At 62.5% G+C, this 109,469-nt stretch carries 120 protein-coding genes and 3 tRNA genes (2 of these 123 running past the window's edge); 57 read left to right on the top strand and 66 right to left on the bottom strand.

Annotated features, from left to right (window positions below):
- Both murI and ABSY17_RS15905 read left to right on the top strand, forming a co-directional pair.
- Positions 1-123, top strand: the end of a protein-coding gene (gene murI / locus ABSY17_RS15910; protein WP_378942784.1) for a glutamate racemase. Its footprint begins 669 nt before the window's first position; the window shows 123 of its 792 coding nt (coding positions 670-792); its start codon lies off the left edge, out of view; the stop codon is at positions 121-123.
- Positions 124-170: 47 nt separating this feature from the next.
- Entirely contained in the window at positions 171-359 is a 189-nt protein-coding gene (locus tag ABSY17_RS15905; protein ID WP_378942781.1) for a DUF3008 family protein, read from the top strand.
- A 17-nt stretch (positions 360-376) separates the two neighbouring features.
- Here ABSY17_RS15905 and ABSY17_RS15900 read toward each other — a convergent pair whose 3' ends face one another.
- Positions 377-1,012, bottom strand: coding sequence for an NAD(P)-dependent oxidoreductase (locus tag ABSY17_RS15900; RefSeq protein WP_378942778.1), 636 nt, complete (start codon positions 1,010-1,012; stop codon positions 377-379).
- Between the two features lie 149 nt (positions 1,013-1,161).
- On the opposite strand from ABSY17_RS15900, the gene ABSY17_RS15895 reads away from it, so the two are divergent.
- The 4 genes from ABSY17_RS15895 (at position 1,162) to ttcA (ending at position 4,230) form a co-directional block, all read left to right on the top strand.
- Positions 1,162-1,596 (top strand): winged helix-turn-helix transcriptional regulator, encoded by a 435-nt coding sequence (locus ABSY17_RS15895; protein ID WP_378942776.1) that lies wholly within the window; start codon positions 1,162-1,164, stop codon positions 1,594-1,596.
- A gap of 72 nt (positions 1,597-1,668) precedes the next feature.
- Complete coding sequence (locus ABSY17_RS15890; RefSeq protein WP_378942773.1) at positions 1,669-2,376, top strand: 2OG-Fe(II) oxygenase; 708 nt, start codon at positions 1,669-1,671, stop codon at positions 2,374-2,376.
- Positions 2,377-2,595: 219 nt separating this feature from the next.
- Entirely contained in the window at positions 2,596-3,213 is a 618-nt protein-coding gene (gene rpsD / locus ABSY17_RS15885) for a 30S ribosomal protein S4 (RefSeq protein WP_378942771.1), read from the top strand.
- A gap of 168 nt (positions 3,214-3,381) precedes the next feature.
- Positions 3,382-4,230, top strand: a complete 849-nt coding sequence (gene ttcA, locus ABSY17_RS15880) for a tRNA 2-thiocytidine(32) synthetase TtcA (RefSeq protein WP_378942768.1) — start codon at positions 3,382-3,384, stop codon at positions 4,228-4,230.
- On the opposite strand, the gene ABSY17_RS15875 is transcribed toward ttcA, so the two are convergent.
- From ABSY17_RS15875 to purC, 11 genes are all read right to left on the bottom strand, one after another.
- The gene (locus tag ABSY17_RS15875) at positions 4,227-5,483 is read right to left on the bottom strand and encodes a multidrug effflux MFS transporter (protein ID WP_378942766.1); all 1,257 of its coding nucleotides are present in this window, start codon (positions 5,481-5,483) and stop codon (positions 4,227-4,229) included. The genes ttcA and ABSY17_RS15875 overlap by 4 nt on opposite strands.
- A 94-nt stretch (positions 5,484-5,577) precedes the next feature.
- Entirely contained in the window at positions 5,578-5,913 is a 336-nt protein-coding gene (gene grxD, locus ABSY17_RS15870) for a Grx4 family monothiol glutaredoxin (protein WP_184768959.1), read from the bottom strand.
- A 168-nt stretch (positions 5,914-6,081) separates the two neighbouring features.
- A complete protein-coding gene (locus tag ABSY17_RS15865) occupies positions 6,082-6,306 on the bottom strand; it encodes a hypothetical protein (RefSeq protein WP_378942763.1) in 225 nt (74 codons plus the stop codon).
- Between the two features lie 7 nt (positions 6,307-6,313).
- Complete coding sequence (locus tag ABSY17_RS15860) at positions 6,314-6,547, bottom strand: BolA family protein (protein ID WP_378942760.1); 234 nt, start codon at positions 6,545-6,547, stop codon at positions 6,314-6,316.
- A gap of 234 nt (positions 6,548-6,781) precedes the next feature.
- The gene (locus tag ABSY17_RS15855; RefSeq protein ID WP_378942758.1) at positions 6,782-7,330 is read right to left on the bottom strand and encodes a hypothetical protein; all 549 of its coding nucleotides are present in this window, start codon (positions 7,328-7,330) and stop codon (positions 6,782-6,784) included.
- A gap of 8 nt (positions 7,331-7,338) precedes the next feature.
- Positions 7,339-9,564: a phosphoribosylformylglycinamidine synthase subunit PurL gene (gene purL / locus ABSY17_RS15850; protein ID WP_378942755.1), complete on the bottom strand. Its 2,226-nt coding sequence runs from the start codon at positions 9,562-9,564 to the stop codon at positions 7,339-7,341.
- Between the two features lie 127 nt (positions 9,565-9,691).
- On the bottom strand, positions 9,692-10,099 hold the full coding sequence (locus ABSY17_RS15845) for a hypothetical protein (protein WP_378942753.1): 408 nt from the start codon (positions 10,097-10,099) through the stop codon (positions 9,692-9,694).
- Between the two features lie 56 nt (positions 10,100-10,155).
- Complete coding sequence (purQ, locus tag ABSY17_RS15840) at positions 10,156-10,830, bottom strand: phosphoribosylformylglycinamidine synthase subunit PurQ (RefSeq protein ID WP_378942751.1); 675 nt, start codon at positions 10,828-10,830, stop codon at positions 10,156-10,158.
- A complete protein-coding gene (locus ABSY17_RS15835; protein ID WP_055968981.1) occupies positions 10,827-11,060 on the bottom strand; it encodes a hypothetical protein in 234 nt (77 codons plus the stop codon). The genes purQ and ABSY17_RS15835 overlap by 4 nt, the downstream gene beginning before the upstream one ends.
- A 19-nt stretch (positions 11,061-11,079) precedes the next feature.
- Positions 11,080-11,322 carry a phosphoribosylformylglycinamidine synthase subunit PurS gene (gene purS, locus ABSY17_RS15830; protein WP_378952744.1) on the bottom strand — a complete coding sequence of 81 codons (243 nt, stop codon included), beginning with the start codon at positions 11,320-11,322 and terminating at the stop codon, positions 11,080-11,082.
- 69 nt (positions 11,323-11,391) lie between these two features.
- Positions 11,392-12,159 (bottom strand): phosphoribosylaminoimidazolesuccinocarboxamide synthase, encoded by a 768-nt coding sequence (gene purC, locus ABSY17_RS15825; RefSeq protein ID WP_378942749.1) that lies wholly within the window; start codon positions 12,157-12,159, stop codon positions 11,392-11,394.
- 285 nt (positions 12,160-12,444) lie between these two features.
- Between purC and ABSY17_RS15820 the strand changes: the two genes are divergently transcribed.
- Complete coding sequence (locus ABSY17_RS15820; RefSeq protein WP_378942747.1) at positions 12,445-12,765, top strand: DUF1476 domain-containing protein; 321 nt, start codon at positions 12,445-12,447, stop codon at positions 12,763-12,765.
- A gap of 107 nt (positions 12,766-12,872) precedes the next feature.
- A complete protein-coding gene (locus ABSY17_RS15815) occupies positions 12,873-13,643 on the top strand; it encodes an HpcH/HpaI aldolase/citrate lyase family protein (protein WP_378942744.1) in 771 nt (256 codons plus the stop codon).
- Positions 13,644-13,652: 9 nt separating this feature from the next.
- On the opposite strand, the gene ABSY17_RS15810 is transcribed toward ABSY17_RS15815, so the two are convergent.
- Positions 13,653-14,207 (bottom strand): RBBP9/YdeN family alpha/beta hydrolase, encoded by a 555-nt coding sequence (locus ABSY17_RS15810; RefSeq protein ID WP_378952741.1) that lies wholly within the window; start codon positions 14,205-14,207, stop codon positions 13,653-13,655.
- A 60-nt stretch (positions 14,208-14,267) separates the two neighbouring features.
- Positions 14,268-14,906 carry a GNAT family N-acetyltransferase gene (locus ABSY17_RS15805; RefSeq protein WP_378942742.1) on the bottom strand — a complete coding sequence of 213 codons (639 nt, stop codon included), beginning with the start codon at positions 14,904-14,906 and terminating at the stop codon, positions 14,268-14,270.
- A 164-nt stretch (positions 14,907-15,070) separates the two neighbouring features.
- Between ABSY17_RS15805 and ABSY17_RS15800 the strand changes: the two genes are divergently transcribed.
- Positions 15,071-15,886 (top strand): VOC family protein, encoded by an 816-nt coding sequence (locus tag ABSY17_RS15800; RefSeq protein ID WP_378942739.1) that lies wholly within the window; start codon positions 15,071-15,073, stop codon positions 15,884-15,886.
- A 68-nt stretch (positions 15,887-15,954) separates the two neighbouring features.
- On the opposite strand, the gene purB is transcribed toward ABSY17_RS15800, so the two are convergent.
- The 5 genes from purB to ABSY17_RS15775 form a co-directional block, all read right to left on the bottom strand.
- Positions 15,955-17,256: an adenylosuccinate lyase gene (gene purB, locus ABSY17_RS15795; RefSeq protein WP_378942737.1), complete on the bottom strand. Its 1,302-nt coding sequence runs from the start codon at positions 17,254-17,256 to the stop codon at positions 15,955-15,957.
- 59 nt (positions 17,257-17,315) lie between these two features.
- Positions 17,316-17,810: a hypothetical protein gene (locus ABSY17_RS15790; protein ID WP_378942735.1), complete on the bottom strand. Its 495-nt coding sequence runs from the start codon at positions 17,808-17,810 to the stop codon at positions 17,316-17,318.
- 53 nt (positions 17,811-17,863) lie between these two features.
- Positions 17,864-18,586, bottom strand: coding sequence for a DUF2259 domain-containing protein (locus ABSY17_RS15785; protein ID WP_378942732.1), 723 nt, complete (start codon positions 18,584-18,586; stop codon positions 17,864-17,866).
- A gap of 74 nt (positions 18,587-18,660) precedes the next feature.
- Positions 18,661-19,671, bottom strand: a complete 1,011-nt coding sequence (locus ABSY17_RS15780) for a P1 family peptidase (RefSeq protein ID WP_378952738.1) — start codon at positions 19,669-19,671, stop codon at positions 18,661-18,663.
- Positions 19,671-20,744: a branched-chain amino acid ABC transporter substrate-binding protein gene (locus ABSY17_RS15775; protein ID WP_378942730.1), complete on the bottom strand. Its 1,074-nt coding sequence runs from the start codon at positions 20,742-20,744 to the stop codon at positions 19,671-19,673. Before ABSY17_RS15775 ends, ABSY17_RS15780 begins: the two co-directional genes overlap by 1 nt.
- 155 nt (positions 20,745-20,899) lie before the next feature.
- On the opposite strand from ABSY17_RS15775, the gene ABSY17_RS15770 reads away from it, so the two are divergent.
- The 7 genes from ABSY17_RS15770 to ABSY17_RS15740 all read left to right on the top strand — a co-directional run bounded on the left by ABSY17_RS15770 (position 20,900) and on the right by ABSY17_RS15740 (position 27,612).
- The gene (locus tag ABSY17_RS15770) at positions 20,900-21,394 is read left to right on the top strand and encodes a flavin reductase family protein (protein WP_378942728.1); all 495 of its coding nucleotides are present in this window, start codon (positions 20,900-20,902) and stop codon (positions 21,392-21,394) included.
- An 18-nt stretch (positions 21,395-21,412) separates the two neighbouring features.
- A complete protein-coding gene (locus ABSY17_RS15765) occupies positions 21,413-22,342 on the top strand; it encodes an AAA family ATPase (RefSeq protein ID WP_378942726.1) in 930 nt (309 codons plus the stop codon).
- A gap of 371 nt (positions 22,343-22,713) precedes the next feature.
- Complete coding sequence (locus ABSY17_RS15760; protein WP_378942724.1) at positions 22,714-23,955, top strand: VWA domain-containing protein; 1,242 nt, start codon at positions 22,714-22,716, stop codon at positions 23,953-23,955.
- 24 nt (positions 23,956-23,979) lie between these two features.
- Entirely contained in the window at positions 23,980-24,315 is a 336-nt protein-coding gene (locus ABSY17_RS15755) for an XdhC family protein (protein WP_378942721.1), read from the top strand.
- Between the two features lie 4 nt (positions 24,316-24,319).
- A complete protein-coding gene (locus ABSY17_RS15750; protein WP_378942719.1) occupies positions 24,320-25,030 on the top strand; it encodes an XdhC family protein in 711 nt (236 codons plus the stop codon).
- On the top strand, positions 25,027-26,637 hold the full coding sequence (locus tag ABSY17_RS15745; RefSeq protein WP_378942717.1) for an NTP transferase domain-containing protein: 1,611 nt from the start codon (positions 25,027-25,029) through the stop codon (positions 26,635-26,637). The genes ABSY17_RS15750 and ABSY17_RS15745 overlap by 4 nt, the downstream gene beginning before the upstream one ends.
- A gap of 90 nt (positions 26,638-26,727) precedes the next feature.
- A complete protein-coding gene (locus ABSY17_RS15740) occupies positions 26,728-27,612 on the top strand; it encodes an alpha/beta hydrolase family protein (protein WP_378942715.1) in 885 nt (294 codons plus the stop codon).
- 3 nt (positions 27,613-27,615) lie between these two features.
- Here the strand turns inward: ABSY17_RS15740 and ABSY17_RS15735 are convergent, their stop codons facing one another.
- Positions 27,616-28,656 carry a DUF1176 domain-containing protein gene (locus ABSY17_RS15735; protein WP_378942712.1) on the bottom strand — a complete coding sequence of 347 codons (1,041 nt, stop codon included), beginning with the start codon at positions 28,654-28,656 and terminating at the stop codon, positions 27,616-27,618.
- Positions 28,657-28,731: 75 nt separating this feature from the next.
- On the bottom strand, positions 28,732-28,902 hold the full coding sequence (locus tag ABSY17_RS15730; RefSeq protein ID WP_378942709.1) for a hypothetical protein: 171 nt from the start codon (positions 28,900-28,902) through the stop codon (positions 28,732-28,734).
- A 218-nt stretch (positions 28,903-29,120) separates the two neighbouring features.
- Here ABSY17_RS15730 and ABSY17_RS15725 point away from each other — a divergent pair, with 218 nt between their 5' ends.
- The 6 genes from ABSY17_RS15725 (at position 29,121) to ABSY17_RS15700 (ending at position 32,981) form a co-directional block, all read left to right on the top strand.
- Complete coding sequence (locus ABSY17_RS15725; protein WP_378942706.1) at positions 29,121-29,600, top strand: hypothetical protein; 480 nt, start codon at positions 29,121-29,123, stop codon at positions 29,598-29,600.
- A gap of 105 nt (positions 29,601-29,705) precedes the next feature.
- Entirely contained in the window at positions 29,706-29,954 is a 249-nt protein-coding gene (locus ABSY17_RS15720; RefSeq protein WP_378942704.1) for a ParB N-terminal domain-containing protein, read from the top strand.
- A 106-nt stretch (positions 29,955-30,060) separates the two neighbouring features.
- Positions 30,061-30,537, top strand: a complete 477-nt coding sequence (locus tag ABSY17_RS15715; RefSeq protein WP_378942701.1) for an SRPBCC family protein — start codon at positions 30,061-30,063, stop codon at positions 30,535-30,537.
- A gap of 801 nt (positions 30,538-31,338) precedes the next feature.
- Positions 31,339-31,803, top strand: a complete 465-nt coding sequence (locus tag ABSY17_RS15710; protein WP_378942700.1) for an aminoacyl-tRNA deacylase — start codon at positions 31,339-31,341, stop codon at positions 31,801-31,803.
- Positions 31,804-32,131: 328 nt separating this feature from the next.
- Positions 32,132-32,401 carry a hypothetical protein gene (locus ABSY17_RS15705; RefSeq protein WP_378942697.1) on the top strand — a complete coding sequence of 90 codons (270 nt, stop codon included), beginning with the start codon at positions 32,132-32,134 and terminating at the stop codon, positions 32,399-32,401.
- 181 nt (positions 32,402-32,582) lie between these two features.
- Positions 32,583-32,981 carry a GFA family protein gene (locus tag ABSY17_RS15700; RefSeq protein ID WP_378942695.1) on the top strand — a complete coding sequence of 133 codons (399 nt, stop codon included), beginning with the start codon at positions 32,583-32,585 and terminating at the stop codon, positions 32,979-32,981.
- Positions 32,982-32,992: 11 nt separating this feature from the next.
- On the opposite strand, the gene ABSY17_RS15695 is transcribed toward ABSY17_RS15700, so the two are convergent.
- The 5 genes from ABSY17_RS15695 to ABSY17_RS15675 form a co-directional block, all read right to left on the bottom strand.
- Complete coding sequence (locus ABSY17_RS15695; protein ID WP_378942693.1) at positions 32,993-33,856, bottom strand: ROK family protein; 864 nt, start codon at positions 33,854-33,856, stop codon at positions 32,993-32,995.
- Positions 33,857-33,861: 5 nt separating this feature from the next.
- The gene (locus ABSY17_RS15690) at positions 33,862-34,548 is read right to left on the bottom strand and encodes an N-acetylmannosamine-6-phosphate 2-epimerase (protein ID WP_378942690.1); all 687 of its coding nucleotides are present in this window, start codon (positions 34,546-34,548) and stop codon (positions 33,862-33,864) included.
- A gap of 70 nt (positions 34,549-34,618) precedes the next feature.
- On the bottom strand, positions 34,619-35,365 hold the full coding sequence (locus tag ABSY17_RS15685) for a GntR family transcriptional regulator (protein ID WP_378942687.1): 747 nt from the start codon (positions 35,363-35,365) through the stop codon (positions 34,619-34,621).
- A gap of 69 nt (positions 35,366-35,434) precedes the next feature.
- The gene (locus ABSY17_RS15680) at positions 35,435-36,322 is read right to left on the bottom strand and encodes a LysR family transcriptional regulator (protein ID WP_378942685.1); all 888 of its coding nucleotides are present in this window, start codon (positions 36,320-36,322) and stop codon (positions 35,435-35,437) included.
- 16 nt (positions 36,323-36,338) lie between these two features.
- On the bottom strand, positions 36,339-37,313 hold the full coding sequence (locus tag ABSY17_RS15675) for a YeiH family protein (protein ID WP_378952735.1): 975 nt from the start codon (positions 37,311-37,313) through the stop codon (positions 36,339-36,341).
- A 317-nt stretch (positions 37,314-37,630) separates the two neighbouring features.
- Here ABSY17_RS15675 and ABSY17_RS15670 point away from each other — a divergent pair, with 317 nt between their 5' ends.
- The 3 genes from ABSY17_RS15670 to ABSY17_RS15660 all read left to right on the top strand — a co-directional run bounded on the left by ABSY17_RS15670 (position 37,631) and on the right by ABSY17_RS15660 (position 40,159).
- Positions 37,631-38,524 (top strand): DMT family transporter, encoded by an 894-nt coding sequence (locus ABSY17_RS15670; protein ID WP_378942682.1) that lies wholly within the window; start codon positions 37,631-37,633, stop codon positions 38,522-38,524.
- Between the two features lie 186 nt (positions 38,525-38,710).
- A complete protein-coding gene (locus tag ABSY17_RS15665) occupies positions 38,711-39,046 on the top strand; it encodes a GFA family protein (protein ID WP_378942679.1) in 336 nt (111 codons plus the stop codon).
- Positions 38,991-40,159 (top strand): IS3 family transposase gene (locus tag ABSY17_RS15660; protein WP_378942677.1). Its coding sequence is split into 2 segments (ribosomal slippage): positions 38,991-39,255 and positions 39,255-40,159, totalling 1,170 coding nucleotides; the frame shifts between segments, so codons are not numbered across the junction. Before ABSY17_RS15665 ends, ABSY17_RS15660 begins: the two co-directional genes overlap by 56 nt.
- A 135-nt stretch (positions 40,160-40,294) precedes the next feature.
- On the opposite strand, the gene ABSY17_RS15655 is transcribed toward ABSY17_RS15660, so the two are convergent.
- The gene (locus ABSY17_RS15655; protein ID WP_378942674.1) at positions 40,295-41,107 is read right to left on the bottom strand and encodes a metallophosphoesterase; all 813 of its coding nucleotides are present in this window, start codon (positions 41,105-41,107) and stop codon (positions 40,295-40,297) included.
- A 502-nt stretch (positions 41,108-41,609) separates the two neighbouring features.
- On the opposite strand from ABSY17_RS15655, the gene ABSY17_RS15650 reads away from it, so the two are divergent.
- From ABSY17_RS15650 to ABSY17_RS15635, 4 genes are read left to right on the top strand one after another with little or no spacing between them, the layout of a single operon-like run.
- Positions 41,610-43,112: an SAVED domain-containing protein gene (locus tag ABSY17_RS15650; RefSeq protein WP_378942672.1), complete on the top strand. Its 1,503-nt coding sequence runs from the start codon at positions 41,610-41,612 to the stop codon at positions 43,110-43,112.
- A 2-nt stretch (positions 43,113-43,114) separates the two neighbouring features.
- Positions 43,115-44,260 carry a hypothetical protein gene (locus ABSY17_RS15645; RefSeq protein WP_378942670.1) on the top strand — a complete coding sequence of 382 codons (1,146 nt, stop codon included), beginning with the start codon at positions 43,115-43,117 and terminating at the stop codon, positions 44,258-44,260.
- Positions 44,257-46,032 carry a HesA/MoeB/ThiF family protein gene (locus ABSY17_RS15640; RefSeq protein ID WP_378942667.1) on the top strand — a complete coding sequence of 592 codons (1,776 nt, stop codon included), beginning with the start codon at positions 44,257-44,259 and terminating at the stop codon, positions 46,030-46,032. Before ABSY17_RS15645 ends, ABSY17_RS15640 begins: the two co-directional genes overlap by 4 nt.
- Positions 46,025-46,501, top strand: coding sequence for a Mov34/MPN/PAD-1 family protein (locus ABSY17_RS15635; RefSeq protein ID WP_378942665.1), 477 nt, complete (start codon positions 46,025-46,027; stop codon positions 46,499-46,501). The genes ABSY17_RS15640 and ABSY17_RS15635 overlap by 8 nt, the downstream gene beginning before the upstream one ends.
- A 58-nt stretch (positions 46,502-46,559) precedes the next feature.
- On the opposite strand, the gene ABSY17_RS15630 is transcribed toward ABSY17_RS15635, so the two are convergent.
- From ABSY17_RS15630 to ABSY17_RS15605, 6 genes are all read right to left on the bottom strand, one after another.
- Complete coding sequence (locus ABSY17_RS15630) at positions 46,560-47,426, bottom strand: ornithine carbamoyltransferase (RefSeq protein ID WP_378942662.1); 867 nt, start codon at positions 47,424-47,426, stop codon at positions 46,560-46,562.
- Between the two features lie 613 nt (positions 47,427-48,039).
- A complete protein-coding gene (locus tag ABSY17_RS15625; protein ID WP_378942660.1) occupies positions 48,040-51,843 on the bottom strand; it encodes a vitamin B12-dependent ribonucleotide reductase in 3,804 nt (1,267 codons plus the stop codon).
- A gap of 636 nt (positions 51,844-52,479) precedes the next feature.
- Positions 52,480-52,965, bottom strand: a complete 486-nt coding sequence (locus ABSY17_RS15620) for an NUDIX hydrolase (protein ID WP_378942657.1) — start codon at positions 52,963-52,965, stop codon at positions 52,480-52,482.
- Positions 52,966-53,121: 156 nt separating this feature from the next.
- Positions 53,122-53,619 carry a xanthine phosphoribosyltransferase gene (gene gpt, locus ABSY17_RS15615; protein WP_378942655.1) on the bottom strand — a complete coding sequence of 166 codons (498 nt, stop codon included), beginning with the start codon at positions 53,617-53,619 and terminating at the stop codon, positions 53,122-53,124.
- Between the two features lie 115 nt (positions 53,620-53,734).
- Entirely contained in the window at positions 53,735-54,574 is an 840-nt protein-coding gene (locus ABSY17_RS15610) for a universal stress protein (RefSeq protein ID WP_378942652.1), read from the bottom strand.
- Between the two features lie 81 nt (positions 54,575-54,655).
- The gene (locus tag ABSY17_RS15605; RefSeq protein WP_378942650.1) at positions 54,656-55,405 is read right to left on the bottom strand and encodes a competence/damage-inducible protein A; all 750 of its coding nucleotides are present in this window, start codon (positions 55,403-55,405) and stop codon (positions 54,656-54,658) included.
- 178 nt (positions 55,406-55,583) lie between these two features.
- Between ABSY17_RS15605 and wrbA the strand changes: the two genes are divergently transcribed.
- Together wrbA and ABSY17_RS15595 are read left to right on the top strand one after the other, a co-directional pair.
- Positions 55,584-56,213: an NAD(P)H:quinone oxidoreductase type IV gene (wrbA, locus tag ABSY17_RS15600; protein ID WP_378942647.1), complete on the top strand. Its 630-nt coding sequence runs from the start codon at positions 55,584-55,586 to the stop codon at positions 56,211-56,213.
- Positions 56,214-56,337: 124 nt separating this feature from the next.
- Entirely contained in the window at positions 56,338-57,330 is a 993-nt protein-coding gene (locus ABSY17_RS15595) for an alpha/beta fold hydrolase (protein WP_378942645.1), read from the top strand.
- Positions 57,331-57,345: 15 nt separating this feature from the next.
- On the opposite strand, the gene ABSY17_RS15590 is transcribed toward ABSY17_RS15595, so the two are convergent.
- From ABSY17_RS15590 to ABSY17_RS15575, 4 genes are all read right to left on the bottom strand, one after another.
- A complete protein-coding gene (locus ABSY17_RS15590) occupies positions 57,346-57,591 on the bottom strand; it encodes a DUF2188 domain-containing protein (RefSeq protein WP_378952732.1) in 246 nt (81 codons plus the stop codon).
- Between the two features lie 589 nt (positions 57,592-58,180).
- Positions 58,181-59,131, bottom strand: coding sequence for a transporter (locus tag ABSY17_RS15585; protein WP_378942643.1), 951 nt, complete (start codon positions 59,129-59,131; stop codon positions 58,181-58,183).
- 252 nt (positions 59,132-59,383) lie between these two features.
- Positions 59,384-59,468, bottom strand: a tRNA-Leu gene (locus ABSY17_RS15580).
- Positions 59,469-59,526: 58 nt separating this feature from the next.
- Complete coding sequence (locus ABSY17_RS15575; protein ID WP_378942640.1) at positions 59,527-60,378, bottom strand: alpha/beta fold hydrolase; 852 nt, start codon at positions 60,376-60,378, stop codon at positions 59,527-59,529.
- 172 nt (positions 60,379-60,550) lie between these two features.
- Between ABSY17_RS15575 and ade the strand changes: the two genes are divergently transcribed.
- Positions 60,551-62,362, top strand: a complete 1,812-nt coding sequence (gene ade / locus ABSY17_RS15570) for an adenine deaminase (RefSeq protein ID WP_378942638.1) — start codon at positions 60,551-60,553, stop codon at positions 62,360-62,362.
- 66 nt (positions 62,363-62,428) lie between these two features.
- Here the strand turns inward: ade and ABSY17_RS15565 are convergent, their stop codons facing one another.
- Both ABSY17_RS15565 and ABSY17_RS15560 read right to left on the bottom strand, forming a co-directional pair.
- Complete coding sequence (locus ABSY17_RS15565) at positions 62,429-63,547, bottom strand: alpha/beta hydrolase (RefSeq protein ID WP_378942635.1); 1,119 nt, start codon at positions 63,545-63,547, stop codon at positions 62,429-62,431.
- A 143-nt stretch (positions 63,548-63,690) separates the two neighbouring features.
- The gene (locus tag ABSY17_RS15560; protein WP_378942632.1) at positions 63,691-65,148 is read right to left on the bottom strand and encodes a TrkH family potassium uptake protein; all 1,458 of its coding nucleotides are present in this window, start codon (positions 65,146-65,148) and stop codon (positions 63,691-63,693) included.
- Positions 65,149-65,394: 246 nt separating this feature from the next.
- On the opposite strand from ABSY17_RS15560, the gene ilvA reads away from it, so the two are divergent.
- Positions 65,395-66,651 carry a threonine ammonia-lyase IlvA gene (gene ilvA, locus ABSY17_RS15555; protein ID WP_378942629.1) on the top strand — a complete coding sequence of 419 codons (1,257 nt, stop codon included), beginning with the start codon at positions 65,395-65,397 and terminating at the stop codon, positions 66,649-66,651.
- Positions 66,648-67,202: a DUF1697 domain-containing protein gene (locus ABSY17_RS15550; protein WP_378942626.1), complete on the top strand. Its 555-nt coding sequence runs from the start codon at positions 66,648-66,650 to the stop codon at positions 67,200-67,202. The genes ilvA and ABSY17_RS15550 overlap by 4 nt, the downstream gene beginning before the upstream one ends.
- 60 nt (positions 67,203-67,262) lie before the next feature.
- Here the strand turns inward: ABSY17_RS15550 and gloA are convergent, their stop codons facing one another.
- Positions 67,263-67,703, bottom strand: coding sequence for a lactoylglutathione lyase (gene gloA / locus ABSY17_RS15545; protein ID WP_378942624.1), 441 nt, complete (start codon positions 67,701-67,703; stop codon positions 67,263-67,265).
- Between the two features lie 244 nt (positions 67,704-67,947).
- Here gloA and ABSY17_RS15540 point away from each other — a divergent pair, with 244 nt between their 5' ends.
- Genes ABSY17_RS15540 through ABSY17_RS15530 form a run of 3 tightly spaced genes read left to right on the top strand, consistent with a single transcriptional unit; the run spans position 67,948 to position 69,852 of the window.
- A complete protein-coding gene (locus ABSY17_RS15540; protein ID WP_378942621.1) occupies positions 67,948-68,520 on the top strand; it encodes a cold-shock protein in 573 nt (190 codons plus the stop codon).
- 24 nt (positions 68,521-68,544) lie between these two features.
- Positions 68,545-69,066, top strand: a complete 522-nt coding sequence (locus ABSY17_RS15535; protein ID WP_378942618.1) for a DUF192 domain-containing protein — start codon at positions 68,545-68,547, stop codon at positions 69,064-69,066.
- Between the two features lie 9 nt (positions 69,067-69,075).
- Complete coding sequence (locus ABSY17_RS15530) at positions 69,076-69,852, top strand: alpha/beta fold hydrolase (protein WP_378942616.1); 777 nt, start codon at positions 69,076-69,078, stop codon at positions 69,850-69,852.
- A gap of 97 nt (positions 69,853-69,949) precedes the next feature.
- On the opposite strand, the gene ABSY17_RS15525 is transcribed toward ABSY17_RS15530, so the two are convergent.
- From ABSY17_RS15525 to ABSY17_RS15500, 6 genes are all read right to left on the bottom strand, one after another.
- Positions 69,950-70,861 (bottom strand): SDR family NAD(P)-dependent oxidoreductase, encoded by a 912-nt coding sequence (locus tag ABSY17_RS15525; RefSeq protein WP_378942614.1) that lies wholly within the window; start codon positions 70,859-70,861, stop codon positions 69,950-69,952.
- Positions 70,858-71,643, bottom strand: a complete 786-nt coding sequence (locus ABSY17_RS15520) for a hypothetical protein (protein WP_378952729.1) — start codon at positions 71,641-71,643, stop codon at positions 70,858-70,860. Before ABSY17_RS15520 ends, ABSY17_RS15525 begins: the two co-directional genes overlap by 4 nt.
- Before the next feature lie 15 nt (positions 71,644-71,658).
- Positions 71,659-72,246, bottom strand: a complete 588-nt coding sequence (locus ABSY17_RS15515; RefSeq protein ID WP_378952726.1) for a protein-S-isoprenylcysteine O-methyltransferase — start codon at positions 72,244-72,246, stop codon at positions 71,659-71,661.
- Positions 72,247-72,346: 100 nt separating this feature from the next.
- The gene (locus ABSY17_RS15510) at positions 72,347-72,973 is read right to left on the bottom strand and encodes a hypothetical protein (protein WP_378942611.1); all 627 of its coding nucleotides are present in this window, start codon (positions 72,971-72,973) and stop codon (positions 72,347-72,349) included.
- Between the two features lie 153 nt (positions 72,974-73,126).
- Complete coding sequence (locus ABSY17_RS15505) at positions 73,127-73,255, bottom strand: ABC transporter (protein ID WP_378942609.1); 129 nt, start codon at positions 73,253-73,255, stop codon at positions 73,127-73,129.
- Positions 73,256-73,419: 164 nt separating this feature from the next.
- Positions 73,420-74,013 (bottom strand): L,D-transpeptidase, encoded by a 594-nt coding sequence (locus tag ABSY17_RS15500; protein WP_378942606.1) that lies wholly within the window; start codon positions 74,011-74,013, stop codon positions 73,420-73,422.
- A 261-nt stretch (positions 74,014-74,274) separates the two neighbouring features.
- On the opposite strand from ABSY17_RS15500, the gene ABSY17_RS15495 reads away from it, so the two are divergent.
- Positions 74,275-75,027, top strand: coding sequence for an SDR family NAD(P)-dependent oxidoreductase (locus ABSY17_RS15495; RefSeq protein WP_378952723.1), 753 nt, complete (start codon positions 74,275-74,277; stop codon positions 75,025-75,027).
- Between the two features lie 26 nt (positions 75,028-75,053).
- Here ABSY17_RS15495 and ABSY17_RS15490 read toward each other — a convergent pair whose 3' ends face one another.
- Both ABSY17_RS15490 and ABSY17_RS15485 read right to left on the bottom strand, forming a co-directional pair.
- Positions 75,054-75,644, bottom strand: a complete 591-nt coding sequence (locus ABSY17_RS15490) for a hypothetical protein (RefSeq protein WP_378942604.1) — start codon at positions 75,642-75,644, stop codon at positions 75,054-75,056.
- Positions 75,645-75,649: 5 nt separating this feature from the next.
- On the bottom strand, positions 75,650-76,432 hold the full coding sequence (locus ABSY17_RS15485; RefSeq protein ID WP_378942601.1) for an enoyl-CoA hydratase-related protein: 783 nt from the start codon (positions 76,430-76,432) through the stop codon (positions 75,650-75,652).
- Positions 76,433-76,586: 154 nt separating this feature from the next.
- On the opposite strand from ABSY17_RS15485, the gene cysE reads away from it, so the two are divergent.
- Together cysE and ABSY17_RS15475 are read left to right on the top strand one after the other, a co-directional pair.
- Complete coding sequence (gene cysE, locus ABSY17_RS15480) at positions 76,587-77,435, top strand: serine O-acetyltransferase (RefSeq protein WP_378942598.1); 849 nt, start codon at positions 76,587-76,589, stop codon at positions 77,433-77,435.
- 136 nt (positions 77,436-77,571) lie between these two features.
- Complete coding sequence (locus ABSY17_RS15475; protein ID WP_378942595.1) at positions 77,572-77,775, top strand: DUF3126 family protein; 204 nt, start codon at positions 77,572-77,574, stop codon at positions 77,773-77,775.
- A 39-nt stretch (positions 77,776-77,814) separates the two neighbouring features.
- Here the strand turns inward: ABSY17_RS15475 and ABSY17_RS15470 are convergent, their stop codons facing one another.
- Positions 77,815-78,540, bottom strand: a complete 726-nt coding sequence (locus ABSY17_RS15470) for a hypothetical protein (RefSeq protein ID WP_378942593.1) — start codon at positions 78,538-78,540, stop codon at positions 77,815-77,817.
- A gap of 222 nt (positions 78,541-78,762) precedes the next feature.
- Here ABSY17_RS15470 and ABSY17_RS15465 point away from each other — a divergent pair, with 222 nt between their 5' ends.
- On the top strand, positions 78,763-79,296 hold the full coding sequence (locus ABSY17_RS15465; protein WP_378942591.1) for a gamma carbonic anhydrase family protein: 534 nt from the start codon (positions 78,763-78,765) through the stop codon (positions 79,294-79,296).
- Positions 79,297-79,406: 110 nt separating this feature from the next.
- On the opposite strand, the gene ABSY17_RS15460 is transcribed toward ABSY17_RS15465, so the two are convergent.
- From ABSY17_RS15460 to ABSY17_RS15450, 3 genes are all read right to left on the bottom strand, one after another.
- Positions 79,407-80,012: a transglutaminase-like cysteine peptidase gene (locus tag ABSY17_RS15460; protein WP_378942589.1), complete on the bottom strand. Its 606-nt coding sequence runs from the start codon at positions 80,010-80,012 to the stop codon at positions 79,407-79,409.
- Between the two features lie 277 nt (positions 80,013-80,289).
- Positions 80,290-80,901: a PilZ domain-containing protein gene (locus tag ABSY17_RS15455; protein ID WP_378942587.1), complete on the bottom strand. Its 612-nt coding sequence runs from the start codon at positions 80,899-80,901 to the stop codon at positions 80,290-80,292.
- A 118-nt stretch (positions 80,902-81,019) separates the two neighbouring features.
- A complete protein-coding gene (locus ABSY17_RS15450; RefSeq protein WP_378952423.1) occupies positions 81,020-81,658 on the bottom strand; it encodes a PAS domain-containing protein in 639 nt (212 codons plus the stop codon).
- Between the two features lie 403 nt (positions 81,659-82,061).
- Between ABSY17_RS15450 and ABSY17_RS15445 the strand changes: the two genes are divergently transcribed.
- Together ABSY17_RS15445 and ABSY17_RS15440 are read left to right on the top strand one after the other, a co-directional pair.
- Entirely contained in the window at positions 82,062-82,802 is a 741-nt protein-coding gene (locus ABSY17_RS15445) for a rhomboid family intramembrane serine protease (RefSeq protein ID WP_378952420.1), read from the top strand.
- A gap of 105 nt (positions 82,803-82,907) precedes the next feature.
- A complete protein-coding gene (locus ABSY17_RS15440; RefSeq protein WP_378952417.1) occupies positions 82,908-83,339 on the top strand; it encodes a CBS domain-containing protein in 432 nt (143 codons plus the stop codon).
- 52 nt (positions 83,340-83,391) lie between these two features.
- Here the strand turns inward: ABSY17_RS15440 and ABSY17_RS15435 are convergent, their stop codons facing one another.
- Positions 83,392-83,649, bottom strand: a complete 258-nt coding sequence (locus ABSY17_RS15435; RefSeq protein WP_378952414.1) for a YjhX family toxin — start codon at positions 83,647-83,649, stop codon at positions 83,392-83,394.
- A 332-nt stretch (positions 83,650-83,981) separates the two neighbouring features.
- Between ABSY17_RS15435 and gatB the strand changes: the two genes are divergently transcribed.
- Both gatB and ABSY17_RS15425 read left to right on the top strand, forming a co-directional pair.
- Positions 83,982-85,484 carry an Asp-tRNA(Asn)/Glu-tRNA(Gln) amidotransferase subunit GatB gene (gene gatB, locus ABSY17_RS15430; protein WP_378952411.1) on the top strand — a complete coding sequence of 501 codons (1,503 nt, stop codon included), beginning with the start codon at positions 83,982-83,984 and terminating at the stop codon, positions 85,482-85,484.
- A 2-nt stretch (positions 85,485-85,486) separates the two neighbouring features.
- Entirely contained in the window at positions 85,487-85,972 is a 486-nt protein-coding gene (locus ABSY17_RS15425; RefSeq protein WP_378952409.1) for a GNAT family N-acetyltransferase, read from the top strand.
- Positions 85,973-85,981: 9 nt separating this feature from the next.
- On the opposite strand, the gene panC is transcribed toward ABSY17_RS15425, so the two are convergent.
- From panC to ABSY17_RS15410, 3 genes are all read right to left on the bottom strand, one after another.
- Complete coding sequence (gene panC, locus ABSY17_RS15420) at positions 85,982-86,827, bottom strand: pantoate--beta-alanine ligase (protein ID WP_378952406.1); 846 nt, start codon at positions 86,825-86,827, stop codon at positions 85,982-85,984.
- Complete coding sequence (gene panB, locus ABSY17_RS15415) at positions 86,824-87,660, bottom strand: 3-methyl-2-oxobutanoate hydroxymethyltransferase (protein ID WP_378952403.1); 837 nt, start codon at positions 87,658-87,660, stop codon at positions 86,824-86,826. The genes panC and panB overlap by 4 nt, the downstream gene beginning before the upstream one ends.
- A gap of 133 nt (positions 87,661-87,793) precedes the next feature.
- Positions 87,794-88,276, bottom strand: a complete 483-nt coding sequence (locus ABSY17_RS15410) for a hypothetical protein (protein WP_378952400.1) — start codon at positions 88,274-88,276, stop codon at positions 87,794-87,796.
- A gap of 157 nt (positions 88,277-88,433) precedes the next feature.
- Here ABSY17_RS15410 and ABSY17_RS15405 point away from each other — a divergent pair, with 157 nt between their 5' ends.
- Positions 88,434-88,832: an NADH:ubiquinone oxidoreductase subunit NDUFA12 gene (locus ABSY17_RS15405; RefSeq protein WP_378952397.1), complete on the top strand. Its 399-nt coding sequence runs from the start codon at positions 88,434-88,436 to the stop codon at positions 88,830-88,832.
- Positions 88,833-89,176: 344 nt separating this feature from the next.
- Complete coding sequence (locus ABSY17_RS15400) at positions 89,177-89,575, top strand: DUF2155 domain-containing protein (protein WP_378952721.1); 399 nt, start codon at positions 89,177-89,179, stop codon at positions 89,573-89,575.
- Between the two features lie 12 nt (positions 89,576-89,587).
- Here ABSY17_RS15400 and aat read toward each other — a convergent pair whose 3' ends face one another.
- The 6 genes from aat to ABSY17_RS15370 all read right to left on the bottom strand — a co-directional run bounded on the left by aat (position 89,588) and on the right by ABSY17_RS15370 (position 94,911).
- A complete protein-coding gene (aat, locus tag ABSY17_RS15395; RefSeq protein ID WP_378952394.1) occupies positions 89,588-90,205 on the bottom strand; it encodes a leucyl/phenylalanyl-tRNA--protein transferase in 618 nt (205 codons plus the stop codon).
- A gap of 12 nt (positions 90,206-90,217) precedes the next feature.
- Positions 90,218-91,561 carry an acetyl-CoA carboxylase biotin carboxylase subunit gene (gene accC / locus ABSY17_RS15390; RefSeq protein WP_378952391.1) on the bottom strand — a complete coding sequence of 448 codons (1,344 nt, stop codon included), beginning with the start codon at positions 91,559-91,561 and terminating at the stop codon, positions 90,218-90,220.
- 18 nt (positions 91,562-91,579) lie between these two features.
- On the bottom strand, positions 91,580-92,050 hold the full coding sequence (gene accB / locus ABSY17_RS15385) for an acetyl-CoA carboxylase biotin carboxyl carrier protein (protein ID WP_378952388.1): 471 nt from the start codon (positions 92,048-92,050) through the stop codon (positions 91,580-91,582).
- Positions 92,051-92,079: 29 nt separating this feature from the next.
- Complete coding sequence (aroQ, locus tag ABSY17_RS15380) at positions 92,080-92,514, bottom strand: type II 3-dehydroquinate dehydratase (RefSeq protein ID WP_378952385.1); 435 nt, start codon at positions 92,512-92,514, stop codon at positions 92,080-92,082.
- Positions 92,515-92,645: 131 nt separating this feature from the next.
- Complete coding sequence (locus ABSY17_RS15375) at positions 92,646-93,461, bottom strand: DsbA family protein (RefSeq protein ID WP_378952382.1); 816 nt, start codon at positions 93,459-93,461, stop codon at positions 92,646-92,648.
- Positions 93,462-93,510: 49 nt separating this feature from the next.
- The gene (locus tag ABSY17_RS15370) at positions 93,511-94,911 is read right to left on the bottom strand and encodes a M48 family metalloprotease (RefSeq protein ID WP_378952379.1); all 1,401 of its coding nucleotides are present in this window, start codon (positions 94,909-94,911) and stop codon (positions 93,511-93,513) included.
- Between the two features lie 136 nt (positions 94,912-95,047).
- Here ABSY17_RS15370 and ABSY17_RS15365 point away from each other — a divergent pair, with 136 nt between their 5' ends.
- Positions 95,048-96,196, top strand: a complete 1,149-nt coding sequence (locus tag ABSY17_RS15365) for a pyridoxal phosphate-dependent aminotransferase (protein WP_378952376.1) — start codon at positions 95,048-95,050, stop codon at positions 96,194-96,196.
- Positions 96,197-96,622: 426 nt separating this feature from the next.
- Here ABSY17_RS15365 and ABSY17_RS15360 read toward each other — a convergent pair.
- Positions 96,623-96,697: transfer RNA gene (locus ABSY17_RS15360), tRNA-Asn, on the bottom strand.
- Between the two features lie 200 nt (positions 96,698-96,897).
- Here ABSY17_RS15360 and ABSY17_RS15355 point away from each other — a divergent pair.
- The 8 genes from ABSY17_RS15355 to ABSY17_RS15320 all read left to right on the top strand — a co-directional run bounded on the left by ABSY17_RS15355 (position 96,898) and on the right by ABSY17_RS15320 (position 106,588).
- The gene (locus ABSY17_RS15355) at positions 96,898-97,161 is read left to right on the top strand and encodes a PGPGW domain-containing protein (protein ID WP_378952373.1); all 264 of its coding nucleotides are present in this window, start codon (positions 96,898-96,900) and stop codon (positions 97,159-97,161) included.
- 144 nt (positions 97,162-97,305) lie between these two features.
- A tRNA-Cys gene (locus ABSY17_RS15350) sits at positions 97,306-97,379 on the top strand.
- Between the two features lie 87 nt (positions 97,380-97,466).
- Positions 97,467-98,141 (top strand): protein-L-isoaspartate O-methyltransferase, encoded by a 675-nt coding sequence (locus ABSY17_RS15345; RefSeq protein WP_378952371.1) that lies wholly within the window; start codon positions 97,467-97,469, stop codon positions 98,139-98,141.
- Between the two features lie 165 nt (positions 98,142-98,306).
- Positions 98,307-99,695, top strand: coding sequence for a TolC family outer membrane protein (locus ABSY17_RS15340; RefSeq protein ID WP_378952368.1), 1,389 nt, complete (start codon positions 98,307-98,309; stop codon positions 99,693-99,695).
- 215 nt (positions 99,696-99,910) lie between these two features.
- Positions 99,911-100,621 (top strand): PopZ family protein, encoded by a 711-nt coding sequence (locus ABSY17_RS15335; RefSeq protein ID WP_378952365.1) that lies wholly within the window; start codon positions 99,911-99,913, stop codon positions 100,619-100,621.
- A 143-nt stretch (positions 100,622-100,764) separates the two neighbouring features.
- Positions 100,765-103,548 carry a valine--tRNA ligase gene (locus ABSY17_RS15330; RefSeq protein WP_378952362.1) on the top strand — a complete coding sequence of 928 codons (2,784 nt, stop codon included), beginning with the start codon at positions 100,765-100,767 and terminating at the stop codon, positions 103,546-103,548.
- Between the two features lie 367 nt (positions 103,549-103,915).
- Entirely contained in the window at positions 103,916-105,061 is a 1,146-nt protein-coding gene (locus ABSY17_RS15325) for an outer membrane protein transport protein (RefSeq protein WP_378952359.1), read from the top strand.
- A gap of 708 nt (positions 105,062-105,769) precedes the next feature.
- Positions 105,770-106,588: a tetratricopeptide repeat protein gene (locus ABSY17_RS15320; RefSeq protein ID WP_378952357.1), complete on the top strand. Its 819-nt coding sequence runs from the start codon at positions 105,770-105,772 to the stop codon at positions 106,586-106,588.
- Between the two features lie 5 nt (positions 106,589-106,593).
- Here ABSY17_RS15320 and xth read toward each other — a convergent pair whose 3' ends face one another.
- On the bottom strand, positions 106,594-107,385 hold the full coding sequence (gene xth, locus ABSY17_RS15315) for an exodeoxyribonuclease III (protein WP_378952718.1): 792 nt from the start codon (positions 107,383-107,385) through the stop codon (positions 106,594-106,596).
- Positions 107,386-107,522: 137 nt separating this feature from the next.
- Here xth and ABSY17_RS15310 point away from each other — a divergent pair, with 137 nt between their 5' ends.
- Positions 107,523-109,007: a nucleobase:cation symporter-2 family protein gene (locus ABSY17_RS15310; RefSeq protein ID WP_378952354.1), complete on the top strand. Its 1,485-nt coding sequence runs from the start codon at positions 107,523-107,525 to the stop codon at positions 109,005-109,007.
- Between the two features lie 46 nt (positions 109,008-109,053).
- Here ABSY17_RS15310 and ABSY17_RS15305 read toward each other — a convergent pair whose 3' ends face one another.
- Both ABSY17_RS15305 and ABSY17_RS15300 read right to left on the bottom strand, forming a co-directional pair.
- Entirely contained in the window at positions 109,054-109,437 is a 384-nt protein-coding gene (locus tag ABSY17_RS15305) for a VOC family protein (protein WP_378952351.1), read from the bottom strand.
- Positions 109,437-109,469: the 3' portion of a hypothetical protein gene (locus tag ABSY17_RS15300; protein ID WP_378952348.1), read on the bottom strand. 480 nt of this gene lie beyond the right edge of the window; only the last 33 of its 513 coding nucleotides appear in the window; its start codon lies beyond the right edge, outside the window — the gene reads right to left on this strand; it ends in the stop codon at positions 109,437-109,439. The genes ABSY17_RS15305 and ABSY17_RS15300 overlap by 1 nt, the downstream gene beginning before the upstream one ends.

Here is a 109,469-nt window from a genome sequence, read left to right as displayed (position 1 = left end):
CTGGAAGGTTCGCAGCCTGTGCGCACCAATGGGCCGGATCTTGCCGTCTTCACTTCCGGCGTGCCGGATTTCGCTACGCGGCGCCTGATGCAGGGATTTGGCCTGGCCGTCGAAGGAACGTGACGGCTGCAGATGCGTTTCCCCAACCCGCAACGGTCAGGAGAAGCGACATGCCAGCCACCTCCAAGGCACAGCAGAAAGCGGCAGGCGCTGCGCTCGCCGCAAAGCGCGGCGAGATCAAGGAAAGCGAACTCTACGGTGCATCCAGGGAGATGTACGAATCGATGACCGAAAAACAGCTCGAAGAGTTCGCCGAAACCAAGCGCAAGGGCCTGCCGGAGCACAAGGCCAAGCATTAACCCCGGCAGACCAGACATCAGTAGCCAATGGTAAAGCGCATACCGGTGTGACGCGGGCTCTCAGCCTCGTCGACGATGGCTACGGCCAGGTCCTCGACCGAGATGTGGCTCTGGCCGCTGGCGTCGAACACCGGCTGGTCGCCGCCGAGACGGAACTTTCCGGTGCGCTCGCCAGGCGCCATCATGATTGCCGGCGAGATGAACGACCATTCCATGCCGGTTTCGCCGTGCAGTGCCTTAAGCGCGTCGCGGGCAGCACGGGCGCCATCCTTGTAGGCGGCGGGGAAGTCCGGGCCGTCTACTAGTTGCCTGCCGTCGATCTCGAGGCTGCCGGCACCGCCGACGACGATCACGCGCTTGCCGGCTGCCTTAGCGGCCTCGACGATCGCCTTTGAGCCCGCGCTATGCTTGGCGTAGATGTCAGGATCGCCCCAGCCGCCATTGAAGGCGGAGATGACGACGTCGGCATCTGCGATTGCCGCCTTCAGCGCCGGAACGTCGGTGACGTCAGCCTTTACCGCGGTGACGCCGTCGAGCATTTCGACATTTGCAGCGTTGCGGACAACGGCCTTCACCTTGTTGCCGCGCGATGCGGCTTCCTTGAGCACTGCGCTGCCGACAAAGCCGGTTGCACCGATGAGAGCGATTTTCATGGTTGTTTTCTCCGTTCCGCCCGCTTTGCCTTATCAGGTCAGTGCGGGTATGATCTGTAATCAGGTTACCAACGATAACCATATAGCTCGGCAAGCTGGACGCGAAAAGAACGCATGATTTCGTGCCCAGGTTACCTCAGGAGAACCGCATGAACGCCTCGACCAGGCCCGTGGGCCGCCAGGCTGATGACAAAGGGGGCGACGCCGTCCCGCTGCTGCACACCACGCCCGGCTTTGCCAACGATGGCCGCAGCTGCCCCATCCGCGAGGTGCTCGACCGTGTCGGCGACACCTGGAGCATCCTCGTCATCATCAACCTTCAGGAGCGGCCCGTGCGCTTCAATGCGCTAAAGCGTTCCATCGAGGGCATCTCCCAGCGCATGCTGACGGTGACGTTGCGCTCGCTTGAGCGTGATGGTCTAGTGCGCCGTACCGTGCGCCCGACCACTCCGCCTGAAGTGGAATATGGCCTCACCGAGCTCGGCCAGTCGATCGCTGTGCCCGTCGGTGCACTCGGCACTTGGGCTGCCGCCAACCGCGACCAGATGCGCGGCGCCCGCGAGGCCTTCGATCAGGCAGGCTGAGCGTTGCAGGAAACGGAATGCGACGCTTGCGATGACGGCATAGAATCGGTGCAACGTTGATGGAGCGCCGCGATGTATGCCGATGCGATTGTTGCCGATCTGGAGTGGGGAAGGATTCTTCGCGACCTCGATGAATTTGGCGTAGCGCAAACCGGTCCCTTGCTCGATGGGCAGGCATGCCGCGACCTCAGGGCGCTCTACGATCACGACGAGCACTTCCGCAGCCGCATCGTCATGCAGCGCCATGGTTTTGGCGCCGGCGAATACAAGTACTTCGCAGATCCGCTGCCTGAGGCGATATCCGGGCTGCGTCGAGCATTCTACGAACGGCTCGCGCCGTTTGCCAACGGCTGGAACGACCGCATGGGCAGCGACAGGCGCTACCCGGCCGACCTCGATTCCTTCCTCGCCGAATGCCACGCTGATGGCCAGTCGAGGCCTACGCCGCTCTTGCTGAAATACGGGGCAGGCGACTACAACTGCCTGCATCAGGACGTCTACGGCCAGCACCTATTCCCGATCCAGCTGGTGATTCTGCTGAGCGCGCCGCAATCGGAGTTCGACGGCGGCGAGCTGGTGCTCACCGAACAGCGGCCGCGCATGCAGTCGCGGGTCGAGGTCGTGCCGCTCGGCATGGGGCAGGGCGCGCTGTTTGCGGTCAACGACCGGCCCAGAGCCGGCGCCCGTGGCGACTACCGCGTAAAGATGCGCCACGGCGTCAGCCGCATCCGTAGCGGCGAGCGCTTAACGCTCGGCGTTATCTTCCATGACGCGAAGTGATCGAGCGGCGGGCCGCGTTGACATCCCACACCGTTTCGCCTAGTTAGCCGCCAGCGCCGGGCTGAAATGCTTGGTGTTCTATTTGACGTGTCCCGTGGGCCTTTCCGCAATGCGTGCGTGGAAGATCCTGTCAGGCTTCTGAAAACAGAGGCCAGAGGAGGGCGCGTTTCCTCACCTGGAACATCACGTTCCGGGTGCAAACTTTTGAAGGGAAATGCGATGAGCAAGCGCGAGTCAGCAAAATACAAAATCGATCGCCGTCTTGGCGAGAACATCTGGGGCCGCCCGAAGTCCCCGGTCAACAAGCGTGAATACGGTCCCGGCCAGCACGGCCAGCGCCGCAAGGGCAAGCTTTCGGACTTCGGTCTGCAGCTGCGCGCCAAGCAGAAGCTCAAGGGCCACTACGGCGACATCTCGGAAAAGCAGTTCCGCAAGACCTACGACGAGGCCAACCGCCGCAAGGGCGATACGCCGGAGAACCTGATCGGTCTGCTCGAGTCGCGTCTCGACGCGATCGTCTACCGTGCCAAGTTCGTGCCGACCATCTTCGCGGCCCGTCAGTTCGTCAACCACGGCCACGTCAACGTCAACGGCAAGCGCACCAACATCGGTTCGTACCGCTGCAAGGCTGGCGACGTGATCGAAGTCCGCGAGAAGTCGAAGCAGTTGGTCATGGTGCTTGAGGCTGTTGCTCTCGCCGAGCGCGACGTGCCGGACTACATCGAAGTCGATCACAACAAGATGGTTGCGACCTTTGCTCGCGTTCCGGGCCTGTCGGACGTTCCGTTCGCAGTCCAGATGGAACCGAACCTCGTCGTCGAATTCTATTCGCGCTAATCCGTTTCGGATCAGCATCGAATTCCGAGAGCGGCCGGCAACGGCCGCTCTTTTCGTTTGTACGCATGTCGGCGTACGACGCCTTGCGCCGCCGCCGGTTTTGCGAAATATGCCGGTTGAGCGCGGTCTCGACGACGGCCGCACCCCGCAAGTTTAGGATCAGACCCCATGGGCATTCAGGAACAGGACGCGCTGGCTGCACCGGAAGGCGCTGCTTTTCCGCTCTACCGCGACGCACCGTCGTCCGTGGAGTTCAACAAGCTGCGCAAGCGGCTGCTGAGGCTCGCCCGACAGGCGATCGAGGACTACGCCATGGCCCGGCCGGGCGAGCGCTGGCTGGTGGCGCTTTCGGGCGGCAAGGATTCCTATGGGTTGCTGGCGGTCCTGCTCGACCTCAAATGGCGCGGCCTGCTGCCGGTCGAATTGCTCGCCTGCAACCTCGACCAGGGCCAGCCCAACTTCCCCAGGAACGTCCTGCCCGACTATCTCGAGGCCAACGGCATCGCCCATCGCATCGAGTATCGCGACACCTACTCGGTGGTCACCGACAAGATCGCGGAGGGCAACACCTATTGCTCGCTGTGCTCACGCCTGCGGCGCGGACACCTCTACCGCATTGCGCGGGAGGAGGGCTGCTCGTCGCTAGTGCTCGGCCACCATCGCGAGGATATCCTCGAAACCTTCTTCATGAACCTCTTTCACGGCGGTCGCCTCGCCGCCATGCCGCCCAAGCTGCTCAATGACGAGGGGGACGTGATGGTGCTTCGGCCGCTCGCCTACTGTGCCGAGGCGGACATGGCGAAATTCGCAGAAGCCATGAAGTTTCCGATCATCCCCTGCGACCTCTGCGGCAGTCAGGAGGGGCTCCAGCGCAACGCCATGAAATCGATGCTCGACGACATCGAAAAGCGCATGCCCGGCCGCAAGGACACGATGATCCGCGCGCTTGCCAATGTGCGGCCCTCGCACATGCTGGACCGCAAGCTTTTCGACTTTGCGTCGTTGACGCTGGCTTAGTGGCCCCTTGTCGGCGCGGCATTCGGTGCGGAAAACAGCCTGCCACGCTCAGCGATCAGCACCAGCATGAGGCCGATGATCGCCACGGCGCAGTAGCCCGCAGCAAGCGGCATGACGGTGCCATTGAAGGCCTGGCCGATCATCGCGCCGATAACGCCGCCACCGGCCGTCTGCATGAAGCTCTGCACCGATGAAGCGGTGCCTGCTATGTGGCCGAGCGGCTCCATGGCGATCGCGTTGAAGTTCGAGCTGATCCAACCGAATAGGAACATCGCGCCGGCAAACAGAGCGACGAAGGCTGGGAAGGGCACCCAGCCTTGCAGCGACCAGGCGAACCAGATGGCACTCACCGTGAGGAAGCCGAGCAGAGCGCCGTGCGACAGGCGGCGCATGCCGAGCTTCACCACGAGGCGCGAGTTGAGGAACGACGACAGCGACATCAATCCCGCAATCGCCGCAAACACCACCGGGAACCACACGCCTAGACCGTAGATGCCGACATAGACCTGCTGCGCCGAATTGATGAAGCCGAACAGCGCGCCAAACAGGATCATGGAGGCGAGCGTATAGAACAGCGGCACCCGGGTGGTCAGGACGATCTTGAAGCCTTGCGCAATGGAGCCCAGCTTGAGCGGTCTGCGATTTTCGGGATCCAGCGTCTCAGGCAGGCGAATTGCTGCCCAGATCGTGATCGCCAGTGCTGAAAGCGACATGGCGACGAAGATCATATGCCATTCGAAAAAGACCATGATCAGCTGTCCGATGCCCGGCGCAACCACGGGAATGATCATGAAGACCATGAACACCAGCGACATGATCTCGGCCATCTGCCTGCCGCCATAGAGGTCGCGCACGACGGAAATGGCGATAACGCGCGTCGATGCCGCGCCGATGCCCTGGATGAAACGCAAGGCGAGCAGGATCTCGAATGTCGGCGCAAAGGCCGCGGCAAACGCGGCCACCACATAGATGGTCAGGCCGAAGATCAGCGGCTTGCGTCGGCCGAAACGATCGGATGCCGGGCCGTAGAACAGCAGGGCCAGCCCCATGCCCGCGACATAGGCGGTGATGACGTATTGCCGGTGGTTCTCGTTGTCGACGCCGAGGCTCGCGCCGATCTGCTGCAGCGCCGGCAGCATGATGTCGATGGCGAGCGCGTTGACGGCCATCAGCGCCGCTGCAATGGCGATGAATTCCCAGCGGGGAAGTCGGAAGAGGGCGTCTATCGCGTCTTGGGTCTGCTTGATCTGCATGATCGATTCCGGTCCAAACGAAAATGCGCCGGGAAGGCCGGCGCATCTTGATTGTACTAGGCCCCGAATGGACCGGAGCCGGCGTCAGCCATCCTTAGGCTGCACCCTTGACGCTCACGCCCTTCTCCTGAAGGAACGACTGCAGTTCGCCAGCCTGGAACATCTCGCGGATGATGTCGCAGCCACCGACGAACTCGCCCTTGACGTAGAGCTGGGGAATCGTCGGCCAGTTGGAATAGTCCTTGATGCCCTGGCGTAGGTCGTTGGAGGTCAGCACGTTGACGCCCTTGTAGTCGACCCCGAGGTAATCGAGGATCTGGACGACCTGACCGGAGAAGCCGCACTGCGGGAAGCCGGGGGTGCCCTTCATGAACACCACGACGTCCTGGCTCTTCACTTCGCTGTCGATATATTCGTTGATTCCGCTCATGGGCCTAAAAACCTCAATCTGGCCGGCCACCGTTGCCGGCAATATCCGCTAGACTGCTAGCACTAGCCACTATGTGGTTGCAACAGTCGAGCATTCCAAGCGCTGCGGCAACCCCAAACCGGACGCCGATCCAGAGCCTGCCGATTTCGCTGGCCCTGACTTCATTTGCTAGGCGCTGCGTTTCGCCTTCGATCTCGACCGCAGCGTGCGCTTTCGGCTCGTCTGCTTCTTGGCTGGCCGCAAAAGCTTCTCGATCTGGCGCAGCGTTTCGGAACTCGACGAAGCGGTGCGCTTACGCCGGCGCGTGCGCTTGGAGGTGCTCGAAGACTTCTTGAGAATGTCCTTGAGCACGCCGTCGACGACGCCTTGGACCAGGTCACTCACCAGTGACATCGAGGGCTCACTCCGGAACGCTGGTCTGCAGGGCGAGTGCATGCAGCACGCCGCCCATATTGCCCTTCAGTGCCTCGTAGACCATCTGGTGCTGTTGCACCCGGCTCTTGCCGCGGAAGCTTTCCGAGACGACCTCGGCGGCGTAGTGGTCGCCGTCGCCGGCGAGATCGCGGATCGTCACCTTGGCGTCCGGAATGCCATCCTTGATCAGCTTTTCGATGTCGCGGGCATCCATTGCCATTGCCTGTCTCCTTGCTGGCGCAGCCCGAATTCATCGATCGGTATGAAGCGCATGCGATTGGTAATGTTCATGTCAGGTATGAGCGAGACCGCTTCAAGCGTCAATTGATTCGATCGTATCGCTGGGGCTGGGCCCAATCGAGGGACGCTGGCAGTCGGCCAGGGAGGAGAGGGTTTGAAGTGGGCAGCCGAATGCACTGCATCTCAAGGCCAGATTGCGCGACGGTTTCGCGCGCTAATTGACCGCGCCGGCGATGCGAGCGAAGTCAAGCACCTTCAAGCCGTGTAGCTGGAGGCCTTCAGAATCAGTCTCTGTCGGATGCCCTGGCCGTATCTCCATGCAGCAGTCGGGGCCACGAATGACAATCGTGGGAGGATCGGAGGTGAGGTCGAGTACGTCGGTCCAAATGGGTCCAGCCGGGCTAGAGCTGTCGGTGTTTCGTCTGATGAACAGGAGCTTTCCGTCGGGTGAAGCGACCAGATCGGTCCCCCTGTGATAGTCGTTGTAGGAATAGCCGACTTTGACGTCCGGGATCAGCTGCCAGAAGAACCCTGTCGAACCGGCAACTTGGTATAGACCCCAGCCGTCACCGTAGTTCTGCCAATATCCGCCGTGAAAAAGTGCGTACCTCTTGCCGGAGGTCGTCGTGAATTCGAGAGTGCCTCCGGTCGGTCGGAAGTAGTATCCGTTTGCGTGGGCGGCCACGAAGATTGCGACGTAGGCGAAAAGCAAAAGCCCGGACGCTTTGGCTAACGTCCAGGCTGTGTTTCGCATCATCTTCAAACCGCAATTCAGAGTGTCAGGTCGCCGCCCATGAAGCTAGGGAACCAGTCTTCGTGAGCCGAGGTCAGCTCATCAACCGTCACGGTGCGTGCGGCGCCGAGCTTCAGTTCCTTGCCGCCGGTCGTTCCGATCCTCTGAGCGTTGATGCCGAGCGCCTTGGCCTCGTTCGTCAATGCCTGCATTCCTTCCACCTCGACAGTGACGAGATAACGGCCCTGGTCCTCGCCGAAGAAGGCCTTGATCGGGTCGGTGGCATCAGGGCTTGAAACGGTCGCGCCGATGCTTGATGCCATCGCCATCTCGGCAAGCGTCACGGCAAGGCCGCCATCCGACAGGTCATGCACTGCGGTGGCAGTGCCGCCGCGGATCAGCTTGCGCACGAAGTCGCCGACCTTCTTCTCGTGCTCGAGGTCGACTGCCGGCGGCGGACCGTCGGTGCGGCCGTGGATGTCGCGCATGTAGATGGACTGGGCAAGGTGGGTGCCCCAGTGCTCGGGGCCGCCCACGAGCAGGATCGCCTGGCCTTCGCCGGCGAAGCACGCCCTGGCCATTTTCGACCAGTCGTCGATCAGGCCGACACCGCCGATGGTGGGGGTCGGCAGGATTCCTTGGCCGTTGGTCTCGTTGTAGAGCGACACATTGCCCGACACGATCGGGAAGCCGAGCGCGCGGCAGGCGTCGCCGATGCCGGACACCGCCTTGACGAACTGGCCCATGATCTCGGGCCGCTCCGGATTGCCGAAGTTGAGATTGTCGGTGGCGGCCAGCGGCAGCGCGCCGGTGGCGGTCAGGTTGCGCCAGCATTCGGCGACCGCCTGCTTGCCGCCCTCGTAAGGATCGGCCTCGCAATAGCGCGGCGTCACGTCTGACGAGAAGGCCAGCGCCTTGGTGGCATGGCCCTCGACGCGGACAACGCCGGCATCGCCGCCGGGGCGCTGCAGCGAGTTGCCCTGGATCATCGTATCGTACTGTTCGTAGACCCAGCGGCGCGAGGACAGGTCGGGCCCGCCGAGCATCTTCAGCAGCGCGTCGGCCACGTCGGCCTGGGGCACGTCGTCTTCGGCAAGCGGCGCGCGCGTTGCCGGTTCGACCCACGGGCGGTCATATTCGGGCGCTTCGTCGCCGAGTTCCTTGATTGGCAGGTTGGCGACTTCGACGCCCTGGTGGAGGACGCGGAAACGCAAATCGTCGGTGGTCTTGCCGACGATGGCGAAGTCGAGGCCCCACTTGACGAAGATCGCCTCGGCCTCTTTTTCCTTTTCGGGGCGCAGCACCATGAGCATGCGCTCCTGGCTCTCCGACAGCATCATCTCATAGGCGCTCATGCGCTCTTCGCGCACCGGCACCTTGTCGAGGTCGAGCTCAATGCCGAGGTCGCCCTTGGCACCCATCTCGACGGCCGAGCAGGTGAGGCCGGCCGCACCCATGTCCTGGATGGCGATGACAGCACCGGAAGCCATCAGTTCGAGGCAGGCTTCCAGCAGGCATTTTTCGGTGAAGGGGTCGCCGACCTGCACGGTCGGGCGCTTTTCGTCGATCTTGTCGTCGAATTCGGCAGACGCCATGGTCGCGCCGCCGACGCCGTCACGGCCGGTCTTGGCGCCGAGATAGACGACCGGCAGGCCCACGCCCTTGGCCTGCGACAGGAAGATCGCATTGGTCTTGGCAAGGCCCGCCGCAAAGGCGTTCACCAGGATGTTGCCATTGTAGCGGGCGTCGAAGTTGACCTCGCCGCCGACCGTCGGCACGCCGAAGGCATTGCCATAGCCGCCGACGCCGGCAACCACACCCGACACCAGGTGGCGGGTCTTGGGATGGTCGGGGGCACCGAAGCGCAGGGCGTTCATCGAGGCGATCGGCCGCGCGCCCATGGTGAAGACGTCGCGCAGGATGCCGCCGACGCCGGTCGCGGCCCCCTGGTAGGGCTCGATATAGGAGGGGTGGTTGTGGCTCTCCATCTTGAAGACCACGCAGTCGCCGTCGCCGATGTCGACCACGCCGGCGTTTTCGCCGGGGCCCTGGATGACGACGTCGCCCTTGGTCGGCAGTGTGCGCAGCCACTTCTTCGAGGATTTATACGAGCAGTGCTCGTTCCACATCGCCGAGAAGATGCCGAGTTCGGTGAAGGTTGGCTCGCGGCCGACAAGGTCGAGTATCCGCTGGTATTCGTCCGGCTTGAGCCCGTGAGCGGCGATGAGTTCGCCGGTGATCTTCACGTCGTTCTGAATGGTCATCGGTCTTCCCGTCAGTTCGGCCTTGCGGCTGTCCTAAATCGTGAAATGCCGTGGTCTGCAACAAGCGCGGTGTCGCACGGCACTATAGTAGGTTCTGCTATGCCGGGCGCTGTTGGCGCGCCCTGTCTCAGGCGGTTCCGCCGCAGGAGGCGTCGCCGCTGTTCCAGCGATTGATGTCCGAGCCGATGCGGGCGCCGAGCGCCTCGTCCATCAGCGGGCCGAACACCTGGACCTGGCTCGACGCACCTTGTGCTTGCACGACCAACAGCGGGCGCGCGCCATATTGCTTGGCCGGCACCAGCAGGAAACGCGGCGTGCCGCCGAAATTGTTGAGCTCGTTGGCCATCTGGTACTTCTTGAAGGCCGGATCCTTGCTGGCGAACCAGCATCTGTGCGCTGATATCGCTACCTGCTCCATGGCGCGTAGCGAAGCGCTCTTGCCCGATCCCGAAGGTGCAGCCGTCTTCGGACCCGAGTTGCAGGCGGCGAGGCCGACGACCGCGACAGTTGCCGCCAGAATCCGCAGTGACTTCATTCGCCGATGCTCGCCTTCAAGATTGGGTAAGGTCCAGAGAGTTCAGGATCGTGCGCTCACGCCGCCTTTGCCAGGCCGAGCGCGCTTTCGAACAGGGCGCGGCCGTCGTGGCCGCCATGCGCTGCCTCGATCAGGTTCTCGGGGTGCGGCATCAGGCCGAGCACGTTGCCCTTGTCGTTCATGATGCCGGCGATGTCGTTGATCGAGCCGTTCGGATTGGTGCCCTCGGCATAGCGGAACACCACTTGGCCGTTGCCCTCGATGCGCGCAAGCGTCTCGGCATCGGCGAAATAGTTGCCATCGTGATGCGCCACCGGGCAGCGGATGATCTGGCCGGCCGCATAGTTGCGGGTGAATGCCGTGTTGGCGTTGGCGATCTCGAGCTTTACCTCGCGGCAGACGAACTTGAGCGAAGTGTTGCGCATCAGCGCACCTGGCAAAAGGCCAGCCTCGACCAGGATCTGGAAGCCGTTGCAGACGCCGATCACCTGCACGCCCTTGGCGGCCTTTTCGGCCACCGCGCGCAGCACCGGCATGCGGGCCGCGATCGCGCCACAGCGCAGATAGTCGCCGAAGGAGAAGCCGCCGGGGATGGCGATCAGGTCGACATCGGGGATTTCCGTGTCCGTCTGCCAGACGGTGACGGGCGCTTTGCCGGAGATTTTGGTCAGCGCCGCGATCATGTCGCGGTCACGGTTCAGGCCGGGGAGGAGGACGACGGCTGATTTCATTTCGGTTCGTAAGGCCTCTGAGGTTCGGCGAGTTCACGCAGTTCTAGGCGGCGTTCGATGCGTTCGAGCCGTTCGTCATGACGGTCAAGTCTGCGGTTCACGCCAGCCAGCGCTTCTTCCGCACCTGTCATTCGTCTCTTGATCTCTTGGAGGTCGAACTTCATTTCCGAGAGATCGCCATGGACGCGTTTCAAGAGCTCGTACATCAGTTCGTTGGTGACTTCGGGCAATTCACCCTCCGGTACAACCTCAGGTAAGTGTCACACTATAGTTCTCGATCACCGTGTTCGCCAGAAGCTTCTCGCACATGGCGGTGAGGTCGGCCTCGGCCTTGGCCTTGTCCGTACCTTCGAGTTCGACGTCGAACACCTTGCCCTGGCGCACCGAGCCGACACCGCCGAAGCCAAGACCGTCGAGCGCATGCTCGATCGCCTTGCCCTGGGGGTCGAGCACGCCATTCTTGAGGGTAACGGTGACGCGGGCCTTGATCACGGGCATTTCACTCCGAAGGGTCGACTGGAAACTGTTCGGGCGCGACTTGGTCGCGCCCGCATTCGATGGTCAGTGCTTGACGAGAACCGGTCCGGTCGGACGAGGGGTCTCGTTCTCGTTCATGATGCCGAGCCGGCGCGCCACTTCCTGGTAAGCCTCGACCAGCCCGCCCATGTCGCGGCGGAAACGGTCCTTGTCGAGCTTGTCCTGGGTGGCGACGTCCCACAGGCGGCAGCTGTCCGGCGAGATCTCGTCGGCAACCACGATGCGCATCATGTCGCCTTCATAAAGTCGGCCGCATTCGATTTTGAAGTCGACGAGTTGGATGCCGACGCCCATGAACAGGCCGGAGAGGAAGTCGTTGACGCGGATGGCGAGTGCCATGATGTCGTCGATTTCCTGGGGGCTTGCCCAGCCGAAGGCGGTGATGTGCTCTTCCGAGACCATTGGGTCGTCGAGCGCGTCGGCCTTGTAGTAGAACTCGATGATCGAGCGCGGCAGCACCGTACCTTCCTCGATGCCCAGGCGCTTGGCCAGCGAGCCGGCGGCGACGTTGCGCACCACGATCTCGAGCGGGATGATCTCGACTTCCTTGATCAGCTGCTCGCGCATGTTGAGACGGCGGATGAAGTGGGTCGGAATGCCCATGCGGTTGAGGTGGTTGAAGATGTGCTCGGAGATCCGGTTGTTGAGCACGCCCTTGCCGTCGACGACCTCATGCTTCTTCTTGTTGAAGGCGGTGGCGTCGTCCTTGAAGAACTGGATCAGGGTTCCCGGCTCCGGTCCTTCGTAAAGGATCTTGGCCTTGCCTTCGTAAATGCGTCGGCGTGACTTCATTGGATTGTTTCTCTGGTTGGAAGGGCAGTCGGCAGCTACCGGTCCCTTTCTCACGCCGCAAAGCCGCGGCGGCTGTGGGTCTCAAGGCCGGTCTCTACCGCAATCGCGCATATTCCTCAATGATCATTTCCCGCCAATCAACGCCTTTTGGTACGGAAATGCCGCACCGCAACAGGCAAGGACGGCGAAAGAGGGATATTGACCGGGCGGCGGGCTTTTGGTTTGAGGGACAGGACCTTACATACCCCCGGAAACCGAATCGGTTTCCCAGCTCGGAGGATTGCCATGACCAGCATGAAAGATCGCGAAGAGGGCTTCGAGCGCAAGTTCGTTTTCGACGAGGAGCTCCGTTTCAAGGCCAATGCGCGCCGCAACAGGGCGCTTGGCATGTGGGCGGCCGAAAAGCTCGGCAAGTCGGGCGCCGACGCCGAGGCCTATGCCAAGGAAGTCGTCGTGGCTGACATCGAGGAAGCCGGCGACCATGACGTGTTCCGCAAGATCCGCGCTGATTTCGACGCCGCCGGCGTTGACCAGTCCGACCATCAGATCCGCCGCACCATGGACGAGTTGATGGGGCAGGCGATCGAGCAGATCAAGAACACCTGATCCAGCCATCCGTACTGGACCAACGAACCGCCCGGATTCCGGGCGGTTTTTGTTTGCGCCTTTTGTCGCTTCGGGATGAAATGGGTGGGCAAGAGGGAGTGAAAGAAATGTCGCTTGTCGAGAGACTGAACGCTGACGAGACCGTCATCACCGCCTGGTCGGGCGTGCCGGACGCGCTCACTGTCGAGATACTGGCGCGGCAGGGCTTCGATGCGGTCACGCTCGACATGCAGCATGGCGGTCATAACGAAGACAGCGTGCTGCGCTCGCTTGCTCACGTCCTCAGTTCCGGTAAGCACGCAATCGTGCGCGTTCCGGTCGGCCGATTCGATATGGCCAGTCGCGCGCTCGATTTCGGCGCCGAAGCGGTCATCGCTCCCATGGTCAATTCGATTGACGATGCGAAGCGTTTTGCCGCGTCGATGAAATATCCGCCACTTGGCGAGCGCTCGTGGGGCCCGACCTTCGCCGCGCCGCGCCATGGCAGCAAGGACCCGGTGAAGTGGCTTCACGAGTCCAACGCCCGCACCGTTTCCTTTGCCATGGTCGAGACCCATGCCGCGGTCGCCGCACTCGACGGCATCCTGGCCACGCCAGGCATCGACGGTATCTTTGTCGGGCCCGGCGATTTCTCCATAGCCTGGACCAAGGGCGAGACGGTCAACGGGACGCTCGAGGCGATGATGGAAACTGTCGAGATGGTTGCCAAACGCACGCGTGCCGCCGGCAAGCATGCCGGCATCTACGTCACCGACGCGAAGATCGCCGGGCGTTTCGTCGAGATGGGTTACCGGCTGCTGGCTACGGGCTCGGAACACCAGTTGATATCAGCCGGCGCCGCCGGTCTTTTGTCCGAGCTGAAGAAGTCGATCGGCTGACGCGACGCGTCAGCCTTCCAGCTTCGACAGAAACTGTGCGAATACCATCGACCCCTCCGGCCACGGCCCGTGACCGGAATCGGCATTGATGTGGCCGGATTCGCCAGCGTCGACGAACAGCGAGCCCCAGACCGAGGCGATGTCTTCGGCGACGTCGAAGCTGCAATAGGGGTCGTTGCGGCTGGCGATCACCATCGACGGAAACGGCAGCGGATCGCGCGGATAGGGGCCGAACGTCATCAGGTGCTTGGGACGGATCGCCGGGTTCGACACGTCGGGCGGCGCAACGAAGAACCCGCCGGCAACACGCTTCTTGAAGCCGGGGATGGCGTGGATCGCGGTCGGTATGCCGAGCGAATGCGCGACCAGAACCACCGGCCGTTCGGCCGCATTCACGGCATCGACAACCCGCTGGGTCCAGTCCTCGCGCACCGGCTTCGACCATTCGGCCTGCTCGACGCGGCGCGCGGTCGACAGTTTCTCTTCCCAGCGGCTTTGCCAGTGAGTTGGTCCCGAATTGGTGTATCCGGGCACGATGATGATGTCGGCGTCTTTTACCTTCATGCCGCGCATGTAGCGATGCAGCTTCGCCGGTGCAACCGTCAAGGCGCTGGGCGCGGTGTGTCAGAGCTCCATGTGCACTATTTCGATGGGGTCTCCTCCCACGCCATGTGAAAAATAGCCTCTGCCCACCGTGCGAAAGCCGTGCCTTCCATAGAAGTCCTCGGCGTTGATCGTCGCTTCGACCCTGATCGGCCCATCGTGGGCTGACTGGGCATTTTTTACGCCGATTTCGAGCAGTCGCTTACCTAGTCCGGCACCTGCGGCATCGGCCAGCAGGAACAGCCGCGTAACCTCGCCGGGCTCGGAATCGACGAAACCAATGATCTTGCCCGCTTGTAGTGCAACGACCATCATCCCTTTGGCGATAAGGCCTTCATAGTAATCCGCGGTGCGGTCGCCCATCCATCCCGCGATCTGTGCGGCAGAATAGTGCCCCTTTGCCAAGTCACGCACGGAGCATCTGGTAACATCGAACACGGCCTGCCCGTCGCCGCTTCGTGCCGGCCTCAGCGACGTATGTTCATTGTCATTCATGAAAGTCACTGGCATCAAATCAGGAGCTCGAATGGGTATCGGGTCGGCGGCGGAGTTGTCTTCAACAATCGCGGGTTGGCACAATGGAACCGCTGCAAAGCGGTATCCGTGGCCGGCTGTCGCCGATCTCTTGAGGGCGAATTGTTGAACGCCGTGTTCGATCATTGCTGTCTTGTGTGAACGACTGTCTTCTCCGATCTACAGGGGCAACGGAAACTGCCGTGTTGGCCGGAGAGTGGATTTTGGAACTGACACGACGCAAACTGGTTGGCAGCGCAGCACTCCTCACACTGGGGGCGACAGCGCGTGCCGGCCACACGGAGCCCAGGATGAGCAAGATTCCCTTTGCCGCGACGACGCCAACGAGCGTTTCGCGTGTCGGCCTCAAGGCGCGCGACGCCGAAGCGCTGGCGAAATATTATCGCGAGGTCGTCGGCCTGCAGGAATTTTCCCGCGACGGCACGACGATCACGCTCGGTGCGGGCAGCCGTGCGCTGCTCGACATCGAGGCCGACAAGGCGGCCCAACCAGACGATCCGCGCAGCGCTGGGCTGTTCCACACCGCCTTTCTCTTGCCTTCGCGCGCCGATCTCGGCCGCTGGATCAAGCATGCCATCGACAAGCGAATCCCGGTCGATGGCGCTTCCGACCATCTGGTCAGCGAGGCGCTGTACCTGACCGACCCCGAGGGCAACGGCATCGAGATCTACCATGATCGTCCCAGTGACAGCTGGAGCTGGACGGGCTCACAGGTGGACATGGCGACCGAGCAACTGGACATTGGTTCGATCGTTGCCGAGGTTCCGGCCGGCGATGCGGGCTGGCAAGGCGCGCCCGAAAACAGCATTGTCGGCCACGTCCATCTGCGCGTCGGCGATCCGGCTGTCGCAGCGCAGTGGTGGAACACGGAGTTCGGTTTCGACACCGTGGCCAAGTATGGCCCCAGCGCCGTCTTCCTCTCTTCCGGCGGCTACCACCACCATATCGGCGCCAATTCCTGGCAAAGCCCGCGTGCCGGCAAGCGCGAGGCCTCGCGTACCGGCCTTGCCTGGGTCGAGATGCGTTCGGCCGACGCCACTGTTGAAGCGAGCCGCGAGGACCCCTGGGGCACGGTCATCCGCACGGTTCCCGGCCAGCCGGGCTGATCGGACTGGCATTGAAACGAAAAAAGGCCCGCGCGAGCGGGCCTTTTTGCATACTCGGTATTTCTGTCTCAGCCAAACACGCGCTTGAAAATCGTGTCGACATGCTTGGTGTGGTAGCCGAGGTCGAACTTTTCGCGGATCTCGGCCTCGGGAAGTGCTGCGGTCACTTCCTTGTCGGCAAGCAGTTCCTCGAGAAAATCCTTGCCTTCTTCCCAGACCTTCATGGCGTTGCGCTGGACAAGCCGGTAGGCGTCCTCGCGGGAGACGCCGGCCTGCGTCAGTGCCAGCAGCACGCGCTGCGAATGCACCAGCCCGCGGAACTTGTTCATGTTCTTGAGCATGTTGTCGGGATAGACGACCAGCTTGTCGATCACGCCGGTCAGGCGCGCCAGCGCAAAGTCGAGCGTGACCGTCGCATCCGGGCCGATCATGCGCTCGACCGACGAGTGCGAGATGTCGCGTTCGTGCCAGAGTGCGACGTTCTCCATAGCCGGCGCGGCATAGGAGCGGACCATGCGGGCGAGGCCGGTGAGGTTCTCGGTCAGAACCGGGTTGCGCTTGTGCGGCATTGCCGACGAGCCCTTCTGGCCCGGCGAGAAGTACTCTTCCGCCTCGAGCACTTCGGTGCGCTGCAGGTGGCGGATTTCGGTGGCCAGGCGCTCGATTGACGAGGCGATGACGCCGAGCGTTGCAAAGAACATGGCGTGGCGGTCGCGCGGGATGACCTGCGTCGACACCGGTTCCGGCTTGAGGCCGAGCTTGGCTGCGACGTGCTCTTCGACGCGCGGGTCGATGTTGGCGAAGGTGCCGACCGCGCCCGAAATGGCGCAGGTAGCGATGTCCTCGCGGGCGTGGACCAGTCGTTCGCGGCAGCGGGTGAACTCGGCATAGGCCAGCGCCAGCTTGACGCCGAAGGTCGTCGGCTCGGCATGGATGCCGTGGCTGCGGCCGATGGTGACGGTGTCCTTGTGCTCGAAGGCGCGGCGCTTGAGGGCTTCAAGCAGCGCATCGAGATCGGCAAGCAGGATGTCGGTCGCCCGCACCAGCTGCACGGAAAGGCAGGTGTCGAGCACGTCGGACGAGGTCATGCCCTGATGGATGAAGCGCGAATCCGGGCCGACGAATTCGGCGAGATGGGTCAGGAAGGCTATGACGTCATGCTTGGTGACGCGCTCGATCTCGTCGATGCGCTCGACGTCGAACGTGGCGGCGCCGCCTTTCTCCCAGATCGTCTTTGCCGCTTCCTTGGGGATCACGCCGATCTCGGCCAGCGCGTCACAGGCATGCGCCTCGATCTCGAACCAGATGCGGAAGCGCGTTTCGGGGGACCAGATGGCGACCATCTCGGGCCGCGAATAGCGAGGGATCATGGCGGGGGTGTCCAGCTTCGGTTTCGTTGCCGCTCCCCTAACAGAGGTGGGGCCGATGCTCAACGCGATCGGCGGGCGAACCACACTGCTGCGGCGAAAAGGGCGGCAAATCCAAGCGGAAAATAGAGCCTGATGCCCAAGACGGCGAACTGATACAGCGCCGCCAGCCCACTGAACATTAGGTCGAACGCCCACGAAATCGTAAGCGGGTGGGAATGCCCATCGGGATAGTCGATGCGGTAGTGCAGCACATAGAGCAGGGCGGTGAGGCCGATTGTCGTTACGGCGATTGACACGAACGCGGCGGCGAATGCGGCCTCGGTACTGCGGCCCCGCCACAGCAGTCGTGCCAGCGTCCAGCCGAGCGGGAAGGCCAGCGCGCCGCCCAGCGCAAACAGGGCAACCAAGGTGCCGACATGCGCGGGCGTTGCCCACTGGCCGAGCACAAGCGACGACAACGCGCTCGCCCCCGCAACGATGCCCCAGGCAACCGCGCCGGCCAGCGCAAGTGGCAGCGTAGGCAACGCATGGCGCAGCCCTTGGCCAGCATTCATCGTCCCGGAGCCGCCGGGTGGGTTTGCGTGAGCATCTGGGGGATTGGCCGTACTCACGCGCGTCCGGTGACCGCGATCCAGCGATGGTCGGGTCCTTCGAAGCCGTGGCGAATGACGGTGACGAGCACCACATAGGCCATCGTGCCGCCGGGAGCGAAGAAAGTCTGGACGCCGCCGATACGGTAGCCGGTCGGGCAGCCGCGGCTCGCGGGCACGTCCTTGTCTTCCTGCAGCACCGTGGTCTTGCCGCCTTCGCCGACCTGCACCAGCTTGAAACCCTTGATCGGCCCTATGCCCGGGCAACGCTCGATCTGACCGAGCGAAATCTCTTCCAGCTTGAACTCCATCTGCGCGTCGATCGGCGGGAACACCGGACGTGGATTGACCACCATCCTGTGCGGATCGGCGCTGATCTCGGTCACCGCGTTGAAGCCGGCGAGGTGGCCGCGATTGGCGGCGAGGTCAGCGTCCTTGGCGATCTTTTCGCCGCGCTCGCGGGCCTGGTCGCGCGCCACTGGCAGGCCGACGCTCTCATCCTCCATCTGGACGCGCACCGGCGTCTCCGGCACGAACTTGTCGGTCGTAGTGTCGATGTAGAAGCGGTTGGCATAGGCAAAGCCTGAACCGTCCTGGATGCCGAATTCCTCGAAGGCGAACAGCTTGCCGTCGGCGCTGAAGCCGAGCACGTTGAGTTCGGCCGCGTCGCCGGCCTGAGCCGCATGCGTGGCGGCAAGCAACGACATGCCGGCGAGGCAAAGGAACTTCGACAATTTCACGGTGACCTCTCCGTCCAGATTGATTCAGTTTTGCAAATGAATGCGCTAAGCGACAGTCAAGCAAGGACTTTTTGTCATCCGGAGCGTGTCGTCCAGACGGCCATCTGGTCATCAGGCGAGGCGGTCGCCGCATGGACGCCGCGGGCGATAGCCCGCGCCATGGTCGAGGCAGCGGCGGCATAGAAGTCGATGACATCGGCCGCGTCGACACTGATGCCGCTGGCGCCCGTCGCCAGCCCGAACACCAGGTCGCCGTCGAACGGCGTATGTACCGGCCATATGGCGCGGGTGAAGCCGTCATGGGCCGAAATCGCCAGGCGCTTGGCCGCGGCCTTGGTCAGCACCGCATCGGTTGCGATCACCGCGATCGTCGTGTTGGCGGCAGGATTGCTCAGTTCCTCGAACTTCTTGAACACGTGGGCGGCTTCCGCCGGCATTTGCGCGGGATAGCCGAGGCCGCCGAATTCGTTGCCGAGCTCGAATGGTGCCGCCCAGAAATGGCGTGAGCGGCCGACTGTCACCGAGCCCATTGCATTGACGGCGACGAGCGCGCCGACCGTCACGCCGTTGGGCAACACGGTTGATGCCGAGCCGAGCCCGCCCTTGAGGCCGGCCGTCAGCGCGCCGGTGCCAGCGCCTGCGCTGCCAATCGCAAATTCCCGGCTGGCGGCCTGGACGGCGTCATAACCGAGTTCGCGGTAGGGCGGGTAGCGGCCCCAGTTCTTGTCGCCGCCATTGAGCATGTCGAACAGGATCGCCGCTGGTACGATGGGAATGCGCTGGTCACCCACGACAAAGCCGATGCCCTGCTCGCGTAGTGCTGCCTGCACGCCCGAGGCGGCGTCGAGCCCGAATGCCGAACCGCCCGCTAGCGCCAGCGCGTTGATCGTCTCGACCGTGTTGTGGGCTTCGAGCAGGTCGGTCTCGCGCGTTCCCGGCGCGCCGCCCAGCACCTGCACCGCCGCCGTTGCCGGCGTGTCGCACAGCACCACCGTCACCCCCGATTTCACTTTCTGGTCGGCGGCATTGCCGATGCGCAGGCCGGCGACGTCGGTGATCAGGTTCAGCGGTCCGGCTTGCAGCATCATTCGATCCCTAGGGGCACATAGTCGGTTCCGTCGAAACGGAACAGGCGGAACGGGTTTTCGGCAAGGTCGCCCTTGCCGTTGAAGCGGATTGTTCCGATGGCAGTTTCGAAATCTTGGCCCGTCAGCACTTCCACCAGCGGTTTGCCGCGCGACGCAGCCATGCTTGCCGCAGCCGCCGCAATCTCCACCGCGGCATAGGCCGGCAGGATGTAGCCATCGGTGACTAGCTTCCGCTCCTCGAAGGCCTCCAGCACATCGGCGCTCGCCACGCTCGTCCATTCCGGCGGTGCGATCATCAGCGTGCCCTGAGCGGGGTGCACGGTGCGGTCGGCCACGCGTAGCGTCTCGCCGCCGGCGAAGACGATGTCGGCGCCGAGTTCTGCGGCGTCGCGGCCCATGATGGCGATGTCCTCGCCGTCGCCGCCGACGAACACATGTGTTGCGCCGGCCTTGCGCAGGCGGCCGACGAGCGCGACCTGGTTGTCGAGTTGCGGCCTGAACGTGTCCATGAACACCGGCTTCAACCCGGCCTGTTCAGCGGCAGCGCGGAAACTTCCGGCCAATTCGCGGCCATAGATTGTTCCGTCGTCGACGATCGCGAAAAGCTCGTTTGCCCACAGCCGCGTCAGCAGCGCGGCCGCCGCGTTGCGCTCGCCGTCGCCGCGCGGTGCGAGCCGGAACACTGGCCAGCCGGTCTTGTCGCGGCTGTCGGTCAGGCTGTCGGTGCGGACCCCGATTGTTATAACGGGTATGTGGGCGTCCTTCAGCAAGGGCAGGGCGGCTTCGATCGCCTCGCTGCACAGGAAGCCGACCGCAACCGCGACCTTGGCCTCGATTAAGCTCTGCGCCGCCTTCGCTCCACCTTCCGCTGTGCATTCGTCGTCGGCGACCGTAGGCGCTGCTGCGACCTTCTCTGCGGCGAGGGTCGCGCCGGCCGTTACTTGCTTACCAAGCATGACCTGCGGACCTGACAGCGGTGCGGCAATGCCGATCTTCAGCGGTTCGGCCAGCGCCGGCATCGCAGCGAGCGAGGCGGCCAGGGCGGTGATGAGGCCAGTGGCAGATCGCATTCGGTCCAACAATATCCTCTGCGCGCCAAAGTTTGCGCGATGCGATTGACCTACCGCCTCGCCCGGACAAGCGCAATGTGCTTGTGGCCCGCTTGCTTGTGGGCTGAACTATGCGCCCATATATAGCGCTCAGGAAGAAAAGCAGGAAATGTCTGGTGCTGAAGAAGTTTGAAGTCGGACCGCAAGCCTACCGCGACGCGATGAGTCATTTTGCCGGTGCGGTCCATGTGGTGACCACAGACGGGGTGGCCGGCAAGCGCGGCGCCACTGTCATTGCCGCCTGCTCGGTTTCCGACACCCCGCCGATGGTGTTGGTCTGCGTCAACCGCGAGAACCCCAAGAACGACGCCTTCGTCAAGAACGGCAACTTTGCCCTGAACACACTTGCTGCCAGGCACGAGCCACTCGCCGTCGCCTTTTCCGGGGTCACCGCCCTTCCTGTCGAAGAGCGATTCGCGCTTGGCGAATGGGAGGTGCTAGCCTCCGGCGCGCCGGCGCTGATCGGCGCTGTTGCGGTCTTCGACTGCGAACTGATCGACGTCAAGGAACTGGCCACACATCGCGTCATGTTTGGCAAGGTGACAGGCCTGCGCATCGGCGATAACCTCCGTCCGCTGATCTACCACGGCCGCAGCTACCACGTCCTCTAGGCCGATACCCGGAGCGCCATGACCGATCTCGTGCCTCGTCCCATCCCCGCTTCGATCGACGAGACGCTCGCCATGCTCGTCGGCGCCGACTATGTCGCCGACCGGGCGCTGGCGACGGTGCTGTTCCTCAGCTTGCGCATGAACCGGCCGCTGTTTCTGGAAGGCGAGGCCGGCGTCGGCAAGACCGAGATCGCCAAGGTGCTGGCCAGCGCGCTCGGCCGCAGGCTGATCCGCCTGCAGTGCTACGAGGGCCTCGACGTCTCCTCCGCTGTCTATGAGTGGAACTATGCGGCGCAGATGATCGAGATCCGCATGGAGGAGGCGACCGGCAAGGTCGACCGCTCCGACATGGAAAAGAACGTCTTTTCCGAAAAGTACCTGATCCGCCGCCCGGTGCTCGATGCGCTGACCGGCAAGGAGGGCGCGGCCCCGGTGTTCCTGATCGACGAACTCGACCGCACCGACGAGGCCTTCGAGGCCTTCCTGCTCGAGATCCTATCCGACTATCAGGTCACGGTGCCCGAACTCGGCACCATCAAGGCCGAAGAGCCGCCGATCGTCATCATCACCACCAACCGCACGCGCGAGATCCACGACGCGCTCAAGCGCCGCTGCCTCTATCACTGGGTCGACTATCCAAACGCCGAGCGCGAGCTGGAAATCGTCCGCCGCAAGGTGCCGCAGGCCAACCAGCGCCTGTCATCCGAAGTCGTGCGGTTCATACAGCGGCTGCGCGAGATCGAACTGTTCAAGGTCCCCGGTGTCGCCGAGACCATCGATTGGGCTTCTGCGCTGACCGAACTCGACAAGGTGGCGCTCGATCCCGAGACGATCTCGGACACCATCGGCGTGCTGTTGAAGTATCAGGATGACATTGCGCGGATCGAACAGGGCGAGGGCCGCCGGATCCTCAACGAGGTGAAGGCCGAGCTTGCCGCAGCGGAGTAGGGATATGGCGTTCCACTCGCCAACTTCATCCGGTTGCAATGCGGTTGAAAGGGCTGGCGTGGGCTCGGCGACCGCCTCAGTCCGCACATTGGCTTGGAAGGGCCCGGCCACGTGCCCTTCCTGGGCCCGCTTCGTTTGCTTTGGCCTCACGGCATGGATTCCCGACACTCTCTGCTCGTTCCACTCGCTCACGAGGTCGGGAATGACGGGTGGCAGGAGGCGCCTCCGAAAATCTCCAGCGCCTGTGATTGGCGGTGACGGTCAGGTAGATCGTCATTCCCGACCTCGTGAGCGAGCAACGCGAGCGGAGAGTGTCGGGAATCCATGCCGTAACATCAATGAAGCCAGAACCGGTTCAGGGGCATCGTGACATGACCCCGACCAGCAATGGCGCAACTCACGAAGGACGCATCGCCGACAACATCGTCTATTTCGCCCGCGCGCTGCGCAAGGCCGGCATGCGCGTCGGTCCGGCCTCGGTCAAGGACGCCATCGAGGCTGTTCTGGCCGCCGGCATCGGCTCGCGCGACGATTTCTACTGGACGTTGCATTCTGTGCTGGTCAGCCGGCACGAGGATCACCCCGTCTTCGACGAGGCGTTCCGGCTGTTCTGGAAGTCGCGTGAACTGATCGAGAAAATGCTGGCGATGTTCTCGCCCGTCGCTCGCGACCATCGCGAGAAGCAGAAGCCGCGCGCCGCCGAAAACCGCGTCAGCCAGGCTATGTTCGAGGGCCACCACAAGGCGCAGCCACCGCGTGAGGTTCCCGAGATCGAGGTCGATGCCCGTTTCACCGTGTCGGGCAACGAGATGCTGCGCGCCAAGGATTTTGCCCAGATGACGGCCGACGAGATCGCCGAGGCGCGGCGCGAGATCGCGGCCCTGCGCCTGCCTTTCGACACTGTGCGGACCCGTCGTTTCCGGGTCGATCCGCATGGCGTGAAAGTCGACCCGCGCGCCATGCTGCGCGCCGCCGCCCGAACTGGCGGCCAGTTGATCCTGCCCAAGTTCCGCTCGCCCCGCGAGGTCCATCCGCCTTTGGTCGTGCTGGCCGACATTTCCGGCTCGATGAGCCAGTACACGCGCATCTTCCTGCATTTTCTGCACGCGCTGACGGAGAAGCGACGCCGGGTGCATACATTTGTTTTCGGCACGCGGCTCACCAATCTCACCCGCCAGATGCGCCACCGCGACCCCGATGCTGCACTGGCCGACTGCTCGTCCGCGGTCAAGGATTGGTCCGGCGGCACGCGCATCGGCGACGCGCTCGGCGAGTTCAACCGGCTCTGGTCGCGGCGCGTGCTCGGGCAGGGGGCGGTGGTGCTGCTCATCACCGACGGACTCGAGCGCGACGACGTCGCCGGCCTGAGCGAGGAGACGGAGCGGCTGCGAAAGTCATGCCGCCGCCTGATCTGGCTCAATCCGCTGCTGCGTTTCGACGGTTTCGAGGCGCGCGCGCGTGGCGTTCGTGCCATGCTGCCGCATGTCGACGAGTTCCGGGCGGTGCACAATCTCAATGCGCTCGGCGATCTCTGCGCCTCGCTTGGCGAACCCGCTTCGCGCGGCAGCGATCCCAGGCTGTGGATGCAAGAGGGCTCGCGCCGCGCGGCGTGAGCGGAGGGGGAAGGAGGATAGGCCATGTCGAGCAAGTTTCTGGATGAAGCCCGCGATCCGCTGATCATCGCGGAAGGCTGGATGAAGGACGGCAAGGATGTTGCCGTGGCCACCGTCGTCGAGACCTGGGGCTCGGCGCCGCGTCCGGTTGGCAGCCATCTCGTCATCGACGCCGAAGGCACCTTCCACGGCTCGGTTTCCGGCGGCTGCGTCGAGGGCGCGGTGATTTCCGAAGCGCTCGACGTCATCGAAAGCGGCACGCCGAAGATGCTGGAATTCGGCGTCGCCGACGAGACGGCATGGCGCGTCGGCCTGTCCTGCGGCGGCCGCATCAGGGTCTATGTCGAGCGGCTGGGTTGAGACCATGGATCCATTTGCACTCAAGACCCTGAACGCCGAGCGCCGGGCGCGCCGCGCCGCCATCCTCGTTACCGACCTCGGCGACGGCCGTGACCGCGTAGTGCGGGAAGGCGATGTCGTTGCCGGCGACCTCGGTGAGGCGGTCGCCAAGGCGTTCCGCACCGGCATTTCCGGCACGGTCGAAGCCGAGGGGCGTCAATTCTTCCTCAACGTCCATCTGCCGCGGCCACGGCTGGTGGTCGTCGGCGCGGTCCATATCAGCCAGGCGCTGGCGCCGATGGCCAAGATCGCGGGCTTCCCTTTGGAGATCATCGATCCGCGAACGGCATTTGCCAGCGACGACCGCTTTCCCGACATCGAACTCCATGCCGAATGGCCGGAGGACGTGCTGGCGCGCGCCCCGCTCGACCGCTATGCGGCCCTTGCCGCAGTGACCCACGATCCCAAGATCGACGATTTCGCACTCAAGGCAGCGCTCGATGCGGAGTGCTTCTATGTCGGCGCCCTGGGCAGCCGGAAGACCCATGCCAAGCGCGTCGAACGCCTGCTGGCGATGGGCGCGACGCCCGCCCAGATCGAGCGCATCAACGCACCCATCGGCCTCGACATTGGCGCGGCCAACCCGGCCGAGATTGCGGTTGCTGTGCTGGCCCAGGTGATCCGCGCCTTCCGCTCGCGCGGACTGGCCGGCAAGGCGAAGGGGGAGGCAGCGTGAAATTCGGCTCCATACCGGTCAGAGAAGCCGAGGGTGCGGTTCTGGCACATGCCACGACCGCCGGAGAGCGTCGTTTTCGCAAGGCCCATGTGCTGGGAGCAGAGGACATCGCGGCCCTGAAGGCCGCCGGCCTGATGGAGGTGGTCGTCGCGGTGCTGGAGCCAGGCGACCTTGGCGAGGACCGGGCCGCCGAGGCCATCGCGGCAAGCATGTGCCATCGTCATGTCGAGGCAAAGCCGGCTGCGACCGGACGCGTCAACCTGCATGCGCTGGAGGCCGGTGTCTTCACCGTGGATGCTGCCCTTGTCGATGCTATCAATGCCATCGACCCCTCGATCACCGTCGCGACGCTTGCCCAGCATGCCACAGTCGAAGAAGGCCAGATGGTCGCCACGGTGAAGATCATTCCCTTTGCGGTCGCTGGCCATCTCGTCAGCAAGGTTACCGAGCTTTGCGCGACCCGCGAGATCTTCGCAGTCAACCCGTTCGTGCCGAAGCGCGTCGGCGTCATCCAGACGGTGCTGCCGAGCGTCAAGCAAAGCGTGCTCGACAAGACGTCACGATTGACCGAACAGCGCCTGGCCCGTTCGGGCAGCCGGCTCGTCGCCGAACGCCGCACGGCGCATGACACGGCCGAAGTTGCCGAGGCGGCGAAGGCGCTTGCCCGCGACAACGACATGCTGGTGATCTTCGGCGCCTCGGCGCTTGCCGACTTCGACGACGTCATTCCGGCCGCGATCCGGGCCGCCGGCGGCACAGTCGTCCGCGCGGGAATGCCGGTCGATCCCGGCAATCTGCTGGTGCTCGGCCATATCGGCGGGACGGCGGTGATCGGCGCGCCTGGTTGCGCCCGCAGCCCCAAGGAGAACGGGTTCGACTGGGTGCTCGACCGGCTGTTGTCAGGTCTCGATGTGACATCGGCGGACATCGGTGGCATGGGTGTTGGCGGGCTGTTGATGGAAATCCCGTCACGGCCCCAGCCGCGCGAAGCGCCTGTCGTTGCGACGGTTCCAAAGGTCCATGCCGTCCTGCTTGCCGCCGGGCGTTCGAGCCGCATGGGCGGTCCGAACAAGCTGATGGCGCTGTTTGCCGAAAAGCCGCTGGTGCGCCTCACCGCCGAACGCGTGCTCGCCTCCAAAGCTGCGGGCGCCGTGGTCGTCACCGGCCATCAGGCCGTCCGCATCCGTGGGGCGCTCGAAGGCCTCGACATTCCAGTTGCCCATAATGCAGACTTCGCCTCCGGTCTTGCCAGTTCGCTCAAGGCGGGCATTGCCGCTTTGCCCGAAGACGCCGCCGGTGCGCTTGTCGTGCTCGGGGACATGCCCGAGGTGCTGACCGCAGACCTCGACCGGCTGATTGCGGCCTTCGAGCGCGCCGAGGGACGATCGGTGGTTCGCGCCACCCATGACGGCAGGCACGGCAACCCGGTCGTATTGCCTCGTTCGCTGTTTGCCGCCGTCGCACATCTCGAAGGCGACACCGGCGCCCGCCATCTGGTCGAGGCCGAGGGCACCGATGTTATCGATGTCGAGATCGGCCAAGGGGCTGCCGTCGATGTCGATACGCCCGAGGCGCTCGGTTTGGCAGGTGGTGTGTTGCAGGATTGAACTGCAAAACTGCCGAAAGTCCTGTGGCGACATTGACATCATCGGCAACGGAACGCAGTCATTGCCGGTCCTTGCAGGGGGAGCCAACACGTGACGCATTCTCGCTTTCGCCATCGTGGGCTTCTGTCGCTCCTTTTCGCGGCGCTGCTTGCAGGTCCGGCCGATGCCCAAAACCTCGCGTCCTACAAGGACGAACTCTTCGCCTATCCGGGGATCCTGTCGTCCGAGGGCGAGACCTATCGCGTCGTGGACTACGATGAGATGCGCGACGTCAATGGGCGCGACCAGATCCCGCAGCGGCGTGCGCAGCGCAAATATGTCTCCACTGGCGTGCGCAAGGTGCAGAAGGACCTGGTGCTCAGGAGCGCAGCCGGCGACGTCCTTCATGTTGCCGTCGGCAAGGCAGAGGGCGCATCGGTCATTGTGCTCTACCTCCATGGCCAGGGCGGTAGCCGCAAGCAAGGCGTCGACGACTTCACCTTCGGCGGCAACTTCAATCGCATCAAGAACCTGATGGCCGACAATGGCGGGCTTTATCTGTCGCCCGACTTCTCCGACTTCGGCGACAAGGGCGTGGCCGAGGTGGCAGCACTCATCGACCACTACGTCGCGCAATCGCCCGGTGCGAAGGTCGTCGTCGCCTGCGGCTCGATGGGCGGGGCGCTGTGCTGGGGGCTGGCGCGCGACGCGAATATGGCCAAGCAATTGGGCGGGCTCATGTTGCTTGGCTCGATGTGGGACGACGGCTTTCTCAACTCGCCGGCCTTTGCAGCCAAGGTTCCAGTGTTCTTCGGCCAGGGCAGCAAGGACCCGGTATTTCCTGTCGACAAGCAGGAAACCTTCTTCCGCTCGATCCTGGCCAAGAAGCCGGGCTACCCCGCGCGTTTCGTGCGCTTCGAGACCGGCACCCACGGAACGCCGATCCGCATGACCGACTGGCGCGAGACGCTTAACTGGATGCTGGCCACGAGATAGCGGTTACGGCCCGGAATTGTAGTCGAGCACCGTCTCGGGATTGACCTCGCCGTCATAGGACGCGTCGACGTCATACTTCACCAGCGAGAAGGCGCCGTCGCGGAAGATCCACAACCCGTCCGACGAGGCGTCGCCGACGCCGCGCCACTTGGAATTCGAAACGATAGACATGGTCTTCTCGTCATAGGACGAGTTGACCAGCTGGCTGTCGGAGCGATAGCCGATGACGTTGAGGCTCTCGACCTTGCCCTCGGAATTGTCGTTCTCGTAGCGGATGTCGAGTTCTGGCGTGGCGAAGTGCAACTCGTTCAGGCCGTCGATTGCGTTCCACATATAGTAGACGTGGCTCTCGTTGTAGGCGCCCATCGAGCAGAAGAAGCGGAACAGCCGGGCTTCGCTGGGCGGCGCGTCGGCGGCGTCCGTCTTGTTGTGATAGGAGATCCGGTAGCTCAGTGCCGCGTCGTCGCCTTCCTTCGTGGTGTCGCACTGGTCCTGGTGGCTGGCGGCAAAGAGCTTCTTGGCGAGGTCGAACACCGAATCCGTCGTAGTCGGCGGGATATCGCCGCATTGTTTCGGCAAGGCGTCCGCCAGTTCGCCTTCGGCTGGCTTGAGGCTGCCCTTGTCGAGATGGATCGGCTTGAATGGCGGTTCCTGGACCGAGGGATTGACCTGCCTTGCAGTGAAGCAGCCGGCGAAGATCTTTTCGCTCCCGTCGGCGCCGACCGCCCGGATGGCGACCGGGATGTTGTAGAAGATGCTGCCCGCAGCACCCTCGGAGCTCACCGCTCCGGTCTCGACGTCGACACGCTCGGTCGCTTCATAGCCCTTGGCGAAGGCCTCAAAATCCTTGGCGGGTTTGGTCTCGCCGAAATAGTCCCAGGCGCGGGCATATTCCTTGCGGTTCACCGCGTTGTAGAGCGAGCGGACAACGGCGGCAGGGTCGGAGCGGTCGTCGACATAGGGCGTTTCGGCGGACATCGCCTGAAAGACCCACAGGCCGGTCAGGGCCAGCGTGGCTGCTGCGGTAATCGATGGCTTCAACATTGCGAATCTCCTGCCTGCCGCAATCATGCATCATCGATTGCGGCAGCGCAGTGACGCGCGCAATACCGCCGGCAATCAGGACTGGCGCGTCGACATCTCGCGGGCGATGCGCGGAAAATCGGCAGGCTTGATTCCGATGTCGGCGCGATCAGCGTTGCTCATGGCATTCAAGAGCGCAAGTGCGGCGCGATAGCGTGCCTGGTCATTGGGGCGAGGGCGGGCGAACAACTCAGTGTAGAAACCCATTTCTCAGGCTCCTGTTGGTCCTCCCGCATCCTGTATAGTCGATTTTTTCGTCATTGTGCAGTGCAGCATCAGCATATCTGCCATGCGCGCCGACCGTGCGACGCAACTGGCGCAGATTCCCTTGAGATGTGGCCGAACCTGCGAAGCGATTTTTAACCGACCGCCACTATGGTCTGGCCGTTTTTACAGTATCATCCGCCCGGGACGGAGCAGCTAGCGTGGGTACAGAGATCAATCGCGACTTCGCCTCGCTTCTCGACGACTTGTTCGTCGCTTCCGAGCGCGAAGAGATTGCGCCCGCGCCGACGATTGCATTCGACTATCTGGCCGTTGTCGAAGAACTGCATTCGGGCCGCATCCGCGTCGCCGGAGAAACGGTTGCCGCAGAGTATCGCGAGGCGGCGGCATCGCTCGAAGACGAAATCGTGTCGCTGCTCGACATGGTCGAGACCGAGGTCGAGATCGAAGCGGCCGAGGAGCCCGAGCAGCCCTCGATCGATCCTGATGCGATCGCTGCCGAACTCGGGCTCGCCGAGGCAAAGCCTGCGGACCTCGCCAAGATGCGCCGCATCTTTGCGCTTGCAAACCATCCCGACCGGGTGGCGCCGCACCTGCGCCAGCGCGCCATGGTGCGCATGCAGCTTGCCAACATGATGATCGACGATGCCAAACGCCGGGCAGCCAAGAAAGGCAGCTGAGGCCGCTCGCTTGGGGGCCTGAAACGTTGCCTGCGGCTGCCTTGGCCCGAACGGCAAAACAGCCTATCTAAGGAAAGCTGTGCTTCCACAGCCGTGGGGGGCGCCATGCTGAGGGTTCAGAAGGTCAAGATCGACGACATCTACGTGCCCGCGGCGCGCAAGAAGACGCTGCATCCCGAAACCGTGCGCCATCTGGCCGAGGACATACTGGAGAATGGCATGAAGATGCCTATCCAGGTTCGCCATGACGGCAAGCGCTATGTGCTGGTTGAGGGGTTGCACCGCCTGGAGGCTGCCAGATGGCTCGGCGAGACGTCGATCGACTCCTATCTGGTGCAGGCGCGGAAGCATTAGACGAAGGCACGGCGCCGCGGCGCTTACTTTTTTGCGCGAGGCCTGTCGAAATGCTGCGCTGTCGCGCGTCCTTGGTTCGGAAACTGACCTTATCGGGAGAAGACGCATGAACGTGACCGCCGCCGCCAACGACCGTGAACTGGTTCTTACCCGTATCCTCGATGCGCCGCGGGAAAAAATCTATCGCGCCTGGACCGATGCCGAATTGCTCAAGCAGTGGTTTGCACCGTTGCCCTGGACCACGCCAAGCGCCAGGCTCGACGTGCGCGCCGGTGGCACCAGCATGGTCACCATGCGCAGCCCCGAAGGCGTCGACTATCCGAGTTCCGGTGTCTATCTCGAGGTCGTGCCCAACGAGAAGCTGGTCTTCACCGATGCCTATACCGAGGCGTGGATGCCGTGCGAAAAGCCGTTCATGACCGTGGTGCTGACCTTCGAGGATGCCGGCGCCGGCAAGACGAAATACACCGCTGTCGCCAGGCACTGGTCGGCCGAGGATCGCGCCGCCCATGAGAAGATGGGCTTTCACGAAGGCTGGGGCCAATGCGCCGACCAACTCGAGGCGCTGGCGAAGACGATCTGAGCGCAGCGGCCCTCGCAGCACGGCTTCCCCGGTGCCGTGTCTATTCACCGCCACGCCCCGTTTCCGGTCTGGCTATTGTCAAAGAACTCGGGAAGCGGGGCGCGAGGCCGTGCCTTCCGATAGTTTTTTAAGTGGCGCGACGTTCGCGCCCCGCCCGGTTGCTTGCCCCGCTCAGTCGCCTCGGCATTTCCGCCGCCAGCCGCCGCAAGGCCCGGGCTTGGGGGTGAAACACCCAGTGGGAGAACCGACCTCCCACCAGCCCGGCACCGGCGCTTCCCCCCGATGCCCGGTGCGCAGCCGGAGTCCCGTAGAAGATCGCGAGGATGATGATAAGGGAGGTTTTGGACGCGTGGAAAAACGGGGCCGTTTTTCCATGGTGATTGCTGACAATTGCGTGCGGGCAGGGCACCCGTTCATCGGTCGGAACCCTGCGCAGCTGCCGGGCGGGCCGAATGCCGCTGGTTGGGGGACAACTGCCAAGCCATTTCGCCAGGCGTGGACAGCCTGTCCGGCAATTTCCGGCATCAGGTGCCTGTCCGGCGATGGTAGCTCGCGTCGGAAAAGGCTGCGGGGAGGGCGCGCCATGGTCGCAACCGCAAATTTCTTGCTCGAATGGGGTGCTGGTTGTATCGTTTTGGCACGCTAGACAATGCCCGTATGTGGGCAGCATGAGATGCGGCCAGCCAAGTGAGAAAGACCTGCGCTGGCGATGAGCGGCCGAAGTTCGCCGCGCGGCATTTGCCCTCCGCTCCCGAAATTCCGGCTGCTGTGACGCGATGTTTCTGCGAAAGGAAAGTGGCCATGTCTATATCCATGACGATGCAGGGATATCTCGAGGACAACCACATCCGCTACGATGCCGCCAAACATGCGCGCACCGGCTGCTCGATGATGACGGCCCATGCCAGTCATGTACCGGGCGGCGCGCTGGCCAAGGGCGTGGTGCTGAAATGGGACGACGGCTTTGTACTTGCCGTGTTGCCGGCCTCGCGCCATGTCGATCTCGCCAGGATGCGCGAAATCATTGGCGACAAGGTGCGGCTGGCCTCGGAAGAGGAGGCAAGCTCGCTGTTTCCCGATTGCGACGAGGGCGCGGTACCGATCCTGGGCGTGCCGTACAGGGTCTGTTGCGTCATCGATGAGCAGTTGCGCCACGCCGGCGACGTTTATTTCGAAGGCGGCGACCACCGTACACTGGTGCACGTGACCGGCGACGAGTTCTCGCGCCTCATGTATGGCATGCCGCAGGCGCGCATCAGTTGGTAGTGCATGGCACTATGGACGCGGCTGCAGCCGGCGGGCTTGCCCGCCGGTTGTGTGTTTTCGGCTGGCCGCGGGGGCTGCGGGCCAGCCCGAAATCTGTCCTTTTCGTGGCGTGGCGGTCACGGCATTGCCCGTTTCATGTCACGGCGCTGCCATGTGATGGCCATGTTTAATCGGTTATAATCCCAGCCGTACCAGAACGCCGCGTGCCCGCCCGGGGTGCGCAAACGAAACTGTAAATCCTTCTATCTGTGCATGGTTTTTGCCGAAGACCGTATGCGTTCTTCGACGACATCCATTGAGACGAAAACAGGCACCAACAGAGGCGACTATGGGCAAACACCACGAAATGACGCTCGAAGAGCTTTTGCACGACCCGATCATTTTGACCGTGATGCATCGCGATGGCTTCTGCCCGGAAGACATCCGGTTGCTGGCACGCCAGGCCCTGGCCAAGACGCCAGGCGTCGAAGACGTGCTCTGGGCTGCGGCGGGCAGCCCTGGTGCAATGGCTTGCAAGCGTGATGCGATACCTAACTCGACACCGGCAGTGCGCTATCCCGCATATGATACCAACTGCCTGACACCCCTCGCAATCTAAGGCCAGGACCTTCCAATCCCCAGACAATGGGCATCTTCCGCTACGAAAATCGATTCCGATTTTCGTAGCGGTGCTGTATGGCCGGGCTCGACAAGCGCAGTCGCCCCCGTCCCGGAAATCGTCATCGATCTTCGGGGCGGGTGCGGCAGCGCAGATGGGTTCGGACCAGGGAGATAGGGCGATGGCGGGACGCTACGAGGGTGGCTGCATGTGCGGGGCGGTGCGATATGTCGCCGAGGGTGAGCCCGTCAACGAGCGCATCTGCCACTGCCGGAGTTGCCAGCGGGCAATCGGCGCCGCGTTCAACGCGCGGCTGTTGTTTCGGGCAACGGCGGTGACGTTGACCGGCCCGGTCAAGACCGCCAGTTCCTCGCCGGAAGTGCAGCGCGGCTTCTGCTGCGAATGCGGCACAACGGTCTTTTCCGGCCGGCAATCCGCCGGCGTCATCGCAGTAACGTCCGGCTCGCTCGATGATCCCGCGCAGTTCCGGCCGACGATGCATATCTGGACTTCGTCGCGCCAACCCTGGCTGGTGCTGGACGACGGCCTGCCGCAACATGAGCAAGCCGCGCCGGCGTGAGCCCTGCACCGTCAGGCTCTATCAACCTGGCTTCGAGATCTGGCGAGATCCGCGATGCCGACGACGCCGGCGCTTTCAGTGAGCGCTGCGGCGTGAAGTTCGGGCGCTAGCCGTGGCGGCAGGGCTGCCAGCATCTGCCTGATGGCATCGAGATAGCCCGGCGCCAGGCCGATGCCGCCGCCGATGACGATGCGGGCAGGGTCTAGCGCCAGCTTGATGTTGCGGCACAAAAGGGCCGTCTGGCGCGCCGAGGCGCCGACGATATCCTTTGCCCAGGTCTGGCCGGCGGCCGCCGCCTCGAAAACTTCGCGCGCGGTGGCGCCTGAAAGGTGCGGGGCGGCCTGGCTTGCGATCCAGTTGCCAGAGACGTGGTCCTCGAGCGTGCCGGAAGCCTCGTCGAGGCTGCGGAACTGGCCGAAATGGCCGGCCAGCCCCCCGAGCAGCTTGCCATTGACGACGATGCCGCCGCCGATGCCGGTCGAGATGGTGAGGAAGACCATGTCCTGCTGCGCGCCGGCGCCAAAACTGTATTCGCCCCAGGCGGCGGCCTGCGCGTCGTTGGCGGCGAGAACCGCATTGCACCCTGACAGCCGGCTGACTGTGGCGGTGAGCGGAAAGCAGTCGGGAATGTCGAGGGTCTTGCGGTTGAGCGCCGACCAGCAGCCATCGTCGATGATGCCGCTGACGGCAACGCCGACCGTGTCGTAGCGTCCCTTCCATCCGGCGATGGCATCGAACAGGGCGGTCAGCCACTGTTCCGGATCGCCGCCGCGCGGCGTCGGCATCTTGTGCGTTTCGATGACGCTGCTGCCGTCGACCAGTGCCGCCAGCATCTTGGTGCCGCCGATGTCGAGAGCCAGGACGAGACGCGACATTCCGGTCATGCCTCCACCGATGCGAAGGTCTGGTCGAGCGCGGCGCGGAACCACTGGGTGACGTGCTCGGGCCGCGTGATGGCCGAACCGACGACAATCATGGCAGCACCCGCCGCAAGCGCCTGGGCTGCAAGCTCGGGCGTGCGCACATTGCCCTCGGCGACGACATGCGGGGTGAGCTTGCGCATGGCGGCGATCAGCTCGAAATCGGGCAGCGTCGGCTCGACCGAGCCGGTGTAGCCGGCAAGCGTCGAGCCGACAATTTCTGCGCCTTCCGCCAGCGCCTGCTCGGCATCCGCAATGATCGAGCAGTCGGCCATGGCGATGCGGCCGTGCGCATGGATACGCTCGATGAGCGCCCGGGTGGCGACCGGGCGGGGGCGCTGGGTGGCGTCATAGGCTATGATGTCGGCGCCGGCGGCAGCGAGCGCGTCGATATGCTCGAGCCACGGCGTGATGCGGACAGGGCTGTCGTCGAGGTCGTGCTTGATGAGCCCGATGATCGGCTTGTCGGTGGCCTCGCGCACGGCGCGGACATAGTCGGCCGATTCGATGCGCAGGCCGACTGCCCCGCCATCGATTGCCGCGAGCGCGAAGCCGACGACCATCTCGGCCTTGTCCATCGCGCCGCCCTTGACCGGCTGGCACGAGACGATCAGGGCATTCTTCAGGCTATCGAGGTCAAGCGGCACGTCGGGCATCTCCTTTGATGCCAATACGGTACCAGCGCAAGACCAGATTGCAACCGGCATCAAACTGGTATTACCGCATCAGCTCGATGACGAAGTCGTAGACGTCGCCGCGGTATTTCGTTCGGGTGAACTCGACGATCTGGCCGTCGGCGAGGAAGCAGCGACGTTCGATGACGAGCAAGCTGGTGTCCTCGGATGCGGACAAAAGGCGCCGCTCTTCTTCCGTCGCCGGCTTGGCCTGCATCCGTTGCAAGGCGCGAACGGGCACCGAACCGGTGGTCTCGAGATATTCGTAGAGCGATGCCTGGACAGCCTGCGGGTCGGGCACGAAGCGGACGGGCAGGGTGGCGGTTTCAAGGGCGATCGGCTGGGCATCGGCGGTGCGCAGGCGGATCAGGCGCGCGACCTTTTCGCTGCCCGAGATGCCCAGCGCCATCATTTCAGCCGGCGAAGGCCTCGAAATCTCACGCGAAATCCACACGCAGCCGGGCTCCAACCCGCGCGAGCGCATGTCCTCGGAAAAGCTGGTCATGGTCGAAAGCGACTTTTCCAGCCGCGACGACACCACGGTCTTGGCGCCCTGGCGGCGGTCGAGCAGGCCGTCGGAGGCAAGGCCTTCGATCGCCCTGCGCACGGTGACGCGCGAGATGCCGAGCGCCTCGCACAGCACCCGTTCGCTCGGGATGACGGCGCCGCGCCGGAGCCTGGAGGTGGCGACGGACTGCTTGATCGCGTCTTCCAGTCGGCGGTAGAGCGGTTCGCCGCTTTGGCCGGCAAGTGCCTGTGCGAGGAAGTCGAGGATTGCCTGGTCGCCCATCGGAGCCGCCTTTCGAGAGGGCCCCTTTATGCAGAATTTTTTTCAGGTGTTAAACTGGTATTGTTCTTGTCATGCGATCTCGCCGGCAATCAGCGCCAGGAATTCGTTTGCGGCGCGGGTCACGTAGCGCTCCTTGTGACGAAGCACGAAGAAGCTGCGCTTGGGTAGCGCGAAGTCGATGGCCACGAGCGCGCCGGCCTTGAGGGAGGCTTCGGCAACGAGCCGCGACATGACGGCGACGCCGGCGTCCGCCTCGACCGCGGCGCGAACCGATTCGTTCGATGGCAGTTCGAGCGCGATGTCGAGACTTTGTGGCGCCACGCCGAGGCTTGCCAGCATCGCCTCGAAGTTGGAGCGCGTGCCGGAGCCTGGTTCGCGGAAGATCCAGCGTGCGGCTTTGAGATCGCGCGGTGAGGCTGGTGGATTGGCAGTCCAGGCATGGCCGGGGGCGGCGACCAGAAGCAGTTCGTCCTCGGCCACCCGTTCGATGGCCAGCGCGGGGTCGTCGATCTCGCCCTCGACGAAGCCGAGATCGGCGGTACCATCGTGCACGAGGGCAGCGACGGTCTCGGTGTTGCCTATGGTCAGGGCGAGCGTGATGCCGGGATAGCGCGCCTGGAAACGGTGAGCGATGCCCGGCAGCCAGTAGTTGGCCACGGTTTGGCTGCCGGCGAGGGCGAGCGAACCGCGCTTGAGGCCGGCTAGATCGGCAAGCACGACCTCGGCCGAATGGGCGCGGGCGAGCACGGCGCGCGCCTCGGAGACGAAGACGCGGCCGGCATCGGTGAGGGCGATGCGGCGGCCGACGCGGTCGAAGAGTTTTGTCTGGTAGCGCGCTTCCAGTGCTGCGACCGCAGCACTTGTCGCCGATTGCGTCAGGTTCAGCGCCTCGGCCGCGCGGGTGACATGCTCGCGTTCGGCGACCGCGACGAAGATCCTGAGCTGTTCGAGGGTCACCGATTTCCTTTCATCGTCAGCCGACAAGCTTGACCAGTATCAGACTGAATGCCGCGATGAAAAGGAAGGAGGCGAGGCCAAGAAACAGGGGACGGCCGCCGCGCGCCTTCAGCTTGCGGAAGTCGGTCTCGAGCCCCATGGCGGCGAGCGCCATGCTGAGCAGGAAGGTGGTCGACATGACGATCCATGCTTTTGCCTCGGCCGGGATTTCGATCAGGCTGTTGAGGCCCACCATGGCGACGAAGCCAAGCACGAACCACGGCATCGGGGCTGTCCCACCGGCATGGTCGACGCCTGTGGCTTTGGCGCGCCGGCTCGCCGCCAGCCCGAGCGCGATCACCAGCGGTGCCAGCATCATGACGCGGGTGAGTTTTGCCACGGTGCCGAACTCGCCGGCCTGCTGGCCGCCCTGGAAGCTTGCAGCCACGACCTGCGCGATCTCGTGGATCGATGCGCCGGACCAGAGGCCGTAAGCGTGGGCATCGAGGCCGAGGGCGGCCTGCAGCAGCGGGTAGGCGAACATAGCGATCGAGCCGAAGACGGTGACGCAGGCGACCGCATAGGCGACGTCCTCGTCTGGCGCGCGGGTGACGGTGTTGGTGGCGATCACGGCGGAGGCGCCGCAGATCGAGGTGCCTGCGGCAATCAGTTCGGCGAGCTTGCGGTCGACGCCGATCAGCGCGCCGAACCATCTGGTGAATGCGAAGGTGGCAAGCAGAGCCGTGGCGATGATGGCGATGCCTGTTGCTCCGACCTCGGCAACCTGGGCTGCGGTCAGTTGCAGGCCAAGCAGGATGATGGCGAAGCGCAGCACCTTGCGCATGGTGAAGGCCACTCCCGCCTTGGCCACTACAGGGGTGCCGACAAGATTGTGGAATGCCATGCCGATGACGATGGCGATGATCATCGGGCTGAAGGCGGAAACGCCGGGTATTTGTCTAAGCGCGAAGGCAAGGGCGGCGATTGCGGCTGTGAGGGCAATGCCGGGCAAGAGGCGCCCGCCTTTGCCGGCTGCAGCGTGGTTGTTGGTGTGCGCCAGGCTGACGGGCGCGGCGCTTCCGGTTTCGGTGCGGGCAAGGGCGTTCATGGCTTGGTCCTGAAGATTTCAGGCGCAAGCTATGTGCCGGCTTTCAATCAATCCAACGCGTATTTCGTGTTGAATCGTTCGCGTGGGGCGATTGATCAGGCGGTGGCCTTGTTCAGGCGCCGTTGTGCCACTGGACGGGGCAAGCAGGGCATCTATAGCGGTGCGTCAGTTGACGTGTTCGTGGGCGCGTCTTTTCAAACCTCTTGCCAATCGGAATGCCAATGCCTGTTCACGAGATTGCCGCACTTGCGGCCGCGACATGCTGGGCCGTCACGGGATTGATCTCGGCCGGTCCCGCCGGCCATCTCGGCGCGCTGGCATTCAATCGTTTGCGCCAGATCTTCGTGACCGGGCTGCTGGCACTGTATGTCGTCGCTACCGGCGCGTGGCGCGAGGTCGATGTCGGCAGTGCGGGGCCCCTGTTGTTGTCCGGCCTGGTCGGCATATTCGTCGGCGACACGCTGCTGTTTTCGGCGCTGAATCGGCTGGGGCCCCGCCGATCCGGCATCCTGTTTGCGTTGAACGCGCCGATTGCCGCCGTGCTTGGATGGCTGATGCTGGGCGAGGACCTCTCGCCAAAGGCTGTCGCAGGCATCGCCCTGACGGTCGCCGGCGTGTTGCTGGCGATCCTGTTCGGCAAGCGCCGGGCGCAACTTCACCAGTGGGAGACGGTGAAGGGGCCGTTGTGGATCGGTGTGGCGCTGGGGTTGGGGGCGGCGGCCGGCCAGGCGATCGGCTCCATCATCGCGCGGCCGGTGATGGAGACGGGCATAGATCCGTTCGTGGCTTCGATGCTGCGTGTCGGCATCGCGGCGGTCTGCCTCAGCGCGCTGACCCAGTTGCCGATAGCAGCCGTAAAACCCATGGCGCCGCTGACCTGGAAGGTCGCAGCGCTGACCGCGTTGACCGGCACCATCGGGCTCGCCATTGGCATGACGCTGCTTTTGTTTGCGCTTTCCGGCGGCAAGGTGGGGATCGTGTCGACACTTTCGGCAACTACGCCGGTGATCATCCTGCCCATGCTGTGGGCGCGGACCGGCGAGCGCCCCGCCGGCGGCGCCTGGGCCGGGGCGGCATTGGTGGTCGCGGGAATGGCGCTGATCTTCATGCGCTGAGAGGGCAATTCATGCACATCGGCGGTCCTGGCCGTGGGGAGACGTCGACGCGCAATTCTTGCGTGTGGGGCCCGAAAAAGTAGTGTCGGCCATGACTGGCTACGTCCACTTCTGTCGCATCTGGCTCGCCTGGGCGGCGGGAACGAACCAGCAGGTGTCGCCGTTTGGTTGCAAAGGAGACTTGTCATGCAGGACCATGTTGCAGCGCCAGTCCGCTCCGGCAGCTGTCTTTGCCGCGGTGTGACGTTCCGCGTGCGTGGCAATCCCCTGCGCGTAGGCATTTGCCACTGCACCGACTGCAGAAAGAGCAGCGGCGCGCCATTCGCGGCCTATGCCGTCTGGCGGATCGACGCTTTTGAGCAGGAGACCGGCTACACCAGCACCTATGCCAATCGAACCTTGGTCTGCCCCCTGAAAAGTGGTCCTCCCTTATGTATGGCTTTTGAGCCGATGGAGGACTTAGGAAATGGCCAGGAAGAGACACAGCGCGGAAGAGATCGTCACGAAGCTGCGGCAGGTTGATGTTCTGACTTCGCAGGGCAAATCGGTTGCGGAAGCGGTCCGATCGATAGGTGTGACGGAAGTTACATATTATCGTTGGCGGTCGGAATACGGAGGCCTGAAGGGCGATCAGGTCAAGCGGCTGAAGGAACTTGAGACGGAGAATGCGCGGCTTCGGCGCGCCGTCTCCGACCTGACCCTGGACAAGATGATCCTGGCGGAAGCTGCGCGGGGAAACTTCTAAGCCCCGCACGTCGCCGGGCCTGCGTGGATCATGTTGTTGCCGAGCTTGGCGTCCGCGAACGACGGGCGTGCCGGGTTCTTGGTCAGCACCGCTCCACGCAGCGCAAGGTTCCAACGACACCGGATGATGAAGCGGCTTTGACTGCCGACATCATCGCGCTTGCCATCCAATATGGCCGCTACGGTTATCGCCGCATCACGGTGATGCTGCATCGTGCGGGCTGGGTGGTGAACGTCAAACGGGTCGAGCGGATCTGGCGGCGTGAGGGGCTGAAGGTTCCGCAAAAGCAGCCCAAACGAGGCCGTCTGTGGCTGAATGACGGTTCCTGCATCCGGCTGCGGCCGGAGTATCCCAACCATGTCTGGTCCTACGACTTCGTCGAAGATCGCACCCACAACGGAAGGAAATTCCGCATGCTCAACGTGATCGATGAGTTCACAAGGGAATGCATCGCAATCAAGGTGAGCCGGAGGTTGAAGGCCGTCGACGTGATCGACGCTCTGTCCGACCTGTTCATCCTGCGCGGCATCCCTGGCCACATTCGATCCGACAATGGCCCCGAGTTCATCGCCAAAGCCTTGCGTGAATGGATCGCCACCGTCGGTGCCAAAACTGCCTACATCATGCCCGGCAGCCCTTGGGAAAATGGCTATTGCGAGAGCTTCAACTCGAAGCTTCGTGATGAACTGCTCGATGGAGAAATCTTCTACACGCTGAAGGAGGCCCAGATCGTCATCGAAGGCTGGCGGCAACATTACAATACGGTGCGACCGCATTCATCGTTGGGCTACAAACCGCCTGCGCCGGAAGCGATCCTGTGGCCGGCTGCGCAACCCGGACCAGCTTCGCCGGCCACCCCGGCCATAGCGCCAAGACCCATCATGCACTAAAATTGAACCCGGACCACCTGAGGGGGGCAGGCCAGTCAGTGCGGTGCGAAATTTCGATGACCAGTCTGTCATGTGCGTTGCCCACGAACAGCCAACCTCCTTCGAGAAATTGCGCTAACCGCCACATGGTCGATTTCATATGGATAGGAGTTCGAGGCTTGGCGTGCCGAGCTTCTTGACTGTCTCATTTTCGGCATTCACCTCGTCGACCTGAAATCCGGTGTTCGAAATCGACCCGACGAGAAACCGAACAGGTTTCGCGTCGCCAAGATCAATGACCGCTGCCGTAAGAAATCCTGTTGCGTAAGCACCGGTGTCGATCGCTATGCGATTTGGGTAGACCTCCGGTCGATGGCTCTTGGTGACCGTATGTCCGTGGATGATTATTTTCTCAAATGGACCATCGTGTTCTAGGAAGCCTTCTCGGATCCAGCGCAAGTCCTTTCCCGATTGTGCGCTCAGGGGGAGGCCAGGTCGTACTCCTGCATGCACGAAGGCGTATTCGCCCTCGATTACAATGTCTTCTGCAACCCTGAGCGCCGCGATATGTTCTGGGAAGCGATCCTGTAATTCCTCCGCAATGAGATCGGCCTTCTCATACCCAAGGAACCCATAGGAGTAGAGTGTTTGCTCCCCGCCTTGCTTCCGCCAGTGGGCGAGTACACGATCGCGGTGCTCCTGTTGGGGATTAAGGACACGCAAAAGAAACTCGTCGTGATTTCCGAGAATGAGACGCGACTCGTCAAACTGCTTCAGGGTCTTGCAGACGAGTTCCATCGCCTTCCGGCTGTTGGGGCCTCGATCAATAATGTCCCCCAAGAATACCACCCTGTATGAACGGGAGTTGTGTCGGGCGTACTCAGAAATCGCTTCAAGCAGGCTCTCGAGGAGATCAGCGCGGCCGTGGACGTCGCCGATGGCGAACACTAGGTGAGGGGCTTCGACCATTTCTCTCCAAGAATCTTTTGGCGGTTCATTGCCACGCTATCGCCAATCCAACGGTATGCTTCAACACCGACGCGACCGATCTTGGCCGTGGTCGTGATTCCGCGCCGTAAATGGGAGGAAGTTGAAAGCAAAGGGTGTTTCCTGATCCCATCGGGCTGACAACCAGAACCGACTTGCCTGACAGAGCAGCCAGCACGACCGGCAACTTACCATGCCGAAATCGGTCTAAGCCGAACAGGCGTAAGGCCGGGCCGAAGCTGTCGCACGTTTCAGATGTAAGACCCTTGGTGTCGAACCATCGAGCAAGCTTGACTGCCCACCGTTCAATTGCGCGTCGTGCCAGCCACCTGCCAGGTTGGGATGGTAAGCGGGCATGACAGCCGTCACACAACGTGACGAGAGACAGTTCGTCGGTACCGCCCATAGATCTTGGCGGAACATCCTGTCTTGAAATCGCACGCAGTAACGCCTACCTGAAGTATAGAATGTCGAGGGGGCGTGATTGGCGGATGCAGTAATTGCGAATTGGAGCGGACATGATTTTCAGGCCCGCTTTTTTTGGATCAAAGCATCAGCCCTCATGGACCCCGACAAGCATTACGTCATCGAGGTAACCTACGAAGCGGACGGCCCGAAGTCGTTCGATGATGTTGTGGTGAAATACGATCCGGGTCGGCAGTCTGCTACGGGCACGCCGATTTCGGTCGATTATCATCAGATCAAGTTCCATATGGATGGGGCAGGTCGGTTTGGGTATGAGGACCTCACCAAGCCGGAATTCCTTGGCGCAAAAGCGTTCTCGCTCCTTCGGCGGCTGCAGAATGCAAAGAAGGAAGCTCCTCGCAACTCAGCGTTCACCTTGGTTACGATCGACAGCATCAAGGATGGTGACCCACTCGACGAAATCGTCAGTGCAATAGACGGCTCATTTCGCTTTGACCGTTTGTTTGATGGGACAACTGATCGCAGCAGAATGGGAAAAGTCCGCCAATGCTGGCGCGATCACCTGAACCTGACCAATGACGAGGAGTTGAAGACCGTCTTGAGCGGCCTTCGCATCTCGGCTGGCTTCATTACGTTAGAAAAGCTCCGTGACGAGGTGAACCTGCACTTTCGCGTTGTAGGATTGCTCCCCTGCCATGAGAGCGCTGGCTTCAAATACGATGCGGAAGCACGGGCTCTGAAGCTGCAAAATAGAAACCGATTTGACAGGGCGTCCTTCGAGGCACTTTGCCGCGAGCAAAAGTGGATCGATGAGCGATTGGTCAAAAAGTACCGCTCTGTGTCCGTTCGATCATTTCCAGTGATGCCAATCCACGAGTTGGAGGCCGCTCCAGAAGATACCCTGTCTTTGCTACATCTCTTCGATGAGCGTCACTTGCAGGCTGGTGGCGACTGGCAAAGCGGCGTGCAACCGGCCGTGGAACAATTTTTGGCGGAGGTGGCAAAGCGTTATACGGCCGTCAGGCTCCACCTCGATGCGCATGCTTCTATCGCATTCCTCGCGGGATCGTACTTGGGGCTCAAATCCGGAATTGCGCTCGAACTCGTCCAGAAGGGCCGCAGTGACCATTCGATTTGGATTGCTGACGACGGAAAATGCGGCCCTGACCCAAAGGTCGAAACGGTAATCGTAGGCGAGGGAAAAGACGCGGCGCTCATCGTTAGTTTGTCTCGGGACGCGTTTGAAGATGTTCGCGATTATGTCGCCAAGAAATTACCAGGCGTGGGTAGATTGATCCATCTGACGCCGAAAGATGGCCCGGGGCAGCGCTCGATTGCGGGTGGCGAGCATGCCGCAATGTTGGCCGACGCTGCCGAAAACGCTGTTCGAAAGGCACGCCTCCCGATCGACGCCAGAACCCATATCTTTGTCTCCGGCCCAAATGCTTTCACGTTTTTCCTGGGGCAGCATCGCCAAGCAATGGGATCATGTGCCCTCTACGAATTCGATTTCAGCAGACGTGTTGACGGCAGCTATCACCCCTCTTTCTGGATGGAATGACAATGGAACTGAAACCGCAATTTCGGGAATTTCTGACGTCAATCCGGCCGACCGACAAGCAGAAGGAAGACTGGCGGACTGGCTCCAGCACCCTCCGCACCCGTTTGGCGAACGACGAAGAACTTGGGCCGCAGATCGTCGCAACGTTCCTGCAGGGCAGTGTTCGACGTGCAACTGCAATCAGGCCGCACGGAGACAAGCGACCCGATGTCGATGTCGTTGTGGTCACCAATATTGATCCGACCAAGACAACGCCAGACAAGGCGATGAATAGGTTCATCCCGTTTCTGGACAAGTTCTATAAGGACAAGTGGCGACCGCAAGGGCGCTCATTTGGCATCGAGATGTCATATGTCGATATCGACCTGGTCGTCACCGCGCTTCCGCCAGACCAGCAATCTCGAAACCTCATGGAGAACCTGTACCGGTCTCAATCCGTGAGCTCCTTGAGCACTCTTGATGAGCAACCTGATTGGCGTCTCAACCAAAATTGGGTTCCACGCGACCTCAATTCCCTCAATGCGCAGTTCGGGCAGCCGCTAGTGGAGGACGCACCCGCGTCGGAATGGAAGCCCAATCCTTTGTTCCTGCCAGACCGCGATGTCGGAACGTGGGGCAGGACGCATCCGCTTGCGCAAATCCAATGGACGGCAGCAAAAAACCGAGCCTGCAACGGGCACTATGTCGATATCGTGCGGTCATTGAAATGGTGGCGGCAAACCAACACTGAGAGCCTGCCAAAGTACCCAAAGGGCTACCCGTTGGAACATATGATCGGGTATAGCGTCCAAGACAGCGTCCCCTCTGTCGCTTCAGGGCTTGTGCAGGTACTCGAGCAGATGACCGAACAATGGGCTTTGGCCGCCGAGATCGGACCCGTACCGACCTTGAGCGACCATGGCGTGCCTGAACACAACGTTTTGAAGCGATTGTCATCTGAAGATTTCAAGGCCTTCCATAAGGCAGTTGGAAATGCCGCAAGTATCGCGCGCGATGCACTCGACAGTGATGACGCGCAGGAGAGTGGAAAGCTCTGGCAACGACTATTTGGAAGCCGCTTCCCGCTTCCAGGGCCGAATGGCGGTGACCGCGTCGGCTTTACTCAACCTTCGCGCCCGGCGGAGCCAAAGGATGCCCGCTTCGCGTGATCGACAGCATCCCACTTCCGCTTCAACCGCTTTTGGACGAAATCGAAGTTTGTCCCCGAACCACGCTCGTTCAAGGCTGGTTCCGAGACAATAAGTGTCGATGGGTACTTGGCTTCAATGCCTGCCTTTCCGTCAGTCCATCACCGTTCATGCCTGCTGAAAGCTCCTGGTTTCTGGTGGTCGAGGACGAACCTACTCGCCCGAAGATCACCATCTTCCCTGCGGCCGATGGTGGAATCACCTGCACTTTTCCTCATCAATCCGCTAATTTGCCCGGACCGGCTGGCTCGCTCTGGAGGCTGGGAAATCCTTGCATCGAGCGACCTGAAGCGGCGTTCAAACGCGACGCGGTGACGGGCGAGCCGACTGATTTGGCGGAGCGGTTGATTTGGCGGGTGGGACGCCTTCTAAGCTGGATCGACGCGGCAGCTACCGAAAAGCTTCTGGAGCCTGGAGACCATATCGAGCTTCCCTCGTTCGATGCTGCTTTGGGGACGGTGTTGGGGTTCACCGAGACGCTCGATGATCTTTCGAATTGGTCGCCGCAGATCGGAAATTGGGGCTACGCCGTGACGGGCGCAATCAGCTGTGCGTTCAGGCATCGCCAAGTTGTACGGTATCTCACTGCGTCCGGAAATGTGTTCAAAGAAGACGGGGTTGATGACGGAGGGGCCGATCTTCCAGTCGATGCGGTCTGGGTGATGCTCCCGCGAATGCCGACAATCGCTCCTTGGCAGCCGCCAATGACTTGGCGCGAATTGTCCGCTTGCCTTGAGAGCGACGGCGTCAGCCTCGAAGAAATATTCCTTCAGGCAGGCCGCCAAATGCGTACTCTTAAGCGTAGCAGTCCGAGCCGATTGCTCCTTGGGTTTCCATTGGCCCAGAAGGTGGCGTATCAACCTGAGCGCATTCATTGGATCGCTGCCGAAAATATTGGGCTGTCGGGTGCCACGGCCAAAAGGAACGGGTTTCGTCCGATTGAGAACAATCGAGCCAGATGGGACGCGACCAGAGCTACATCGATGGATCGCATTAAGTGGATTAAGACGGCCAACTGGGCAAGCGATCAACTGCGCACTCGTGGCGAGGCGCAGGATGTAGTTAGGTCGAGCCGTGTTCTGATTGTTGGCGCGGGCGCTGTCGGGAGCGCAGTAGCGGAAAACCTGGCAAGACTTGGCGTCCGGGAATTCGGTGTAGTGGACGGCGACCTGATGGAGATCGGCAACCTCAGTCGACACACTCTGGGCATGTCTGATTGCGGTCACAGTAAGGCGAAAGCAGTTGCAGCCCGCCTGGGCAATTGCGCACCAGATGTTAGCGCAACGCCGTACTTAAGCGCCTTTCCGACGTCGGATATCCGTATCGCAGAAGCGCTGCGAAAGTACAATGTCGTCATTGACTGCACTGGCTCCGACGCGGTCCTCCAAGCGATGGCCGAATTTGATTGGCAGACTGAAAAGCTCTTTGTGAGCCTTTCCATCGGTTGGGGCGCAAAGGAGTTCTTTTGCTTTTCAGTATCAGAGGCAGCATTCCCGGCAGTCGATGCCCTCGACCGGTTTGCCAGTAATATGACCTTCAAACCTCACATGGAGGCAGCAAATCGCGAGGGTATCGGATGCTGGCATCCCGTCTTTCCCGCCAGCGCGGACGACATCCAACTCTGGGGCGCGATCGGCTCAAAATATGTGAGGACCGCTATCGTTGATCGAAGGCGGCAATGCAAAATCTATCGCCTGATGGCTGACGCGACTGTGACGGTCATAGATGCTTGATGCTGATGTTCATGCAGCTTCTGCTGATGCCCGCTTTCGCGTTACCGTGGAAAGCGGTGCAATGCGCTTAGTCTTGGCAAAAGCACGTGCTGCCGGAGATCGGGAGACGGGTGGGATCCTAATCGGGCACATCGATAGCAACGGCCGCGCGGTGGTCCAGGAGGCAACTGGAAAGCCACGCGGGTCGATTTTCGGTTGGTATACGTTCGTACGTAAGACGAGGGGATTGGCATCACTTCTGAAGACGCGCTGGCAAGAAAGTCAGCATTATCTCGGGGAGTGGCATTCGCACCCTGGCGCGCTACCGACGCCGAGTGAACAGGATCGGGCGACAATGAGAGCAATCGCTCGCGACGACGGGTATTGTTGCCCTGAGCCGATCTTGCTGATTGTGGGCACTAGAAATGACTCTACAGAAATTTCGATTACGGTGTTCCCCAGGAATGAACAGTCTGTGCTGTTGCGGTGATAAAAGGGGCCTGCCTGCCCAGTTCCCATCCCTCTAGGTCGATTTGATTTGAGTGGACCTATTCTCGACCTGCTGCCCACTCCAAAAGAGCATTTTGCCCATGGAGTAAGAAGGCCTTGGCCATGCGGCTTTGGCAAGCTGGGTGTTCCATGGCGTCGGTGCTGACCTCCATTCCTCGTGCCACAGGTGGGCAAGGCAGGAACATCAATCCGGAACGGCATTTTTCAAGCAGGGCGGCGGATATCTGGTAGGAGAGCAATTGCTCTTTCGTTGCATTTCCCGGCCATGCATCCGTGATGATGACGTCGGCGTCGAGCATGTCGGCAGGGTCAGTGCCCGAGCTGAAGTTCGGGTTGAGCAGTGAGGCGTCATGCCAATCTGCCGGATATATTTGCCTCACCTCAATGGGAAGCGAAATGGAGGCCTCCACCCAAGAGCGTAGGATGTTGTCGTTAGGCGCTACAATGGCCACCTTCAGGCCATCGATCGCCCCCCTCTTGCCAACGATGTATGCGAGATCGCCAAGGATTTCACATGGATGATTCGACCGTGTACGCGCATTGATGACAGGAGCCTCGGCGCACGCGGCAAGGGTCTGCAATGCAGAGAGTTCCTTGGTGCGGGCCACAATGACGTCGAACCAGTTGTCGAGATATTCGGCTAGGTCGGGTGTATCCTCTCGAACATCGAAGCTGATTGGTGGATGTGCGCAGATGCCGCCCATAGCTTGCACGCCAAGGTCGAAGGCGGTTGTGTTTCTCCATCCGCTATCGTCAGTGATCACCGCAACGCGTATGTCTTTCAGGCTTGGAGGCATTTCACGTTTGAACCACGCCTCGGCCAAGAAATTCGCTCGATCAATGATGGACAAGATGGTGTCGGCAGACAGCGAGTGAAATTCGAGAAAGTCCCTAGTGGTCGGCATCACAACCCCTGCGATCAAAATTGTAGATCGCAAATTTCCCATGCGACCACAACGGGTGGTACACGGGCATTCCTGGGATAAGTCTTGTTCCAAGCCACGCATCTAGTCAAAAGCGCGATGAAGTGGGTGTCTTAGGCAGTCGTGTCCCGTATCTTGGCTAGATCGAGCTCCGCCAGCGTTCGGCACTCTGGTGAGAGCGGGAAATGTTGGCCCTTGGGCGTGTCTTCAGGGTTCGCCATAGCTCAACCTCTCTGCCATCCAGAGGAAGGACGGGCGCATTTCCAAGACCCCGCCCAAGATGCTGACAGCCGACACCTTAGCGTCGAAGTCCCAGGACCAGCATCACTCGAACTACGGTCTCGATCGAAGATGCTGCGCCCTTTTCTAGGCGCGCAACGATTGCCTCGCCTTGCGTGTGGCGGTTTTCGTGGATCATACATGTCGCAAGAAGCGAGTGCGGAAAACGAAAAAACCCGAGCGCCGTGGCGTCGGGTCTTTTCAGTTCAGTTCGAGGTCGGGACTAACTGATCCACGTTTTGCGGACAAATTGGTTTCCGCTGGGACAAACCTCGTTACTTTTTACAGTTAGTATGCCGACCCAACACTTGGCATATTATGAGCAGCCACTTGTACTTCCGCAGGTGTCGCACTTCTCGCAGGTGCCGTTCCGCACCATGGTGAAGTTGTGGCACTCCATGCATTCGTTGCCGGTGTAGCCCTGCATCAGAGCCTGGCTGCGGCGGGAAGCCGCGAGCTTCTTTGCCTCGGCCGCCTCGTTTGCCGCGGCGTCGGAGAACAGCGCTGCTGCGCCCGAGGCCTCGTCGGCGGCGGATTCTTCGGCCAGTTCCTTGGCACGCTCCTCATAGTCGCGCTTGAAGGCGGTGGCCTCTTCGCGGATTTCGGCGACGACCGGCTTGAGCGCGGTCACCGTCGCACCAGACGAGATGGCACGGACATTGGAGCCGGAAACCGCCGTCGGAACCGACTTGACCGGCTGGCCGCCGGCCGGCGTCGCCATGCCCTTGGGGTCGGAGCCCGACAGGCCGGAGACCACCTTGAGCGGGGCGCCGCGCGTCAGGCCCTTGGAGAAGGCCAAGGCCTTGCCTTCGTTGATGCCGCGGCCAAGCGCGGTGTTGCCGAAGTCGGAGGTGTCGACATGGGCGAGGTCGTTGCGGCCGAGATAGGAGACGGCGAGCTCGCGGAAGACATAGTCGAGGATCGAGGTGGCGTTCTTGATCGCATCGTTGCCGATGACGATGCCGGCCGGCTCGAACTTGGTGAAGGTGAAGGCCTCGACATACTCATCGAGCGGCACGCCATATTGCAGGCCGAGCGAGATCGAGATGGCGAAGTTGTTCATCATCGCACGGAAGGCAGCGCCTTCCTTGTGCATGTCGATGAAGATCTCGCCCAAGCGGCCGTCGTCGAATTCGCCGGTGCGCAGGTAGACCTTATGGCCGCCGATGACGGCTTTCTGGGTGTAGCCCTTGCGGCGGTTCGGCAGCTTCTCGCGTTCGCGGTAGAGCCGCTCGACGACGCGCTCGACGATCTTCTCGGTGACCTGCACGGCCTTGGCGGCGGCGGGGGCTGCTGCCAGCGCCTCGACGGCATCGTCCTCGTCATCCGCCTCATCTGAAATCAGCGAGGCGTTCAGCGGCTGCGATAGCTTGGAGCCGTCGCGGTAGAGCGCGTTGGCCTTGAGCGCCAGCTTCCACGAGAGCATGTAGGCGCTCTTGCAGTCCTCGACGGTCGCGTCGTTGGGCATATTGATGGTCTTGGAGATGGCGCCCGAGATGAAGGGCTGGGCCGCCGCCATCATCTGGATGTGGCTGTCGACCGACAGATAGCGCTTGCCGATCTTGCCGCAGGGGTTGGCGCAATCGAAGACGGCGAGGTGCTCGTCCTTGAGGAAGGGCGCACCCTCGAGCGTCATCGCACCGCAGACATGGATGTTGGCGGCTTCGATGTCCTTCTTGGAGAATCCGAGCGCCGGCAGCATCTCGAAGGAGAAGTCGTCGAGCTGCGCGTCGGTGAGGCCGAGCACGTCCTTGCAGAAATCCTCGCCCAGCGTCCACTTGTTGAACACGAACTTGATGTCGAAGGCGCTCTTCAGCGCGGCGTTGAGGACAGCGATCTTGTCGTCGCTGAAACCCTTGGCCTTGAGCGAGCCGGGGTTGACGCCCGGCGCCTGGTTGAGGTTGCCGTGGCCGACGGCATAGGCCTCGATCTCGGCGATCTGGCTTTCGGTATAGCCGAGCGTGCGCAGCGCCTCGGGCACCGCACGGTTGATGATCTTGAAATAGCCGCCGCCAGCGAGCTTCTTGAACTTGACCAGCGCGAAGTCGGGCTCGATGCCTGTTGTGTCGCAGTCCATGACCAGGCCGATCGTGCCGGTCGGCGCGATCACGGTTGCCTGGGCGTTGCGGTAGCCGTGCTCCTCGCCGAGCGCGATGGCGCGGTCCCAGGCGGCGCGGGCGTGAGTGACCAGTTCCTGCTGCTTGAGGTCGGAGGCGACCAGCGGCACCGGATCGACCGACAGCTCCTCGTAGCCGCCCTTGTCGCCATAGGCGGCGCGGCGATGGTTGCGCATGACGCGCAGCATGTTTTGGGCGTTGCGGTCGTAGTCGGGGAAGGCGCCGAGCTCGGAGGCCATCTCGGCCGAGGTGGCGTAGGCAACGCCGGTCATGATCGCGGTGAGGGCTGCGCAGATGGCGCGGCCTTCGGCGGAATCATAGGGAATGCCCGAGGTCATCAGCAGGCCGCCGATATTGGCGTAGCCGAGGCCCAGCGTCCGGTACTCGTAGGAGAGCTTGGCGATCTCCTTGGACGGGAACTGCGCCATCATGACCGAGATTTCGAGCACGACGGTCCACAGGCGAGCGGTGTGCTCGTAGGCGGCGATGTCGATGCTGCCGTCGGCGTTGCGGTAGGGCAGCAAGTTGATCGAGGCGAGGTTGCAGGCCGTGTCGTCGAGGAACATGTATTCCGAGCACGGGTTCGACGCGCGGATGGCGCCCGCCGAGGCACAGGTGTGCCAGTCGTTCATCGTGGTGTTGAAGTGCAGGCCCGGATCGGCCGAGGCCCATGCGGCGTAGCCGATCTTTTCCCACAGGTCGCGCGCCTTGAGCGTCTTCAGGACCTTGCCGTCCTTGCGGGCGGTCAGGTGCCAGTCGCCGTCCTGCTCCACTGCGCGTAGAAAATCGTCCTTGAGCGAGACCGAATTGTTGGAGTTCTGGCCAGAAACGGTGAGATAGGCTTCCGAATCCCAGTCGGTGTCGTAGGTCGCGAACTCGATCGAGTTGTAGCCCTGCTTGGCGAACTGAATGACGCGGTAGATGTAGTTCTCCGGCACCGAGTTCTTCTTGGCCGCCTTGATTTCGCGCTTGAGCGCGGTGTTGACGGTCGGATCGAAGCAGTCGTCGTCCTGGCCCTGGCAGTTGACGCAAGCCGCCATGATCTTGGTCAGGTGCTGGCGCACGATCTTGGAGCCGGTGACGAGGGCCGCGACCTTCTGCTCTTCCTTCACCTTCCAGTCGATATAGGCCTCGATGTCGGGGTGGTCGACGTCGACCACCACCATCTTGGCGGCGCGGCGGGTGGTGCCGCCCGACTTGATGGCGCCCGCGGCGCGGTCGCCGATCTTGAGGAAGCTCATCAGGCCCGACGACTTGCCGCCGCCCGAAAGCTTTTCGCCTTCGCCGCGCAGATGCGAAAAGTTGGAGCCGGTGCCCGAGCCATATTTGAACAGGCGCGCCTCGCGTACCCACAGGTCCATGATGCCGCCCTCGTTGACGAGGTCGTCGGCAACCGACTGGATGAAGCAGGCGTGCGGCTGCGGATGCTCGTAGGCCGACTTGGACTTGGTCAGCTTGCCGGTGAAGGGATCGACATAGAAATGGCCCTGGCCGGGACCGTCGATGCCATAGGCCCAGTGCAGGCCGGTGTTGAACCACTGCGGCGAGTTGGGCGCGACGCGCTGGGTGGCGAGCATGTAGCAGAGCTCGTCCTTGAAGGCGCGGGCGTCATCTTCGGTCTTGAAGTAGCCGCCCTTCCAGCCCCAGTAGGTCCAGGTGCCGGCGAGACGGTCGAAGACCTGGCGGGCGTCGCGCTCGGAGCCGTAGCGTTCGTTTTCGGGCAGCGCGGCGAGTGCGTCTTCATCGGCGACCGAGCGCCACAGGAAGGAGGGGACGTCGTTTTCCTCGACCTTCTTCAGGCGCGCGGGAACGCCTGCCTTGCGGAAATATTTCTGGGCGAGGATGTCGGCTGCGACTTGGCTGAACTGGGCGGGTACGTCGATGTCGTCGAGCCGGAAGACCACCGAGCCATCCGGATTCTTGATCTCGGAGAGCGCCTTGCGGAATTCGATCTCCGCATAGGCCGATTGTCCATCCTTGGTGAAACGCCGCTCGATGCGCATCGGTCGATTTCCTTTTGTCTATATATAGCGCTTTTCGCCGGGCATTGCCCGTAGTGATTGCGATAGGCGCAAGCCCGCTGATCCGACCGCCAAAACGGCCGGTTGCCCTTACCCGAACCAGCCGCTGCACGACTGGGAAATCCCCTTGCGGAAGAACTTTCCCGTCTGCCTGCGGACCGCTTCGGCCCCTTTGAACTGAAACTTTGGTGTCGATTCCCTCATGGAGGGTTACTCACAATATCTAGTGCTTACTTTTGCCGCAAACGCTAAATATAGAGTTAACAGAAGATTTTCGCCAGTCCCGCATCTTGCCATCCAACCTCTTGGACACCCCGAAATCGCACGCTTCCGCACCCCGCCATGGCGGAGGCAAATGCGAGCAACGACGCACGAAATCTGGGAAAAGACCGGGCTCGAAACAATCCGGCCGCACGCTCGAACAGGCGCGCTTGAGTCATAAAAAGCGACTCGGCATCCGACGTCAAGCAATCGTTCTTGGAGATTTTGTGACCCCAATATCTTGTGTGTCACTTATGTGGATAACGGGGAGAAAGCTGTGCATGGACGAAACGGGTGCTGCGCCGGCTGAGGGCCGGAAACCGGTGGTCGGGCGTCCGGTCAGTGCCTTCGGTAGATTCAGGCGACGAGTTTTTCCTGTGCTGCGGCGAAAGAGGAAATAAGGCGGCAAAGGTCCGGTTCGTTGACCATGCGGGCCGCCTCGGCTGGCGTCACCCATCTGCGCGTGCGCTGGCGGCGCTCCCGCCACTTCTCGGCGACTTTGCGCACTTCGAGCGGATAGACCAGCACCTCGCAGGCGACATGTTCGCCGCTCGCCAGCGCCTTGCGATAGAAATAGCGGCCGGCTTCGCGGGTGTCGACGGAGCCCGACAGGCCCGCTTCCTCGCTGGCCTCGCGCGCAGCCGTCTCGCACAGGCGCTCGGTGGCTTCGGGCCAGCCCTTGGGTAGCACCCAGCGGCCAGTGTCGCGACTGGTGATCAGCATGACCTCGATGCCGGAAGCAGTGCGTTGCCAGGGAAGGGCTGCGACCTGCAGCCGGCAGGCGGGTGCGCCGAACAGCCGGCGCAGCCACTCGACCAGATGGCTTTGATAGACTGATTTCATCAGCGTCGGCAGTCCCACCCAAGCAGCAGACTCAGTTGCCGTGTCAGGAATGTTACGGTTAATTCTCCGTAACAAAAGTAAATAGACTGCTAATGAAAGCGCCCAGCCGGCTGGCTGGGCGCTGAAGTCTTCGGACTGCTTCGGCTGGCGCCGCGATCAGCCCTTGTGATCGTCGGCGATCGGCTTCTGGTAGGTGAAGCCCATGTCCCAGGGGAAGTAGATCCAGGTATCCTGCGACACCTCAGTGACGAAGGTGTCGACCAGCGGCCGGCCCTTGGGCTTGGCATAGACGGTGGCGAAATGCGCCTTGGGCATCATCGCGCGCACGATGGCAGCGGTCTTGCCGGTGTCGGTGAGGTCGTCGACGATCAGGATGCCTTCGCCGTCGCCTTCGAGCAGCGAAGGGGTGATCTCTTTGAGGACGTGCAACTGACCCTGCGAGGTGTAGTCGTGATACGACGCCACGCAAACGCTCTCGATGATGCGGATGCCGAGCTCACGCGAGATGATGGCAGCCGGCACGAGGCCGCCGCGGGTGATGCAGACGATGGCCTTCCACTGGCCGTTGACGCCGGCAAGCCGCCACGCAAGCGCGCGAGCGTCGCGGTGGAACTGATCCCAGGAAACGGGAAAGGCCTTTTCGGGAAGGGACATAAGACGCGCACTCCTGACGGCGCGCCAGCCGCGCGCGAAAAGTTGGGAATGCAGGCGGAATTAGCCGGAAAGCCCCGCTCTTGGCAAGTCGGGGCATCAGACTTTTGCAGCGGTTTTAGCGCGACAGCAAAATCGCCACGTCGCCGGCCTGCAGCACGGAGCGGGTGACGCCGCCAAACAGGAACTCGCGCAGCCAGGAATGACTGTAGGCGCCCATCACCAGAAGATCGGCGCCGGTGTCCATGACCTTCTGGTGGATGACGGCGTCGACCGAACGGCCGTGGGACTCCTCCAGGCTGACGGTCACCTTGGCGCCATGGCGCTCGAAGGCGGCGGCGATGTCCGAGCCGGAGGCGTCAGGCCTGCGGGCCGATGTCTCGACCGGATCCACGACAAGGACTTCGGTCGTATCGGCCTCGGTGATGAAGGGCAGGGCATCGAAAGCGGCGCGCGCCGCTTCGCGACTGCCATTCCAGGCGACCAGCAGGCTGCGGAAGGTCGAAATCAGCGGCGCCGAATGGGGGACAACCAGGACAGGTCGCCCGGCCTCGTAAATCAGGGAATCAATGTCGGCCGCGACGGATTCCTTGAGGCCAGGGGCGGCTTGCGAGACCATGACGAGATCGGCCGAGCGCGCGCTCTCGACGCCTGATAGGGCGCTGTCGCCGGAAAAGCTCTCGAAGCTGCGCCAGTCGTAGGATATGCCGGACATCCGGATGCGGGCGCGGAATGCCTTCTCGATCCTTGCGGCCCGCTCCCTGCATATCTCGGCATTGGACTGGATGAATTCGGTGTCGGGAAAGCCGACGGCAGTGGTGTAGGGCATGGCCAGCGCCTCGGCATGTACGCCGATCAGATGGCTTTCGTGGCGCTCGGCAAAGGGAATGGCCACATCCAGGACGCGGGAAACGTCAAACTCGTTCTGAATGATGGCGACGATGGTCTTGAACGGCATGGCAGCCTCCTCCGCGTGAGCCAGGATCGGCTCATACAAGAAAACAATATCATGCCTGAAGTCGTTCCAGTGTGACCTGAATCAAGCTTCCGCGGCCGCCCTTGCGATGTCTGCAAGCATGGCTTCGATCTCGGCGCGCGCGCGCGCCATGGCATCCTGCGACCGCGACCTGACGACCAGTTCGGTCCAGAATTTGCCGTCGAGATATTTCGGATACGAGCCGATGATGGTGTCCGGGTGCGCCTTCTGGATCTCGCCGAGCGGCCCGCCGATGGTGCCTTCGCCATAGGGGCATTCCACGGTGGTGGACAACAGCTTGGCGCCGGTCCTCAGCGTGGGCATGACATTGTCGAGCATGGCCTGGAAGATCGACGGCACACCCGCCATGACATGCACATTGCCGATGCGGAAGCCGGGCGCCACGGAAACCGGGTTTTCGATCAGGTCGGCGCCGCGCGGCATGCGCGCCATCCGCTTGCGTGCCTCGGAAAATTCCATGCCGCGCGAGGCGTAGTTGGCCTCGAGCATGGCATAGGCGCGCGGCTCGTATTCGCACGGCACGCCAAACGCCTTGGAAATCGAATCGGCGGTGATGTCGTCATGGGTGGGGCCGATGCCGCCAGTGGTGAAGACGTAAGTGTAGCGTGCGCGCACGGCATTGACGGCGGCGACGATCTCGTCCTCCTCGTCCGGCACGATGCGTACTTCCTTGAGGTCGATGCCGGAAGCCGTCATCATCTCGGCGAGATGGCCGATGTTCTTGTCCTTTGTGCGCCCGGACAGGATCTCGTCGCCGATGACGACCATTGCTGCGGTGACGATGTCGGCCATTTGCACGCTCCTTCAAAGGCTCCTGTCTGATAACGCCGCCGGTGCAAGCCGGCAATAGTCGCCGATCTGTGAACGATGCGTCACACATTGAGCTGTTTTCGTTGAACGGGCTATTCGCTACATCCCTGACCAGTCGCCGACCCAAGACGGCGTTGCGAGATTTCGTTGGAGATATGAAATGGCAAAAATCCTTGTTCTTTACTATTCGAGCTGGGGCCACATGGAGCAGATGGCCAAGGCCGCTGCCGAAGGCGCACGCGAAGGCGGCGCCGACGTGACCATCAAGCGCGTTCCCGAACTCGTTCCCGAGGCTGTCGCCAAGGCGGCCTACTACAAGCTCGACCAGGAAGCGCCGATCGCCGATCCGCTCGAATTGGCCGATTATGACGGCATCATCATCGGCACCGCCACCCGCTACGGCACCATGGCTTCGCAGATGAAGAACTTCCTCGACCAGACCGGACCGCTCTGGGCCAAGGGCGTGCTGCTCGACAAGGTCGGCTCGGTGATGGTCTCGACGGCTACCCAGCATGGCGGTGCGGAACTGGCGCTGATCAACGCCCAGATCCACCTGCAGCACCATGGCATGGTCATCGTGCCGCTGTCTTATGCCTACCAGGGCCAGATGGGCAACGACGTGGTCCGCGGCGGCGCACCCTACGGCATGACCACCACGTCCGATGGCGACGGCTCGCGCCAACCTTCGGCGCAGGAGCTGGAAGGCGCCCATTTCCAGGGCAAGCGCGTGGCCGAAATCGCCATCCGCCTGCATGGCAAGGGTTCGAACCAGGCCAAGGAAGTCGCATAAGTTCCGGTTTAGTCACCGGCACATTCAAGACGGGCGGCCGCGAGGTCGCCCGTTTTGCGTTGGCGCAGGCCTTGCCGCCCAGGCGCGCAGAGGTAAGTTGAGGGGCAGCGCGATGGAGTGCCCATTGGTCACGATCCCCCTGATCCTCTTCTGGCTCGGTACGCCGGCATTGCTGGCAGTGGCCTTCATCGTCGGCTATCTCGTCCTGGCTACCCGGCGCATTGCCTCCGAAGCCGAGCGCGCGGTGCCGGCCACGGGAAGATTCCTCGAACTCGGCAGGCATCGCATCCACTATGTCGAGCAGGGGCAGGGCAGGCCGATCCTGTTCATCCATGGCCTCGGGGGCCAGTTGCACCATTTCCGCCATACGCTGTTTTCGCATCTCGACGGCGATTTCCGGTTGGTTGCGCTCGACCGCCCAGGCTCGGGCTATTCGGCGCGGCCGGCGGACTTTCAAGGCAGCCTGACGGAACAGGCCGAGGTGATCGCGCACTTCATCGAGGCGTTGGGGCTGGAAAAGCCGCTGGTCGTCGGCCATTCATTTGGCGGTGCGGTGGCCCTGACGCTGGCGCTAGCGCACCCGCAGGCAATCTCCGGACTGGTGCTGCTGTCGCCGCTGACCCACCTCGAAGATCACTTGCGGCCGGAATTCAGGTCGCTCTATGTCCGCTCTTCGCTGCTCAGGCATGTGCTGGCGCAGACCATATGGGTGCCCGCCACGCTGAAATTCGCGCAGCGCACGCTCGCCTTCGTATTCGGGCCGCAGGAACCGACCGAAGACTACGCCACGGGCGCCGGCGGGCTGGTCGGGCTGCGCCCCCGCCACATCTACGCCACCTCCGCCGACCTCGTGGCGATCGAGCGCGACCTCGGCGCCATCGAGGCGAGGTATGAGGAGATCACCCTGCCCGTGGGATTGCTGTTCGGCACGGCCGATCGCGTGCTCGATCCCGACATGCATGGCAAGCCGCTGGCCGGGCGCATCGGGAATTTCGACATGGAACTGGTGGCGGGGTTGGGCCACATGCCGCAGTTCATCGAGCCCCGGCGGGTCGAGGCGATGATCAGGCGGATCGCCGAGAGGTCGTTTGCCACGCCGGCCGGCACGACGCACTGAGTCCTTGCGGAAGGTTTAGTTCTTTTCGGAGACTTCAGTATCGGGCCGGTCGTCGCCCTTGGACAGCTCTTCGTGCCAATGGCCTTCGGAATCCTCGTACTGGATGCCGTCGGTCGAACCGGAAACGCGCTGTTCGGCAGCTGCCATTTCGGCGGCGCGCAGAGCTTCCTCGTGCGTCTGGAAAGTTTCGGAAAAGGTGCCGTCGACCTTGTATGCCCAGCCGCCGTCGTGCTGGACGACTTCATAGTAAAGCTTGCCCATCATGGATACCTTGTCAGCCTGCATGCCGCCGGCGTCGCGGCGACCATTTTGTCACCAATGCGCGTCGCGCAGTCGTTACCGAACCCGCGCGAATGGCTTCGGGACGGTCATGCCCGCTCAAACGTCTCGGGGCGCAATTGGTTGCATGTCGGCCGGCAAGGGTTGCGCCGGGATGTCCGGTGGGTGGCTATCAGAGCGGAACGATCGACAGGATGACCCAGGCGCCGCAGACGGCGGCGGCAATTCCAAAACAGGCGCTGCGATGCTTCTCCCAGAAGTTCGGCGCACGTTCCCAATTGTACTGCATACGCTACTCCCCACTCACCCGTACCCGGAGAAGTTGTATTGCCGTTGCGGCTGTCGCGCAATTTTCGAGGGAGTTGACGTTACGAAAATGCACGCAAGTGGCAAATATGCCACGAATCAAGGCGCTTGGCAGCTCATTCGGCGGATCAAGCTGTGGGAAGCCGTCCCCTGGTTCAGATGGAGGATCAAATCCGCATCGGTTGGGCCGAGAGATTAGCTCTTTCGAACACACGCAATGGATGCCCAAACTCGGCACGGGGGCACCTATTCGTGTCGGCCAGGTTCAGAATTTGCCGGCAACGTCGAAGAAGACCGCATCGCCCTTCATGCGGTTCTTGACGTCTACCTCATGGACCCATTTCAGATTGAGGTCGACCTCGGTGTTTTCGCCGAACTTGGCCTTGTAGCTGACGAGCGGCCCCAGACCTATCGAGCGACCCTTGAAGCCGTCATGAGCGTCGGCGAACGTGCCCCTGTCGTCCTCGAACTGATAGAGGAAGCCCGCGACCGCGCCCAATGCAAAATTCTCGGTCACGTTCTTGGTGACGGAGAGATCGAGATGGGCGGTCGCGCCGCTGTAGTAGTCGGTAGCGTTGTTCTTGGTGTTGATGTCGACGCCGAAATTGGCAGAGAGATCAAGTCCATGCTCGGGCATGAGGTATGTGAACGCAACCGCCGGCGTGAAGGTCCAGTAATTCAGGCCGATGAAGGCGAGGGCGCCTTTTTCCCACTCTCCGGTGGGGGCGGTTATCGTCAGAGACGTCGAGAAGAAGGCATTCATGGCGTCGTTGTGCCAGCCGAGCAAGATCGGGGCGAAGGCGATGTCGCCCAATCCTGCCACTTCATCCACCAAAGCCAAGGGGCCGACGTCGGCCTCGGCTCTGACCCAGCCGACCGGCAAAGCGCCCTGGACAGCGTAGGTCCAGTTGCCGGGCAGATCCAGTTTGGGAACGTAGACGCCCGCCAGCGCGGTGGTCCAGATATCAGCCTTCAGGCCGACGGCGATCTGATTGTTGCCAAACGGTACGTTGGTGCCTGCCTTGCCGTGATAGTAGACATTGGCGATATCCCAGTAGGCGCCAGGCACCGGCGGCACGATCCCCGCGCCAGGACGGGCGTAAGCGCCGGGTATGTAGCGCCCGGCAACGGCCTCGGTGGCCTTGGCTTCCTGGACCGAAGGGATGGCGGCGGCTACGGCCACTGCGGCGAGCAGGCATGAAACGGATCTGGTCATTTCGCTCCCCTCCAAGTGCCACCGGCACCCGCGAACGGACGTGCCGGGAATTCCCCGATAGTGAGAGTAGCACGGCTCCCCGTGTCAGGGCATTTCTGCCGATTCCCTGGGTTTTGTCGACATGCTACGCGCTTTCAGGCTTGAAGTGGTTCCCCGTGTTGCGGTTCTGGCCAAGACCGCGCACGTCAGCAAGCGTGGCAGTTCGACGGCATGCCGCACAAACGATTTTCTCAACTAGGTTAGTGATTTTCATGGTGCGGACGGCGGGAATCGAACCCGCATAGCCGAGGCTGAGGGATTTTAAGTCCCTTGCGTCTACCAGTTCCGCCACGTCCGCTCCGGCGGAACTGGTAAAGCAGCGGGATAAGATTGCAAGTCCCCGAAGGCGCTTGCGCCTACTTCGCGTCGATGAATTCGAGCACCGAGCGATTGTATTCGTCCGGCGCCTGCAGCATCGCGAAATGGCTGGCATTGGGCAGGATGATCAGCTTGGCCCCGGGAATGACGGAGGCCATGTATTCGGTATGCGCGCGCTTGATCGCCTCGTCGTGATCGCCCGCGACGATTGCCGTGGGTACGGTGATCTTCGCCAGTTGTTCCTTGCTCCAGTTCGGCTGGCTGGCCCACATCTGGCTGATCTGTCCGACGAAGGCGTCATACTGATCCGGCGTCTTCGACAGCCGCGCATAGTCCTTGCCTGAGCGTTCGATATAGGCGCCGAAGGTCTTGTCGGTTTCGACGCCGGGGTCGACACCGTCGGTGGTGACGTTGGCTGCCTGGGCGTAGAGCCGGGTCAGCCGTTCGGGATGGCTCATGGCGATGTCGAGGCCGATGATGCCGCCGTCGCTCCAACCGACCAATGCCGTCTTGTCGATCTTGAGATGATCGAGCAGGGCGAGATAGTCGGAGGCCATCAGGTCGTAGCCAAAAGGCTGGGCGTCGCGGCTCGAGCGGCCATGGCCGCGGCTGTCGGCAACGATCACCTTGTGGGCCTTGGAAAGAGCCGCGACCTGGCTGGCCCAGATGTCGGCATGGCCGAGGCCGCCATGGATGAGAAGGACGGGGTCGCCCGCGCCGTAGACGGCGTAGTACATGTCGATGCCGTTGACCTTGGCAAAGCCGCTTTCGACAGCCTTCGGCATCACGGCCGGCTCCGGCAGGGTCTGCCAGCGTTCCTCGGCGCCGGCGATGCCGGCAGAAAACAGGGTAAGCAACGCAAAAGTCAAAACAGTCCAGAAAGCACGCATGCCCGCCTCCATTTGTTTGCGCGCGACAAGTGACGGCCTTCGGGCGCGAAAAGTCAACGGGGCGGAACTTTCATCGTGGGCCGGGCAGGGGAAACAGGCAACGAGTTTGCTAGGCCCTGTATTCCGCTGTGGCTTCGGCTACAGTCAGGCAAACCACGCAGGATTCCACGCAATGACCAAAGCCTCGCCCTTCGCCAAGCCCCGTCCCTGGACCGAAACCGCACCCATTCTGGTGGATGTCGCCATGGGCCGCAGGCCGGCTGACCTGGTCATCCGCAACGGCCGCTGGGTCAACGTGCATTCGGGCGAGATCATCCCCAGTACCGACATCGCCATCGTTGCCGGCCGCTTCGCCTATTGCGGGCCGAACGCCAGCCACGCCATCGGCGAGGGCACCAAGGTGGTCGACGCCGGCGGGCGCTATCTGGTGCCGGGCCTGTGCGACGCGCACATGCATGTCGAGAGCGGCATGGTGACGGTGACCGAATTTTCCCGCGCGGTCATCCCGCATGGCACGACCTCGATGTTCATCGACCCGCACGAAATCGCCAACGTGCTCGGCCTCAAGGGTGTGCGGCTGATGCATGACGAGGCACTCGCCATGCCGATCAACGTGCATGTGCAGATGCCCTCTTGCGTGCCTTCGGCGCCGGGGTTGGAAAATGCCGGGGCGGTTCTGACGGTGGCCGATGTCGCCGAGGCGATGACCTGGGAGAACATCATCGGCCTGGGCGAGGTGATGAACTTCCCCGGCGTCGCCGCCAACAATCCGGTCATGTCGGGCGAGATCGCCGAGACGGTGAAGGCCGGCAAGACGGTGGGGGGCCACTATGCCTCGCCTGACCTCGGCCTGCCGTTCCATGGCTATGTCGCCGGTGGCCCGGAGGACGACCACGAGGGTACCCGCGCCGAGGACGCCATTGCGCGTGTCCGCCAGGGCATGAAGGCGATGCTCAGGCTGGGCTCGGCCTGGTACGACGTCGCCAGCCAGATCAAGGCGGTGACCGAGATGGGCATCGACCCGCGCAATTTCATCCTGTGCACCGACGACAGCCATTCGGGCACGCTGGTCCATGACGGGCACATGGACCGCGTCGTGCGCCATGCCATCCAGCAAGGCCTGAAGCCGGTGACGGCGATCCAGATGGCGACGATCAACACCGCCCAGCATTTCCGGCTCGAGCGCGAGATCGGCTCCATTGCCCCCGGTCGCTTGGCCGACGTGCTGATCGTTTCCGATCTGGCCGAACTCAAGATCGACGAGGTCTATGCTCGCGGCGTGCGCGTCGCCAAGGCCGGCAAGCTCGACATCGACATTCCTGCCTATGCCTATCCGGCGGACGCAAAGAAGACGGTGAAGCTCGGCAAGCAGTTGGGTGCGGGCGATTTCGACATTGCCGCCCCCGAGGGCGCCAACGAGGTCCGGGTGCGCGTCATCGGCGTGATCGAGAACCAGGCGCCGACCCGCGCCCTGGAGGCTGATCTGGCGGTCGAGGACGGGCTGGTCGCCATGGATCGGCGCAACGACGTCTGCCAGATCGCGCTCGTCGAGCGCCATCGCGGCACGGGTGCCGTGACCAATGCCTTCGTTTCCGGCTTCGGCTACATGAAGGACTGCGCCATGGCGTCCACGGTGGCGCATGACAGCCACCACATGATCGTCGTCGGCACCAACAAGGCCGACATGGCGCTGGCCGCCAACCGGCTCGGTCAGGTCGGCGGCGGCGTGGTGCTGTTCTCGGAAGGCAAGGAGTTGGCTCTGGTCGAAATGCCGATCGCCGGCCTGATGTCGGACGAACGCGCCGAGATCGTCGCCGCCAAGGCCGATAAGCTTGTCCAGGCGATGCGCGACATGGGCTGCAGCCTCAACAACGCCTACATGCAGCACTCGCTGCTGGCGCTGGTGGTCATTCCGGAGCTCAGGATTTCGGACGTCGGCCTGGTCGATGTGAGGACGTTCGAAAAGGTCGACCTGTTCGTCTGAGACGAACGTCCGTTGAAAAGCAAAAAGGGGCGCTCGAAGCGCCCCTTTTTTCGTGCAGGTGGTCCGTTACATCAGCCCTCCGCCGAGCATCTTGATCCGGTCGGTGACGTCACGGTCGCTGGCATATCCGTCGTCGGCGCGCAGGCGCTGGCCGAGTAGCCTGACCATTTGGGGGTTGTCGGCGAACTTGGTGTGGTTGAAGGCATCGCCCCCCTTGGCGTCGGACAGGTCGACGACGATGACGCCATATTCGGCGAGGTCGGCGGCGTTCTTGTAGTCGCCGAGACGCGGCTTGGAGCCGGCGATGATGCCCGAGAGCTTCAGTGCACGGTCGTCGCCCGACATCATCATGAAGAACGGCTTGGTCGGCTTGCCGTAGCGGCGCATCTGGCTCTTGAACACGTCGACATCGATGTCGGGCGAGGCGAGCACGACGTCGCCGAGCTTGCCGCCGAGGTCCCGGTCGCCGGTCAGCGCGAGCTGGCGCAACGCTTCCATGGTCACCCAGGTGCCCATGGAGTGGGCGACGATATCGATGCGGCGCGCGCCCGACTGGGCGAGCATGCGCAGCGTCACTTCGAGCTGGTCGCGCGCGGCAGCGGCACTTTCCTTGTCGTAGACATAGTCGGTTGTGCTGCCGCCGGAGGCCCAGGAAAACAGCACTGGCGTGCCGGTATAGCCCGAGTCATGGGCGATCTGGGTGGCGCGGTAGACGCCGGCGTCGAAGGAGGTGTTGTAGCCGTGGACGAAGAGCATGGCGCGGCCGCCACGCGCGGCGATGTCTGCGCTCAGCGCCTTCGAGAATTCGGGCTGGGTTGCGTAGCCGGCAGCGTCCGTGGCGGTGAAATATCTGGATGGGTCGACGTCTTTCTTGCTCTTGCGCAGCTCGATCTGGCCGGTCTTGTGGACCTTGGGCACGGTGACGTTGACGCGAGCGAAGTTGAGCGTCGCCGAGCGGCCGCGATCGAAGACCTGCTTGTCGTCGGAAGCGTGCTCACGCGTCGAGGCGACGAAAATCGCGTGGTTGCCGGCGATCTCCGTGACCGGAACGTTGACCGTCTGGCCGGTCAACAACTCGCCTGACGGCTGGTTGATGCAGCCGGACAGAAGGAGGGCGGCAAGGACGATGCAGAACTTCGAGGGGGACACTTTTGAAATCTCTCTGACGGTCAAGGCGTACAGCATGCCTCACTCGGGACCGTCTGATAGTGGCGGAAGTAAGTCGGGTCCAGCCGAAAAGGCTCTCGTTCGGTCAGTCGGCGGCCGAGTGTTGCTCGAATACCAAAATGGTGGCGGAAACAGGCACTTCCGCAGCCCTGTTCACGAAATTAGCGACCCCAGAAAGTTGGCGTGAACACCACCAGCACGGCGAGGATTTCGAGACGGCCAAGCAGCATTGCCGCCGAGCAGATCCATTTGGCCGCATCCGGCAGCGGCGCGAAATTGCCGACCGGGCCGATGATCGGGCCGAGGCCAGGGCCGACATTGGTCAGTGCGGTGAGCACGCCGGTCATGGAGGTGATGAGGTCGAGGCCAGTGGCCGCCATCAAGATCGTACCGATGGCCCACAGCACGAAAAACGCAGCAATGAACAGCACCACCGCACGCTGCATGTCGGCGTCGACCACGCGGTCGCCGTAGCGCACCGGTGTCACCGAGTTCGGATAGATCAGCCGGCGCAGGCCGTTGGACAGCAGTTCGAACAGGATGAGGAAGCGATAGGCCTTGATGCCGCCTGTGGTCGAGCCCGAACAGCCGCCCATGAAGGTGGCGACGAAGATGCAGGCGACCGCGAAGGGTCCCCACAGGCTGTAGTCGTCGCTGGCAAACCCGGTGGTCGAGATGATCGACATGAAGTTGAAGGTGGAATGGGTCAAGGCCGTGAAGAACGGCATGCCGGTGCGCACGCTCAGATAGATGGCGACTGAGACGGCGAAGACGACGCAGTAGCCGGCAAAGACCCTGATCTGGGGATCGCGCAGCGCATCCAGCCGGCCGCGCACCGCAAACAGCATCATGATCGAGAAGGGCAGGCTGCCAATGAACATGAAGACGATGCCGACCCAGAGGATGGCGGGTTGCGACGCATAGCCGATGAAGGAGGTGTCGGAGGTGGCCATGCCGCCGGTGGCGAGCGTGGCCATGGCGTGGTTGATCGCGTCGAAGCCATCCATGCCTGCGGCGGCATAGGCAATCGCGCAGGCCACGACCAGCGCGGTGTAGATGCCGATCAGGGCGACCGCAAAGGTCTGGAAGCGCTCGAACGGCCTGTCCTCGATGTCGGAGGATTCGATCTTGAAATAGGACACGCCGCCGATGTTGAGGAAGGGCAACAGGAACAGGCCCAACGCGATGACGCCGAGGCCGCCCATGAAGGTGAGCAGGGAGCGCCAGATAAGGACGCCGGGGGGCGCCGTGTCGAGCCCGCTGATGACGGTCGAGCCCGTCGTCGTGATGCCGGAAACCGATTCGAAGAAGGCGTCGGTGACGCTCAGATGCAGCGACGAGGTCATGAACGGCACTGCACCCGCAATCGCCAGCGTCAGCCAGAGCAGGTTGACCAGCAGGAAGCCGAAGCGGGTGTTGGCCGGCGGCCTCGGACCCTGTGTCGACAGCGCGATCGCCAATGCCAATCCGCCCATCAAGAGCGCGGTGAAGGTGAATGAACGCCAGTCTTCATTGCCATAATAGAGGTCGACGGCCGCCGGGATGAGCATGGCGACAGAGAGGTAGATGGCAAAGACCGCTGCAACGTGGATGGCAGCGCGGACGGCAATTCTGTTCACCGTGATGTATCCCCAAAATGTATCGCGGCGAGCCGGCGTCGTGCGCCGGACAGTGGCTTCGCGGCGTCGAATATGCAATAGCGCTGGAGCGTGATCGGCAAAAGCGGAAGCTGTTTTTGCCCTCGACCGCAGCCCAGTCTATTGAATTCGCGCAGGATTCTGTGACCGAAGTGATTTAACGTCGGCGGATCATGCGCCGGAGCGGGCCAAAGTATTTGCCCGACGGATTTCAGGAGCGCCTTTGCCATGACCGGTTTTGCCGAAAGGGTTGCGCTGGCAGCCAAGGCGGTTCGACAGCTGTTTCCCGAAACGCCGCTGCAGCAGAACGACTATCTGTCGCGCAAGACCGGCGCGCGCGTGTTGTTGAAGCGCGAGGACCTGACGCCGGTCCGCTCCTACAAGATTCGCGGCGCGCTCAATTTCTTCCGCAAGGCGCTCGCTGCCGGCAATCGCGCCGAACTGTTCGTATGTGCCTCGGCCGGCAATCACGCCCAGGGCTTTGCCTTCGTATGCCGCCATTTCGGCAAGAAGGGCGTGGTGTTCATGCCGGTGACGACGCCGCAGCAGAAGATCGACAAGACCAAGCTGTTCGGCGGCGAGTTTGTCGAGATACGGCTGATCGGCGACTTCTTCGATGATTGCTACCGGGCGGCGCTGGAGTTCGCCGAGCATTCCGGCGGCCAGATGGTGCCGCCCTTCGATCACAAGGACATCATCGAGGGCCAGGCGACGGTGGCGCTGGAGATCGCTGCCCAGATGCCGGGAGGCAAGACGCCCGACATGGTGCTGCTGCCGGTCGGCGGCGGCGGACTGGCGGCCGGCGTTACCCGCTATTTCCAAGAGATCGGCAGCGCGCCACGGTTCGTCTTCTGCGAGCCGGCGGGCGCGCCCAGCCTGCGCGAAAGCCTCGCCACCGGCAAGCGCATGAAACTCCCCAAGGTCGACAATTTCGTCGATGGTGCTGCCGTTGCCGAGATCGGCCGTGAGCCGCTGAGGCTGCTCAAGGATTTTCCCGCCGACGCCGTCAGGCTCGTGCCGGAGAACCGGCTGTGCGCGACCATGATCGAAATGCTCAACGTCGAAGGCGTGGTGCTGGAGCCGGCCGGCGCGCTGGCGATCGACGCGCTCAAGGACTTTTCGAAGAAGGAACTGAAGGGCAAGACGGTGGTGGCCGTGGTGTCGGGCGGCAATTTCGACTTCGAGCGGCTGCCCGACGTCAAGGAGCGGGCGCTGCGCTTCGAGGGGCTGAAGAAATACTTCGTCATCCGCTTTCCGCAGCGTCCGGGCGCGCTGCGCGACTTTCTCGAACTCTTGGGCCCTGACGACGACATCAGCCGGTTCGAGTACCTGAAGAAATCGGCGCGCAATTTCGGTTCGGTGCTGATCGGCATCGAGTCCAAGGACAGGCGCAATTTCGACCTGCTCAAGGCGCGCTTCGACGTCGAGGGCGTGCAGTATCACGACATCACCGATAACGAGACGCTCGGCGGCTTCATCATATGACCGAGGGGGACGGCCAGGCCTTTGTTGCGCTGTTTTCCGGCATCAATGTCGGCGGCAACCGCATCGTGAAAATGGCCGAGCTCAGGGCTTTCTTCGAGGAACTCGGCTTCGGCGGCGTCGCGACCTACATTCAGAGCGGCAATGTGGTGTTCAGGGCGGTGTCTTCCGACGCGGCCGCGCTACGCAAGCAGGTCGAGACGGCATTCGAGACCCGCTGGGGCTTCCGCTCACGCATCATGCTGCGCGATCTCGGCTGGTATGAGCGACTTGTGGCCAACAATCCCTATCCGGAGGTCGCGAATGATCCGACCAAGCTGCATGCCTATGTGCTGGAGCGCGAGCCGACAGGCGAAGAAGTCGCCCCCCTGGTCGAGCGGTGCGCCGGGCCCGAGCGCTTCGAGGTTCGAGACGACGTGCTCTACCTTCACGCGCCCGACGGGCTCGGAAAGTCGAAATTCGCGGAGCTTCTGCCGCGCCTCCTCAAGGTGCCGGCCACAGCGCGCAACTGGCGCACCGTGCTCACCTTGCTCGACATGGCCCGCAAAGCCTGACGCGGGCCCAGGCCTCGACTTCCAAATGGTCGAGGCCGGAGCGGGTTTCGGCGGTTGCGCCTACCAGGTGCCGGTATTGGGCATCGACGCCCAGGGCTCGGCTTTTTCCTTGCGCGGGCCCTTCTGCAGCAGTTCGATCGAGATGCCGTCGGGCGACTTGATGAAGGCCATGTTGCCGTCGCGCGGCGGACGGTTGATGGTGACACCGCTTTTCATCAGTCGTTCGCAGGTGGCGTAGATGTCGTCGACCTCATAGGCGAGATGGCCGAAACTGCGCCCGCCCGTGTATTCCTCCGGATCCCAGTTGTAGGTCAGTTCGACCAGCGGCGCCTGCTCGAGGATGCCGCGCGCTTCGTCGCCGGGGGCGGCCAGGAAGATCAGCGTGTAGCGGCCCTGTTCGTTGGTGCTGCGGCGGATCTCTTTCAGCCCGAGCTTGTTGCAGTAGAAGTCCAGGGAGGCGTCGATATCGGTGACGCGGACCATTGTGTGCAGAAAGCGCATCGCAATTCCTCAATATTTACGGTTCGGTCGAAACATAGGGCGGGGCAGCTAGGCTCGGCAACCGCAACAACGACTTTTGTGCGGAACTGGTGCGAAGCTTGTGTCTATCTCCGTGCCAAGATGAAAAATGGCCCCGCGGCCCTTGCACTGCTCCAAAGGGCAAGTGTTAATCTTGCATAAAGAATCAGTAGTGGCGTTGGCAAGGAAAGGGGGCGTTCTAATGGGGGAAAAGGCCTCTCTCTTGATGCATGAGAGCATCGGTCGCGAAGCTTTCAAGCATGATGACGGCGCCGACGATGTCGGTGTGATCGAGATCTCCGGCGCCATCAAATGGTTCGACGTAGCCAAGGGCTACGGCTTCGTCCTTCCTGATGGCGGTGGTTCCAGCGACGTGCTCCTTCATGTCACCTGCCTGCGCCGCGACGGTTTCCAGACAGCGCTCGAAGGCTCGCGCGTCGTCTGCCTGGCCAAGCAGGGCGAGCGCGGCCTGCAGGCCTTCCGCGTGCTTTCCATGGACAACTCGACGGCTGTCCATCCGGCAGAGATGCAGGAACAGCGCACGCATGTCGCCGTGACCGCCGAGAGCGGGCTGGAACGGGCGCTGGTCAAATGGTTCAACCGCACCAAGGGCTTCGGCTTTTTGACGCGCGGCGAGGGCACCGAGGACATCTTCGTCCATATGGAGACGCTGCGCCGATTCGGCGTCACCGAGCTTCGTCCCGGGCAGGTTGTGCTGGTGCGCTTCGGCACAGGTGACAAAGGCCTTATGGCTGCCGAAATTCATCCCGATCTTGGAACCTTGCCGGTCTCGCATTAGGCAGAGACCGCCGCAGGGAATATGATGAACTTAAGAAAAATCCTGTTGGCCGGAGCATTCGACGCTGCACTTGTTGCGGTGCCGGCTTTGGTCGTTTCGCTTTCCGCGACCATGCCGAGTTTCGCCCAGGAGGCGATGGCGCTGCCCGCCGACCCCGAACCGCTGGTGGCGACGACCAGCAAGGGCGATGTGCCTTTCAGGATCGAGATCTCCGACGAGCCGGGCGAGCGCGCCATGGGGCTGATGTTCCGCAAGGACCTCGCCGACGATCTGGGCATGCTGTTCGTGTTCGAACAGACCCAGCCGGTCGGCTTTTGGATGAAGAACACGCCGCTGCCGCTCGACCTCCTGTTCATCGGCGCGGACGGTGTGGTGCGTGACATCCAGCAGGGCGTTCCATTCTCCGAAGCCGTGATTGCAGCGGAGGAGCCGGTGCGTTTCGTGCTGGAACTTAAGGCGGGAACCGCCGCGAAGACTGGCGTCAACGTGGGCGACAAGCTTCGTCATCGTGTCATCGCCAAGGCCGGCGCGGCCGATCCAGGATAGGCGGCACATATGTCAGTCCAGCATTTTTCCCATGCCGGTTTCGACCTGGCGTTTCTCGACCAGCCGTCGGCAATAGAAGGCCGCGGCGAGCCCGTGCTTATGATCCATGGCTTCGCTTCGAGTCATTTCGTCAACTGGGTGTCGCCAGGCTGGTTCAAGACGCTGACGGAAGCCGGTTATCGCGCCATCGCGCTGGACAATCGCGGCCACGGCCTGTCGTCGAAGAGCTATGACGAAGCCGACTATACGCCCGGCAAGATGGCGAGTGATGCGGTCGCGCTGCTCGATCATCTCGGCATCGAGCGCGCTCATGTCATGGGCTATTCGATGGGCGCGCGCATTTCGGCCTTCATGGCGCTGGCTGCCCCCGAGCGCGTCGCGACACTGGTTCTTGGCGGGCTGGGCATCGGCATGGTCGACGGCGTCGGCGACTGGGATCCGATCGCAGCGGCGCTGCTGGCCGAAGACCCCGAAACCATCACGCATCGTCGCGGCAAGTCGTTCCGCGCCTTCGCCGACCAGACGCGCAGCGACAAGCGGGCGCTGGCCGCCTGCATATCGACCTCGCGCGAGTTGTTGAGCGTCGACGACATGCGCCGCATTACCCAGCCGACGCTGGTCGCCGTCGGCACCACCGACGACATCGGCGGCTCGGCAGCCGAACTCGCCGCGCTGATGCCCAATGCGCAGAGTTTTGACATCGAGGGCCGCGACCACATGCTGGCCGTCGGCGATCGCACCTTCAAGAAAAGGGTGCTGGAGTTCCTGGCTGAAAACCCGGTCTGAGCGGTGGGGATCGGAGGGCTGATTGCTGCCCAGGTAGCCGGCAGGCAGCGTCCGCCAAGGCATCAGTGCGCGCAACCCGCCGAGCCAGGCTACAGCCTCATTGTTCCTTGCGGCCTGACGCGACGATTCTAGCGAAGCGTTGCCGCCGGCGCTCATACTGGCGGGTGCCGCAGCATTTCTTGAACTTCTTGCCCGAGCCGCATGGGCAGGGGTCGTTTCCGCTGCGCTGCAGACTGCCGATCAACGGCAGCATCACGGCTGCGGGCAACAGCGCAGCGGCGGTCGCGATCAACTTGGCCGAGAGTCCGGGCACGACGGTGCGCCGGCCGGACTTGAATCCTTTCCAGGCGCGCTCTGCCACCTCCTCCGAGCTGAGCTTGGGCAGGAGATTGAACAGCATCGTCTGACCGGCGCCGGAGCTCTGCAGGAAATCCGTGGCCACCGGTCCGGGAGCCACGCAGGTCACGGTTACGCCCGTGCGGCGCACTTCCTGGTGAAGCGCTTCCGAAAAGCTGCGCAAGAAGGCTTTGCTCGCATAGTAGAGCGCCATATAGGGGCCCGGCGTGAAGCCGGCCACCGACCCCAGATTGATGATGCCGCCGCGCTTGCGCGCCACCATTCCCGGCAAAAAATGCAAGGTCATGGCACAGATGGCCCGTATGTTGAGGTCGATGATCGCGAGTTGGTCGGCAGCCGGCAGCGCCGTCGCCGCGCCGCGCAGGCCATGGCCGGCGCTGTTGACCAGGACATCGCAGGCAAGGCCGTGATTGGTGAGAAAGTCCTCCAGGCGCTTGGCCGCATCATGGGCGATCAGGTCCAGTTCGAGCGTGAACGCTTCGCCGCCCGCCTCGCGCACCTCGGTCGCCGCCGCGGCCAATCCGCCAGCGGAACGCGCCACGAGTACGACCGCCGCGCGCTCGCGCGCGGCAACCTTGGCGATCGATCTGCCAATGCCGCGTGAGGCCCCGACGATGACGACGGCCGGCTGCAACTCTGTAGTCGAATTCATGCGCTGGTTCCGGATCCTGCCGGGCCGGCAACAGCTCCAGCTTGGGCAAGTTCTTGCACTTCGGTCGCAACGACACTGTTGAGGATCTCTTCGAACCTCATCAGGGCACGCGCGACATTGGCCCCGTCCATGACCCTGTGATCATAGTGGATGCGGACGCAAACCGAGCCATCCTCGCCGATCGGCCCGTAGTTCAGCAGCGTGGTCAGCGGGGTCAGCGGATTAAGGGATTCCGCGCCAAGCCCGGAATAAACCGAAAGCTGGAATGTCCCGAAGAAACGTGCCCGCTGCCGGGCGATGTTCAGCCCCAGCCACATGAGCAGCCACCTGACGGGGGCCGGTGCATGGGCCATCTTGAGGGCGCGCCGGAATTCGCTGATCTCCATGATGGGGCGCGTCCGCGCTGCCCGCATCGACGCTTCCAGCTCCGGGAGCGAGCGGTATTCGGGCCCTTTGATCGTGCTCAGCAGGACTACGCGTTCGCCATCATGTTCGCGCTCATGCGCAAGCGAGGCGATGCTGGCGGGGTATTCGAAGAGATGCGGCCTCGGCAGCTTGACGTAAGCGCGCCGCAATTCAGGGGTCTCGCGCGCGAGAAGCGCATATCCCTTCAGGAAAAGCACGGTCCATGACGACCTGTCGTGCTGCGCCATCCTGGCTTGCAGCAGCGGCCCGACATTCATCTGTCGCTGGACAGTCACCCGCGGCACCTTGATCGAGAACCTCATCAGGTCCCCGACAAGACGTCGCGCCGCCGAAAGCTTGATGGCCCGGCCTCGCATCACGCCACCTCAAGTCTAGTAAAGATAAGGGATGATACGTTTTGTCCGCTCAATATAGGTCAGATATTGCGAGCCGAATATTTCCAACATCATACGCTCTTCCTTGTCGACCCGAAGAAAAAACAGCAATGCGAAGCCAATGAGTCCTGCCAGGCCGACAATCCAGTTCGACAGCAGAAAGGCCTGCCCGAGGCCCATGAGCATGAAGGAAGTGTACATGGGGTGTCGGATGAGCGCGTAAGGTCCACCGCTCACCAGTTCGTGCTTCTGACGAATCTCCAGGGTGATCGACCAATTCCGGCCGAGTTCCTTGTGCGAGCGGCGAAAGACCCAAAGTGCGGCAGCATAGATGACGATCCCGACAGCGATGGCCCATGCATGGGCCGGATAGTCGGCTGATTTTGGAAATCCGGTGGCGACGTAGAAGGCCGGAAAGATCGCCAGACCAAACAGAGCACAGGCCAGTCCGAAGACGTCGGTGCCCGAGCGGCGGCTGCTGACGACCCGAACCCGTTTGGCGCGGCGCTCGAAGGGGTAACGGATCACATACCACCCGACGACGCCAAGCACCCACGCAATCTGGCCAACTGAAGCTGCTGAAATGGTCACGCGAGGTTCCCGAGGTCGAGGCGAGTCTTGCAGACTATTCCATCAATTGACTGCTTTCCGCAAGCAGTGCGCGGGCAGGGCAGGCGCATAATATCTATGCCTTGCCCGCGTTCATCTCGCGGAGTTTGGTTACGAATTGCTGCGAGCGAAGTTGGATGGCGGGCGTCTTGTAACCCATCGTTTTGGCGATGCTGGCGACAAAGGCATTGCAGTTGTAAAGCGCGGCGTGCCAGACAGGTGAACTCTTTTGCAGCTTGCGGATATCTGCAACGACCTTGTTGTACTCGCTTTCGCTAAGCATGACGCGCCAGCTTGCCGAGCGATACTTCTCTTCCAGGTCGCCATCGCTCACGCCGGTTTCCGCCGCCACCGGCACGAAATGGCCGAGCATATACGGCACCTGGCTCTCCGAGCGCGGATGCAGGCCGGCGACCTGCGGATTGATCATTTCGCCGCTTCTGTTGGCGCGGCCGAAAACGACATAGGTGTGGCCGTAGCTGAGCGCATAGCGCGAGCGGAATTCGATGAAATAGCCATAGCCTTTGCTTGCCGTCGTCTTGGTGTCGATGGCGATCGCGGCAGTGGCTGGCGCCAGTACCGGCTTCTTGCCATCATCCGCGTTCGACACGTACCGCGGCAAGGGCGCGGTGTCCTGGCATGCCGCCATGGCAAGCGTGAGAAAAGCCAAAACAGATAGTCGGCTGCTTGTTACAAGCGCCATTGCCGCTGCTCCACTTCTGACTTCTGATGTGTCCAGGTCACAGCAAATCCACCCGTTGGCCCTGGCGGAATCCAAAGGCTGCCGTGATCCATATTGCCGTTCATGGTGAGAGGGTCGGTTACGGCCCCCTCACCATTTCACGCGGCCGATGCGCTATTTGTAAACCGGCGCCGGTTCCACGACGGGAGCAGGCGGCGGGGCTTTGCCTTTGCCGACATAGGCGCAGCCACTGAGGCCTGCCACGGCGATAATTGCGATTGCTGCTGCTAGAAATCTGCTCATAGGTACTCCTTCCCCCTTGTGGTGGAAATGTGACTAGGCAGAACTCCACGAAAAGCTGTGGACCTCTCCAACTTAACCGTCAAAGTTGCCAAAGCCAAGCGCAACATTGACACAGTCGCAAGTAGTTTACCGGGCGGCTATTCAGCCGCCGACGGTAGCACTACTCACATCACCAGAACCGTAGTCCCCACGGGAGTACGTTCGTAAAGGTGTATTATGTCGTCATTTGTTAGACGAATGCATCCGCTCGATACTGCGGTGCCGATTGACCATGGCTCGTTTGTGCCATGCAGGCGGAGCATTGTGTCTTGTCCGCCGCGGTAAAGGTAAAGGGCGCGTGCACCGAGCGGATTATTGGGCCCGCCGGGCACGCCACCTGCATATTTTACGAGACGTGGCTTGCGCCGCATCATGTCGTCGGTCGGTGTCCATGCCGGCCAATCCGCCTTGCGGCCGATGGTGGCCATGCCTTTGACGGTGCGCCCCTCCTCGCCGATGCCCACGCCGTAGCGCGTGGCCCAGCCGTTGCCTTCGACCGCATAGAGGAAACGCTGGGATGTATCGACGACGATCGTTCCTGCAGGCTGGCTGGTGTCGTACCGTACACGCTGTCGCCGGTAGCGGCGATCGACGGGCGGGTGCATGTTGTAGGCGGAGAACCTGGGCGCTCCCCACTCTCTTCCCGTTGAGGTGCATCCGGAGGTCAGTAATGCCAAGCTACCCAGTATCAGGCTGCGTCGCGTGATCTCGCTGTCCATGGCGGCCTTCTCAAAGTCTGGTCCCCAAATATTAGCTCTATCTTAATGACCGGTGATGGCTTGTCCAGTTCTTGCGTGTCGCCCGATTGATCTAGATCGCTGCGGCTAGCGTCTGCAAATTCGCGAATAGTGCTTGGATTTCCGAAAAAGACTGGCGACGCAATCCATGGTCTGATCCGAGATGAGCGCCCGGATTTTATTGACTTGCGAGAGTGGCTCGCGACTGATCTCATGGGTTGCAGTCGGCGAATTGGGGAAATGATGAAGTCCAGCTTCAGGGGGAAAGTGGCGATCGTGACCGGCGGCGGCTCGGGCATAGGTGCTGCCGTCGCTAGGCAACTCGGCGAGGCAGAAGCCGAAGTCGTCGTTGCTGATCTCGACGCCGAGGCTGCCCGCGCCATTGCCGCCGAGATCCGTTCGCTTGGCGGCAAGGCACTTGACTACGCTGTCGATGTTGCCGATCCGGCAGCCGTGGATAAGCTGATCCAGTTCACGGTCGGCAAGTGCGGCGGCCTCGATCTGGCGGTCAACAATGCCGGGGTCTCTGGCGTGCGCAAAGCCACCGCCGACTATCCGCTCGATGACTGGCACAGCTTGATGAACGTCAATCTCAACGGCGTCTTTTACTGCATGAAATACGAGATCGCCGCCATGCAGCAGCGGGGGGCGGGCGCAATCGTCAACATGTCGTCGGTGCTCGGCTCCGTCGGAATGCGGACGGCGCCGGCCTATACGGCGGCAAAGCATGGGGTTGTCGGACTGACAAAGGTCGCGGCACTGGAATATGCGCGAAGCGGGATTCGTGTAAACGCCGTCGGTCCCGGCTGGATCGACACGCCGCTGCTGTCCGAACAGATGGACCGGGAATTGCGGCTGCTGACGGCCCTGCAGCCGATGGGTCGGTGCGGGAAACCGGAAGAGGTGGCGGCACTCGTGTGCTTCCTGTTGTCGGATCAAGCCAGCTTCATCACTGGCAGCTATCACCTGGTCGACGGCGCATATTCCGCGCACTGATCGGAGACTTTTTCGCGCTCAGCGGCTCAGCGGCTCAGCGTTTCGAGCGAGCGCTTCATGTTGGCTCGCGCCTGTCGTTCGAAGCGGGCGGCCAGGATATCGGTATGGAAGATGCGGGGGCGGGCGAGAAAACCGCGCAGCACCGCAGCCCGGCCTTTGCGCCAGTCGGTGTCGCTCACCCAGGAATATTCGCGCCTGACAGCTGCTTCGTAGGCATCGAAAGCGGTAGCCGGCGCGCCGAGGATGGCAAGATCCATGTCGAGGAACAGGGCTGCATCTTGTCTCGCATGCGCATCCGCCAATGGCGGGATTTCGTGCGTGGCCGTGGCTTCGATCATGGCGACGATGCGCGCGATGCGGGCGTCGTCTGTTCGCCCTTTCAGCTTGTCGGCGGCAAGGGCTGCACTTTGCGCCTCGTTGTCCTTGCTGCGGCTGTCGTAGATCGCATCATGAAACCAGATCGCGGCATCGACGGCGTCGGGATCGGTCAGATCGGCACGGTACTCCGCTGCAAGCGCCAGCAGCGCCTCGATGTGGCGAATGCCGTGGTAGTGGCGATCAGGTAAACGGTAGTGCGCTGCGAGTTCGGCTTTGATCGCATCGTCGACGAGGCGCATGGGGCTCACCGGCCCTTGAAGACCGGAGTGCGCCGGCCATGGAATGCCGCTCGACCCTCTGCGTAGTCGTCGCTGAGGAAGGTGGCGTCACCTGCCGCCTGGGCTGCCTCTGCTTCCGCCGGATCGTGGCTGAGGGCGGCGCGGATCGCCGCCTTGGAGGCGCGCACCGAAAGCGGCGCGTTCCGGGCGATGGTGCGGGCGATCTCGTCGATACGCGCCTCGAAGCGGTCGGCGTCGACGATTTCAAGCAGGAAGCCGGCGGAAAGGGCAGCCTGCGCGTCTATGCGTCCGGCGGTGTAGGTGAGATAGCGCGCCATCTGCTCGCCAGCGGCCCAGACGATGTCGCCCATGGCATCCTGCGGATAGGCAAGGCCTAGCCGGGCGGCCGGCACGGCAAACTGCGCGTCGGCGGTGGCAATGCGCAGGTCGCAGGCGGCAGCCAGGCCGAATCCGCCGCCGAAGCAAATGCCGCGGATGGCCGCGATGACCGGCACGGGCGCATTGCGGAGTGCGGCGAAGGCCGCCGAATTGGTCGCCTCGTAGGCGCGGGCGCTCTCGGCATCGCCGCGCAGAGTGTCGAACTCGCCGATGTCGGCGCCGGCGGAAAAATCATGGCCAGCGCCGCGCAAAACGATCACCCGGACGGCGGGGTCAACCGACAACCCGTCCACCAAGGCAGCGATTTCGATCCACATCGCCTGGGTGACGGCGTTTTTCCGCGCCGGGCGGTTGATGACGATGGTGGCCACGCCATCGGCTGTGGTGACCAGCAAGGGTTCAGTTTTCATGACGCCTTGAATATCCGCGAACCAAATCCATCTGAACGGGCACGAACGAGACGAACTGAACGACCGCTAAGGAAAATTGAGTTCAATCGTGCTAGCATGTCGCTTATATGTCCCGCGCGGGAATGCACAAGCCGACAGTGAACGGAGACCGACGATGAACACACTATCCGCTTCGCGTCCGGGTTCGCTGAAGCCGGTCGATCCGATCTGGAAATCGGTCCGCGACGAGGCCACGGAGGCAGTCGGCCGCGATCCGGTGCTGGCGGCATTCCTCTATACCACGATCCTCAACCAGGAAACTCTCGAGGAGGCGGTGATTCATCGCCTGGCCGAGCGCCTGGCGCATCAGGATCTCGGCGCCGACCTGATCCGGCAGACCTTCTACGCCATGCTCGAGGACCGGCCGGACTGGAGCGAAACGGTACGCACCGACATCCAGGCCTATTACGACCGCGACCCGGCTTGCGACCGCTATCTGATGCCGGTGTTGTATTTCAAGGGTTTCCACGCCATCCAGACGCATCGGCTGGCGCATTGGCTGTGGAATCGCGGCCGCAAGGATTTCGCACTTTACCTCCAGAGCCGATCGTCGTCGGTGTTCCAGACCGACATCAACCCGGCGGCACGCATGGGCAAGGGCATCTTCATCGACCATGCCACCGGCCTGGTGGTCGGCGAAACCGCCGTCATCGAGGATGACGTCTCGATCCTGCACAACGTGACGCTCGGTGGCACGGGCAAGGCCGGCGGCGACCGTCACCCGAAGGTCCGCTACGGCGTGCTGATCGGCGCGGGCGCCAAGATCCTCGGCAATATCGAGATCGGCCATTGCGCCAAGATCGCCGCCGGTTCGGTGGTGCTGTCGCCGGTGCCGCACAACAAGACGGTGGCCGGTGTGCCGGCGCGGGTGGTGGGAGAAACCGGCTGTGACCGGCCGTCGAGCCAGATGGATCAACTCCTGACTGCCCAGAACATGGACCACGTCATCAGCTTCGACATCTGAGGAGACATCCCCTTTTTCGTCGGTCGGGGAAGGGAAGCGCAAGCTATTTGGCGCGGGGTAAGCCACGCCTTGCCTTTACATCGCCCTCTTCGACGTGTCAGAAGCACGTCTCTTAACGACAAGCCGGAGAAGCCAGTTGAAGCCGGAAGAAATCCGAAAACTCGACGCTTATTTCAAGCGCCAGTTCCAGAACCCCAAGATCCAGGTCAAGGCGCGCCCGCGCAAGGACGACTCGGCCGAGGTCTATGTCGGCGAGGAATTCCTCGGCATTGTCTTCAAGGACGAGGATGACGGCGACTACAATTTCTCGATGGCGATTCTCGACGTCGATCTGGACTGAGCAGACCTGACAGGACGCCGCGCGTTCGGCGCGCGGCCGTCACTTCGTGCGTAGCATCGCCTTCGCCTTGGCGATCACGGCAGTATCCAGCGCGCGCCACTCTCCCAAAAGCTCCCGCGGAAACCGGTAGGTCAGGCTCAGATCCTGGCCGACGAAGACGTCGCGCTCGCAAGGGGCAAGCGATTCCTCCGCTTCGGCGCCGCTGAGGCAGCGCGCCACGAAGGGGAGTTCGCCGGCGCGGGCTGCAACGGCAAGCACTTCGTTGAGATAGCCCGAGTTTTCGCGGAAACCATACAGCGTCATGCCTTCGGGGCCCGGCACACCCGGCTGGACGGTGAGTGCGCTGTAGATCGGCTGCAGCCGGCCACTCATGTCGCGTGACATCATGCGCGGCTCGAAACCCAGGAAGATGATGCGCTTGTTGCCGTCGCTATTGTTGAAAGCCGGCCGCGCCGCCTCGCCGTAGCCGTCCATCTCGGGCCAGCGCAAATAGAGATCGAGGCGGCTGGCGACGCCGTCGCGGCGGGATCGTTCGAACCGGATCATGTTGGCCGGCGCCGAGATGACGTCTTTGCCGATGACGATCTCGTGCATGCTGATGTCGTCGGTGTAGCCGGCCATGGAAATCGTGCGGCCGAACCAGCGACCGCCGACGCTGACTGCCACAGACAGGATGGCGAGCGCGGCGAAGGCGTAGAACACTTTCAGAATCAGTGTGGAATTGACTACCTCGAAGTCAGGACTGTCGGTCGTCTGCTGTCCCATCGTCTGTCCCCGGGGTGGCTCACCGCCCGGGGATCCGCTTCGATCATTGGGCTTTTGCAATCCGGCATCCCAATCAACAAGCCCACGGGCGCGGGCGTTTTGCGACCCGATTTCCACCGACATTGCGCCTGCATGGTTAATGGCGCGTTAAGCGGCCTTGGTGCTTGCCTTGCCGGAGGCCGCTCCATAATTTGCGCGCGACCAAACGGAAGGGACCACAACATGCCGCTTTACGCACTCGACGGGATCGAGCCGCAGTTCGAGGATCGCAGCACCAACTGGGTAGCGCCCGATGCGGCGGTGGTCGGCGACGTCAGGATTGGGCGCGATGTCGGCATCTGGTTCGGCGTGGTCATCCGCGGCGACCGCGAGGCGATCACCATCGGCGCCGGCTCCAACATCCAGGAGCATACGGTGATGCACACCGATCCCGGTTTTCCGCTGAGCGTCGGCGAGGGCTGCACGGTCGGCCACCGCGCCATCCTGCACGGCTGCACGGTGGGCGACAATTCGCTGATCGGCATGGGCGCGATCGTGCTCAATGGCGCGAAGATCGGCAAGAACTGCCTTGTAGGCGCCGGCGCGCTGGTGACCGAAGGCAAGGAGTTCCCCGACAATTCGCTGATCGTCGGCTCGCCCGCCAAGGTGGTCCGCACGCTCGACGATGCGGCAGCCGAGCGGCTGCGCAAGTCGGCCGCGAATTATGTCCAGAACCAGCACCGCTTCGGTGCCGGGCTTGTGAAGGTCGCCGACTAGAAAAGGCTCTCCACCCAAAAAGGGCGGAGCCGGCCCGGGGAAATGGGCCGGCTCCTAGGCCCGGTCGTTGGGGACGGGGAGGGGGGCGACCGGGTTTTTGGCGATGAAGCCTAGCGAACCGAGGCCACCGCGTCGGCGCGGCCGTCATTGATCGCGATCCACACGCCGGAGTTCCGCTCCGACTGGCGCTTCAGATAGGTGTATTCGGTCTCGTTCCAGGTCAGCACGCGCGTGTCGAGGTTGTCGAGGATGAACTCGCCCAGGCTGGTACGCACGGTGAGGACGGCGTGGCCTTCGCCATTGGGCTGGCGCGCTACCGTCACCAGCAGGTCGCCGGCCGGCAGGCCAAGTTGCATCAGCCTGCGGCGCTTTTCCAGCACATAGTCCTCGCAGTCACCGGCGCCGTTGGTCGGGTACGACCAGTATTCCTCGACGCCCCACATCTCCATGTCGGTGAGCGGGGTGACCGAGGTGTTGACGTCGTTGTTGATTGCGACGATCTCCGCCCACAGCGTGCGGGTCAGTTCCGTCGGCGTCTGGCTGGCCGTCTTGGTGTTGCACTCGACGGGCGAGCGCTTGCACAGCTCGTAGTGCCCGATCGGCTGCGTGGTGCGGCCATTGGTCTGCATGTAGGACGGACCGGCCAGCGCGCTACCCAAGGCGCCAGCCTGAATTGTCGCGACCAGAAGCAGCAGCCATCCCCGACGCTTGAACATTTTCTTGTCTCCCCGTTTGAGAAGACAATGACAGGTCCGGATTTATTCCGCGCAAAGCCGCGCAGTAGATGTTGAGTAAAAACAACGGCGTAGTTGATTCAAATTGTATCTATCGGGCAATCGCGTGGCTGGCTGCCAAAGGCAGAACGGGGCAGCTTGCCGCATTCGATAGGTACTGGCATGCGGTGGCGCAAAGCTAAAATGGCGCAGCCGAAGCTACGCCATTTCAAGGTTGCGGATGTGGTGGGGGCGGGATGGGTAAGCGCCGGTCGCGCCGTCAGGGGCGGTTGAACTCGCTGTCGAGCGATTCCGGCCGCTGGACGACGGCGAATTCGATGGCGACTCCATCCTCGAAATGGCGGACGATCTGGCCGCGCATCGTGCCGAGCATGACCTGGACGCCGATCGCAGGCTTGACTTCGATCTCGATGGCCGCGCCCGAAAGCGACAGGTCGATGATGCGGCACGGATATTGGCGGCCGTCGGTCAACTGCAGCGAGCTGATCGGGTTGCGCGGCGCGACGCGCTCGTGACGGCGGTCTTCGGGCAGGTCGAGTTCGTGCTTGTTGGCGAGCCAGGTAAGTTGGGCCGCAAGCTTGTCCTTCTTGCGCTCCGAGGCGATGACCGTCATCGCGAAGCCATCCGGCAGGGTGCGGGTGACGACGCCTTCGACGCGGCCGATGTGGTCGATATAGGCAATGACCTTTTCGCCCGGCATGCCCGAGCGTTCGGAGCGGAAGGCGACGTTGCCGGGGGACATGTCGACGACCTGGCCGGCATGCTCGCTGCGATCCTCAAGCATGAAACGGCCATAAATCTTGACGCGAACGCGCTGGAAGTTCCGCCGTTCTGCCCGTGACGGCGCGTAGTCAATCGCCGCTGGCCTCATGCTGACCTCATACCTGTCGAATTCGGCAACCCTCGGTCGGGGCTGTCACCGGCAAAAAATACCGCCAGATAGGTTAACAAACCGATAGGGGCGTGATCTCAGCGGATGCCTTGTCGCGCTATTCCTCGCGTCCGCCTTCCAGCACGAACAGGTGACGAATCCGGCGGGCGCCGTCGAGCGGGCCCGGCGCTCCGTGCAGCGCTGAATCGCTTGGCGCCAGCGACGGAACCGTGACCGCCGGGCGGTTGCGCAGAAACACCGGCTCGACATCCGGGTCGACGACGCGCACGCTTTCGATCGAGGAGTCGGTGAGTGGATCGGAGCCAAGCCAGAACGGCCGGTCGACGCTCGACAGGACGCCCAGGCAGCGCGGGTTCTCGATGCCGCCGTCGAGCGGCAGCAGCAGCATTTCAAAGCTCGTCGAGCGCAGGCTTGGCGTGAAGCCGTCGAAGGTGATGACCACCACTGACTTCTGCTGGAACACGCCATAGGCAAGCCGGGCGATCAGCCGCTGGTCCTTCGGTCGCCACAGCGAGGGGAACGAAAAGCCCTTGAGCTCACGTCCGAAGGTGGCGCAAAGCCGCGTGCCGGCCAGACGGAAGACGGCTTCGCCACGGCTGTCGCGCTCGAGGATGAAGGTATCGGCAAGCAGACCCTTGATGTCGGCCGGCTCGATCTCCGTGCGCTTTGGCGCGGGCCTGCCATCACGGAGGCGGTTCCAATATTGGAACAGTGCCAGCGATCCTTTCTGTTTCATATTGCTCCGCTCCGAGCGTTTCTGTTCCGGATGTGCCATCGCTGGACAGAATCGCTTCAATCTTGAGGACTACATGAGACGCGGAGCAGGACGCGTGCCAGTCGCGGTAACAGTTGTTAACGAATGGGATCAGTTAAGGTTAATAAAGGGTTTACGTTGCTGCGCACCAAGTTCCGTGGCACCTTCGCGTCACTCCTTGAAGTGGCCGCCGAGCGGTGGCCGACAGCACTTCAGTCAGGGTTTTTGGGGAACGGGCAGGGGGGCTCGACCAGCCGTTCAGGGGCAACCCTGGACGGCTTTCTTTTTGCGCTTTTGGCCGTGCCGTCTAGAACCGTTTCCATTTCGCCATGAACGGCCCTAGATGAAGGTCCGGCAGCGGCCGGATGAAACCGGACAAGCGTGAATGAACGAACCTGCACGGCCAATCAATGAGTATCGCGGCTCCATCGGGGCCGAGCCGGAGCGGCGGGAGCCTGTCTTCAACCTGCCGGCCATCGTCATTGCCATCATCGGCGCCTGTGTGGCGATCCATCTGGTTCGAGTCTACTTGCTCACTCAGGCGCAGGATGTCTGGCTGCTTGTCCGCACCGCCTTCATTCCGGTGCGCTATTGGGCGATCTATGCCGGTGAACTGCCGCTCGACATCTACGCCTTCACCACTCCGTTGTCCTATGCGTTCCTGCATGGCGGCTTTGCCCATTTGATCATCAATATGGTCTGGCTGGCCGCCTTCGGGTCGCCGCTGGCCAATCGGCTTGGCGTCATGCGCTTCGCGCTTTTTTTCGCCGCGACAGCATTGGCGGCGGTGGCGTTGCACTATGTGCTCCATCCGCTCGACGCAGCACCGCTCGTCGGCGCTTCGGGTGCGATCTCGGGGATGATGGGGGCGGCGGCGCGGTTCAGTTTCCGCATCGACCGCTCGCACGGCAAGCCGGCCTTTGACGGGGCGCCGTTGCCGTTCCGCGACGTGCTCCGCTCGCGCAGCACAATGACCTTCCTCGGTGTCTGGATGATCATCAACCTGGTTACCGGCGTGGTCGGTTTCGCGCCCGGGGTGGAAAACCAGATCGCCTGGGAGGCCCATATCGGCGGCTTTCTGGCGGGCTTTCTGGGGATCAGGTTGTTCGACCGCAAGGGGCCCTGAGCCTGACGTCGTCGTACTTGAAATACGGCCTGAGGCAGCGCACCATGTATGTGGCCGCAAGGCCGCGGAAGAGCGTGCGCAGACCGACGGCGGAAGGAGGCCCCGATGACTGTAAAGGCAATTCTGGACAAGAAGGGCCACGAGGTATTTACCATCGGGCCAAACGAAAAGCTCCTCGATGCCGTGCGCATGCTGGTTGATCACCGCGTCGGCGCGCTGGTCGTCACCAATGGCGACCACAAGATCGTCGGCATCCTGTCCGAACGCGATGTGGTTCGCGTGGTCGGCAAGGATGGCGGTGCCGCGCTTGAAAAGACGGTGCGCGAGGTGATGACGCCCAAGGTCAAGATCTGCAACGAGAGCCATACGGTCAACCAGGTCATGGAGATCATGACCAATGGTCGTTTCCGCCATCTGCCGGTCGAGCGCGATGGCTATCTCTACGGCATCGTTTCGATCGGCGACGTCGTCAAGCGCCGTATCGAGGATGTCGAGCGCGAGGCCGAGGAGATCAAGGCCTACATCGCCCACGCCTGATCCTGGGACGGCATGACACCGGGTCCGCGCAGGCGGACCCGGCTCGTCTTGGCTATCTGTTGTCGAGTTCGGAGCGGACGAGTTCCAAGCCTCGCCTGGTGATACGGTAAGGACCGCCTTGCGAGGAGGCCACGGCCTTCTTGCGCTTCAGTTTCCTGAAAAGCTCGAGGTCGAAACCCGGATAGCGCCAGCCGTCGCGGGTCAGGCAGATCACTGCCTCGATCTTCCTGTTGTCGTCTTTTTCGATTTCAATACGCCCGCCCTGGGCGAGCAGGTGCAGAATGCGCTGCTCTATGCGCGAAATGTCCATTTGTGGATGAATCCCGGAAAACCGGGCCGATCAGCACGCTGGATCGGCCCAAACAAAAAAGCCGCCGCCGCGAATGCTCGCGGCACGGGGTTTTTGGTTTTCACGCCCCGCCTTCGTCAGAAGGTCGGGGCTTCAGCGGGACTCAGACGAGTTGAACATCCAGACTCCATAGGGATGCGCCCTATATAGCGGCAATGGTTCCTAGGTGCCAGCAGGGCGCCGCTTTGCCGCACATTTCGTACGACAAGGTTGCAACGACGCAACGATTGATCTAGCGAAACCATACGCGTTGTCGGCCGGCCGACAAGACAGACAAACGATTCCGGATCGCCATGACCCTCATCGATACCCGCACGCCCGACGCCAAGCGTCTCATCCCCGGTGCCACCGGCGACTGGGAAGTCATCATCGGCCTGGAGGTCCATGCCCAGGTCACGTCGGAGGCAAAGCTGTTCTCCGGTGCCTCGACCGCGTTCGGTGCCGAGCCCAACGCAAATGTCAGCCTGGTCGATGCGGCGATGCCCGGCATGCTGCCCGTCATCAACGAGGAATGCGTCAAGCAGGCGATCCGCACTGGGTTGGGCCTGAAGGCGCAGATCAACCTGAAGTCGGTGTTCGACCGGAAGAACTACTTCTATCCCGATCTGCCGCAGGGCTACCAGATCTCGCAGTTCAAGCAGCCGATCGTCGGCGAGGGCACGATCACCATTTCGGTCGGTCCCGACCGCAAGGGTGAGTTCGAGGACATCGAAATCGGCATCGAACGCCTGCATCTCGAGCAGGACGCCGGCAAGTCGATCCACGACCAGCACCCGACCATGTCCTATGTCGATCTCAACCGTTCGGGCGTGGCGCTGATGGAGATCGTCTCTAAGCCCGACATGCGCTCGTCTGACGAGGCCAAGGCTTACGTGACCAAGCTGCGCACCATCGTGCGCTATCTCGGCACCTGCGACGGCAACATGGACGAGGGCTCGATGCGCGCCGACGTCAACGTGTCGGTGCGTCGTCCGGGCGAGCCCTTCGGCACGCGCTGCGAGATCAAGAACGTCAACTCGATCCGCTTCGTCGGCCAGGCCATCGAATATGAAGCGCGCCGCCAGATCGCTATTCTGGAGGACGGCGGCAAGATCGACCAGGAGACGCGCCTGTTCGACCCCAACAAGGGCGAGACGCGCGCAATGCGTTCGAAGGAAGAGGCGCACGATTACCGCTACTTCCCCGATCCGGACCTTCTGCCGCTGGAATTCGACCATGCCTATGTCGACGCGCTCGCCAAGGACCTGCCCGAACTGCCCGATGACAAGAAGGAGCGCTTGGTCAAGTCGCTCGGCCTGTCAGTCTACGACGCCTCGATCCTGGTCTCGGAGAAGGCTATCGCCGACTATTTCGAGAAGGTGGCCGCCGGCCGCGACGGCAAGCTTGCTGCCAACTGGGTTATCAACGACTTGCTCGGCGCACTGAACAAGGCCGGCAAGGACATTGAAAACGCTCCTGTTTCGCCCGATCAGCTGGGTGGCGTGATCGACCTGATCAAGGAAGGCACCATCTCCGGCAAGATCGCCAAGGACCTGTTCGAGATCGTCTGGAATGAAGGCGGCGACCCGCGCGAGTTGGTCGAAAGCCGCGGCATGAAGCAGGTGACCGACACCGGCGCCATCGAAAAGGCCGTCGAAGACGTGATTGCCGCCAATCCCGACAAGGCCGAGCAGGCGCGTGCCAAGCCGACCATGGCCGGCTGGTTCGTCGGCCAGGTGATGAAGGCGACGGGCGGCAAGGCCAACCCGCAGGCCGTCAACGACCTGGTCAAGGCCAAGCTCGGCATCGAGGAATAGAAATGTTCGTGCGCACGGCGAGCGAGCGCGACTTGGAAGTGATCAAGGCGCTGCTCGCCGAGACGTGGCACGCGACATATGACTCCATCTACGGCGTCGAGCGTGTCGGCGAGATCACTGCCGAATGGCACTCGCTGGCTGCACTCAAGGCGCGGCTAAGCAAGCCGAATTCCGAGTTCCTCGTCGCTGACGACGGCAAGCAGATCGCCGGCATGGCATTTGCTGCGGCGACCAGCGACGCCAAGGTCGTGATGCTGCACCAGCTTTATGTGCGCCCTGGCAATCAGGGTGGCGGCATCGGGCGCATGCTGCTCGAAGAGGTCGAGCAGTGCTTTCCCGAAGCGCGGACACTTCGCCTCGAAGTCGAGGAGGCGAACGAGCGGGGCGTGGCCTTCTATCTTGCCAGTGGCTTCTCCCAGATCGGCAGGACCAGCGATCCCGCACGGCCCGAACTTTCGGCGCTGGTGTTCGAAAAGAAGCTGGCCTGACGCCGCCACCTAGCTTGCGGCGATCTCCACATTGTCGATCAGGCGCGTCTTGCCGAGGCGCGCGGCGACGAGCACGCGGCCTTCGCGGTCGCGTTGCCAGGGCGCCAGAGTCAGGCTTGCGCGCGCCTCGACGTAGTCGAGCTCGTCGAAACCGGCGTCGAGGATTTCCTGCCGCGCGGCTGCCATCGTTGCTTGCTCGTCCGAACCTGCCTCAAGTGCTGCGGCCGCCTTGCGCAGCACCTTGTTGAGCTTTTGCGCGATCTTCAGTTCGTCCGCGCCGAGATAAGCGTTGCGCGACGACATGGCGAGGCCTTCGGCATCACGGATGGTCGGCGCCCCGATGATCTCGACCGGCAAATTCAGGTCGAGGCACAGCTTCCGGACGACGCAAAGCTGCTGATAGTCCTTCTCGCCGAATACGGCGACATCAGGCGTGACCTGGATGAAGAGTTTTCCCACCACCGTCGCCACACCATCGAAGAAGGCCGGACGGAATGCTGTTTCGAGACCGGCGGACGGACCGCCGACCGAAATCGATGTGGCAAAGCCTTCCGGGTAGACCTCGCCGACATCAGGCGTGAAGGCGAGATGGGCGCCGGCCTCCGCAAGCCGGGTGAGATCCTGCACCAGTTGGCGGGGATATTTGTCGAGGTCTTCGGTCGGAGCGAACTGGCGCGGGTTGACGAAGATCGACACCACGCATCGGTCGGCGCGTTCGAGGGCGGTGCGCACCAGCGAGATGTGCCCGTCATGCAGCGCGCCCATGGTCGGCACCAGCGCGACCCTGAGGCCTTCGCTGCGCCATGCCTGTACTTGGGCCCGCAGGGCGGCGATGGTTTCGGCGACTGCGGTCATGCCTTGTCCTTGCTTGGCGAAAAGAGGTGTTCGGGACCAGGGAAAGCGCGGGCGCGCACGTCCTTTGCATAGGATTCCGCCGCATCGGAGACGATGTCGCGCAGCAACGCGTATTCCTTGACGAATTTCGGCACCCGGTCGACGGTCAGGCCGATGGCGTCGTCGATCACCAGGATCTGGCCGTCGCATCTGGGGCTAGCGCCGATCCCGATGGTGGGAATCGCAAGCATGGCCGAGATGTCGGCCGCGACCGGCTCGACAGTGCCCTCGATGACGACCGAAAATGCGCCTGCTGCCTCGACGGCGCGGGCGTCGGCGTGCAGGGCGGCGATGTTCGCGTCGGACCGACCCTTGATCTTGTAGCCGCCTTCTTTTTCTACCGATTGGGGCAAAAGGCCGATATGGCCCATGACCGGGATGCCAGCTGCGACGATCGCGGCAATCTGGGCGGCAATGGCAACGCCGCCCTCGAGCTTGACCGCGTCGCAGCCGGTTTCGCGAACGATACGCTGCGCCGAGGCAAGCGCGTTCTCGATCGAATCCTCGTAGCTGCCGGCGGGCATGTCGACGACCACGCAGGCGCGGGCAGCACCCCGCATCACCGCCTGACCGTGGGAGATCATCATGTCCATCGTGGCGCCGAGCGTGGTCTTGTGGCCGTGCAGCACCATGGCGACGCTGTCGCCGACAAGCAGCAGATCGACATGCGGGTCGAGCAGGCGTGCGATGGGGTAGGTGTAGGCGGTGAGGCAGACGATGGGCTCGCCGCCCTTGCGGCTAAGCAGTGCCGCCGGCGTGATGCGGGTGGTGGCCGCGGACGCGTCAGATGCCATGTCTTTCCTCCCTGGTCCAAGCTGGCCTAGGCCAGTTCAGGTGCCCCGATAGGGCCAGAGTCCTTTACGGACCGGCTAAATATTTTGCAAGTGCGAGATCAAGGCGTGAGCAGCTGCGAGATGGCATCGTCCATCAGGACGAACCTCGTGCAGCTTCTTCCTGAGCGAGCCGGCTGATGTAGACGGCAAATTCGGGGTCCTCGCCGGGCAGGAGCCGGGGCAGGGAGCTGCGGAAATCGTCGCGCCGGCACCACTCGCGCATGAAATCTTCCCACGAGGCCCATCGCCGTTGCCGTCGTGCCGGCATGTCGGGTTCATACGCGACCATATAGGCGCGCTCGAACAGCGCTATCAGGATGGCGAACATGGCCAGCAACCGGTCGCGTTGCTCGTCGTTCAGGTTGGTGGTGGGGTGTTCGGACTGTAGGTGCAGGTCGGAATGGTCGAGCGACAGCGTGAGGAAGTTGGTGTAGCCATCGGCGAGCATCTGATAGATCTCTTCCTCTTCGTTGACCCGCGCCTTGCGCTGCTCGAAGACGAAAACGAAGATGGCGAGCGGCAGGCCAAAGATTGTCACCAGCAGGCTCAGCATTTCGAGAATCTGCATGAAGGTCATGGCTGCAGGTCCTGGCTCGGGCTTTGCGCCACAGTAGGTTGCGACTGGCCGCCTGCCAATCGTCGCAGGCCACAAGAAGAGGCCTCTAAACCCTTGCCTTCGCGCGTGCACGACGCCATAAGCAGGAAACATTCGACGTGCCTGTCGCGAGGATCCGATGAAGAAATTCCTTCTCCAGTTTTTCACCTGGTGGAACGGCCAGACGCTTGGCACGCGCTTCCACACCTGGCGCAAGGGCACCAAGGTGGGCCAGGACGAGTTCGGCAACGTCTATTATGAAGGCGGCAAGGACTCGGAAGGCCGCACCCGTCGCTGGGTGATCTACAAGAGCTATTCCGAAGCCTCGATGATTCCGCCCGGCTGGCACGGATGGATGCACCACCGCGTCGACGTGGCGCCGCCGAGTGACCACTATATCCCCCGCGACTGGCAGAAGCCGCATGAGCCGAACCTGACCGGAACCAGCGCGGCCTATCGCCCCAAGGGCTCGGTGCTCGGCAACATGCATCGTCCGCAGGTCACCGGCGACTACGACGCCTGGACGCCGGGCGCCTGAAGCGCGCCCGTTCGTCGGCGCGGACATTTGTCGCCACAATTGGCGTCTAACTGCTTGCCCATTGGCACGAGGCGGATAGCTTTGGCGGATGGGAATCACCCGATGGACCACGTTCCGGGCGCAACTGCGGTAAGGACTGTATGACAATTCTCGGCCGGGCTCCGTCAGGCGGACGATCGAAGGCGAAAGCCTTGCTTGCGGCTCTGTCGCTGTGTGCGGGTCTCGGGCAGGCGATGGCTCAGGACAGCATCGAACGGCTGCCGCTCGATCCCCAGTTCTTCCCGAGCGAGGAGATGCCGGCCGAGGGTGACGACCTACCCGCGCTGGATGAGAACCAGCCCGGCATGCAGCAGTTTCCTGCCGCAGCGCAGCCCACGCCGAAGGTCGCGGCCCCAGCCCAGCGTATCAAGAACCCGGTGGCCGAGTTTGCTGGCATCGACAAGATCACCGGGCGCATCATCACCTTCGACGTCTATGTCGACGAGACGGTGCAGTTCGGCGCGCTGCAGGTGACGCCGCGCGTATGCTATTCGCGGCCGGAGAGCGAAGAGCCCAAGACGGACTCCTTCGTCGAGGTCGACGAGATCACGCTCGACCGCAAGATCCGCCGTATCTTCACCGGATGGATGTTTGCCGAAAGCCCCGGGCTCAATGCCGTCGAGCACGCCGTCTATGACGTGTGGCTCAAGGGCTGCAAGAAGAAGTCCGACGTGCCGGCGCCCGAGGCAGCCAAGTCCAACTGATTTGCATTTCTCTCAGGGATAAAAGACCGCTTCGCTGGTGAGCGCAGCGGCGAGCATTTTTTCATACCTGTCGCGGGGAACGTCGACGGCGCCGAAGCGCTTGAGGTGGTCGGTGGTGAATTGCGTGTCGAGCAGCACGAATTTGCGCTCGCGCAGCCGCTCGACCAGATGCACCAGGCAGACCTTTGAGGAATCGGTCTCGCGCGAGAACATGCTTTCGCCGAAGAAGGCCGAGCCCAGTCTCACGCCATAGAGCCCGCCAACCAGCCTGCCTTCGCGCCAGGCCTCGACGGAATGGGCATGGCCGATCCTGTGCAGCCGCGTATAGGCTTCGCGGATCGGGCCGTTGATCCAGGTCGACAGCCGGCCTGAGCGCTTTTCGCCGCAGGCGTCGATCGTGCCTTCGAAGTCGCTGTCGATCCTGATCTCGAAACGGCCCTGACGGATCGTCTTGGCCAGGCTGTGCGGCACATGGAAGGCATCGAGCGGAATGACGCCGCGCGCCTCGGGCCTGACCCAGAAGACTTCCGGGTCAGTGGCGCTTTCGGCCATGGGGAAAACGCCCGACGCATAGGCCTTCAGCAGAAGGTCCGTAGGTATGCCGTAGCCGGGCGCATAGGGACGGGTCACGCGACCCCCAGTCTACTCGCCTTTGGCGAGGTATTTTTCCAGCCAGTGAATGTCGTAGTCGCCATTTGCGATATCGGGGTTGCCCACGAGGTCGCGGAACAGCGGCAACGTCGTGTTGATACCATCTACCACGAATTCGTCGAGCGCGCGCCTGAGACGCATCATGCATTCGACGCGGTTGCGGCCGTGCACGATCAGCTTGCCGATCAGGCTGTCGTAGTAGGGGGGGATCTTGTAGCCGGAATAAACGCCCGAATCGACGCGGACGCCGAGGCCACCAGGCGTATGGAAATGCGTGATGGTGCCGGGCGAGGGCGTGAAGGTCCTGGGATCCTCGGCGTTGATGCGGCACTCGATGGCGTGGCCCTGGAAACGGACCTCGTTTTGCGTGACCGACAGGCCGCCGCCGGAGGCGACGCGGATCTGCTCATGCACGAGGTCGATGCCGGTGATCGCTTCCGTGACCGGATGCTCCACCTGCAGGCGGGTGTTCATCTCGATGAAGTAGAACTCGCCGTTCTCGTACAGGAACTCGATGGTTCCCGCGCCGGAATAGCCGAGGTCGGCAATCGCCGTCGCGCAGATGTTGCCGATGCGTGCGCGCTCTTCCTCGTTGAGGGCGGGCGAATTGGCTTCTTCCCAGACCTTCTGGTGGCGGCGCTGCAGCGAGCAGTCGCGTTCGCCGAGATGGATCGCCTTGCCAGCGCCGTCACCGACGACCTGCACCTCGATGTGGCGCGGCTTTTCGAGATACTTCTCGATGTAGACGGCGTCGTCGCCAAAGGCGGCACCGGCTTCCGAACGAGCTGTCGCCAGCGCGATCTCGAGATCCTCTTCGGTGCGCGCGACCTTCATGCCACGGCCACCGCCGCCGGCGGACGCCTTGATGATGACCGGATAGCCGATCTCGGCGGCAACGCGCTTGGCTTCCTTCTCTTCGGTGACAGCGCCGTCGGAGCCGGGCACGACCGGGATACCCAGGCGCTTGGCGGTGCGCTTGGCCTCGATCTTGTCACCCATGGTGCGGATGTGGTCGCCCGAGGGGCCAATGAAGGTGATGTTGTGGGCCGCCAGGATGTCGGAGAACTTGGCATTCTCGGACAAGAAGCCATAGCCGGGATGGACAGCGTCCGCGCCTGTTATCTCGCAGGCGGCGACGATCTGGTGAATGTTGAGATAGCTGTCGCGAGACGGCGGCGGTCCGATGCAGACGCTCTCGTCGGCGAGCCGCACATGCATGGCGTCGGCGTCGGCGGTCGAATGCACGACGACCGTCTTGATGCCGAGCTCCTTGGCCGCACGCAGCACTCTCAGGGCGATTTCGCCTCGGTTGGCGATCAGGATTTTCTGGAACATTGCGCGCAGCCTTCCGGCTTACTCGACGACGACGAGCGGCATGCCGTATTCGACAGGCTGCGCGTCTTCGACCAGGATGGCAGTCACTTTGCCGGAGCGCGGCGACGGAATCTGATTCATGGTCTTCATGGCTTCGATGATGAGCAGCGTCTGGCCTTCCTTGACCGTGTCGCCGACCTCGATGAACGGCTTGGCGTCGGGCGAGGGGGCGAGATAGGCGGTACCGACCATCGGCGAGGGCACGGCGTTCTTGGAAACGTCGGCCGGCGCGGGCACTGCTGCAACAGGCGCCGAATTGACGGTGACGGGTGCAGCGACCTGCATCGGTGCGGGGGCCGCAATCGCATGAACCGCCTGCGCCTGACGCGACACGCGCACCTTGAGATCGCCGAGTTCGACTTCGATCTCGGTCAGGTTGGTGTCGTTCAGGATCCCTGCGAGATCGCGGACGAGCTGCTGGTCAAAACCGTCATTCTTCTTCGTCGCCATGTTCAAGCCTTTTCTGTTCCTGTTTCCGGTCAGAGCCGGGCGGCCAGCGCCTGAAGCGCCAGCGTGTATCCGAGCGGTCCGAAGCCGCAGATCATGCCCACTGCCACCGGCGCCACCATGGATTTGTGGCGGAAGGCCTCGCGGGCATGGATGTTGGAAAGGTGCACTTCCGCGACCGGCAATGGCGAGACGGCGCGAATGGCGTCCTGCAATGCGATCGAGGTATGGGTGTAGGCGCCAGCGTTGAGCACGATGCCGGCCGCATTCTCGCCCGCTTCGTGGATCCAGTCGACGAGCACGCCTTCGTGGTTTGTCTGCCGGAAGTCTACCGCCAGTCCGAGGGCTGCTGCTGCGGTCTGGCAGTCAGCTTCGATGTCGGCAAGCGTCTTGCCGCCATAGATTCCCGGCTCACGCTTACCCAGCGCGTTAAGGTTCGGACCGTTGAGGACGAAAATCGTTTTCAATCTACAGACCTTTCCACCCGCCAGATCCTCTCTGGCGCGGCGGACCCTCTATAATCGGCATACGCCGTCGCGAAAAGAGCGCAAGCAACTTCTTGCGCTGTCCACAACGGCTGGCGCTGAACCGGCAGGGTTCAGCAGGTGGAATTTGCCTGGCAGGCCTTGGCCTCGGCGATCTTTTCGGCCAGCACGTCGTGGCCGAGCGCGCCGAACACGACCTCGTTGCCGACAACATAGGATGGCGTGCCGCTGATCGATAGCTGATTGGCGAGATCGTAAGTCTTGTTGAAGACGTCGATGATCTCTGGATCCTTCATCGCCTCGCGCAGCTTGGCCTCGTCGGCGCCGAGTTCGAGTGCGATCTTGATGGCGCTATCTTCGCCGGCGCGGCCCTCGCCTCCGAGTAGCTTGTCGTGGAACTCGCCGTATTTCTCAGGCATCAGCTTGCGGAAGGCCATGGAAACGACGTGCGCCTTCTGGGAGTCCGGCCCGAGGATGGGAAACTCCTTGAGCACGAAGCGCAGTTCCGGATCGGCCTTGGTCAGCGCATGCATGTCGGCCTGGGCGCGTTTGCAGTAGCCGCAATTGTAGTCGTAGAACTCGACGATGGTGACCTTGCCGTCGGGGTTGCCGACGATGCCGTCGAACTTCGAGTTGAAGATCTCGTCCTTGCTCTGTTTGATCACTTCGAGATGGGCGACGCGCTGCTGTTCCTTCTGCTTGGCCTCGAGCGCGCCCTGCATCTCCAGCAGCATCTCCGGATTGTCGAGCAGGTATTCCCGCACGATGGTCTCGACCTGCTTGCGGTCGAGCGTCGCCGCAGCGGCTGCTGCCGGCTGCTGGCTTCCTTCGGCGTGGGCAATGCCAGGGGTGCCAGCGAGATAGCCGGCGGCCAGCATGGCCAAGGCTACAGCGATGCCCGTCGTGCCTAGAAGGATGGTCTTTTTCATGTTTCTGATCTCCAGCCTTTGGGCTTGGTGGCTGCTGCGGGGCAGAAGTTCACTTCTTCTTGCCCGGCTGCTTGTAGTTGATGATGTCCTGGGCGCGCACCCAGCCCGGCGATCCGGGCTTCAGCTTCTGTTGCGCACGCATCGCAAAGATTTTGGCGTCCTGATAGGCGCCGCTGTAATAATGGCCGTCGGCGGTGGCGAGATCGGCATCGGCGACATTGCCTTGCATGCCATAGGCCTGGGCCAGGTAACGATAGCCGGCGGCATTTTCGCGGTCGCGGTCGAGTCCCCTGCGGACTTCGGTGACGGCCTTCTTGAGTGCATCGGGCGTACCGATGGCGAGGTAGGCCTGGCCGAGCTGGATCGGCAGGATGCCCGACTTGGCGGGATCTAGGCGGACGGCAGTGGCGTATGATTCGGCCGCCGCCGCCGGCTTGTTCGACTTCATCAGGACGTCGCCGCGCAATTCGTGGAAATAGGCGTTGTTGGGCTGCGATTTGATCAAGGCGTCGGACTTGCTGAGCGCCGAGCGCAGGTCGCCGAACAGATAGGTGGCCTGCGCGTCGCCATAGCGAGCGGCGAGGCTGCCCGCGCCGTTGCGCAGCAGGCGCGAGGCGGCAGCCTGACCCTCTGTATAGACTGCGATCTTCACGCGCATCATGTCGTGGCGGACCTGCAGCGCTTCCGGATCGGCCTTGTCGAAGTTGGGGCTTGCATGCGCCAACGTCTCGAGATTGGCAATGCGCTCGCGCGGCATCGGATGGCTGACCTGATAGGGATCGACCCGCGCGCCCGACAGCGACAGAGCGCTCTGGAAGCGCTGGAAGGTCTTCAGCATGCCTTGGGCCGACTGGCCGGTGGCATTGAGATAGGTGATGGCCGAGCGGTCGGCGGTGGCCTCTTCCGAGCGCTGGTAGCCGAGCAGGCTGCGCCGCGCCATTTCCGAGCCGCCCGTCATGATGCCGGCGCCCGCCGCACCCAGGCCTCTCGCGTCGCTGGTGGCGCCAGCCACCATTGCGCCCGCACCGAGCAGGGCCGCAACGATGGCCATCGTCTGGGCACGTGCCAACTGGTCGCGCAAACGCTCCTGATGGCCGCCGGCGATGTGGCCGGCTTCGTGGGCGATGACGCCAATGATCTCGTTCGGCGTCTCGGCAGTCATCAGTGCGCCGGTGTTGATGAAAATGCGCCGGCCGGCGACGAAGGCATTGAAACCCGGATCGTTGACGAGCACGATATTGATGCCGGAGTTGCCCAGCCCTGCCGCCTTGAGGATCGGCCGGGCGTATTCACGCACCAGCGCTTCGATCTCGGCATCGCGGACGATCGGCACCTTTTGTGCATGGGCGGCGCCGGTCGAGCCGAGCGCGAGCCCGGCCGAAAGCGCAAGCGCAGTCACGGCGCGCGCTGGTTTTGCGATGAAACGCGAAAGGTAATTCTTGCTCTGCATTGCGGGAAACACTCGTAAACGAGCCGCCGGGCTGTGAAAAGGCTGGTCCAGAAAACTCATCAACTTGTGATCCCCATATCAATCAGGCATTTGTGCGGCGCATTGCCTGAAGGGCAGCGACAGAAAGTGGACGAAGATGGCAGTTGCGATTTCTCGGCGCGGCGAGGTCGAGCCCTTTCACGCGATGGATATCCTTGCCGAAGCCAACAGGCTCAAGGCTCTGGGTGTGCCGGTGGTTTCGATGGCCGTGGGCCAGCCCTCCGATCCGGCGCCGCAACGGGTGCGTGATGCAGCGGCAGCGGCGCTCAAGCTCGGACGCATTGGCTACACCGACGCGCTCGGGCTGGCTGAGTTGCGCAAGGCCATCTCGGCGCATTACGCGGAACACTATGGCGTCGATGTGCCGGCGTCGCGAATCGCGGTTACCACGGGATCGTCGGCGGCCTTCAATCTGGCCTTCCTGGCGATGTTCGATCCGGGCGACCGTGTGGCGATCGCAGCGCCGGGCTATCCGGCCTATCGCAACATCATGGGTGCGCTCGGCCTCGACGTGGTCGAGATCGAGCTCGAGGGCGCGGCCTACCTCCATGCCGGCCATTTGCGCGATGCTCATCGCGAAAAGCCCTTGAAGGGCGTGCTGTTTGCCAGCCCCGCCAATCCGACCGGTGCGGTCGTGCCTGCCGAAGAATTGAAGGCATTGGTGGACACCGCCCGGGAACTCGGAATCGCGGTGATCTCCGACGAGATTTATCACCGACTCGGCTATGGCGCCCCCGACCTGACTGCGCTAGCCTTCGACGCTGACGTGACCGTCATCAACTCGTTTTCGAAATACTACTGCATGACCGGCTGGCGCATCGGCTGGATGGTGCTGCCCGAGCCCCTGGTGCGTCCGCTCGAGCGCATCGCGCAGTCGCTCTACATATCTGCGCCGGAACTGTCACAGGTGGCGGCGATCGAGGCGTTCAACGCCACCGAGGAGCTGGAGGCGGTCAAGGCGCGCTATGCCTGGAATCGCGAGTTGCTGGCCAAGCGGCTGCCGGAACTCGGCTTCAATTTCGCGGCGCCGATGGACGGCGCTTTCTATGCCTTCTGCGATGTCTCGCGCCTGACCAACGACAGTATGGAGTTTGCACGCCGCATGTTGGCGGAGGCCCATGTGGCGGCCACGCCGGGCAGGGACTTCGACACGCTCGCCGGCCACCGCACCATGCGCTTCTCCTATGCCGGCAGCCATGACGAGATGGTCGAGGCGATGAATCGAATCGAGAACTGGCTGCGCTGAGGCGTGAAGCCGGTTCCCTTCCTGTCGAATCGGCGCCCGGTATGGTTGCTCGTCGGAGCGTGATCTTCGCCATGCACGATTCCCGTTCTTCCTGAGCGTGCACCACCGAGTCGCCTGGTGGCGCCGACGCAGACTGCTGCGAGAATCGTTGTGGGAAGGACTTGGACTGAGGCGAATCGTCGGCTCAATGGCGGTTGATCGATTCCCGTGGCCCATGGTCTCTGCGGGCAATCAGCGCTTCGGGGCGAAGTTGCGAGTCACTCACCGCACGTCCGTTTGACTAGATGTCTGGTGGCGCGCGTTATGGCTTGGTGAGAGATTGTTTGGCTGCTGTTGACGCATCATCTGCTTCAGCCAGAGGCGCCGGCTGTTCAACAGCCGCTGAAAACCCTGTGTGCGCCATTCGCAATGCGATGAATTGTGAAGTGGCTCCCCGGGCCGGATTCGAACCAGCGACCAACCGGTTAACAGCCGGTTGCTCTACCACTGAGCTACCGGGGAACAGGGGCTCAAGTGAACGAGGCGGTGTATAGCTACGGGTTTCTGATTTGCAAAGCGCTAATCTCGATTTTTTTGGAAGTTTTTCACAGCGGCCTTTCTGGTAATCCCCCGGCGAGGCGCTCATATGTCGGTTTCTCAAGGGGTCGCGCCTGGAGTTGCGACATTCGGGCACAGTCGGAGCGATCGGGCAATTGGCGAAAATGAAAAGATACAGGCCATCGGAGCCTCAGACGCGAAGGATCTCGATCCTCGGCCGTGAGTTCGCCATGCCGCGCTCGCGTGGACTGCGCGTAGGACTAGGCGTGGCGCTTTGTATCCTTGGCCTGCTCGGCTTCCTGCCGGTGCTCGGCTTCTGGATGATTCCGCTGGGGCTTCTGATTCTCTCGCACGAGTTCCACGTCGTCCGCCGTGTGCGCCGCAAGCTGATCGTGTGGTGGGAGCGGCGGAAGCGGCCTTCAGGGTGAGCTTTCGGTTTCCCATGGCGGAGCACGGGCATGGCGCCGCGCTCATAGTGTCTGGTTGTCCAAAACCGACGAGAAAAAGTCATCCCTGCTTGACGTCGGATTCCTGGCAACCTATTGGAGCCGTGTAGACGCCTGAAGCGGCGAGGCCTCGTGGCGGAGTGGTTACGCAGAGGACTGCAAATCCTTGCATCCCGGTTCGATTCCGGGCGAGGCCTCCAGCTTCCCCGGCAATCGCCGCCGGGGACCGGATTCGGGTGCAGCAGTGAAATTTGCGCATCACGCGCCGAAGGCGAGCCGGTTGGAACATGAACGCTGATTTTTCCCAACGTCGCGTGAAGATGGTGGATGGCCAGATTCGCACCACCGATGTGACCGACGCCGCAATCCTTACGGCCATGCTTTCGGTGCCGCGTGAGGCATTCGTCGACTCCAGCCAACGCGAGCTTGCCTATATCGATGAGGATCTGCGCTATGCGGCCACTGCCGACAGCGACCAGCAGCGATACCTGATGGAGCCGTCGCCTTTTGCGAAGCTCGCGCAGTTGGCCAAGATCAATGCCGGCGACTTCGTCCTCGATATCGGTTGCGGCACGGGTTATTCCTCGGCCGTGCTTTCGCGCCTCGCAAGCTCTGTCGTGGCGCTCGAGGCGGATGCGGCGCTTGCTGCCAGCGCAACCGTGAACCTGTCTTCGCTTGGCTACGACAATGTCGTCGTTGTGACCGGGCCCCTTGCTGCCGGCTACGCGTCGGCCGCGCCGTATGATGTCATTTTCGTCGGCGGCAGTGTCGAGCAGGTGCCCGAAGCGCTGCTTGCCCAGCTCAAGGAAGGTGGCCGGCTGGTCGCAGTCGAAGGGCATGGAAACGCTGGTGTCGCTCGGGTATTTCTCAAGTCTGGCGGCGATGTAACCTCCCGCAAGGCCTTTAATGCGGCAGTTAAGCCACTACCTGGCTTCAATCGCACACGCGAATTTGAGTTCTGAGCGCGTTTTTATTGCAGCGCGCCGCGCATCATGATGATCTAAGCCACCGTCTAATGTGATTGATTCTGGACTGAGACAGTCGGGAATCGTATCTCGGACTGGGACGGCGAGGGGAAGCCCGGACTGCCTTCTGGCAGGTCGCCGCTGATTGAATGAGGGACGCGCGTGTCATCGATCCGTAAAAGTGTTTTTGCAGCAGCGTTGGTAGCCGCTACTGCCCTGTCGCCGATCTCGGCTTCGGCAGAGACGATCCTTGGTGCCTTGGCAAAGGCATACCAGAACAATTCGCAGCTCAATTCTTCCCGTGCCGGCGTGCGCGTGACCGATGAAACCGTGGCGATCGCCAAGTCGGGCTGGCGCCCGACGATCACCGGCTCGTCCAGCATCGACTATACATCGACCCGTCGTGCCGGCGAGTCCACCAGGCTCACGGTTGGGGCATTCGGCGTCCAGATCAACCAGACCTTGTTCGACGGCTTTCAGACCAGGAACAACGTCAAAACCGCCGAGTCGAATGTGCGCGCCTCGGTGGAGAGCCTGCGCAACACCGAGCAGAACATCCTGTTCAACGCTGCCACTGCCTACATGGATGTCATTCGCGACCGGCGGATTGCAGTCCTTACGGAGCAGAACCTGCAGTTCCTGACCGAACAGGCGCGTGCTGCGCGTTCGCGCTTCGAGGTCGGTGAAGGCACCCGGACCGACGTCGCCCAGGCCGACGCTTCGCGTTCGACAGCCGTTGCTCAGCTCAGCGCGGCGCGCGCGCAGGTGCAGACGAGCGAAGCGATCTACCTGCAGGTCATCGGCGACACGCCGAAAAAGCTGCAGGCCGCGTCGCCTCTCGGCAAGCTTCTGCCCAAGAGCGTCGATGCGGCGATGACCATCGCTTCGACCCAGCATCCGGCAATCCTGGCGACCGAATATCTGGTCGATGCTGCCGGATTTACGGTGAAGTCCGCAGAAGGATCGCTGTTGCCGCAGTTGTCCGCATCAGCGGGGGTTTCCGCCGTCAACCGCAATACCGTGTCGGATAGCGCGACCGCTAGCGCCAATGACGGCTGGTCAAACTCCGCCAGCATCGGCGCAACGCTGACCGTGCCGATCTACCAGGCCGGCCGGGTGGCTGCCCAGGTTCGCCAATCCAAAGAAGCGCTCGGCCAGGCTCGCATCGAGGTCGATGTCAGCCGCGACAACGTGCGCGCAGCCGTCACCTCCGCATGGGGCCAGTACGTCGCGGCGGTGCAGAACGTTTCGGCCATCCACGAGACTGTTGTTGCCAACCAGCTGGCGCTCAGCGGCGTGATCGAGGAGCGCAATGTTGGTCAGCGCACGACACTCGACGTGCTCAACGCGCAGGCGACCGTCATCAACTCCCAGATCGCTCTTGCACAGGCCGAGCGTGACTCGGTCGTGGCGAGCTACGCGATCCTTTCGGCGACCGGCTATCTGTCGATCGAACGGCTTGGTCTGCAGGTCGCCAGGTACAATCCGGAAGAGCATTACAACGCCGTCAAGGATAAGTGGTTCGGTCTCAGGACTCCCGACGGCCGCTGATTGCTTGGTTGAGCCGGGTATGGTTTCGACGGGCGCCTTCTGGGCGCCCGTTTTCGTTTGCCGGCACGGAAATGGCGCGAATCTGTTGAAATCGACGGGGTCGTCCGATTGGGGATTCTCTAAGGGGAATCAGTCAGCTACGCTGAAAGCCTGATTCGACGCCCGTTTTCTGCGGGCGGGTTTTGTGAACGGTCACAAAGGCGGCGGATGTGACGATGGCCCAGGCAAGCAGCGTTCAACGCGAACCCTCGATGGAAGAGATTCTCGCTTCCATTCGCAGGATCATCGAGGACAACGACACCGGCCGTCGCCCGGCAATCGACTTCGAGCAGATGCGCCCGGAACCGGAGAACGACGGCACGGATCGCAACGTCATCGAGGTCGAGGCTTTCAGGGCAGAGTTGCAGGCAACCAAGGTGCCGGCGGCAGAGGTCAAGGCTGAACGCCCGGTAGAAAAGTCCGATTCTGCGAACCGTGACACTCCAATTGCTGCGGCATGGCCGGTTCTGGAGCCGACGAAGGCGCCGGCCCTTGAGCCCACAATGCCGGCGGTCGAATCCAAGGATGCGCCGCGTGTGCTCGCCGCAAGCTGGACGCCTTCATCCACGCGCGCAGTCGAGCAGATGGAAGAGCTGGCTGGACCAGAACCCGAAAAGGCGCCGGCACCGCTGGCTGCCGATCCGGCAATCGGTGAGGAGCGTCCGGCCGCCAAGGCGGCGATCCTTTCCGAGCAGGCCGGTCGTCAGGTTTCGGCGGCATTCGGCGAATTGAACGACGCCTATGCCGCGCGCAGCCGCAAGTCCTTCGACGAGATTGCCGCCGAAATGATGCGGCCGATGCTGCAGGACTGGCTCGACAACAACCTACCAACGTTGGTGGAAAAGCTGGTGCGCGAAGAAATCGAGCGCGTGGCGCGCGGCGCGTAGTGAATTCTGCCAGCGCAGGATGGAACGCGCCGCCTCCGGGCGGCGTTTTCGTTTCTGGGCGCCACTTGCCATGCAGTTGACTTGATCTCACCCATCCGATTTACACCGGACCAGCAAATCCGGACCGAACGGAACCAATTCCGATGCTTGAGAAGACCTACGACGCCAAGACCGTCGAACCGAAGATTGCCAGGACGTGGGAAGAGGCAGACGCCTTCAGGGCTGGCGCCGGCTCAGCCGAGGGCGCCGAAGCCTTCACCATCGTCATCCCCCCGCCGAATGTCACCGGCTCGCTGCACATGGGCCATGCGCTCAACAACACGCTGCAGGACATCCTTGTCCGTTTCGAGCGGATGCGCGGCAAGAACGTGCTTTGGCAGCCGGGCATGGATCACGCCGGCATCGCCACCCAGATGGTGGTCGAGCGCAAGCTGATGGAAAAGCAGATCCATCGCCGCGATCTGACGCGCGAGCAGTTCGTGGACAAGGTCTGGGAGTGGAAGGCCGAATCCGGCGGCATGATCTTCAACCAGCTGAAGCGGCTGGGTGCATCGTGCGACTGGTCGCGCGAACGCTTCACCATGGACGAGGGCCTGTCGAAGGCGGTCATCGAGGTGTTCGTCACGCTGCACGAGCAAGGCCTGATCTACAAGGACAAGCGCCTTGTGAACTGGGACCCGAAGCTTTTGACTGCGATTTCCGACCTCGAAGTCGAGCAGCACGAGGTCAACGGCAATCTCTGGCATTTCCGCTACCCGGTCGAAGGCGAGGTCTACGATCCGGAGAACCCGAGCACCTACATCACGGTTGCGACCACGCGGCCCGAGACGATGCTCGGCGATACCGCCGTTGCGGTCCATCCTGATGACGAGCGTTATGCGGCACTCGTCGGCAAGAACGTCGTGCTGCCGATCGTCGGCCGCAAGATCCCCATCGTTGCCGACGAATACTCCGATCCGGAAAAGGGTTCGGGCGCGGTCAAGATCACGCCTGCGCACGACTTCAACGACTTCGAGGTAGGCAAGCGCCACAACCTTCCGGCGATCAACATCCTGACAGTCGAAGCCAACATCAACATCGTCGACAACGAAGAGTTCCTCGAGGGCGTCGAGCGCACCGAAATGCGCGACGGCGTGTGGGCGCAGTTGCACGGTCTCGACCGGTTCAGCGCGCGCAAGATGATCGTCCAGATCATGGAAGAGGGCGGTTTCCTCGACAAGATCGAGCCGCACAAGCACATGGTGCCGCATGGCGACCGTGGCGGCGTGCCGATCGAGCCGTTCCTGACCGACCAGTGGTACGTCAACGCCGCCGAACTGGCTAAGCCTGCGATCCGCAGCGTGCGCGAGGGCCGCACCAACTTCGTGCCCAAAAACTGGGAAAAAACCTATTTCGACTGGATGGAGAACATCCAGCCCTGGTGCGTGTCGCGCCAGCTATGGTGGGGACACCAGATTCCGGCCTGGTATGGTCCGGATGGCCAGGTCTTCGTCGCACGCTCCGAGGAGGAGGCCCTGGATGCGGCCATCCAGCACTATATCGCGCTTGAAGGACCGTGGAAGGCCTGGGTCGAGGAGCAGCTTGAGAACTTCGAGCCCGGAAAAATCCTGACCCGCGACGAGGACGTGCTCGACACCTGGTTCTCGTCCGCGCTTTGGCCGTTCTCGACGCTCGGCTGGCCGGACAAGACGCCCGAACTCGCGACCTACTACCAGACCGACGTGCTGGTGACCGGCTTCGACATCATCTTCTTCTGGGTTGCCCGGATGATGATGATGGGCCTGCACTTCATGGACGAGGAGCCGTTCCACACGGTCTATGTCCATGCGCTGGTTCGCGACAAGAACGGCCAGAAGATGTCGAAGTCGAAGGGCAACGTCATCGACCCGCTCGAACTGATCGACGAGTACGGCGCGGACGCGCTGCGCTTTACGCTGGCCATCATGGCGGCGCAGGGGCGCGACGTGAAGCTCGACCCGGCCCGCATTGCCGGCTACCGCAACTTCGGCACCAAGCTGTGGAACGCCACGCGCTTTGCCGAGATGAACGGGGTCAAGCGCAACGACGCCTTCTGGCTCAACGACGCCAAGCTGACCGTCAATCGCTGGATCCTGACCGAATTGAGCAGGACCACCCGCGAGATCACCGACGCGCTCACCTCGTATCGCTTCAACGAGGCGGCGGGCGCCGCATACCGCTTCGTCTGGAACACTTTCTGCGACTGGTATCTCGAACTGCTCAAGCCGATCTTCATGGGCGAGGACGAAGCCGCCAAGGCAGAGAGCCAGGCGGTAGCGGCCTTCGTGCTCGACGAGATCTACAAGCTGCTGCATCCGATGATGCCGTTCATGACCGAGGAGCTTTGGGCGCATACGGCGGGCGAGGGCAACGAGCGTTCGTCGTTGCTGTGCCACGCCACCTGGCCGTCGCCGGACTTCGAGGACACGGCAGCCGCGGCCGAGATCAACTGGCTGGTCGATCTGGTCTCCGGCATTCGTTCGGTGCGCTCGGAGATGAACGTGCCGCCGGCAGCGATCGCGCCGCTGGTGTTCGTCGGCGCCAATGCCGAGACGCTCGAGCGACTCAGCCGGCACCAGTCGGCGATTGCGCGCCTGGCACGCATCGGCGAGATCACGCATGCCGAGCACGCGCCCAAGGGATCGGCGCAGATCCTCGCCGGCGAGGCTACGGTCTGCCTGCCTCTTGGCAGCCTGATCGACCTCTCAGCCGAGGCTGCACGCCTGCAGAAGGAATTGGCCAAGACGACCGAGGAAATCGCCCGGTTGCACAAGAAGTTGTCCAACGAGAAGTTCGTTGCCGGTGCGCCCGAGGAGATCGTCGCGGCTGAGCGCGAGAAACTCGAAGAGTACCGAATCACCCAGGATAAGCTCAGCACCGCGCTCTCCCGCGTCAGGGAAGCTGGCTGAATTGCCGAGGTAGAACACCTGCCGCAGGTTGATGTTGCGGCAGGTCTTTCGCCATTCCCGGGAACGGGCCTTGCCGCAGTACAACTGGTGGCCAATGTAACCACTTTGCGCCCGACTGTTGCCTTTCTGTAACAGCGGGCTCAATGTCCCTTAAAACTGGCTATTTCCGGCGTTGCTCATGCAATTTCCTGGAAATTCCAGCCATCTGCACCTCCGGAAAATGTCAAAATTGACGTTTGCGTAAGCGGAAGCTTGGCGCGGTGGCGCCGTGCGGCCGGTGCCGCTCCGCTGTTGGGGAAAAATCAATGTTGCGTGATCAGAATGAAGCCGTTCAATTCTGCTCACGTGCATTTCGGGAGAGGGCTCAATGAACTTTTCATGTGTCAAGGCGCTGCTGGGGGCAACGGCGCTGACGATCGTTTCGGCAAGCGCCGCAAGCGCAGGCGGATTCAGCCGCGGCACTGCCGATACGGATATTCTGTACGAGGACGGCAATTTCAATCTGCGGTCCAGCGTGACCATTGTGAACCCCACGAGGGAATTCACAAGCGCTAGAAACCCTGACCTTGTTGGGACCAGCTACACCGACACCTACGCAATCCCGTCGGCGGCGGTCAAAATCAACCTGTTTGATCCCCTCCGCTGTGCAGCAACCCTGACTGACGCCTTTGGCGGTTCCGCCAAATATGTTGCGCCCAAACCCAGCGGAAAGCTGGAAGAGGACTTTCAGGTCCACGAAATGGGCCTTACCTGCGCCGCCAAGTTCGAGATCGGTCAGGGCAATGTCTATTTGCTCGGTGGGGTGTTTCAAGAGCAATTCGATTACAACCGTATCAACGAGATCCACGTCCCGGGCGTCGGTTATCTCGGGCAGGCCCGGCTGCGTCTCGAAAGCACTGAATATGGCTACAGGGTGGGGGCTGGCTACACGATTCCCGAAATCGCGTTCCGTGCCCAGTTGATGTACCGCTCTGCCGCGACGCACCAAGCGGATGGGACCATCACCGTGCCGGGAGCACTCGTACCTTCTCCCGAGCCTACCGTGACGCTGCCCGCAGTTGGCTTTGGCAATCTGCCGCAATCTGTCGAACTCAAGGTGCAAAGCGGCGTTGCGCCTGGCTGGCTCGCATTCGGGTCCGCGAAGTGGACTGACTGGAGTGTCCAGAAAGCCCTTGTCGTCGTAACTCCGTTGGCCACGTCCAATGACATCTACAATTGGAAGGACGGTTGGACTGTTACCGGCGGCGTCGGCCATGCTTTCACCGACAAAATCTCAGGTCTCGCGAGCCTCACATGGGATAGCGGTGTTGAAACTGGCTGGGATTTCTCCAGTGACACCTACACGCTTGCGCTCGGCGCGTCATTCAAGGATCCGATCGGTGGTGAACTGCGTGCCGGCTTTGGATTGTCGTATCTAGCTTCGGCCAATATCATCCATGGTGATGATGCAGGCAGTGCCGTTGACTCAGGCTGGGCGTATGCATTGTCAGCCGGCTACGCCGTGAAGTGGTAAGCCGGAAATCAGAAATCAGAAATCAAAAGCCGGGCATCGCCCGGCTTTTTTGCTGTCGGGGCAAGGTTTTCCTTTCGGAAACCATGTGTTGCTGACCGGCCACCTGTTGTGACGATTCAGCAACACTTTTCCCCCAAGCTTTCGGCTAAGGATTGTGGAGGGACAATTGCCAATATCCCGCCATAAACGCGGCGCACCCCGGAAAGGTCTTCGGACCACGCCCGGTTGCGGTGTGAGGTGAAATTGGCCGTAAAGGTGCGGCAGGAAACACGAATGGACGCCAAGGCGATCTTTACGGCCAAGCAGCCCAGCGATCAGTCGATCGCCGCCCCGGCGCGCGCACGTTTTGCTTGCGCGGTCCAGTCCGCCACGCCGCTCGACAATGTTTGCGCAGTCGGAGATGGCGCACGTTTGCCGGCGAACACTTGGATCAATCACGATTGCTTGCGCCGAGACCTTCTTGGGGCCGTTGGCCGTACTTTAGTCCAAAACAGCGGGCAGATTTCAGGTCGAAAGCTTCAAGGCAGTGGGCGCGCGGCTACTTCGAGCGCTGCGCCGTCGGTAGCCGATCTCGCGGAGAGGGCAAAGGAATTGAAGGCGCGTGTGGCCGGCATTCGGCGTGGCGCGAAGAAGAAATGTGCCCATCCGTCGCATTGTCCAGCAACGGTAGGGCTATCGACCCCAGTGGGGCGAAAGAAGCGAACGGCCATGCGCATTTCTGAGTTGGTGAGAGCATCCGCGTATTCCGCTGTCGTCGCGGCCGGTCTGCTTGGCGCAGCCGGCGAGGCGCTGGCATTGGACGACAAGGTTTTCGACGACAAGACCGGCGTCAAGCCGGAGTCGAATCCGTGGGCGGTGTTCCAGTTCGGCTTCTCCGCCTACAAGAGCGGACACAAGGACCAGGCTGTCGAGGCCTATCGTTACGCTGCCGAGAACGGCCAGATCGGCGCCACCTGGAAGCTTGCCCGCATGTACGCCGAAGGCGACGGCGTGGCGCGCAACGACTACGAGGCCTTCAAGTTCTTCAGCGAGATCGCCGAGCAGGACGTCGAGCCGGGCTCGCCCGAAGAGAGCTATGTCTCCGACGCGCTCGTGGCGCTGGGCGGCTACATGAAGGCCGGCATCCCCGGCAGCCCGATAGCGGCCAATCCGGTCGCCGCGCAGGAATACTACATGCGCGCCGCTGCCAACTACCGCAATCCAAATGCCCAGTACGAGATGGGTAAGATGTTCCTCAAGGGCGATGGCGGCGTGAAGGCCTCCGTCAAGCAGGCCGGCCGCTGGCTGCAGCTTGCCGCCGAGAAGGGCCACGCCGGCGCGCAGGCGACGCTGGGCAATCTGCTGTTTCAGAGCGGCAAGGTGGTGCGCGGACTTGCCATGATGACGGCGGCACTCGAACGTGCCACGCCCTCAGAACAACCCTGGATCAGGGGCATGCAGGAAGAGGCCTTCGCGCTGGCCGCCGAGTCTGATCGCCGCACGGCGATCTCGCTTGCCGAGGACATCCTGACCAAGGGCGGCGACTAAGGCGCCTACGCCGCGACCAGATCGAGGGCGACAGCCACCGGAACGTGGTCAGATGGCTTTTCCCAGCCACGCACGTGTTTTTCGACCGACGCCGAGGCAAAGCGATTCGCGGCCTCGGGTGACAACAGCAGATGGTCGATGCGGATGCCGTTGTTTTTCTGCCAGGCGCCGGCCTGATAATCCCAGAATGTGTAGACGTCCGGCTGGTCGGTGACGGCGCGGACGGCTTCGGTGAAGCCCAAATTCTTCAACCGCCTAAACGCCTGCCGTGATTCGGGCTGGAACAGCGCATCGCCCAGCCATTGCTCGATATTGCGGGCGTCGACTGGCTCGGGAATCACATTGTAATCGCCGGCAAGAACCAGCGCCTCCTCGAGCGCCAGGCGCTCGGCCGCCCAGCGTTCGAGCCGCGCCATCCATGACAGCTTGTAGGGGAACTTCTCCGTTCCGACCGGATTGCCGTTCGGCAGGTAGAGCGAGACGACACGCAGCGCGCCCTTGTCGGTGGAGAACACGCCCTCGATGAACCGTGACTGCTCGTCGGCGTCGTCGCCAGGCAGGCCGCGATTGACCTCGTCGAAACGCAGCTTGGACAGGATCGCGACGCCGTTGAAGCCCTTCTGGCCATGCGTTTCGACATTGTAGCCGAGCGCTTCGATCTCAAGCCGCGGAAAGCCTTCGTCCACGGTCTTGATTTCCTGCAGGCAGACGATGTCGGGCGCGCTTTCCTTGAGCCAGTGCACAAGGTTCTCGATGCGGGCGCGGACGCCGTTGATGTTCCAGGTCACGATCTTCATGAATTTCACGCGATTATTTCAAACAAAACTTGATAGTCGATGCGACTGTTCCGGACGATCCTGCACCATCCCTCGGGAGAAGGGAACCGGTCCTCTTTGGCATTCTCTGGACCGGCATGAAAAGGGGAGCAAATGCCATGTCCAACAGTCCACATCCTGTGGACGAGGTGCTGCCGGCGCCTCGTCTCGCCGCGCTTGGGATCCAGCATGTTCTGGTCATGTATGCCGGCGCAATTGCAGTGCCTCTCATCGTCGGGCGGGCACTCAAGCTCGATCCCGAACAGGTCGCCTTCCTGATTTCAGCCGACCTGTTCGTCTGCGGTGTCGTCACCATCATCCAGTCATTCGGCGCAACCCAGTGGTTCGGCATCAAGCTGCCGGTGATGATGGGCGTGACCTTCGCCGCAGTAGGGCCGATGGTCGCCATGGCAAACGCCAACCCGGGCCCTGACGGTGCCCGCATGATCTTCGGCGCCATCATCGGCGCCGGCATCGTGGCGCTGTTGATCGCACCGCTCGTCAGCCGCATGCTGCGATTCTTCCCGCCAGTGGTGACCGGGACAATCATTGTCATCATCGGCGCATCCTTGATGCGCATCGGCATAAACTGGATATTCGGCAATCCCGTCGGCCCGACCGCGCCGAAGCTGGTAGCGCCCGAGCATGCCGAATGGCTGAAGACGGTGACCGAGATGGCGGCGGCGACAGGCTCGACCATCCCGCCGATCCCGGCCAAGCTAGCGCTCGCCGCATCCGCGCCGAACGCAGCCTACGCGCCGCTCGCCAATGTCGGCATCTCGGCCGTGGTGCTGCTGTCGATCCTGTTGATCGCCAAATTCGGCAAAGGTTTTTTGTCGAACATCGCCGTGCTGCTCGGCATCGTCATCGGCGGCGTGCTCACCGCCTCGCTCGGCATGATGAATTTCGACAAGGTGGCATCCGCCGGCTGGTTCGAACTGATCACGCCGCTTCACTTCGGCATGCCGATCTTCGATCCGATTCTCATCATCACAATGGTTCTGGTGATGATCGTCGTCATGATCGAATCGACCGGCATGTTCCTGGCGCTCGGCGACATGACCGGCCGCAGGGTGACCCAGCCGATGCTCTCGGCCGGCCTGCGCACCGATGGCCTGGGCACTATCATCGGCGGCCTGTTCAACACCTTCCCCTACACCAGCTTCTCGCAGAATGTCGGTCTGGTCGGCGTCACCGGCGTCAAGAGCCGGTTCGTCTGCGTGGCCGGCGGCGTGATCCTGATCATCCTGGGCGTGGTGCCCAAGATGGGGGCGCTGGTCGAGGCGCTGCCTACCGTCGTTCTCGGCGGCGCGGGCCTGGTGATGTTCGGCATGGTGGCTGCGACCGGCATCCGCATCCTGTCGAATGTCGACTTCAAGACCAACCGCAACAACCTGTTCGTCGTTGCGGTCTCCATTGGATTCGGCATGATTCCGCTGGTGGCGCCAGACTTCAAGATGTGGATGCCGCACGACATCCACCCACTGATCGAGTCGGGCATCCTGTTGGCCTCGGTGTCGGCGGTGGTGCTCAATGCCTTCTTCAACGGCACCAAGGAAAACGAGGCGGAAATCCGCGAAGCGGCGATGGCCTCGGAGGCGTGATCCATCAAGCTGAAATCGGAAATAGGCCGCCTCGCGCGGCCTTTTTCTATGCCGGCTTGCGCTCGACCAGGCCGATAGTGTTACCGGCGGGGTCTTTGAGGAAAGCCATCCATTCGCCTTCGCCCGCAGGGCCGAACACGCCTTCCATATCGCGATGAAGCAGCGCGGGCGCGGTGGTGAAGGCGACGCCCCTTCCGGATGCGGTCGCATGGAAGGTGTCGAGGTCCTCGATGTCGAGATAGACGGTGGCCTGCGGCACGCCACCGGTGAAGAAAAGCCTTGTGCCGCCGACGATGATGAAGGCGATGCCCGGCGGGTCGTAGCGGGCATGTATGGGCAGGCCGAACACCTCGAGCCAGAAGCGGAGCGTGGCGTCGATGTCGCGGCCGGCCGAGAGCGCAACCTGACGGAGCGCTCCGACACGGCGCATCACTCGCTCTCCTGCGTATGCGATACGCCATT

The organism is Mesorhizobium sp. ANAO-SY3R2, from assembly GCF_042466635.1.
Classification (GTDB): Bacteria; Pseudomonadota; Alphaproteobacteria; order Rhizobiales; family Rhizobiaceae; genus Aminobacter.
This window is presented reverse-complemented; position numbering and strand designations above follow the sequence as displayed.

Coding starts and splice junctions, on each gene's coding strand:
- ABSY17_RS15355 (WP_378952373.1), top strand. CDS start 96,898: ATGAAAAGATACAGGCCATCGGAGCCTCAGACGCGAAGGATCTCGATC.
- ABSY17_RS15520 (WP_378952729.1), bottom strand. CDS start 71,643: ATGCGAGGCCGGGCCATCAAGCTTTCGGCGGCGCGACGTCTTGTCGGG.
- ABSY17_RS15325 (WP_378952359.1), top strand. CDS start 103,916: ATGAACTTTTCATGTGTCAAGGCGCTGCTGGGGGCAACGGCGCTGACG.
- ilvA (WP_378942629.1), top strand. CDS start 65,395: ATGACCGGTTTTGCCGAAAGGGTTGCGCTGGCAGCCAAGGCGGTTCGA.
- ABSY17_RS15630 (WP_378942662.1), bottom strand. CDS start 47,426: ATGCCGACCACTAGGGACTTTCTCGAATTTCACTCGCTGTCTGCCGAC.
- ABSY17_RS15760 (WP_378942724.1), top strand. CDS start 22,714: ATGACCCCGACCAGCAATGGCGCAACTCACGAAGGACGCATCGCCGAC.
- ABSY17_RS15535 (WP_378942618.1), top strand. CDS start 68,545: ATGAACTTAAGAAAAATCCTGTTGGCCGGAGCATTCGACGCTGCACTT.
- ABSY17_RS15465 (WP_378942591.1), top strand. CDS start 78,763: ATGCCGCTTTACGCACTCGACGGGATCGAGCCGCAGTTCGAGGATCGC.
- ABSY17_RS15705 (WP_378942697.1), top strand. CDS start 32,132: ATGGGCAAACACCACGAAATGACGCTCGAAGAGCTTTTGCACGACCCG.
- ABSY17_RS15575 (WP_378942640.1), bottom strand. CDS start 60,378: ATGCGTGCTTTCTGGACTGTTTTGACTTTTGCGTTGCTTACCCTGTTT.
- ABSY17_RS15900 (WP_378942778.1), bottom strand. CDS start 1,012: ATGAAAATCGCTCTCATCGGTGCAACCGGCTTTGTCGGCAGCGCAGTG.
- ABSY17_RS15375 (WP_378952382.1), bottom strand. CDS start 93,461: ATGAAAAAGACCATCCTTCTAGGCACGACGGGCATCGCTGTAGCCTTG.
- ttcA (WP_378942768.1), top strand. CDS start 3,382: ATGGGCATTCAGGAACAGGACGCGCTGGCTGCACCGGAAGGCGCTGCT.
- ABSY17_RS15810 (WP_378952741.1), bottom strand. CDS start 14,207: ATGAAGGTAAAAGACGCCGACATCATCATCGTGCCCGGATACACCAAT.
- panC (WP_378952406.1), bottom strand. CDS start 86,827: ATGACCGCAGTCGCCGAAACCATCGCCGCCCTGCGGGCCCAAGTACAG.
- ABSY17_RS15470 (WP_378942593.1), bottom strand. CDS start 78,540: ATGGGACAGCAGACGACCGACAGTCCTGACTTCGAGGTAGTCAATTCC.
- ABSY17_RS15450 (WP_378952423.1), bottom strand. CDS start 81,658: ATGAAACAGAAAGGATCGCTGGCACTGTTCCAATATTGGAACCGCCTC.
- ade (WP_378942638.1), top strand. CDS start 60,551: ATGACCAAAGCCTCGCCCTTCGCCAAGCCCCGTCCCTGGACCGAAACC.
- ABSY17_RS15665 (WP_378942679.1), top strand. CDS start 38,711: ATGCAGGACCATGTTGCAGCGCCAGTCCGCTCCGGCAGCTGTCTTTGC.
- ABSY17_RS15345 (WP_378952371.1), top strand. CDS start 97,467: ATGAACGCTGATTTTTCCCAACGTCGCGTGAAGATGGTGGATGGCCAG.
- ABSY17_RS15550 (WP_378942626.1), top strand. CDS start 66,648: ATGACCGAGGGGGACGGCCAGGCCTTTGTTGCGCTGTTTTCCGGCATC.
- purC (WP_378942749.1), bottom strand. CDS start 12,159: ATGAAGTCACGCCGACGCATTTACGAAGGCAAGGCCAAGATCCTTTAC.
- ABSY17_RS15875 (WP_378942766.1), bottom strand. CDS start 5,483: ATGCAGATCAAGCAGACCCAAGACGCGATAGACGCCCTCTTCCGACTT.
- panB (WP_378952403.1), bottom strand. CDS start 87,660: ATGGCATCTGACGCGTCCGCGGCCACCACCCGCATCACGCCGGCGGCA.
- ABSY17_RS15620 (WP_378942657.1), bottom strand. CDS start 52,965: ATGAAATCAGTCTATCAAAGCCATCTGGTCGAGTGGCTGCGCCGGCTG.
- cysE (WP_378942598.1), top strand. CDS start 76,587: ATGAACACACTATCCGCTTCGCGTCCGGGTTCGCTGAAGCCGGTCGAT.
- purB (WP_378942737.1), bottom strand. CDS start 17,256: ATGATCCCTCGCTATTCGCGGCCCGAGATGGTCGCCATCTGGTCCCCC.
- ABSY17_RS15320 (WP_378952357.1), top strand. CDS start 105,770: ATGCGCATTTCTGAGTTGGTGAGAGCATCCGCGTATTCCGCTGTCGTC.
- ABSY17_RS15860 (WP_378942760.1), bottom strand. CDS start 6,547: ATGGCAATGGATGCCCGCGACATCGAAAAGCTGATCAAGGATGGCATT.
- ABSY17_RS15710 (WP_378942700.1), top strand. CDS start 31,339: ATGTCTATATCCATGACGATGCAGGGATATCTCGAGGACAACCACATC.
- ABSY17_RS15765 (WP_378942726.1), top strand. CDS start 21,413: ATGACCGATCTCGTGCCTCGTCCCATCCCCGCTTCGATCGACGAGACG.
- ABSY17_RS15460 (WP_378942589.1), bottom strand. CDS start 80,012: ATGTTCAAGCGTCGGGGATGGCTGCTGCTTCTGGTCGCGACAATTCAG.
- ABSY17_RS15440 (WP_378952417.1), top strand. CDS start 82,908: ATGACTGTAAAGGCAATTCTGGACAAGAAGGGCCACGAGGTATTTACC.
- ABSY17_RS15905 (WP_378942781.1), top strand. CDS start 171: ATGCCAGCCACCTCCAAGGCACAGCAGAAAGCGGCAGGCGCTGCGCTC.
- ABSY17_RS15435 (WP_378952414.1), bottom strand. CDS start 83,649: ATGGACATTTCGCGCATAGAGCAGCGCATTCTGCACCTGCTCGCCCAG.
- ABSY17_RS15685 (WP_378942687.1), bottom strand. CDS start 35,365: ATGGGCGACCAGGCAATCCTCGACTTCCTCGCACAGGCACTTGCCGGC.
- ABSY17_RS15330 (WP_378952362.1), top strand. CDS start 100,765: ATGCTTGAGAAGACCTACGACGCCAAGACCGTCGAACCGAAGATTGCC.
- ABSY17_RS15625 (WP_378942660.1), bottom strand. CDS start 51,843: ATGCGCATCGAGCGGCGTTTCACCAAGGATGGACAATCGGCCTATGCG.
- ABSY17_RS15495 (WP_378952723.1), top strand. CDS start 74,275: ATGAAGTCCAGCTTCAGGGGGAAAGTGGCGATCGTGACCGGCGGCGGC.
- ABSY17_RS15695 (WP_378942693.1), bottom strand. CDS start 33,856: ATGTCGCGTCTCGTCCTGGCTCTCGACATCGGCGGCACCAAGATGCTG.
- ABSY17_RS15800 (WP_378942739.1), top strand. CDS start 15,071: ATGAGCAAGATTCCCTTTGCCGCGACGACGCCAACGAGCGTTTCGCGT.
- ABSY17_RS15425 (WP_378952409.1), top strand. CDS start 85,487: ATGTTCGTGCGCACGGCGAGCGAGCGCGACTTGGAAGTGATCAAGGCG.
- grxD (WP_184768959.1), bottom strand. CDS start 5,913: ATGAGCGGAATCAACGAATATATCGACAGCGAAGTGAAGAGCCAGGAC.
- ABSY17_RS15455 (WP_378942587.1), bottom strand. CDS start 80,901: ATGAGGCCAGCGGCGATTGACTACGCGCCGTCACGGGCAGAACGGCGG.
- ABSY17_RS15655 (WP_378942674.1), bottom strand. CDS start 41,107: ATGGTCGAAGCCCCTCACCTAGTGTTCGCCATCGGCGACGTCCACGGC.
- ABSY17_RS15775 (WP_378942730.1), bottom strand. CDS start 20,744: ATGCGATCTGCCACTGGCCTCATCACCGCCCTGGCCGCCTCGCTCGCT.
- ABSY17_RS15490 (WP_378942604.1), bottom strand. CDS start 75,644: ATGCGCCTCGTCGACGATGCGATCAAAGCCGAACTCGCAGCGCACTAC.
- ABSY17_RS15845 (WP_378942753.1), bottom strand. CDS start 10,099: ATGAAGTCACTGCGGATTCTGGCGGCAACTGTCGCGGTCGTCGGCCTC.
- ABSY17_RS15805 (WP_378942742.1), bottom strand. CDS start 14,906: ATGATCGAACACGGCGTTCAACAATTCGCCCTCAAGAGATCGGCGACA.
- gatB (WP_378952411.1), top strand. CDS start 83,982: ATGACCCTCATCGATACCCGCACGCCCGACGCCAAGCGTCTCATCCCC.
- ABSY17_RS15610 (WP_378942652.1), bottom strand. CDS start 54,574: ATGCCGTTCAAGACCATCGTCGCCATCATTCAGAACGAGTTTGACGTT.
- gloA (WP_378942624.1), bottom strand. CDS start 67,703: ATGCGCTTTCTGCACACAATGGTCCGCGTCACCGATATCGACGCCTCC.
- accB (WP_378952388.1), bottom strand. CDS start 92,050: ATGGCGACGAAGAAGAATGACGGTTTTGACCAGCAGCTCGTCCGCGAT.
- ABSY17_RS15405 (WP_378952397.1), top strand. CDS start 88,434: ATGAAGAAATTCCTTCTCCAGTTTTTCACCTGGTGGAACGGCCAGACG.
- ABSY17_RS15820 (WP_378942747.1), top strand. CDS start 12,445: ATGACCAGCATGAAAGATCGCGAAGAGGGCTTCGAGCGCAAGTTCGTT.
- ABSY17_RS15525 (WP_378942614.1), bottom strand. CDS start 70,861: ATGAATTCGACTACAGAGTTGCAGCCGGCCGTCGTCATCGTCGGGGCC.
- ABSY17_RS15410 (WP_378952400.1), bottom strand. CDS start 88,276: ATGACCTTCATGCAGATTCTCGAAATGCTGAGCCTGCTGGTGACAATC.
- wrbA (WP_378942647.1), top strand. CDS start 55,584: ATGGCAAAAATCCTTGTTCTTTACTATTCGAGCTGGGGCCACATGGAG.
- xth (WP_378952718.1), bottom strand. CDS start 107,385: ATGAAGATCGTGACCTGGAACATCAACGGCGTCCGCGCCCGCATCGAG.
- ABSY17_RS15755 (WP_378942721.1), top strand. CDS start 23,980: ATGTCGAGCAAGTTTCTGGATGAAGCCCGCGATCCGCTGATCATCGCG.
- ABSY17_RS15670 (WP_378942682.1), top strand. CDS start 37,631: ATGCCTGTTCACGAGATTGCCGCACTTGCGGCCGCGACATGCTGGGCC.
- ABSY17_RS15510 (WP_378942611.1), bottom strand. CDS start 72,973: ATGGCGCTTGTAACAAGCAGCCGACTATCTGTTTTGGCTTTTCTCACG.
- ABSY17_RS15305 (WP_378952351.1), bottom strand. CDS start 109,437: ATGCGCCGTGTCGGAGCGCTCCGTCAGGTTGCGCTCTCGGCCGGCCGC.
- ABSY17_RS15400 (WP_378952721.1), top strand. CDS start 89,177: ATGCAGCAGTTTCCTGCCGCAGCGCAGCCCACGCCGAAGGTCGCGGCC.
- ABSY17_RS15890 (WP_378942773.1), top strand. CDS start 1,669: ATGTATGCCGATGCGATTGTTGCCGATCTGGAGTGGGGAAGGATTCTT.
- ABSY17_RS15780 (WP_378952738.1), bottom strand. CDS start 19,671: ATGCTGCAAGCCGGACCGCTGAACCTGATCACCGACGTCGCCGGCCTG.
- ABSY17_RS15865 (WP_378942763.1), bottom strand. CDS start 6,306: ATGTCACTGGTGAGTGACCTGGTCCAAGGCGTCGTCGACGGCGTGCTC.
- ABSY17_RS15605 (WP_378942650.1), bottom strand. CDS start 55,405: ATGGCCGACATCGTCACCGCAGCAATGGTCGTCATCGGCGACGAGATC.
- ABSY17_RS15370 (WP_378952379.1), bottom strand. CDS start 94,911: ATGCAGAGCAAGAATTACCTTTCGCGTTTCATCGCAAAACCAGCGCGC.
- ABSY17_RS15635 (WP_378942665.1), top strand. CDS start 46,025: ATGCTTGATGCTGATGTTCATGCAGCTTCTGCTGATGCCCGCTTTCGC.
- ABSY17_RS15445 (WP_378952420.1), top strand. CDS start 82,062: ATGAACGAACCTGCACGGCCAATCAATGAGTATCGCGGCTCCATCGGG.
- rpsD (WP_378942771.1), top strand. CDS start 2,596: ATGAGCAAGCGCGAGTCAGCAAAATACAAAATCGATCGCCGTCTTGGC.
- ABSY17_RS15335 (WP_378952365.1), top strand. CDS start 99,911: ATGGCCCAGGCAAGCAGCGTTCAACGCGAACCCTCGATGGAAGAGATT.
- ABSY17_RS15500 (WP_378942606.1), bottom strand. CDS start 74,013: ATGGACAGCGAGATCACGCGACGCAGCCTGATACTGGGTAGCTTGGCA.
- ABSY17_RS15530 (WP_378942616.1), top strand. CDS start 69,076: ATGTCAGTCCAGCATTTTTCCCATGCCGGTTTCGACCTGGCGTTTCTC.
- purL (WP_378942755.1), bottom strand. CDS start 9,564: ATGACCATTCAGAACGACGTGAAGATCACCGGCGAACTCATCGCCGCT.
- ABSY17_RS15715 (WP_378942701.1), top strand. CDS start 30,061: ATGAACGTGACCGCCGCCGCCAACGACCGTGAACTGGTTCTTACCCGT.
- ABSY17_RS15310 (WP_378952354.1), top strand. CDS start 107,523: ATGTCCAACAGTCCACATCCTGTGGACGAGGTGCTGCCGGCGCCTCGT.
- ABSY17_RS15505 (WP_378942609.1), bottom strand. CDS start 73,255: ATGAGCAGATTTCTAGCAGCAGCAATCGCAATTATCGCCGTGGCAGGC.
- ABSY17_RS15735 (WP_378942712.1), bottom strand. CDS start 28,656: ATGTTGAAGCCATCGATTACCGCAGCAGCCACGCTGGCCCTGACCGGC.
- ABSY17_RS15700 (WP_378942695.1), top strand. CDS start 32,583: ATGGCGGGACGCTACGAGGGTGGCTGCATGTGCGGGGCGGTGCGATAT.
- ABSY17_RS15645 (WP_378942670.1), top strand. CDS start 43,115: ATGGAACTGAAACCGCAATTTCGGGAATTTCTGACGTCAATCCGGCCG.
- ABSY17_RS15590 (WP_378952732.1), bottom strand. CDS start 57,591: ATGGGCAAGCTTTACTATGAAGTCGTCCAGCACGACGGCGGCTGGGCA.
- ABSY17_RS15365 (WP_378952376.1), top strand. CDS start 95,048: ATGGCAGTTGCGATTTCTCGGCGCGGCGAGGTCGAGCCCTTTCACGCG.
- ABSY17_RS15815 (WP_378942744.1), top strand. CDS start 12,873: ATGTCGCTTGTCGAGAGACTGAACGCTGACGAGACCGTCATCACCGCC.
- gpt (WP_378942655.1), bottom strand. CDS start 53,619: ATGTCCCTTCCCGAAAAGGCCTTTCCCGTTTCCTGGGATCAGTTCCAC.
- purQ (WP_378942751.1), bottom strand. CDS start 10,830: ATGAAATCAGCCGTCGTCCTCCTCCCCGGCCTGAACCGTGACCGCGAC.
- ABSY17_RS15585 (WP_378942643.1), bottom strand. CDS start 59,131: ATGACCAGATCCGTTTCATGCCTGCTCGCCGCAGTGGCCGTAGCCGCC.
- ABSY17_RS15750 (WP_378942719.1), top strand. CDS start 24,320: ATGGATCCATTTGCACTCAAGACCCTGAACGCCGAGCGCCGGGCGCGC.
- ABSY17_RS15895 (WP_378942776.1), top strand. CDS start 1,162: ATGAACGCCTCGACCAGGCCCGTGGGCCGCCAGGCTGATGACAAAGGG.
- ABSY17_RS15790 (WP_378942735.1), bottom strand. CDS start 17,810: ATGAATGCTGGCCAAGGGCTGCGCCATGCGTTGCCTACGCTGCCACTT.
- ABSY17_RS15720 (WP_378942704.1), top strand. CDS start 29,706: ATGCTGAGGGTTCAGAAGGTCAAGATCGACGACATCTACGTGCCCGCG.
- accC (WP_378952391.1), bottom strand. CDS start 91,561: ATGTTCCAGAAAATCCTGATCGCCAACCGAGGCGAAATCGCCCTGAGA.
- ABSY17_RS15485 (WP_378942601.1), bottom strand. CDS start 76,432: ATGAAAACTGAACCCTTGCTGGTCACCACAGCCGATGGCGTGGCCACC.
- ABSY17_RS15540 (WP_378942621.1), top strand. CDS start 67,948: ATGCATGAGAGCATCGGTCGCGAAGCTTTCAAGCATGATGACGGCGCC.
- ABSY17_RS15730 (WP_378942709.1), bottom strand. CDS start 28,902: ATGGGTTTCTACACTGAGTTGTTCGCCCGCCCTCGCCCCAATGACCAG.
- ABSY17_RS15565 (WP_378942635.1), bottom strand. CDS start 63,547: ATGCTGTACGCCTTGACCGTCAGAGAGATTTCAAAAGTGTCCCCCTCG.